This is a genomic window from Chryseobacterium sp. JJR-5R (assembly GCF_034047335.1).
Classification (GTDB): domain Bacteria; phylum Bacteroidota; class Bacteroidia; order Flavobacteriales; family Weeksellaceae; genus Chryseobacterium.
On record NZ_CP139137.1, the window covers coordinates 1,384,109 to 1,498,610 of the forward strand.

General features: G+C 40.9%; 116 protein-coding genes, 1 pseudogene and 1 riboswitch (2 of these 118 cut by a window edge). Of the genes and pseudogenes, 59 read left to right on the forward strand and 58 right to left on the reverse strand.

Translation table 11 applies throughout. The features are described 5' to 3' along the window. The 6 genes from SD427_RS06365 to SD427_RS06390 all read left to right on the forward strand — a co-directional run. A protein-coding gene (locus SD427_RS06365) for an iron ABC transporter permease (RefSeq protein WP_320560440.1) crosses the window boundary here: on the forward strand, nt 1-665 show its 3' portion. It extends 379 nt beyond the left edge of the window; the window shows 665 of its 1,044 coding nt (coding positions 380-1,044); its start codon lies beyond the left edge, outside the window; its stop codon occupies nt 663-665. Further along, nucleotides 662-1,432 carry a heme ABC transporter ATP-binding protein gene (locus SD427_RS06370; protein WP_320560441.1) on the forward strand — a complete coding sequence of 257 codons (771 nt, stop codon included), beginning with the start codon at nt 662-664 and terminating at the stop codon, nt 1,430-1,432. The genes SD427_RS06365 and SD427_RS06370 overlap by 4 nt, the downstream gene beginning before the upstream one ends. Nucleotide 1,433: 1 nt before the next feature. Then, complete coding sequence (locus tag SD427_RS06375; protein WP_320560442.1) at nt 1,434-2,084, forward strand: class I SAM-dependent methyltransferase; 651 nt, start codon at nt 1,434-1,436, stop codon at nt 2,082-2,084. A 4-nt stretch (nt 2,085-2,088) separates the two neighbouring features. After that, nucleotides 2,089-3,117, forward strand: a complete 1,029-nt coding sequence (locus SD427_RS06380; RefSeq protein ID WP_320560443.1) for a hemin-degrading factor — start codon at nt 2,089-2,091, stop codon at nt 3,115-3,117. Nucleotides 3,118-3,279: 162 nt separating this feature from the next. Beyond that, the gene (locus tag SD427_RS06385; RefSeq protein ID WP_320560444.1) at nt 3,280-4,152 is read left to right on the forward strand and encodes a ChaN family lipoprotein; all 873 of its coding nucleotides are present in this window, start codon (nt 3,280-3,282) and stop codon (nt 4,150-4,152) included. 78 nt (nt 4,153-4,230) lie between these two features. Next, nucleotides 4,231-4,860, forward strand: coding sequence for a peptide deformylase (locus SD427_RS06390; RefSeq protein WP_320560445.1), 630 nt, complete (start codon nt 4,231-4,233; stop codon nt 4,858-4,860). A 36-nt stretch (nt 4,861-4,896) separates the two neighbouring features. On the opposite strand, the gene SD427_RS06395 is transcribed toward SD427_RS06390, so the two are convergent. The 14 genes from SD427_RS06395 to SD427_RS06460 form a co-directional block, all read right to left on the reverse strand. Continuing rightward, nucleotides 4,897-6,300 carry a serine hydrolase gene (locus SD427_RS06395; RefSeq protein WP_320560446.1) on the reverse strand — a complete coding sequence of 468 codons (1,404 nt, stop codon included), beginning with the start codon at nt 6,298-6,300 and terminating at the stop codon, nt 4,897-4,899. Nucleotides 6,301-6,464: 164 nt separating this feature from the next. Further along, nucleotides 6,465-6,887: an organic hydroperoxide resistance protein gene (locus SD427_RS06400; RefSeq protein WP_320560447.1), complete on the reverse strand. Its 423-nt coding sequence runs from the start codon at nt 6,885-6,887 to the stop codon at nt 6,465-6,467. After that, nucleotides 6,884-7,321, reverse strand: coding sequence for a MarR family transcriptional regulator (locus SD427_RS06405; protein WP_320560448.1), 438 nt, complete (start codon nt 7,319-7,321; stop codon nt 6,884-6,886). The genes SD427_RS06400 and SD427_RS06405 overlap by 4 nt, the downstream gene beginning before the upstream one ends. 24 nt (nt 7,322-7,345) lie before the next feature. Further along, on the reverse strand, nt 7,346-7,978 hold the full coding sequence (locus SD427_RS06410) for an NAD(P)H-dependent oxidoreductase (protein WP_320560449.1): 633 nt from the start codon (nt 7,976-7,978) through the stop codon (nt 7,346-7,348). Between the two features lie 217 nt (nt 7,979-8,195). Continuing rightward, nucleotides 8,196-8,924: a lipoyl(octanoyl) transferase LipB gene (gene lipB / locus SD427_RS06415; RefSeq protein WP_320560450.1), complete on the reverse strand. Its 729-nt coding sequence runs from the start codon at nt 8,922-8,924 to the stop codon at nt 8,196-8,198. A 32-nt stretch (nt 8,925-8,956) separates the two neighbouring features. Further along, a complete protein-coding gene (trpA, locus tag SD427_RS06420; protein WP_320560451.1) occupies nt 8,957-9,691 on the reverse strand; it encodes a tryptophan synthase subunit alpha in 735 nt (244 codons plus the stop codon). Between the two features lie 66 nt (nt 9,692-9,757). Beyond that, nucleotides 9,758-10,945, reverse strand: a complete 1,188-nt coding sequence (trpB, locus tag SD427_RS06425) for a tryptophan synthase subunit beta (protein WP_320560452.1) — start codon at nt 10,943-10,945, stop codon at nt 9,758-9,760. Further along, nucleotides 10,926-11,411 carry an OsmC family protein gene (locus tag SD427_RS06430; protein WP_320560453.1) on the reverse strand — a complete coding sequence of 162 codons (486 nt, stop codon included), beginning with the start codon at nt 11,409-11,411 and terminating at the stop codon, nt 10,926-10,928. The genes trpB and SD427_RS06430 overlap by 20 nt, the downstream gene beginning before the upstream one ends. Beyond that, complete coding sequence (locus SD427_RS06435; protein WP_320560454.1) at nt 11,408-12,076, reverse strand: phosphoribosylanthranilate isomerase; 669 nt, start codon at nt 12,074-12,076, stop codon at nt 11,408-11,410. Before SD427_RS06435 ends, SD427_RS06430 begins: the two co-directional genes overlap by 4 nt. Before the next feature lie 17 nt (nt 12,077-12,093). Then, entirely contained in the window at nt 12,094-12,873 is a 780-nt protein-coding gene (trpC, locus tag SD427_RS06440; protein WP_320560455.1) for an indole-3-glycerol phosphate synthase TrpC, read from the reverse strand. 40 nt (nt 12,874-12,913) lie between these two features. Next, a complete protein-coding gene (trpD, locus tag SD427_RS06445) occupies nt 12,914-13,900 on the reverse strand; it encodes an anthranilate phosphoribosyltransferase (protein ID WP_320560456.1) in 987 nt (328 codons plus the stop codon). A 2-nt stretch (nt 13,901-13,902) separates the two neighbouring features. Beyond that, complete coding sequence (locus SD427_RS06450) at nt 13,903-14,580, reverse strand: endonuclease/exonuclease/phosphatase family protein (RefSeq protein WP_320560457.1); 678 nt, start codon at nt 14,578-14,580, stop codon at nt 13,903-13,905. 34 nt (nt 14,581-14,614) lie between these two features. Then, nucleotides 14,615-15,184: an aminodeoxychorismate/anthranilate synthase component II gene (locus tag SD427_RS06455; protein WP_320561023.1), complete on the reverse strand. Its 570-nt coding sequence runs from the start codon at nt 15,182-15,184 to the stop codon at nt 14,615-14,617. A gap of 34 nt (nt 15,185-15,218) precedes the next feature. Beyond that, complete coding sequence (locus tag SD427_RS06460; protein ID WP_320561024.1) at nt 15,219-16,646, reverse strand: anthranilate synthase component I family protein; 1,428 nt, start codon at nt 16,644-16,646, stop codon at nt 15,219-15,221. A gap of 361 nt (nt 16,647-17,007) precedes the next feature. Here SD427_RS06460 and SD427_RS06465 point away from each other — a divergent pair, with 361 nt between their 5' ends. The 4 genes from SD427_RS06465 to lysS all read left to right on the forward strand — a co-directional run bounded on the left by SD427_RS06465 (nt 17,008) and on the right by lysS (nt 20,357). Continuing rightward, nucleotides 17,008-17,232, forward strand: a complete 225-nt coding sequence (locus tag SD427_RS06465; protein ID WP_320560458.1) for a hypothetical protein — start codon at nt 17,008-17,010, stop codon at nt 17,230-17,232. Continuing rightward, a complete protein-coding gene (locus SD427_RS06470) occupies nt 17,232-17,609 on the forward strand; it encodes a c-type cytochrome (RefSeq protein ID WP_320560459.1) in 378 nt (125 codons plus the stop codon). Before SD427_RS06465 ends, SD427_RS06470 begins: the two co-directional genes overlap by 1 nt. A 2-nt stretch (nt 17,610-17,611) precedes the next feature. Then, on the forward strand, nt 17,612-18,538 hold the full coding sequence (rlmF, locus tag SD427_RS06475; protein ID WP_320560460.1) for a 23S rRNA (adenine(1618)-N(6))-methyltransferase RlmF: 927 nt from the start codon (nt 17,612-17,614) through the stop codon (nt 18,536-18,538). A gap of 118 nt (nt 18,539-18,656) precedes the next feature. Next, the gene (gene lysS, locus SD427_RS06480) at nt 18,657-20,357 is read left to right on the forward strand and encodes a lysine--tRNA ligase (protein ID WP_320560462.1); all 1,701 of its coding nucleotides are present in this window, start codon (nt 18,657-18,659) and stop codon (nt 20,355-20,357) included. A 79-nt stretch (nt 20,358-20,436) separates the two neighbouring features. Here the strand turns inward: lysS and SD427_RS06485 are convergent, their stop codons facing one another. Further along, nucleotides 20,437-21,480, reverse strand: a complete 1,044-nt coding sequence (locus tag SD427_RS06485) for a cytochrome d ubiquinol oxidase subunit II (protein ID WP_320560463.1) — start codon at nt 21,478-21,480, stop codon at nt 20,437-20,439. After that, complete coding sequence (locus tag SD427_RS06490; RefSeq protein ID WP_320560464.1) at nt 21,477-22,826, reverse strand: cytochrome ubiquinol oxidase subunit I; 1,350 nt, start codon at nt 22,824-22,826, stop codon at nt 21,477-21,479. The genes SD427_RS06485 and SD427_RS06490 overlap by 4 nt, the downstream gene beginning before the upstream one ends. A gap of 228 nt (nt 22,827-23,054) precedes the next feature. Here SD427_RS06490 and gyrB point away from each other — a divergent pair, with 228 nt between their 5' ends. From gyrB to SD427_RS06520, 6 genes are all read left to right on the forward strand, one after another. Then, on the forward strand, nt 23,055-24,989 hold the full coding sequence (gene gyrB / locus SD427_RS06495; RefSeq protein ID WP_320560465.1) for a DNA topoisomerase (ATP-hydrolyzing) subunit B: 1,935 nt from the start codon (nt 23,055-23,057) through the stop codon (nt 24,987-24,989). Between the two features lie 427 nt (nt 24,990-25,416). Then, on the forward strand, nt 25,417-27,312 hold the full coding sequence (locus tag SD427_RS06500) for a DUF3857 domain-containing protein (protein ID WP_320560466.1): 1,896 nt from the start codon (nt 25,417-25,419) through the stop codon (nt 27,310-27,312). Nucleotides 27,313-27,332: 20 nt separating this feature from the next. Then, nucleotides 27,333-29,249: a DUF3857 domain-containing protein gene (locus tag SD427_RS06505; protein ID WP_320560467.1), complete on the forward strand. Its 1,917-nt coding sequence runs from the start codon at nt 27,333-27,335 to the stop codon at nt 29,247-29,249. A 23-nt stretch (nt 29,250-29,272) separates the two neighbouring features. After that, nucleotides 29,273-31,204, forward strand: coding sequence for a transglutaminase-like domain-containing protein (locus tag SD427_RS06510; protein WP_320560468.1), 1,932 nt, complete (start codon nt 29,273-29,275; stop codon nt 31,202-31,204). A gap of 83 nt (nt 31,205-31,287) precedes the next feature. Then, a complete protein-coding gene (locus tag SD427_RS06515) occupies nt 31,288-32,115 on the forward strand; it encodes an RsiV family protein (protein ID WP_320560469.1) in 828 nt (275 codons plus the stop codon). A 5-nt stretch (nt 32,116-32,120) separates the two neighbouring features. Further along, the gene (locus tag SD427_RS06520; protein ID WP_414017711.1) at nt 32,121-33,011 is read left to right on the forward strand and encodes a diacylglycerol/lipid kinase family protein; all 891 of its coding nucleotides are present in this window, start codon (nt 32,121-32,123) and stop codon (nt 33,009-33,011) included. 151 nt (nt 33,012-33,162) lie between these two features. Here SD427_RS06520 and SD427_RS06525 read toward each other — a convergent pair whose 3' ends face one another. Together SD427_RS06525 and ggt are read right to left on the reverse strand one after the other, a co-directional pair. Continuing rightward, the gene (locus SD427_RS06525) at nt 33,163-34,443 is read right to left on the reverse strand and encodes a dicarboxylate/amino acid:cation symporter (RefSeq protein ID WP_320560470.1); all 1,281 of its coding nucleotides are present in this window, start codon (nt 34,441-34,443) and stop codon (nt 33,163-33,165) included. Between the two features lie 187 nt (nt 34,444-34,630). Next, complete coding sequence (gene ggt / locus SD427_RS06530; protein ID WP_320560471.1) at nt 34,631-36,316, reverse strand: gamma-glutamyltransferase; 1,686 nt, start codon at nt 36,314-36,316, stop codon at nt 34,631-34,633. A 91-nt stretch (nt 36,317-36,407) separates the two neighbouring features. Here ggt and SD427_RS06535 point away from each other — a divergent pair, with 91 nt between their 5' ends. Together SD427_RS06535 and SD427_RS06540 are read left to right on the forward strand one after the other, a co-directional pair. Then, nucleotides 36,408-37,376, forward strand: a complete 969-nt coding sequence (locus SD427_RS06535; protein ID WP_320560472.1) for an NAD-dependent epimerase/dehydratase family protein — start codon at nt 36,408-36,410, stop codon at nt 37,374-37,376. An 80-nt stretch (nt 37,377-37,456) separates the two neighbouring features. Continuing rightward, the gene (locus SD427_RS06540) at nt 37,457-38,209 is read left to right on the forward strand and encodes a polysaccharide deacetylase family protein (protein WP_320560473.1); all 753 of its coding nucleotides are present in this window, start codon (nt 37,457-37,459) and stop codon (nt 38,207-38,209) included. Between the two features lie 2 nt (nt 38,210-38,211). Here SD427_RS06540 and SD427_RS06545 read toward each other — a convergent pair whose 3' ends face one another. From SD427_RS06545 to SD427_RS06555, 3 genes are all read right to left on the reverse strand, one after another. After that, nucleotides 38,212-39,039 (reverse strand): class I SAM-dependent methyltransferase, encoded by an 828-nt coding sequence (locus SD427_RS06545; RefSeq protein WP_320560474.1) that lies wholly within the window; start codon nt 39,037-39,039, stop codon nt 38,212-38,214. A 29-nt stretch (nt 39,040-39,068) separates the two neighbouring features. Further along, a complete protein-coding gene (locus SD427_RS06550; RefSeq protein WP_320560475.1) occupies nt 39,069-40,274 on the reverse strand; it encodes a metallophosphoesterase in 1,206 nt (401 codons plus the stop codon). A 73-nt stretch (nt 40,275-40,347) separates the two neighbouring features. Beyond that, the gene (locus tag SD427_RS06555; protein ID WP_320560476.1) at nt 40,348-41,415 is read right to left on the reverse strand and encodes a ketoacyl-ACP synthase III; all 1,068 of its coding nucleotides are present in this window, start codon (nt 41,413-41,415) and stop codon (nt 40,348-40,350) included. A gap of 100 nt (nt 41,416-41,515) precedes the next feature. On the opposite strand from SD427_RS06555, the gene SD427_RS06560 reads away from it, so the two are divergent. The 7 genes from SD427_RS06560 to SD427_RS06590 all read left to right on the forward strand — a co-directional run bounded on the left by SD427_RS06560 (nt 41,516) and on the right by SD427_RS06590 (nt 46,502). After that, a complete protein-coding gene (locus tag SD427_RS06560; RefSeq protein ID WP_320560477.1) occupies nt 41,516-42,085 on the forward strand; it encodes a hypothetical protein in 570 nt (189 codons plus the stop codon). A gap of 72 nt (nt 42,086-42,157) precedes the next feature. Beyond that, nucleotides 42,158-42,820, forward strand: a complete 663-nt coding sequence (gene ubiE, locus SD427_RS06565) for a bifunctional demethylmenaquinone methyltransferase/2-methoxy-6-polyprenyl-1,4-benzoquinol methylase UbiE (RefSeq protein ID WP_320561026.1) — start codon at nt 42,158-42,160, stop codon at nt 42,818-42,820. A gap of 3 nt (nt 42,821-42,823) precedes the next feature. After that, on the forward strand, nt 42,824-43,606 hold the full coding sequence (locus SD427_RS06570; protein WP_320560478.1) for a porin family protein: 783 nt from the start codon (nt 42,824-42,826) through the stop codon (nt 43,604-43,606). A 137-nt stretch (nt 43,607-43,743) separates the two neighbouring features. Beyond that, a complete protein-coding gene (locus tag SD427_RS06575; protein WP_320560479.1) occupies nt 43,744-44,046 on the forward strand; it encodes a hypothetical protein in 303 nt (100 codons plus the stop codon). After that, the gene (locus SD427_RS06580; protein WP_320560480.1) at nt 44,046-44,339 is read left to right on the forward strand and encodes a cell division protein ZapA; all 294 of its coding nucleotides are present in this window, start codon (nt 44,046-44,048) and stop codon (nt 44,337-44,339) included. Before SD427_RS06575 ends, SD427_RS06580 begins: the two co-directional genes overlap by 1 nt. Nucleotides 44,340-44,588: 249 nt before the next feature. Then, nucleotides 44,589-46,154 (forward strand): ribonuclease Y, encoded by a 1,566-nt coding sequence (gene rny / locus SD427_RS06585; protein WP_320560481.1) that lies wholly within the window; start codon nt 44,589-44,591, stop codon nt 46,152-46,154. 132 nt (nt 46,155-46,286) lie between these two features. Next, a complete protein-coding gene (locus SD427_RS06590) occupies nt 46,287-46,502 on the forward strand; it encodes a hypothetical protein (RefSeq protein ID WP_320560482.1) in 216 nt (71 codons plus the stop codon). A gap of 152 nt (nt 46,503-46,654) precedes the next feature. Here the strand turns inward: SD427_RS06590 and SD427_RS06595 are convergent, their stop codons facing one another. The 5 genes from SD427_RS06595 to SD427_RS06615 all read right to left on the reverse strand — a co-directional run bounded on the left by SD427_RS06595 (nt 46,655) and on the right by SD427_RS06615 (nt 50,460). Next, nucleotides 46,655-47,479 (reverse strand): GLPGLI family protein, encoded by an 825-nt coding sequence (locus SD427_RS06595; protein ID WP_320560483.1) that lies wholly within the window; start codon nt 47,477-47,479, stop codon nt 46,655-46,657. Continuing rightward, nucleotides 47,457-48,551: a grasp-with-spasm system SPASM domain peptide maturase gene (gene gwsS / locus SD427_RS06600; protein ID WP_320560484.1), complete on the reverse strand. Its 1,095-nt coding sequence runs from the start codon at nt 48,549-48,551 to the stop codon at nt 47,457-47,459. Before gwsS ends, SD427_RS06595 begins: the two co-directional genes overlap by 23 nt. 190 nt (nt 48,552-48,741) lie before the next feature. Continuing rightward, on the reverse strand, nt 48,742-49,740 hold the full coding sequence (gene gwsG / locus SD427_RS06605; RefSeq protein ID WP_320560485.1) for a grasp-with-spasm system ATP-grasp peptide maturase: 999 nt from the start codon (nt 49,738-49,740) through the stop codon (nt 48,742-48,744). Next, nucleotides 49,737-50,276 (reverse strand): hypothetical protein, encoded by a 540-nt coding sequence (locus SD427_RS06610; protein WP_320560486.1) that lies wholly within the window; start codon nt 50,274-50,276, stop codon nt 49,737-49,739. Before SD427_RS06610 ends, gwsG begins: the two co-directional genes overlap by 4 nt. 1 nt (nt 50,277) lies before the next feature. Next, the gene (locus SD427_RS06615) at nt 50,278-50,460 is read right to left on the reverse strand and encodes a hypothetical protein (protein WP_320560487.1); all 183 of its coding nucleotides are present in this window, start codon (nt 50,458-50,460) and stop codon (nt 50,278-50,280) included. 813 nt (nt 50,461-51,273) lie between these two features. Between SD427_RS06615 and SD427_RS06620 the strand changes: the two genes are divergently transcribed. Next, nucleotides 51,274-51,468, forward strand: coding sequence for a hypothetical protein (locus tag SD427_RS06620; protein ID WP_320560488.1), 195 nt, complete (start codon nt 51,274-51,276; stop codon nt 51,466-51,468). Between the two features lie 275 nt (nt 51,469-51,743). Here the strand turns inward: SD427_RS06620 and SD427_RS06625 are convergent, their stop codons facing one another. The 3 genes from SD427_RS06625 to SD427_RS06635 all read right to left on the reverse strand — a co-directional run bounded on the left by SD427_RS06625 (nt 51,744) and on the right by SD427_RS06635 (nt 54,508). Further along, entirely contained in the window at nt 51,744-53,048 is a 1,305-nt protein-coding gene (locus tag SD427_RS06625) for a voltage-gated chloride channel family protein (RefSeq protein WP_320560489.1), read from the reverse strand. 30 nt (nt 53,049-53,078) lie between these two features. Further along, nucleotides 53,079-53,151: riboswitch (Fluoride riboswitch) on the reverse strand. An 11-nt stretch (nt 53,152-53,162) separates the two neighbouring features. Continuing rightward, nucleotides 53,163-54,035 carry a sugar phosphate isomerase/epimerase gene (locus tag SD427_RS06630; protein ID WP_320560490.1) on the reverse strand — a complete coding sequence of 291 codons (873 nt, stop codon included), beginning with the start codon at nt 54,033-54,035 and terminating at the stop codon, nt 53,163-53,165. A gap of 5 nt (nt 54,036-54,040) precedes the next feature. Beyond that, the gene (locus SD427_RS06635) at nt 54,041-54,508 is read right to left on the reverse strand and encodes an acyl-CoA thioesterase (RefSeq protein ID WP_320560491.1); all 468 of its coding nucleotides are present in this window, start codon (nt 54,506-54,508) and stop codon (nt 54,041-54,043) included. A gap of 79 nt (nt 54,509-54,587) precedes the next feature. On the opposite strand from SD427_RS06635, the gene SD427_RS06640 reads away from it, so the two are divergent. Further along, nucleotides 54,588-54,932 carry an arsenate reductase family protein gene (locus SD427_RS06640; RefSeq protein WP_320560492.1) on the forward strand — a complete coding sequence of 115 codons (345 nt, stop codon included), beginning with the start codon at nt 54,588-54,590 and terminating at the stop codon, nt 54,930-54,932. A gap of 240 nt (nt 54,933-55,172) precedes the next feature. Here the strand turns inward: SD427_RS06640 and SD427_RS06645 are convergent, their stop codons facing one another. The 4 genes from SD427_RS06645 to idi all read right to left on the reverse strand — a co-directional run bounded on the left by SD427_RS06645 (nt 55,173) and on the right by idi (nt 57,733). Further along, nucleotides 55,173-55,541, reverse strand: coding sequence for a DUF3060 domain-containing protein (locus SD427_RS06645; RefSeq protein WP_320560493.1), 369 nt, complete (start codon nt 55,539-55,541; stop codon nt 55,173-55,175). A gap of 112 nt (nt 55,542-55,653) precedes the next feature. Then, a complete protein-coding gene (gene gcvT, locus SD427_RS06650) occupies nt 55,654-56,730 on the reverse strand; it encodes a glycine cleavage system aminomethyltransferase GcvT (RefSeq protein ID WP_320560494.1) in 1,077 nt (358 codons plus the stop codon). A gap of 15 nt (nt 56,731-56,745) precedes the next feature. Continuing rightward, nucleotides 56,746-57,222 carry a hypothetical protein gene (locus SD427_RS06655; protein ID WP_320560495.1) on the reverse strand — a complete coding sequence of 159 codons (477 nt, stop codon included), beginning with the start codon at nt 57,220-57,222 and terminating at the stop codon, nt 56,746-56,748. Between the two features lie 4 nt (nt 57,223-57,226). Continuing rightward, nucleotides 57,227-57,733, reverse strand: coding sequence for an isopentenyl-diphosphate Delta-isomerase (gene idi, locus SD427_RS06660; RefSeq protein WP_320560496.1), 507 nt, complete (start codon nt 57,731-57,733; stop codon nt 57,227-57,229). A 356-nt stretch (nt 57,734-58,089) separates the two neighbouring features. Between idi and SD427_RS06665 the strand changes: the two genes are divergently transcribed. Continuing rightward, the gene (locus SD427_RS06665) at nt 58,090-58,497 is read left to right on the forward strand and encodes a phosphoheptose isomerase (protein ID WP_320561027.1); all 408 of its coding nucleotides are present in this window, start codon (nt 58,090-58,092) and stop codon (nt 58,495-58,497) included. A gap of 64 nt (nt 58,498-58,561) precedes the next feature. Next, nucleotides 58,562-59,521 (forward strand): D-2-hydroxyacid dehydrogenase, encoded by a 960-nt coding sequence (locus SD427_RS06670; protein WP_320560497.1) that lies wholly within the window; start codon nt 58,562-58,564, stop codon nt 59,519-59,521. Between the two features lie 69 nt (nt 59,522-59,590). On the opposite strand, the gene mscL is transcribed toward SD427_RS06670, so the two are convergent. Further along, nucleotides 59,591-59,980 (reverse strand): large conductance mechanosensitive channel protein MscL, encoded by a 390-nt coding sequence (gene mscL, locus SD427_RS06675; RefSeq protein ID WP_320560498.1) that lies wholly within the window; start codon nt 59,978-59,980, stop codon nt 59,591-59,593. Between the two features lie 187 nt (nt 59,981-60,167). On the opposite strand from mscL, the gene SD427_RS06680 reads away from it, so the two are divergent. Beyond that, the gene (locus SD427_RS06680) at nt 60,168-61,679 is read left to right on the forward strand and encodes an NAD(P)H-hydrate dehydratase (RefSeq protein ID WP_320560499.1); all 1,512 of its coding nucleotides are present in this window, start codon (nt 60,168-60,170) and stop codon (nt 61,677-61,679) included. A gap of 226 nt (nt 61,680-61,905) precedes the next feature. On the opposite strand, the gene SD427_RS06685 is transcribed toward SD427_RS06680, so the two are convergent. From SD427_RS06685 to yidD, 3 genes are all read right to left on the reverse strand, one after another. After that, complete coding sequence (locus SD427_RS06685; protein WP_320560500.1) at nt 61,906-63,342, reverse strand: serine hydrolase; 1,437 nt, start codon at nt 63,340-63,342, stop codon at nt 61,906-61,908. Between the two features lie 245 nt (nt 63,343-63,587). Next, nucleotides 63,588-64,436: a prolipoprotein diacylglyceryl transferase gene (gene lgt / locus SD427_RS06690; RefSeq protein ID WP_320561028.1), complete on the reverse strand. Its 849-nt coding sequence runs from the start codon at nt 64,434-64,436 to the stop codon at nt 63,588-63,590. 445 nt (nt 64,437-64,881) lie between these two features. Continuing rightward, a complete protein-coding gene (yidD, locus tag SD427_RS06695; RefSeq protein ID WP_320561029.1) occupies nt 64,882-65,121 on the reverse strand; it encodes a membrane protein insertion efficiency factor YidD in 240 nt (79 codons plus the stop codon). Nucleotides 65,122-65,314: 193 nt separating this feature from the next. On the opposite strand from yidD, the gene SD427_RS06700 reads away from it, so the two are divergent. After that, nucleotides 65,315-66,592, forward strand: coding sequence for a replication-associated recombination protein A (locus SD427_RS06700; RefSeq protein WP_320560501.1), 1,278 nt, complete (start codon nt 65,315-65,317; stop codon nt 66,590-66,592). A gap of 49 nt (nt 66,593-66,641) precedes the next feature. Here the strand turns inward: SD427_RS06700 and SD427_RS06705 are convergent, their stop codons facing one another. From SD427_RS06705 to SD427_RS06725, 5 genes are all read right to left on the reverse strand, one after another. Beyond that, entirely contained in the window at nt 66,642-67,082 is a 441-nt protein-coding gene (locus SD427_RS06705) for a hypothetical protein (protein WP_320560502.1), read from the reverse strand. A gap of 113 nt (nt 67,083-67,195) precedes the next feature. Beyond that, the gene (locus tag SD427_RS06710) at nt 67,196-69,418 is read right to left on the reverse strand and encodes a DUF2339 domain-containing protein (RefSeq protein ID WP_320560503.1); all 2,223 of its coding nucleotides are present in this window, start codon (nt 69,416-69,418) and stop codon (nt 67,196-67,198) included. Between the two features lie 125 nt (nt 69,419-69,543). Continuing rightward, nucleotides 69,544-70,293, reverse strand: a complete 750-nt coding sequence (locus SD427_RS06715) for a hypothetical protein (RefSeq protein ID WP_320560504.1) — start codon at nt 70,291-70,293, stop codon at nt 69,544-69,546. A 337-nt stretch (nt 70,294-70,630) separates the two neighbouring features. After that, complete coding sequence (gene pheA, locus SD427_RS06720) at nt 70,631-71,479, reverse strand: prephenate dehydratase (RefSeq protein WP_320560505.1); 849 nt, start codon at nt 71,477-71,479, stop codon at nt 70,631-70,633. Nucleotides 71,480-71,493: 14 nt separating this feature from the next. Next, on the reverse strand, nt 71,494-71,922 hold the full coding sequence (locus SD427_RS06725; protein ID WP_320560506.1) for a thioesterase family protein: 429 nt from the start codon (nt 71,920-71,922) through the stop codon (nt 71,494-71,496). A gap of 136 nt (nt 71,923-72,058) precedes the next feature. Between SD427_RS06725 and dnaA the strand changes: the two genes are divergently transcribed. The 3 genes from dnaA to SD427_RS06740 all read left to right on the forward strand — a co-directional run bounded on the left by dnaA (nt 72,059) and on the right by SD427_RS06740 (nt 74,837). Further along, nucleotides 72,059-73,513: a chromosomal replication initiator protein DnaA gene (dnaA, locus tag SD427_RS06730; RefSeq protein ID WP_056215185.1), complete on the forward strand. Its 1,455-nt coding sequence runs from the start codon at nt 72,059-72,061 to the stop codon at nt 73,511-73,513. Nucleotides 73,514-73,641: 128 nt separating this feature from the next. Continuing rightward, complete coding sequence (locus SD427_RS06735) at nt 73,642-74,100, forward strand: low molecular weight protein-tyrosine-phosphatase (protein ID WP_320560507.1); 459 nt, start codon at nt 73,642-73,644, stop codon at nt 74,098-74,100. A gap of 38 nt (nt 74,101-74,138) precedes the next feature. Next, the gene (locus tag SD427_RS06740; RefSeq protein WP_320560508.1) at nt 74,139-74,837 is read left to right on the forward strand and encodes an SAM-dependent methyltransferase; all 699 of its coding nucleotides are present in this window, start codon (nt 74,139-74,141) and stop codon (nt 74,835-74,837) included. 372 nt (nt 74,838-75,209) lie between these two features. On the opposite strand, the pseudogene SD427_RS06745 reads toward SD427_RS06740, so the two are convergent. Further along, nucleotides 75,210-75,587 (reverse strand): annotated as a pseudogene (locus tag SD427_RS06745) (GxxExxY protein). A gap of 102 nt (nt 75,588-75,689) precedes the next feature. On the opposite strand from SD427_RS06745, the gene SD427_RS06750 reads away from it, so the two are divergent. After that, nucleotides 75,690-76,067 carry a hypothetical protein gene (locus SD427_RS06750; RefSeq protein ID WP_320560509.1) on the forward strand — a complete coding sequence of 126 codons (378 nt, stop codon included), beginning with the start codon at nt 75,690-75,692 and terminating at the stop codon, nt 76,065-76,067. A 71-nt stretch (nt 76,068-76,138) separates the two neighbouring features. Here the strand turns inward: SD427_RS06750 and SD427_RS06755 are convergent, their stop codons facing one another. The 5 genes from SD427_RS06755 to SD427_RS06775 form a co-directional block, all read right to left on the reverse strand. After that, a complete protein-coding gene (locus tag SD427_RS06755) occupies nt 76,139-76,429 on the reverse strand; it encodes a hypothetical protein (protein ID WP_320560510.1) in 291 nt (96 codons plus the stop codon). Then, nucleotides 76,413-77,048, reverse strand: a complete 636-nt coding sequence (locus SD427_RS06760) for a nucleotidyltransferase domain-containing protein (protein WP_320560511.1) — start codon at nt 77,046-77,048, stop codon at nt 76,413-76,415. Before SD427_RS06760 ends, SD427_RS06755 begins: the two co-directional genes overlap by 17 nt. Then, complete coding sequence (locus SD427_RS06765; RefSeq protein ID WP_320560512.1) at nt 77,045-78,046, reverse strand: pentapeptide repeat-containing protein; 1,002 nt, start codon at nt 78,044-78,046, stop codon at nt 77,045-77,047. The genes SD427_RS06760 and SD427_RS06765 overlap by 4 nt, the downstream gene beginning before the upstream one ends. 16 nt (nt 78,047-78,062) lie before the next feature. Beyond that, nucleotides 78,063-78,452, reverse strand: coding sequence for a hypothetical protein (locus SD427_RS06770; protein WP_320560513.1), 390 nt, complete (start codon nt 78,450-78,452; stop codon nt 78,063-78,065). Nucleotides 78,453-78,525: 73 nt separating this feature from the next. Then, nucleotides 78,526-78,822, reverse strand: coding sequence for a hypothetical protein (locus tag SD427_RS06775; protein WP_320560514.1), 297 nt, complete (start codon nt 78,820-78,822; stop codon nt 78,526-78,528). Nucleotides 78,823-79,472: 650 nt separating this feature from the next. Here SD427_RS06775 and SD427_RS06780 point away from each other — a divergent pair. Then, the gene (locus SD427_RS06780) at nt 79,473-80,036 is read left to right on the forward strand and encodes a hypothetical protein (protein ID WP_320560515.1); all 564 of its coding nucleotides are present in this window, start codon (nt 79,473-79,475) and stop codon (nt 80,034-80,036) included. A 685-nt stretch (nt 80,037-80,721) separates the two neighbouring features. Here the strand turns inward: SD427_RS06780 and SD427_RS06785 are convergent. Then, the gene (locus SD427_RS06785; protein ID WP_320560516.1) at nt 80,722-81,042 is read right to left on the reverse strand and encodes a hypothetical protein; all 321 of its coding nucleotides are present in this window, start codon (nt 81,040-81,042) and stop codon (nt 80,722-80,724) included. Between the two features lie 272 nt (nt 81,043-81,314). Here SD427_RS06785 and SD427_RS06790 point away from each other — a divergent pair, with 272 nt between their 5' ends. Continuing rightward, complete coding sequence (locus SD427_RS06790) at nt 81,315-82,382, forward strand: DUF2891 domain-containing protein (protein ID WP_320560517.1); 1,068 nt, start codon at nt 81,315-81,317, stop codon at nt 82,380-82,382. On the opposite strand, the gene SD427_RS06795 is transcribed toward SD427_RS06790, so the two are convergent. After that, nucleotides 82,379-82,849, reverse strand: a complete 471-nt coding sequence (locus SD427_RS06795) for a DUF962 domain-containing protein (RefSeq protein ID WP_320560518.1) — start codon at nt 82,847-82,849, stop codon at nt 82,379-82,381. The two genes, SD427_RS06790 and SD427_RS06795, sit on opposite strands and share 4 nt — an antisense overlap. Nucleotides 82,850-82,919: 70 nt before the next feature. On the opposite strand from SD427_RS06795, the gene SD427_RS06800 reads away from it, so the two are divergent. From SD427_RS06800 to map, 6 genes are all read left to right on the forward strand, one after another. Continuing rightward, nucleotides 82,920-83,765, forward strand: coding sequence for a helix-turn-helix domain-containing protein (locus tag SD427_RS06800; protein ID WP_320560519.1), 846 nt, complete (start codon nt 82,920-82,922; stop codon nt 83,763-83,765). Nucleotides 83,766-83,853: 88 nt separating this feature from the next. After that, nucleotides 83,854-85,164, forward strand: a complete 1,311-nt coding sequence (locus tag SD427_RS06805; RefSeq protein WP_320560520.1) for a TolC family protein — start codon at nt 83,854-83,856, stop codon at nt 85,162-85,164. Nucleotides 85,165-85,185: 21 nt separating this feature from the next. Next, complete coding sequence (locus tag SD427_RS06810) at nt 85,186-86,322, forward strand: HlyD family secretion protein (protein WP_320560521.1); 1,137 nt, start codon at nt 85,186-85,188, stop codon at nt 86,320-86,322. A 258-nt stretch (nt 86,323-86,580) separates the two neighbouring features. Further along, nucleotides 86,581-88,173: an MFS transporter gene (locus SD427_RS06815; RefSeq protein ID WP_320560522.1), complete on the forward strand. Its 1,593-nt coding sequence runs from the start codon at nt 86,581-86,583 to the stop codon at nt 88,171-88,173. Further along, the gene (locus tag SD427_RS06820) at nt 88,151-88,531 is read left to right on the forward strand and encodes a hypothetical protein (RefSeq protein ID WP_320560523.1); all 381 of its coding nucleotides are present in this window, start codon (nt 88,151-88,153) and stop codon (nt 88,529-88,531) included. Before SD427_RS06815 ends, SD427_RS06820 begins: the two co-directional genes overlap by 23 nt. A gap of 22 nt (nt 88,532-88,553) precedes the next feature. Next, nucleotides 88,554-89,318 carry a type I methionyl aminopeptidase gene (gene map / locus SD427_RS06825; protein WP_320560524.1) on the forward strand — a complete coding sequence of 255 codons (765 nt, stop codon included), beginning with the start codon at nt 88,554-88,556 and terminating at the stop codon, nt 89,316-89,318. Between the two features lie 98 nt (nt 89,319-89,416). Here the strand turns inward: map and SD427_RS06830 are convergent, their stop codons facing one another. From SD427_RS06830 to SD427_RS06845, 4 genes are all read right to left on the reverse strand, one after another. Continuing rightward, nucleotides 89,417-89,797 (reverse strand): HNH endonuclease, encoded by a 381-nt coding sequence (locus SD427_RS06830; RefSeq protein ID WP_320560525.1) that lies wholly within the window; start codon nt 89,795-89,797, stop codon nt 89,417-89,419. Nucleotides 89,798-90,430: 633 nt separating this feature from the next. Then, complete coding sequence (locus SD427_RS06835; protein WP_320560526.1) at nt 90,431-91,885, reverse strand: sigma 54-interacting transcriptional regulator; 1,455 nt, start codon at nt 91,883-91,885, stop codon at nt 90,431-90,433. A gap of 133 nt (nt 91,886-92,018) precedes the next feature. Next, the gene (locus SD427_RS06840; RefSeq protein WP_320560527.1) at nt 92,019-93,161 is read right to left on the reverse strand and encodes a vWA domain-containing protein; all 1,143 of its coding nucleotides are present in this window, start codon (nt 93,159-93,161) and stop codon (nt 92,019-92,021) included. A 276-nt stretch (nt 93,162-93,437) separates the two neighbouring features. Next, nucleotides 93,438-94,130, reverse strand: coding sequence for an AIM24 family protein (locus SD427_RS06845; RefSeq protein ID WP_320560528.1), 693 nt, complete (start codon nt 94,128-94,130; stop codon nt 93,438-93,440). A 188-nt stretch (nt 94,131-94,318) separates the two neighbouring features. Here SD427_RS06845 and queA point away from each other — a divergent pair, with 188 nt between their 5' ends. From queA to SD427_RS06875, 6 genes are all read left to right on the forward strand, one after another. After that, on the forward strand, nt 94,319-95,368 hold the full coding sequence (gene queA, locus SD427_RS06850; protein WP_056218724.1) for a tRNA preQ1(34) S-adenosylmethionine ribosyltransferase-isomerase QueA: 1,050 nt from the start codon (nt 94,319-94,321) through the stop codon (nt 95,366-95,368). Nucleotides 95,369-95,423: 55 nt separating this feature from the next. Beyond that, nucleotides 95,424-95,771, forward strand: a complete 348-nt coding sequence (locus SD427_RS06855) for a four helix bundle protein (protein ID WP_320560529.1) — start codon at nt 95,424-95,426, stop codon at nt 95,769-95,771. A gap of 37 nt (nt 95,772-95,808) precedes the next feature. Further along, nucleotides 95,809-96,843, forward strand: a complete 1,035-nt coding sequence (gene rlmN, locus SD427_RS06860) for a 23S rRNA (adenine(2503)-C(2))-methyltransferase RlmN (protein ID WP_320560530.1) — start codon at nt 95,809-95,811, stop codon at nt 96,841-96,843. Nucleotides 96,844-96,918: 75 nt separating this feature from the next. Next, nucleotides 96,919-97,884, forward strand: coding sequence for a sterol desaturase family protein (locus SD427_RS06865; RefSeq protein WP_320560531.1), 966 nt, complete (start codon nt 96,919-96,921; stop codon nt 97,882-97,884). 74 nt (nt 97,885-97,958) lie between these two features. Further along, entirely contained in the window at nt 97,959-98,837 is an 879-nt protein-coding gene (locus SD427_RS06870) for a hypothetical protein (RefSeq protein WP_320560532.1), read from the forward strand. A 69-nt stretch (nt 98,838-98,906) separates the two neighbouring features. Next, nucleotides 98,907-99,884: a polyprenyl synthetase family protein gene (locus tag SD427_RS06875; RefSeq protein WP_320560533.1), complete on the forward strand. Its 978-nt coding sequence runs from the start codon at nt 98,907-98,909 to the stop codon at nt 99,882-99,884. A 1-nt stretch (nt 99,885) separates the two neighbouring features. Here SD427_RS06875 and SD427_RS06880 read toward each other — a convergent pair whose 3' ends face one another. Continuing rightward, entirely contained in the window at nt 99,886-100,179 is a 294-nt protein-coding gene (locus SD427_RS06880; protein ID WP_320560534.1) for a hypothetical protein, read from the reverse strand. Nucleotides 100,180-100,316: 137 nt separating this feature from the next. Between SD427_RS06880 and SD427_RS06885 the strand changes: the two genes are divergently transcribed. Both SD427_RS06885 and SD427_RS06890 read left to right on the forward strand, forming a co-directional pair. Continuing rightward, a complete protein-coding gene (locus tag SD427_RS06885; RefSeq protein ID WP_320560535.1) occupies nt 100,317-102,749 on the forward strand; it encodes a transketolase C-terminal domain-containing protein in 2,433 nt (810 codons plus the stop codon). Nucleotides 102,750-102,860: 111 nt separating this feature from the next. Next, nucleotides 102,861-103,595 carry a methyltransferase domain-containing protein gene (locus tag SD427_RS06890; protein ID WP_320560536.1) on the forward strand — a complete coding sequence of 245 codons (735 nt, stop codon included), beginning with the start codon at nt 102,861-102,863 and terminating at the stop codon, nt 103,593-103,595. Nucleotides 103,596-103,638: 43 nt separating this feature from the next. Here SD427_RS06890 and SD427_RS06895 read toward each other — a convergent pair whose 3' ends face one another. After that, complete coding sequence (locus tag SD427_RS06895; RefSeq protein ID WP_320560537.1) at nt 103,639-104,463, reverse strand: GLPGLI family protein; 825 nt, start codon at nt 104,461-104,463, stop codon at nt 103,639-103,641. Nucleotides 104,464-104,629: 166 nt separating this feature from the next. Then, the gene (locus SD427_RS06900) at nt 104,630-104,995 is read right to left on the reverse strand and encodes a helix-turn-helix domain-containing protein (RefSeq protein ID WP_320560538.1); all 366 of its coding nucleotides are present in this window, start codon (nt 104,993-104,995) and stop codon (nt 104,630-104,632) included. A gap of 140 nt (nt 104,996-105,135) precedes the next feature. Here SD427_RS06900 and SD427_RS06905 point away from each other — a divergent pair, with 140 nt between their 5' ends. Continuing rightward, a complete protein-coding gene (locus SD427_RS06905; RefSeq protein ID WP_320560539.1) occupies nt 105,136-106,197 on the forward strand; it encodes an NADH:flavin oxidoreductase in 1,062 nt (353 codons plus the stop codon). Between the two features lie 506 nt (nt 106,198-106,703). On the opposite strand, the gene SD427_RS06910 is transcribed toward SD427_RS06905, so the two are convergent. After that, nucleotides 106,704-107,906 carry an aminopeptidase C gene (locus tag SD427_RS06910; protein ID WP_320560540.1) on the reverse strand — a complete coding sequence of 401 codons (1,203 nt, stop codon included), beginning with the start codon at nt 107,904-107,906 and terminating at the stop codon, nt 106,704-106,706. Between the two features lie 364 nt (nt 107,907-108,270). On the opposite strand from SD427_RS06910, the gene SD427_RS06915 reads away from it, so the two are divergent. From SD427_RS06915 to SD427_RS06945, 7 genes are all read left to right on the forward strand, one after another. Continuing rightward, entirely contained in the window at nt 108,271-108,789 is a 519-nt protein-coding gene (locus tag SD427_RS06915) for a sigma-70 family RNA polymerase sigma factor (RefSeq protein WP_320560541.1), read from the forward strand. An 11-nt stretch (nt 108,790-108,800) separates the two neighbouring features. Then, a complete protein-coding gene (locus SD427_RS06920) occupies nt 108,801-109,919 on the forward strand; it encodes a TonB-dependent receptor plug domain-containing protein (RefSeq protein WP_320560542.1) in 1,119 nt (372 codons plus the stop codon). A 587-nt stretch (nt 109,920-110,506) separates the two neighbouring features. Then, nucleotides 110,507-112,561, forward strand: coding sequence for a VWA domain-containing protein (locus SD427_RS06925; RefSeq protein ID WP_320560543.1), 2,055 nt, complete (start codon nt 110,507-110,509; stop codon nt 112,559-112,561). Between the two features lie 137 nt (nt 112,562-112,698). Next, nucleotides 112,699-113,202, forward strand: coding sequence for a GbsR/MarR family transcriptional regulator (locus tag SD427_RS06930; protein WP_320560544.1), 504 nt, complete (start codon nt 112,699-112,701; stop codon nt 113,200-113,202). Between the two features lie 89 nt (nt 113,203-113,291). Continuing rightward, nucleotides 113,292-113,636 (forward strand): hypothetical protein, encoded by a 345-nt coding sequence (locus SD427_RS06935; protein ID WP_320560545.1) that lies wholly within the window; start codon nt 113,292-113,294, stop codon nt 113,634-113,636. Between the two features lie 10 nt (nt 113,637-113,646). Continuing rightward, nucleotides 113,647-114,051 carry a hypothetical protein gene (locus tag SD427_RS06940; protein WP_320560546.1) on the forward strand — a complete coding sequence of 135 codons (405 nt, stop codon included), beginning with the start codon at nt 113,647-113,649 and terminating at the stop codon, nt 114,049-114,051. Nucleotides 114,052-114,209: 158 nt separating this feature from the next. Continuing rightward, a protein-coding gene (locus SD427_RS06945; protein ID WP_320560547.1) for a hypothetical protein crosses the window boundary here: on the forward strand, nt 114,210-114,502 show its 5' portion. The gene runs 124 nt beyond the window's last position; 293 of the gene's 417 nt are visible here — the first part of the coding sequence; its start codon is at nt 114,210-114,212; its stop codon lies beyond the right edge, outside the window.

Sequence of the window (114,502 nt, forward strand, 5' to 3'; positions counted from 1 at the left end):
TACAGTTTTCACTGGTGGGGATCTCCGCGTTCATCGGGTCTTTTTTATCTATGCTTTTGGTGTACCGGATTTCCACAAGCAGTGGAAAAACCAATGTAGTCATGATGCTTCTGACGGGCGTGGCCATTACGGCCATCGGTTTTTCAGTGACGGGATTCCTGATCTATATTTCAAAAGATGAGCAGTTAAGAGATTTAACGTTCTGGAATTTAGGAAGCCTCGCAGCAGCAACCTGGACGAAAAATATCATCCTGGCCATTGTTCTGGTGATCTCGTACAGCATGCTGCTGCCAAAAGGAAAAGCACTGAATGCCATGATGCTGGGCGAAAAAGATGCACAGCATCTGGGAATCAATGTGGAAAAGTTAAAAAAGCAGATCATTATTATGACTGCCCTGATGATCGGAACCTGCGTTGCATTTTCAGGGACCATCGGTTTTGTAGGCCTCATCGTACCGTATATTTTAAGGCTTTTATTTAAATCAAACTACGCGTTTATCCTGCCTCTGTCAGCAGTTTGCGGAAGCATTTTGCTGTTGACGGCAGATACATTCAGCAGAAGCATTGTACAGCCTTCAGAACTGCCGATCGGGATCCTGACGGCATTAATGGGAGGGCCGATTTTTATCGCAATATTAGTTAAATCCAAAAAATCACTGGCATGATCAGGGCACATCAGATCAGTTACCGGCATAAGGAATTCCATATCCTGGACGGGATTGACGTTTCATTGGAATATGGTGAATTCTTAGCCATAGTGGGGCCGAACGGGGCCGGAAAATCAAGCCTGCTGAGTATTCTCGCCAATGAAGTGAAATCAGATCAGAAGATTCTGTTTAAAAATAAGAACATCAGCGAATGGGAAGTCAGGGAACTTTCCAAGCACAAGGCGAAATTTTCCCAGCACAACAGCAATGATATTCCGCTGGAAGTAAAAGATGTCGTAATGATGGGGCGTTATCCGTATTTTGAGGCCCAGCCGAGACAGGAAGACCACGAAGCCATGAACAACATGATGTACGAAACAGATGTTTTCCATTTGAAAGAAAGGGAATATAACACCCTGTCGGGCGGGGAAAAACAGCGGGTGCACCTATCCAGGGTTCTGGCCCAGCTGCAGAACGGGATTGACCATAAGCTGCTTTTTCTGGATGAACCCTTAAACAACCTGGATGTGAAACACCAGTACAAAGCATTGGAAATCATTAAAAAGTTCACCCAAAAAGCCAATTCTGCCGTTGTGGTGCTTCATGACCTGAATTTGGCCGCACAGTACGCAGATAAGATTTTATTGATGAAATCAGGAAAAGCTGCCGCATTCGGGACACCGGAAGAAGTATTCACCGCTGAAAACATCAGCGATGCCTATAATTTTCCGTGCACGATCTGCGCGCACCCGATTACCCATAACCCGATGATTATTTTTGGATAAAATGGATAAAGAAGATTTGAAAAAACTGGCACAGCATTTAGCGGATCCGCAGGGCGAAAAAGGAATTGAGGTCGCGGCAATGATGAATGAAACCAATATCGGGATGACCCTTGAAAGCATCCAGGCACTTCTGATAGAGGATAACGAAAACATCCTGGAAATAGGCCACGGCAATGCAGCGCATGTTAAACACATTATAAAAAAAGCCGGGAACTTAAGATATACAGGGATCGATATTTCCGAAACCATGCATAATGAAGCGGTAAGATTAAATAAAGAATATGAAGATCAGGTGGATTTTGTATGGTATGAAGGCAGGAAGCTGCCTTTTACAGATAAGGCTTTCGATAAAATATTTACGGTAAACACCGTGTATTTCTGGAGCGAACCCGTTCAGTATCTGAATGAAGTGTACCGGGTGCTGAAAGACAACGGAACTTTTGTCCTGACTTTCGGACAGAAAGAATTCATGGAGAAACTGCCTTTCACACAGTTTAATTTTACCCTTTATACCACTTCAGAAATGGAGGAAACAGTATCGCAGAGCCAGTTTAAAAGGATGAAAATCTCTGAGAAGGAAGAACAGGTGAAAAGCAAAACAGGAAATGAAACCATAACAAGAAATTATACAATTCTAACCATAAAAAAATAAAATAATGAGCACATTAGTAAATGAATTAAAAGAAAAATGGGAAGCTCTTAAAGTTGAAAACCCACATATGAGAATCAGGAATGCAGCGGCAGAACTTGGCGTAAGCGAGGCAGAATTGCTGGCCACAAGTATTGGCGAAGGTGTAACGGTACTCAGACCGGAATTTCAGGATATTTTAACGGAAGCAGAACAGTTGGGGAAAGTAATGGCCCTTACACGCAATGACGAGTGTGTTCATGAAAGAAAAGGAGTTTACCGGAACGGAGATTTCAGCAGCCCGCATGCACAGCTTTTCGTAGGAGAAGATATTGATCTTAGGATTTTCCTGAACCACTGGAAATTTGTTTTTGCTGTGGCAGAAGGTGACAAGAAAAGCCTTCAGTTCTTTGGGAAAGACGGACTGGCCCTGCACAAAATTTATTTAACAAAAGACAGCAACGAAGCGGCTTTTGATGTAGCTGTGGAGAAATTCAGGGCACAAGACCAGAACCAGGCTTTCGAATTTGAAACGGTAGCCCCTAAAGCACCTGAAAAAGCAGATTCTGAAATTGATGTTGAAGGGTTTCAGCAGGCATGGACTTCTTTAAAAGATACGCATGATTTCTTCATGATGACCAGAAAATTCGGGGTGAGCAGAACACAGGCTCTGAGACTTGCTCCCGAAGGTTTTGCTAAAAAAATTGACAATTCAAAAGTGGTGAACGTATTGGAAGATGCTTCCGAAAAAGAGCTTCCGATCATGATCTTTGTAGGAAACTGGGGAATTATCCAGATCCATACGGGAAATGTGAAGAAAACACTCTGGCATCAGCAGTGGTTCAATGTCATGGACCCAGATTTCAACCTGCACTTGGATGTAACCAAAATCGCTGAAGCATGGATCGTAAAAAAACCTACTGAAGACGGAGAAGTAACTGCCATCGAAGTATTTAATAACGAAGGCGATTTCATCGTTCAGTTCTTCGGAAAAAGAAAACCGGGAATCCCTGAGCTGCAGGAATGGAAAGACCTGGTAGCCGGATTGGAAAAATAATAATAAGAAGAATAATAGTTAGATCGTTTTTTTTATTAAGGCCGTTTTGTTTTTGCAGGGCGGCTTTTTTATTTAATTTTGAGGTCATGATGATTTTAATAAATGCCTGTAAAATCACTCCTGATCACAGAATAATGATTAGAACTAAAAAATAAAATAAAAATGAAACATATTTTCACAATATTAGTGCTTGTTGCTTTCTGTTCATTAAATGCGCAGGATTTCAAAGCCTACCGGTTTTATACGCAGAAAGGAAAAGAAATCAAAACGGATAAGCTGATCAGTGAACTGTCAGATTATGATGTGGTGTTCTTTGGTGAAAACCACAACAGCTCCATCAACCACTGGCTTCAGCTGAAGGTTACGGAAGCCCTGTATCAGAAGAAAAACGGACAGCTTATTCTGGGCGCCGAAATGTTTGAAAGGGACAACCAGCCTCAGCTGAATCAATACCTCAATGGGACTTTTGATGCGAAAAAACTGAAAGATTCAGCACGGCTGTGGACTAATTTCCCAACCGATTACAAGCCTTTGGTAGATTTTGCCAAAGCTAAAAAATTAGATTTTGTAGCCACGAATGTCCCGAGAAGATATGCTTCCCAGACCGCAAAAGAAGGATTGGAGTCCCTTAATAACCTTCCTGAAAAAGACAAGGCCTATATGGCGCAGCTTCCGGTAAAAGTAACACTGGAAACTCCCGGCTATCCTGAAATGAAAGCCATGATGGGCGATCATGCAGACGGAACTAAAACGATGAATTTTATTGCTGCCCAGGCCATTAAAGATGCTACCATGGCAGAATCCATCCTTAAGAATTTCAAGTCCGGCAAAACATTTATCCACTACAACGGAAACTACCACAGCAAAGAATTCGGAGGGATTTACTGGTACATCAGGCAGAAAAACCCCACCCTGAAGATGGCGGTAATCTCTGTGTTTGAATCGGAAGATCCTGAACTGAAAATACCTGAAAAAGACTATAAACCGACCGACTTTAATCTGGTGATCCCGGCTGATATGACGAAAACCTATTAGAATGTTCTTACCGATTTTATGGCTGTCTTTAGCCGAATCATGAAAACATCTTTTATCTTTGAATAAGATTCAACAAAAATGAAAAAACTTTCTTTGCTTTTTATATTGCTTGTCGGTTTTAGCCATGCCCAAGAACTCACTCCAGCGGAAATTGCCTTAATAAGTCAGGGTGATATAGCATCGGCACTTCCGATTTATCAGACCACTGAAGCACATCAGCATCAGACATTGTTAAGACTTTCACAGGATATTGATCCGCTTGATAAAAATACGGCAATACTGGTAAACAGAATGAAAGAATCCCTTCTTTTAACAGACGGCGGTGTGGGGATTGCTGCGCCACAGGTCGGAATCAACCGAAAAGTAATCTGGGTCCAGCGTTTTGATAAAGAAGGAGAGCCCTTGGAATATTTCATTAATCCGGTGATCATCTGGAAATCCGAACTGCAGAACCTCGGCCCGGAAGGGGACCTGTCAATCCCTGATTTCAGGGACCAGTTTTACCGCAGCCAGGTGATCCAGCTCGGATATACTGATCTGAAAGGGCAGAGGCATTCTGAGATCGTGGAAGGGTTTACCGCCGTTATTTTCCAGCATGAGATTGACCATCTGTACGGCATTCTGATTTCAAATAAAAAAGAAAAGGAAGGAAGCGGTGAGTATATAAAAGTGGATGCGTTTAAGAGAAGTGATGCGCTGACGAGGTAAAATACATTTATTCATCAAAATTTTGCATCAATTAAACTACTTATTCATTTCCCGCATCAATTCAAAACACAAGGCATCAATATTTTCCATTTTAGGATTGAAAGCCGAAACGTTTGATAATATGATTACTGCTGTTTGATTCCCGGTATTTACAGTCATTGAAGATGAATATCCGGCGGTTCCACCGTTGTGCCAAAATAAATTTTGCCCGTTTTCTGATTTTAAAATATGCCAGCCTAAACCGATTTTCATTTTTTCGCTGATGTCAAAAGTGGGTGTTCTTGTTAATGTAAGTTCTTTGTTTTCAGAATTAAACTGTGCGGCGGCAAATTTTGCTAAATCTTTCGTTGTTGATAAAATGCCACCCCCGCCAAACAGAGCGTCAAAATCCCAATTTGGAACTGTTTCTCCGTTTGCATTTAAACCCTTTACCAAATTTTCTCCCAGATTTTGAGAATTGGTAAAAGAATCTGTCATTTGATACTTGTCAAAAATTCTTTTCCTTAACAACTCCTGAAAACTTGTTTTTTGAGATAAACCCAAAGTATATCCTAATAAACCTGCGCCTAAATTTGAATAAGCGTATGATGCTGAGTTTTGATGCTCAAGCTTCAAAGTGTTTTTTAGGTAATCTTCAAGTTCTCTACTGCCATAGTTCTTATAGGGATTAGACTTATTGGATAAATCTAAATTACCGGGTAAACGGGGCAGCCCGGATGTATGGTTCGCCAGACTTCCAAAACTAATGTTGAGATTGTCTTTGAATGTAAAAGGGTAATAGCTATTGACAGGATCAGCTAGACCTATTTTTTTATCTTCTACCAGGGAAGCCAAAACAGTGGATGTAAATACTTTGGTAATGGATCCGATTTCAAATACTTTGCTTTGATTTTCAATTGGTTTTATAGAATCATTTTCTTTTATAATTCCGTAGTAATTTGTTTTTCCGTTTTTGATAACGGCAATAGATAGTTGGGTGTTATTTGGGAAGTCTTTCGATTTTAAATAAATGATTTGGGCAATTTCTTTCGGATATTTACTTAAAGCGTTTACAGTATTTGTTTCTGATGCAGCAGATTCTTTGTATGGCTTTACAAAAAGTCCGTTGATTTGATTATTCTCATTCAGTGAAATATTGACTGACAAAACTGCCTTTTCAAACCTGGTTTTATAAGTTGCATAAGTTTTCTGTTCGTATCCGGTGAATTCTTTATTCTCAATTTTGCCAGCCTCGGATTTTAAACCGGTTAAAAATTCCTTTGTACTTTCAAGAGGTAATGCCTGTTTCATTTCAATTGAGAAATTGCTGAAAATTTCATCATATTTTCCGGCATTATATTTTGTCTGAAACTGGTCAATGGCAGTTTTGTAATTTTCAGTTTGAGCAAAGATATGATTGGCCATGAGAATGGCGAAAAGTAACGCAAATATTTTTTTCATGAGGTTTCTGTTGTAAAGCCAATTTATTTTCAGGGCCAGCTATTTCTAACGCCTTATATTTCCACAAAAATAAATAATTTCCTCAAACAAAATCTAAATCCTGCTGATATGGAAAATCTGCCTCCGAAGGAAGCAGATTTATATAATTTTAAATAAAAAAAATCTTAGTTGTTCGTCACCGAAAGCTTTACTTCAATATTATTTCGTGTCGCATTGGAGTAAGGACAGATTTCATGGGCCTTTTCCGTCAAAGACTGAGCTTCCTCTACAGAAACTTCAGGAATGTTGACATTCAGTTCAACAGCTAAACCGAAACCGCCGTTTTCCAGCTGTCCGATACTGACCTGTGCGGTTACTGCTGTTTCTCCGGTTTCAATTTTAGATTTACTGATGACCAGGTTCAATGCGCTGTCAAAACACGCAGCATATCCTGCGGCGAAGAGCATTTCAGGATTGGTAAAATCATCATTGGCTCCGCCTAATCCTTTCGGCATTCTTACTTCAAGGTCTAAAACTCCGTTTTCGCTTTTTACATGGCCGTTTCTGCCGCCTGTCGCAGTTACCTGGGTTGTGTACAAGGTTTTCATTTATTTTCTATTTTATTTAATATTTTTTGAACGGTTTCTTTAAGTTCGGCCAGGTCTTCTTCCGTAAGGTTCAGTTTATCCTGGATTTTTCGGGGGATTTCACAGGCTTTCTGCTTCAGCAGGGCTCCGGCTTCGGCCAGAAATACTTCAACCACTCTTTCGTCCTGCTTTTTCCTCTGCCTTATGATAAAATGCTTGCTTTCCAGCCTTTTCAGAAGGGGAGTGAGCGTACCGCTGTCCAAGTACAGTTTTTCACCGATCTGGTTAACGGTCAGTCCGTCATTTTCCCATAGCACCATCATCACCAGATATTGTGGATAGGTAATGCCGAGCTCGTCAAGAAAAGGCCGGTAAAGCCCTGTAATTTCTTTTGAAATGACATACAGCGGGAAACAGATCTGGTTCCCTAACCTGGGTGGTTGGTGATGTTCCATAATTCAAAAATGGGCTGGGAAATATTATTTTCTGATGATAAATTCTTCCATTGGGATCCGTACTTTCTTCATGTGGGAAAGCCAGTCGTTTTCGGCATCTTTATACCCGATATACAGCAGTGACACACTTTTCAGCCCCAGTTCACCCAATCCTAAAATTTCATCCACCACTTCATTGCTGAAGCCTTCTGCAGGAGTCGTGTCTATTTTCAGTTCGGCTGCCTGCACCATGGCAAGGCCCAGGGCAATGTACGTCTGTCTTGCCGTATGGGCAAAATGCTCTTCGGGAGTCTGTGCGCCGTACAGTTCCTTGATTTTATCGGTGTAGCTTGAGAATCTTCCTCTCGGCAAATCTCTGATATCCGTATGAAGGTCATATACCTTATCGATCTTCTCATCAGAATAGCTGTCCCAGGCGGCAAAAACCAGGACATGCGAGCAGTCTCTCATCACTTCAGGATTAAGTGCCCCCCGAACCATTTGCTCCTTTAATTCCTGGTTTTCCACGACAATAACGCGGAACGGCTGGAGGCCGGATGATGTCGGGGCCAGTCTTGCCGATTCTAAAATTTTATTCAGATCTTCTTCAGATACTTTTTTCGTCGGGTCATATGCTTTTACGGCATGTCTCCAGTTCAGGTCTTCTATTAATGACATTTGATATACATTTTTAATTGAACTCTTGTATGCAAATATATTGCCAAATTAAATTGTGCACAATTCAATTGTGTTAAATTTATTTAAAGTGTTGTTAAGATCAATGTATTGCCATTATGAAAATTTTGAAACCCCGCCTGAAGCGGGGTTTCCATATAATTGAATAAAGATTAATCATTTTTAAAGTGATGATTAATAAAAATTGATTAAAGTATTTTTATTTGGATGTTAATTCCGCTTCAAAAACCTCTGCAAAATGTTTCCTGATCTTTGCTTTGATATCTACTATTTCTTCGGGAGTCAGTTCCCTTTCCAGCTCTCTTTTCAAAGAAGTTACCTGTTTGTCTTTGATTCCGCAGGGAATGATATATTCAAAATAACGCATGTCGGTATTCACATTCAGTGCAAGACCATGCAGGGTAACCCAGCGGGAAGCTTTTACGCCCATCGCGCAGATTTTTCTGGCATACGGTTTCCCAACATCCAGCCACACACCGGTTTCTCCCGGAGAGCGTTCTCCTTTTAAACCATAACCAGCGATGGTCCTGATGATGACTTCTTCCAGGTTCCTCATGTATTTATGTATGTCCGTGAAGAAATTTTCAAGGTCAAGGATAGGGTAGCCCACAATTTGTCCATACCCATGATAGGTAATATCGCCGCCGCGGTTGACTTTTACGAAAGTGGCATCGATTTCTTTAAGCTGTTCCATCCCGGCCAGCATGTTTTCTTCATGCCCGCTTTTCCCCAGTGTATACACGTGAGGGTGTTCCACCAAAAGGAAATGGTTGGGTGTAATGATATGCTCTTCTGCAGGCAGATCACGGTTTCTGATTTTGGTATCAATGATATTTTTCATCAGCTGTTCCTGGTAATCCCAGGCAGGCTGATATTCTTTTATACCCAGATCTTCAAATGCTACGGTCTTATTCTGATGTGTGTTCATTGAATTGTTTAATAATACAAATTTAATGATTTTTATGCTTTGATGGAATGGATGAAATCGATAGCCGTATTTCTCCAGTTTCTGTCCTGCAGCAAAATATCCACAAATGCAGTTCCGATGATGCCGCCATCTGCTTTTTCCGTGACATTTTCAAAATCTTCCCCGGATTTGATCCCGAAACCGATCATCAGGGGATTTTTTAAAGGTAATGATGAAAGCCTGTTTAAGTATCCGTCATTTTTCAATACGGCGTTTGCATTTCCGGTGGTGGATGAGGAACTTACCGCGTACAGGAATCCTGAACTTAAAGAGTCCAGGTACAGAATCCTTTCATCAGACGTTTCCGGGGTCACCAGGAAGGTAAAGTTCAGGTTGTACTGTTCCAGCACTGCCTGATAATTTTTTTCGAATTCCACGGGCGGTAAATCAGGGATAATCAGTCCCGAAACTCCGCTTTCGGAACACTCTCTGCAGAAATTCTCAAAACCGAAGCTTAAAACAGGATTGATGTATCCCATTAAGATAACCGGGACTTTGATTTGGTCTTTCACGGATTTTAACTGGGAAAACAGTTTTTCAATGGTCATTCCATTATTCAGGGCCTGTTCATGGGCTTTCTGAATGACCGGGCCGTCCGCCACAGGATCGGAATAAGGCATCCCGATTTCCATCATGTCCGCTCCTGTATCCTGGATGAGTTTTATAATATCTGCAGTATCATCCAATTCAGGAATCCCTGCGGTGAAATATATATTTAGTTTTTTCATATTTATTGTATTAACGGATGATGAAAAATGCCTTTAAAATCATGTGACATCAATGTTTTTCACCTTTTACAAATTGTTTAAATACGTTTCCATATCCTTATCGCCGCGGCCGCTCAGGCAGATGACCACAACATCATCCTCACTGAATTTTTTCTTGCTTAAAACCGCCAGTGCGTGGGCACTTTCCAGTGCAGGAATAATTCCTTCCAGCCGGGTCAGTTCAAAAGCAGATGCCAAGGCCTCCTCATCAGTAATACTGAAAAATTCAGCACGCTTTTCCTGAAACAAATGCGCATGGAAAGGCCCGATTCCCGGATAGTCCAGTCCGGCGGAAATGGAGTGGGGCTCAATCACCTGGCCGTCCCCGGTCTGCATCACCAAACTTTTGCTTCCGTGTAAAACCCCTAAAGTCCCCAGGAAGGTGGTTGCTGCCGACTTTCCTGAAGCCACGCCCAGGCCTCCTGCCTCCGCAGCAATAATTTTTACGTCTTCTTCCTCAACAAAATGATAAAAAGTTCCTGCGGCATTGCTTCCGCCGCCCACACAGGCCATTATATAATCCGGGTTTTCTCTTCCTGTCTGCTCATGCAGCTGTTCTTTGATCTCCTTTGAAATAACACTCTGAAACCTTGCGACCAGATCAGGGAAAGGATGCGGGCCAACCACACTTCCGATGACGTAATGCGTTGTGGTTGAGTTATTAATCCAGTCCCTCAATGCTTCGTTCACGGCATCTTTTAAAGTTTTTGAACCTGAAGTAGCAGGAATAACGGTAGCTCCCAGCATTTTCATTCTTCCAACATTCGGAGCCTGTCTTGCAATATCGACTTCACCCATGTAAACGATGCATTCGAGACCTAATAATGCACAGGCAGTTGCGGTGGCAACGCCATGCTGCCCGGCTCCGGTTTCGGCTATAATCCTGTGTTTTCCAAGACGTTTGGCCAGCAGAACCTGCCCTAATGCATTGTTGATTTTGTGCGCGCCTGTATGATTAAGGTCTTCGCGTTTCAAATACACTTTAGTCTTATATTTTTCGCTTATATTTTTCGCAAAATAGAGTGGTGTGGCACGGCCTACATAATTTTTCAGCAGATCCTGGTATTCAGCCTGAAAATCTTCGGATTCTATGATTTGTAAATACTTATTTTGAAGTTCTTCCACATTCGGATAGAGCATTTCAGGGACGAAGGCCCCTCCGAATTCTCCGTAATATCCGTTTTCGTCTGGGTTTTTATAATTTACTGTAGTCATTTTTATAGGTGATTTCGGGTTGATGTTTTACTTCAAAATTTAATGAGTTGGCAATGAAACAATATTCATTCGCTTTTTGATGCAGCTCGGTTGCTTTTTCAATCATATCTTTTTCAGCAACTAAGATTTTAGGTTTAAGTATAATTTCGGTGAATTTTCCGCTTCCGTTTTCATTTTCTATCATTGTTCCTTCTGCGAAATCCACATATTCCAAGACCAAAATCTTATTAACCGAACAAAAATGCAGATACCATAACAAATGACAGGATGAAACTGAAGCCAACAATAAATCTTCAGGATTGTGAAGCTCTGGATTTCCTAAAAATGCCGGATCTGAAGAACCGTAAATCTCTTTTTTTCCATCAACCGAAATAGTGTAACTTCTTTCATATGAGCGATAGTTTTTGGTTGATTCACCGTTATTTCCCGTCCATTCTATTTTTGATTTGTAGTTGTGGTTTTTCATTGATTAAGCATTAATTTTTTTATTTTTTCTACATCTTTAATTCCTGGTTCAATTTCAAATTTTGAATTGATGTCGAGAGCAAATGGTTTTTGATCTAAATTAGTAATATCATCGGCATTTTCCAAAGAAATTCCGCCGCTTAGAAAATAGGGAAAGGGGATTTCAATTTCATTAAGTATGTTCCAGTTAAAAGTTTTCCCGGTCCCTCCGAACGCTTTTGAATCCGTATCGAAAAGAAGGTAGCTCACGGTTAATGGCTGATCGTTAATTATTTTCTGTAATTCTTCTGAATCCTGGCCTCCAATTCTGATGACTTTGATAATCTCAATTCCAGCGTTCAGTTTGTGTTTTAACTCTAAGATAAAATCCGGGTTTTCATCGCCGTGAAGCTGGATGAAATTTAAATCTGCTTTTTCTGAAAGAGCAACAATTTGATCAATATTTTCATTCACAAAAACACCTGCTTTCCCCTGATGAGGTATTTTCGAAATATCTTCTGTATTTAAATGATTTAAAACATATCTTGGCGACTTTCCGTAAAAAATAAAGCCCAGAAAATCTACATTCATAGAAACCAGTTCCGGAATTTGGTTCATCTGGGTCAAACCGCAGACTTTGATTTTGAGTTGGTATTTTCCAGTTGATTGTTGATTGCTTTCAGTCATTGCTAAAGGGTGGTTTGTTACATTGATACTTGAGAAACAAATTCAGCGAATTTTTCTCCCGGGTTTTCGTTTTTCATAAAATATTCGCCCATCAGAAACCCGTTAAAACCCTTCTCCTTCAGAAATCTGAAATCTTCTATACTGTAAATCCCGCTTTCCGCAACCGACAAAACATTTTCCGGCAGCTGATTTTTGAGGTTGACAGAATGCTGCAAATCAACTTTAAAATCCTTTAAATTACGGTTGTTGATTCCTACTAAATCAATATCCGGATTAAGGTGTTCCAGTTCTTCTCCGGTATGGATTTCCAGTAAAACTTCCAGGCCTAGTTCATGTGCCAATGCTGAGAAATCCTTTACCTGAGCAGGCGAGAGGCAGGCGGCAATCAGTAAAATGACATCGGCCCCGATGCTTTTGGCTTCATACAGCTGGTATTCATCAATCATAAAATCCTTTCGCAGGATCGGGATTCCAATATGCTTCCTTACTTTAATGATGTCTTCAGCAGTTCCTCCGAAAAAATCCCGGTCCGTTAAAATAGAAATTCCGCTGGCCCCGGACTTTTCGTAGGCTGAAACAACTTCCAATGGAGAAATTATATCATTGATCATGCCTTTTGAAGGCGATTTTCTTTTGAATTCCGCAATGATTCCGCTTCCGGTGATGATATTTTCTTTCAGAGAAAAGCTTTTCCGTGCAAACATTGCAGAATCTTTTAGTTCCTGAACGGAAACCTCTGATTTTGAAGCTTTAACTTCTTCTTTTTTTCGCTGTATAATGGTGTCGAGTATATTCATTATGTATTTTTTTAATTAGACCCTGAATTTTAAAGGGTGCTCAATTCAGCAGCAGTTCCAGGCTTTTCAAAGCGTTTCCTCTATATAAACTTTCCTCTGCCATAGCCACGCAATGGCTGTAGCTCCCGAATTTCCCGGTATGAGACAGGGCTACTGCTGCGTTGGCCAGCACTACGGAATTCTGCTGTTCCGTACCTTTTCCGAGCAGGATATTTTTGAAAAAGGCTGCCGTTTCCTGGATTGTTTTACCGCCCTGTATGCTTTCCGGGGTAACAGAAACAAATCCCAGATCTTCAGCCGAATACATCTCTTCACCGTTTTTGGTAATGATCTTGCTGTCATGCGTAAGGCTGATCTCATCATAGCCATCCATCCCGTGAACCAAAGTGAAATCACGGTTTTCTTTCTGAAGCAGGTACTGGTACAGCCGGGCAATTTCAAGATTATACACCCCGATCACTGAAAACTGCGGCTTCGCAGGATTAACCAGAGGGCCGAGCAGGTTGAAAAACGTCCTCAGGCCTAAAGATTTCCTCAGGGCTCCCACGGATTGCAGCGCAGGATGAAAATAAGGCGCATGCAGAAAACAGATATTTGCTTTTTCCAGATCTTCCTGAAGCCGGTCTGAACTGTTTTTAAATTCATAACCCAGCTCTTCCAGGACGTTTGAGGATCCGGTAACCGTTGAAGCCCCGTAATTCCCGTGTTTGGTTACTTTCTGTCCGGTTCCTGCCACCACAAAGCTGGCTAGGGTAGAAATATTAATTGTATTTTTCCCGTCGCCACCCGTTCCTACGATATCAATGGCATCGGTGGCATCAATATGCACGGGAACGGCCATCTGCAGAAGGGCCTCGCGGAACCCTTCAAGCTCCTTCAGGGTGATATTCCGCATCAGGAAAATACTGATGAATGCGGTAACCTCTGTATCATTGAATTTATTTTGGGCAATTTCAATCATGATGGCCTTTGCCTCGGACTTGGACAGGGTATGGTGATTAAATAAATATTGCAGGATGTCTTTCATAACTAAGGGTTTATGGGTTCAATGGTACAGCTGACTAAATGATGATCAGAAACTTTCCGGTCTATGGAGACGATGTGCTGTATTACCATTTTGTCTTTTAAAAATTTTTTGTTCATAACAATATGAATGGCGCTGTTCTCATTTTTTTCTGTCAGGATCTCCAGATTATGCTGGCTGAAAAATGCTTTTGTTTCATCAATTACTTTTTCACTTGGATATTTCCATCCTGAAAATGAGATATTGAAGTCGCCGGAATAACAGATGTTTCCTTTCATGTTTTTTATTTCTTCTTTCTGACAGTGCAGATCATGGGTAAAATAGGAATTCCTGCCTCCGAAACTTCCTATAATACTCAGATACATGATGAGCGGGCCAAAATCTGTATTAATATTTCCGCAGATACTGGTATACGGATCATAAGTAGTGTACTGTGTTTCAATCGGATATTTGCTGAAAAGGCTTACCCGGTTTTCTTTTTCTTCATAAAGTTGGTTTTCATGAAGAGCGGGTAGCGTTTCTGAGTGCAGTTCATGATATGCTTTCCCGAATCCAATGCAGCGGCTGGTTTCAGTAAGAACGATAAGATCAGGTTCCTCAGATTCAATAATACTTTTAATAAAAAAAATTCTTGAATGCTGATTCACTTTCGGCCTTGCAATATTCCAGCTGATGATCTTCATGATAATAAGATGGGTTGATTGATTGACTAATTAATTAATTCAGCAGGAAATTTTCAATGATCACAGCACCCTGCGGGGTAAGAATACTTTCCGGATGAAACTGAACGCCGTGCACATCATAAGTTTTATGCTGCAGGGCCATGATCATGCCGTCTTTATCCACAGCTGTCACTTCCAGTTCTTCAGGAAAACCTTCTGGGTTGACCACCCAACTGTGATACCGTCCCACTTCCATTCCGCTTGGCAGGTTCCTGAAAATTTTAGTGTTTTCTTTTACAAGTTCCGCAGGCGTTGCTACGCCATGAAAAATCTCCGAAAGATTAATCAGACTTCCGCCAAAAGCTTCCGCGATGGCCTGTTGACCCAGGCAAACCCCCAGGATGCTTTTTTCAGGAGCATATCTTTTAATGACGTCCAGTAAAATTCCTGCCTCTTCAGGAATTCCGGGGCCCGGTGAAAGCACGATTTTATCATACCTTCCGATATCTTCAAGGCTGATTTCGTCATTTTTCACGACATCGACTTTGGTTTCCAGCACCCTTTCAATAATCTGGACGAGGTTATAGGTAAAACTGTCGTAATTATCAAAGACCAATACGTTCATCTGTTTTATATTGCGGTTCATTTTTTCCTGTTTTTTAATAGTTTTCAACCAGCTTTTCTGCTTTTTCCACGGCTCTTTTCAGGGCATTCAGTTTATTGTTGACTTCCTGTAGTTCGCTTTCAGGATCTGATTTTGCCACCAGGCCGGCGCCGGCCTGATAATACAAAGTATTGTTTTTACTCAGGAACGTCCGGATCATAATGGCCTGGTTGCAGCTGCCGTTCAGCCCGATCATTCCGATGCAGCCGCCGTAATACCCTCGGGAATCTTTTTCATATTGATTGATTAGCTGAAGTGCCCTGTGCTTAGGCGCTCCGCTCAGTGTACCCTGCGGAAAAGTAGCGGCCACCATTTCAAACGGTTTTGTGTTTTCCGGTAAATCGGCGGTAACTTCACTCACCATATGGATGACATGGGAAAAAAGCTGTATTTCCTTGAGTTTGGTAACGGTGACATTCCTGCCCATTTTCCCCAGGTCGTTTCTGGCCAGGTCCACCAGCATGGTATGTTCTGCGTTTTCTTTAGGATCATTTTTAAGGGATTCAATAGATTGCAGATCGGTATCAAAGTCTCCGGTTCTTTTGAAGGTTCCGGCAATAGGGTGGATGACGGCCTTGTTGTCCTTAATAATCAGCTGGCTTTCAGGGCTTGATCCGAATAATTTATAGTTGCCGTAATCAAAGAAGAACAGGTATGGCGAAGGGTTGATATTCCGTAAAGCACGGTATACATTAAACTCATCACCGGAAAATTTCTGCTGGAATCTTCTGCTTAGCACCAATTGGAAAACATCGCCTCTCATACAGTGTTTCTGTGCCGTCTGCACCAGTCCGATATATTCTTCATCCGTAAGGTTGGAAGTCTCAGTTCCGTCTTTTTCGAAAGGATAAATAACGGCATTCTGGTTTCTCATGAGGCTTTCCAGCAGATACCGTTCAGATTTAACACCTTCGATCTGGTTTTCAATAAGATACATCTCATCGTTATAGTGGTTGATGGCAATAACGTACTGATACAGCCTGTAGCGGAGGATAGGGATTTCAACTTCCCGGCTCTGGGGCTTAAAGGTTAGCTTCTCAAAAAACTGTACGGCTTCAAAGCTGGTATATCCGAAAAGGCTCTGCGCAGTTTCTTCGATGGAATCATGGGTCTTTTCACAGTCAAAACTGCTGGAAAACTCTTCAAAAACGTCTGCGATGGCCTGGCTGCCGATCAGTTGTTTTACGGGTTCTTCCTGGGGGAATTTTATTTCATATTCGGTCAGGTTTTTTATTTCAATCCCGGCAATTGCATTAATGGCAATAAATGAAAAATTATTATCCATATTTTTGGCATCCGAACTTTCCAGAAGTATGGTGTCCCTGAACCGATCCCTCATCTGCAGGTAAATGCTCATCGGAGTCTGCAGGTCACCGAGTGTTTTTTTTGAAACGGTTTTAATTTTAATTTTTTTACTGAACATCACAGGGTAAATTTTTTAATGGATATAAATAAAAAAGACTTCAACGGGATCCGTCAAAGTCTTTTATTATATTGCTTTATTATTTTTTGTGTAAAATGAATTATCAGCACGACAATAGCTCCAGACCCGACGAAGAGTTTGAAAGCCACCACCACATATTATTGCTGTTAATAAACATAAGACAAATGTAAATAAAATTTTAATACAAAAAACAAAAACGTGAAAATAAAAATTCAGCCTTTTATCCGTTGCTTTATTTGCTGATTGTTTTCAAAGGTAAATATCTTTTAAAATACAAGGCAATCATCATCTTTAACGTTTATTTTTTATATTTTTGCCTGATAATTTTATAGAGAAAAAAATGAAAAAAGTATTAGCTATCGCATTTATCGGAGGTTTACTGGCTGTGGGCTGTTCAAAAAAAACTGAAAATAATTTACAGGACAGCAACACGATGTTGCCTGAACCGGATGCCCCTACTGTAGTGGATTCCAGCGCAACGACCCGTGAAACTCCTGAGGCTGACGTAAATGCTGCCATGTCGGTTCCTGCTAACGAGGTTAAAGCAGATACCCTTACAAAATAATGAAAAAACTGCTTTTGGCAGGAAGCCTGGCACTGCTTGTTTTCTCCTGTTCTAAAAAAGGCCATAAGGCGGCTGAAGGTTCACCGTCTGAAACGGCAGGCATGACGGAATCCGGAAGTAAAAGCCTTTCAGGGGATCAGATCATTGAAACGCTGGACTGTTCCGGCTGCCATTCTGTTAATGAGAGAATGGTAGGGCCTTCTTACCAGGAAATCGCGGATAAGTATTCTGAACAGGATACCGAAATCCTGGCTTCCAAAATCATTGAGGGCGGAAGCGGGGTCTGGGGAAATGTCCCGATGGCTGCCCATCCGCAGGTGTCCAAAGAAGATGCTGAAAAAATGGTTGGCTATATTTTGTCTTTGAAGAAAAAATAAATATGCCTGCTGAAAAATCCAGTCTGCACACAAGAAACCTGCATCGTGATCCTTATGATTTCGATCGGCTTGTTTCTTGTGTGCCGGAACTGAAGCCCTATGTTTTCATTAATTCCTATCAGACAGCAACCATTAATTTCAGCCTTCCGAAAGCGGTTAAATTACTTAATAAAGCATTATTGCTGTCTTTTTATGGGGTCAGGGACTGGGATATCCCGGAGGCTAATCTTTGTCCGCCTATTCCCGGCCGGGCAGATTATGTACACTACATTGCAGATTTACTGGCTGGGCAGAAGGAAGTTCCTTTGGGAACGTCTGTGAAAGGCCTGGATATCGGGGTAGGCGCCAACCTGATCTATCCTTTGATTGCCTATAGGTCATACGGCTGGAACATGACCGGGGTGGACAGTAATAAAGATTCTTTGGAAAATGCTAAGAAAATCCTGGATCACAATCCTGATTTTATGCCTGCAGTGGGATTAAAATACCAGCCCGAACCCAAACATATCTTTACAAATATTGTTGATCCTGAAGACCGGTTTGCATTTTCCATGTGCAATCCTCCTTTTCATGATTCTGAAGAAGCCGCTGTAAAAGGAAACCTCAGAAAAACAAAGAACCTTAACAAAAAACACATCCGGAAACCTTTGCTTAATTTCGGAGGACAAGCTTCCGAACTGTGGTGTGAAGGCGGCGAACTGGCTTTTATCACCACCATGATCAATGAAAGTGCTTTATATTCCTCACAGGTTCTCTGGTTTACCTGTCTGGTCTCGAAAAAAGATAATTTATTCAAGCTGACATCACTTCTAAAAAAATATAAGGCTGCAGAATTCAGGATTATAGACATAGCCCAGGGCCAGAAAATAAGCAGGATATTAGCCTGGACTTTTATTTCCCCAAACCATCGTAAAGATTGGTTCCTTTAACTGCAGTTTAAATGTCATTCCGCTTTAATTTTATAGGAAATAAATTATATTTCTGGGAAAAGGCATTGACCATCAATTCAAAAATCGTTAATTTTGCACGTTATTTTAAATAAATACGATGCAATTATCAGAACAGGAAATAATCCGGAGAGAAAAGCTGAACAAGCTTGTTGAAATGGGAATCAATGCATTCCCGGCAGAGGAATACGTAATTACAGATACCACAGAATCTATAAAACAGGATTTCGCTGAAAGTAAACAGGTGAAGATTGCAGGGAGACTGATGTCAAGAAGGATTCAGGGCAAAGCTTCTTTTGCTGAGTTACAGGATTCTACCGGCAAAATTCAGGTCTATTTTAACAGAGACGAAATCTGCACGGGAGATGACAAAGCTTTATATAATGAAGTATACAAGCATCTTCTGGATATCGGTGATATTATTGGCGTGGAAGGAGAACTGTTCACCACGCAGGTAGGCGAAAAAACGGTCCTGGTAAAAAACTTTACCCTTCTAACGAAATCCTTACGCCCGCTTCCGCAGGCAAAAACAGATGATAACGGCGTAGTGCATGATGCATTCAATGATCCGGAATTAAGATACAGGCAGCGTTATGTGGATTTAACGGTGAACCCCCATGTGAAAGAAGTTTTCGTAAAAAGGACAAAGCTGTTCAATGCCATGAGGACTTTCTTCAATGATGCAGGATACTTTGAAGTGGAAACTCCGATCTTACAGTCGATTCCCGGCGGTGCGGCGGCAAGACCGTTCATTACGCACCATAATGCTCTCGACATTCCATTGTATCTGAGGATTGCCAATGAATTATACTTAAAGAGACTGATCGTCGGAGGTTTTGACGGAGTGTATGAATTCTCGAAAAACTTCAGGAATGAAGGGATGGACAGAACGCATAACCCTGAATTTACCGCTATGGAAATCTATGTAGCCTACAAAGATTACAACTGGATGATGGATTTCACGGAGAAGCTGCTGGAGTTCTGTGCCGTTCAGGTCAACGGAACCACAAAAGCTGTTTTTGGCGAATATGAGGTTGATTTCAAAGCCCCGTACGAAAGAATCTCCATGACGGATGCGATCCTGAAATTCACAGGTTTCGATATTACAGGAAAAACGGAACAGGAATTATTCGATTTTGCAAAATCCATCGGGATTGATGTGAACGGAACGATGGGCAAAGGAAAACTGATTGATGAAATCTTCGGTGAAAAATGTGAAGGCAACTTTATCCAGCCGACTTTCATTACGGATTACCCTATTGAGATGTCGCCTTTAACCAAAAAACACAGAACCAAAGAAGGGCTTACGGAGCGTTTTGAGCTGATGGTCTGCGGGAAAGAAATTGCCAACGCCTATTCTGAGCTTAATGACCCGATCGATCAGAGAGAACGTTTTGAGGAGCAGCTGAAACTGGCTGAAAAAGGCGATGATGAAGCGGGACAGTTTATTGATGAGGATTTTCTCAGGGCTTTGGAATACGGAATGCCGCCAACTTCAGGATTGGGAATCGGGATGGACCGGCTGATTATGTTCCTGACGAATAATGCATCCATTCAGGGAGTATTGTTCTTCCCTCAGATGAAACCTGAAAAAGCAGTCCCTCAGATCGAGCTGGGCGAGGACGAAAAAGTAATCCTCGAAATTTTAAATTCCCGGGAAGAGGCATTTTCATTGGCTGAGGTTAAAGAAAGAAGCCAGTTATCCGGTAAAAAATGGGATAAAGCTTCTAAGACTTTAACGAAGAATAATCTGGTAAAAGTGGAAAAGATTGATGAAAATGTATTGATGAAACTAGTATAATACATATCACATATAATAAGAAATCCTCTGCAGAATTTAACTGCAGAGGTTTTTTTGTTCTATATAACGGTTTTTTGGATTACTTAATCGGTGTTTCAGGTTTTGCCGTTTCCTTTAGCTGTCTCCGCTGTTTGCTGAAAGAAAACATCAGATAAAACAAGAACGGCAGGATAAAGACAGAACCCAATATCAAAGCCCATCCCAGTGCCGAAATTGTTTTCGGAGCGGCAACATGTTCCAGCAAGGAGAGGTACTGACCGTTGGAAAACAGGATGATGTTGGGATTATGCTGATAGGTAGCCGCAACCAGGATCATAATTATTTGGAAGCCGGCCAAAGCCCGTACGGGAAGCAGCTTTCGGATATGCATGGCTCTGAGAATCAAACCTAAAGAAACGGTGGCAAAAAGCGTAGCCATAATTCCCAAAGGTTTGGAGAAAACCCACATAACCAAAGGAATGTCGGAAATGTAAGCCGTGAAAAATACCAGAATCCCGGTAATGACTACAAAAACCATGGTTTGTTTTGATTTTTTAATCATCAGGCTCAATTCCATGCGGTCTATGGTTTCCCTTAATGCAAATATTGAGGCAAGATAAGCGCAGATGGAGGTAGTAAATAATCCTACGGCAACGCCAAACCAGTTCAGCCAGCTGAAAATATACAGGTCTGGGAAACTGTCAGCATCCGGATTGATTGATCTTGAAATGGTTGCTGCTGCAATCAGTCCTAAGAAGAAAGGAGTAAACAGGCTTGAAAAATAGAAAATCTGGGTATAAACAGCCTGCCATTCGTCCTTTACCGCATCATAATGCCTGAATGTGAATGCCGTCCCCCGGGCAATAATCCCGATGAGCATCAGAACGAGGGGAATATGGAGATAGGTGGAAAGGGTAGTATACACTTCCGGAAAACCCACAAAAAGAATAACAATCGCAATAATCAGCCACATATGGTTGGCTTCCCAGACCGGAGCGATAGATTCATACATGATGGTCTGTGTTTTGGGGCGGTTCTTACCTTTGGTAAAAAGTTCCACAATTCCGGCCCCGAAATCTGCCCCGCCTAAAATAACATACAAACAGATAGACATCCACAGGAAGCCGATAACAACGTAAATCATGATTTTTTTTGTTTAGCATTAGGATTAAACTGAGGATCGTTAGGGTCGTACAGTCTCGGAACCATCTTGATCTGCCTTGTTAAAAGGAAAATAATTACCGAAGACAATGAGAAGAAAACGGCTGTGAAGAAATAGAAAGAATAATGTATGCCGGGCATTGGGGTTACCGCATCAACGGTTCTCATGATTCCGTAGATGATCCAGGGCTGCCTGCCGACTTCCGTTACGGTCCAGCCCGCTTCCAATGCAATGTACCCGAAGGGCATGGCGATTAAAAAGGTTCTCAGCAGCCATCTTTTGTCCAGCCATTCTTTTTTGAAAAATAAAGAATACAGATAAATCATTCCGATGACAATCATCACCACACCGAAGAAAATCATGGTCTGAAAGGCATAATGCACCACGGCAACGGGAGGCCATTCGTCCCGGGGGAAATCATTCAGGCCCTTTACCTCATGGTTGAAATCATTGGAAACCAGAAAGCTCAGTACCTTCGGGATCTTGATGGCGTATTTTACTTCGCCTTTTTCCTCATCAGGAATTCCGCCGATAATAAAAGCGGCACCTTTTTCTGTTTTAAAATGCGCTTCCATGGCAGCCAGTTTAATAGGCTGCCTTTCCGCCACTGATTTTGCTGCGGTATCTCCGGTTAAAGGGGCTCCGAAGGCACCGATCATGGCAAACCCTGCTGCAATCCTGAATGCTTTGGTATGGAATTCAACATTTTTCTTTTTCAGGATTAAAAAGGCATGGACGCCTGCAACGGCAAATCCGGTAGCACAGAAAGCAGCAACGGTCATGTGGAGCGCCTGCGAAAACCAGGCATCATTGAACATGGCTTTTATCGGGTCTATGTTCAAATATTGTCCGTTAACATAATCAAATCCTGCAGGTGAGTTCATCCATGCATTGGCGGCAACCACCAGGATCCCGGAGGCCAGTCCACTTACGCCCACCAGGAATCCGCAGAACCAGTGGAACCATTTATTGAAGCGGTCCCAGCCGTACAGGAAAAACCCGATGGCAATGGCTTCAATAAAGAAGGCGGTTCCTTCCAGAGAAAAAGGCATCCCGAAAATCGGGCCTGCATGTTTCATAAAGCTTGGCCAGAGTAGCCCCAGTTCAAAGGAAAGCATGGTTCCGGATACGGCGCCTGTGGCAAAAAGGATGGCTACCCCTTTGCTCCAGGCTTTGGTAAGCCCTTTATACACCTCATTTTTTGTTTTTAAATATTTCCAGTGTGCAAAAGCCATCAGGAAAGGCATTACCATACCGACACACGAGAAAATGATATGGAATCCGAGCGACATGGCCATCTGCGCGCGGGCAGCAAGAAAATCATCCATACTATCAACTTTTAAGCAAATAAATGTAAGCATAAATTAAAGATATCCGATATGATTTACAACAGCATCCGTTTAAAGAATAGGTTTTAACTTTGTTTTCTTTCCCAATAAATCACTTCTGATTCCTATGGAAAAGCTGTGTTTTTTTGACACTTTTTAACTTTCATATCCCGAAAAAAATCACGATATTTGTGGGTCTTTGCATTAAGCAGAAACATTATTTTTTATATGAGTCAAAAACAATATACAGCTAGCAGTATCCAGGCCTTGGAAGGTATGGAGCACGTTCGATTAAGACCATCTATGTACATTGGTGATGTAGGCGTAAGAGGTCTTCATCATTTGGTTTATGAGGTAGTAGATAACTCTATTGATGAAGCTTTAGCAGGATACTGTGATACTATTTTAGTGACCATTCATAAAGGGGAAAGTATCTCTGTAAAAGATAACGGAAGAGGGATCCCGGTTGACCTTCACGAGAAGGAACAGAAATCTGCCCTTGAAGTGGTAATGACCAAAATCGGGGCCGGAGGAAAATTTGATAAAGATTCTTACAAAGTTTCCGGAGGTCTTCACGGAGTAGGGGTTTCGTGTGTAAACGCACTTTCAACTTTACTGGTCGCTACGGTAAGCCGTGAAGGTAAAAAGTACCAGCAGAAATATTCAGAAGGAAAAGCGCTTACGCAGGTTGATGAGATAGGGACTACGGATGAAAGGGGAACAGAGGTTTTCTTTCAGCCGGACAATACCATTTTTCAGGAAACGGTGTATAATTATGATACGCTTGCGACCAGGTTACGTGAGCTGGCTTTCCTGAACAGAGGAATTACCATTACCCTTGTTGACGAAAGAGAACCTAATGAAGACGGATCGTTTGCTTTTGAAGTTTTCCATTCGGAAGGAGGTTTAAAGGAATTCGTTGAATATATCGACGGAAACCGCGAATCCATTATGGAGAATGTGATCTTCATGGAAGGGGAAAGGGACGATATCCCGGTAGAAGTGGCTATGCGATATAATACGTCATTTAATGAGAACCTTCACTCCTATGTCAACAACATCAATACCCACGAAGGAGGTACCCACCTGGCAGGTTTCAGACGGGCACTGACGAGAACGTTAAAGAAATACGCGGATGACCTGGGTATCCCTCAGAAGGAAAAAGTAGAAATTACAGGAGATGATTTCCGTGAAGGGCTGACTGCCGTGATTTCTGTAAAAGTAATGGAGCCTCAGTTTGAAGGACAGACTAAAACGAAATTAGGAAATTCCGAAGTTTCCGGGGCTGTAGACAAAATCGTAGGGGAAATGCTGACTAATTTCCTGGAAGAAAACCCTACCGAAGCAAAAATTATCGTTCAGAAAGTGGTTTTGGCGGCAAAAGCCAGGCAGGCTGCCAAAAAAGCCCGTGAAATGGTTCAGAGAAAATCACCAATGGGCGGTTCCGGGCTTCCTGGTAAGCTGTCTGACTGTTCATCCAAAGATCCGGCTGAATCCGAACTGTTCCTGGTAGAGGGAGATTCCGCAGGCGGAACGGCAAAACAGGGCCGTGACCGTTTTTTTCAGGCAATTCTTCCTTTGAGAGGTAAAATTCTTAACGTTGAGAAATCAATGCTTCACAAAGTATATGATAACGAAGAGATCAAGAATATTTATACCGCTCTTGGGGTTTCTGTAGGAACCGAAGAAGACAGCAAAGCCTTGAATATGGTTAAGTTGAGATATCATAAAGTGGTGATTATGACCGATGCTGATATTGACGGATCCCACATTTCAACATTAATCCTGACATTCTTCTTCAGGTATATGAAAGAACTGATTGAGAACGGATATATTTATATCGCCCAGCCGCCTCTGTATCTTTTAAAAAGAGGGAACAAGAAAATTTACGCCTATAACGAAAAAGAGCGTGAAGAATTCACTTTGCAATTGTCTCCGGACGGAAAAGGCGTTGAAGTTCAGCGTTATAAGGGTCTTGGGGAGATGAACCCGGAACAGCTTTGGGAAACCACGCTTAACCCTGAAAACAGAATCCTGAAACAGGTTACCATTGATAACGCAGTAGAAGCAGACAGTGTCTTCTCTATGCTGATGGGAGATGAGGTTCCGCCGAGAAGGGAGTTCATTGAGAAAAATGCCAAATATGCGAAAATTGACGCGTAGGTAAATTTTCATACATAATATTTATAAAGACTTCAGAAATGGAGTCTTTTTTATTTAGTAATCTTACCGTAAACGCTTAAAATCTGAATTCAACACCAACGTGATAAAAATAAAAACTCCTAAGAGCCTGTTTAAGAATTATAGCCTTACATTTTTATAGCAGATTTAAATTTTATTCAGGAATATACGTTCGCAGATTTAGCAAATTCAGCAGATTTTTATTGGTATCCAGATCTGCGCAATCATTTTAACTCGCGAAAAATTATACTTGTAACTAAATTTAAATAGGCTCTGAATCAATTTTTATATGTTGTTTTTTAAATTAAAAGTTTAATTATCAGTTTATTTCGGATTTTATACTTTGTTTGATTAAAATTAATTTTAACAGTCTTTAAGATTTCGTTATTTTTGCTAAATTTTAATAACTATGATGAAAATACTTTTTATTGGAGCGCTTTCCGTGACTTCATTTTATTATGCCCAAAACTATCCGGTCGCTGCCATTCCTGAAAATCTCAAAAAGAATGCAGGTGCAGTAGTGAGAAATGAGAACACTACAGTTGAAATCAATAAAATTGATGATATTGTTTATAAAAAATCATCTGTAATAACAGTTCTCAGTAAGGATGCCATCAATTATTCACTCCCCAGGATTTCTTATGAAAAAGGGGATAATGTCTCTAATGTAAAGGTGGTGATTTACGATGAAAAAGGGGCTAAAGTAAAAAGCTATTCGAAAAGTGATTTTACGGATATTGCGGCAAACCCACAGGGCACTTTTTACTCGAACAGCAGAATGCTTGTTCTTCCTTTTACTTCTTCCAGCTTTCCCTATACCGTAGAATTCAGCTATGAACTGGGCAATGAAAATACAGTTTTTATTCCTGATTTTATCCCTTTTTATGATTATAATATTTCATTGGAAGAAAGTAATTTCAGGATTATCAATAAATCCGGAATCAATCTCCGTTCAAAAATATATGAGTCTCCATTCAATTATACTTCTGTGAATGTAAAATCAGACGGGGAAAATAAATCATACAGCTACAAGAATATTCCGGCAATTGACAATGGCAATGCTGTACCCTCTCCTCAGCGGATTATGCCCAAGGTAAGTTTTTCTTTAGATAAATTCAATCTGGAAGGCAGGCAGGGAACTATTGCTTCCTGGAAAGATTTCGGGATGTGGTATTACCAGAATCTACTGACGCCTGTTTCCATTTCTACCCCTCAGATAAAAGCAGAAGTTGCTTCCTTACATTTATCAGGAACTACAGAAGAGAAAGTGAAGAAAATATACCAGTATATGCAGAATAAGACCCGGTATATTTTTGTGGCCTTGGGAATCGGCGGTTGGCAGCCTATGATGCCGGATGAGGTTCAGAAAAAAGGCTATGGCGATTGTAAAGGTCTTACCAATTACATGAGGACACTTCTGGATGAAGCCGGAATACCGTCATATTATGCTATTATCAATTCAACCCCTTCGCCCGTGGACTTTGATAAAGATTTTCCTAAGATGGCAGGGAATCATGTTATTCTGATGGTTCCTACCGAAAAAGGAAACATCTGGCTGGAAAATACATCACAGCAAATCGCCTTCAACCATCTGGGATACAGCACCACAGACAGAAATGTTCTTATGGTAAAACCGGACGGTATTGATATTATGCAGACACCCATCTCCTCTGCCGAAGAAAATAAAGAAAAACAGACTCTCTATATTAAATTAAATCCCGATAAGACCATTACAGGAAAGGGCAATTTTTCTTATAAAGGAATGCAGTATGATGTCAATATGATGTATCTTATGCTTCAGGAGAAGGAAAAAATTGATGTGATGAAAAAAGTATTTTCAACATTAAATTTTGAAAATCTTGAAATGAAAGATTTTAATAATGATAAAAATCTGGCAGCAATAGATTTTAATCTGGATTTCAAAGCTTCCAATTATTCAAAACCGGTTGGCAACAGTTTTATTTTCAGGGCTGTGCCTTTATATAAAGACGGTATTTATTATGAAGACTCTGCCAGAGATCTTCCTTTCGAAAATAGATTTTCTTATCAGGACGAGTATGAAATTACCTATGAGTTACCACAAAATTATTATATTGAAGAAATGCCTCAGAATGGCAATGTTACTTCAGAATTCGGCTCATATAAGGTTTCTTTTGAAAAGCAGGAAAATAAATTAGTGGTAAAAAGATCAATACAGATTAATAAAGGCATTTATCCCAAAGAAAAATACAACGATTATGTAAGCTTCAGAAGAAAAATTCTAAATGCTGATAATTCAAAAATTTTAATGTCTTTAAAATCCTAAAAACTAAAACTATTTTAAAAATGATGAAAACATTACATAGATTAAGCCTGATATCAGTATTGATTGTCAACGTATGTCTTTCTCAGGAACATAAATTTCTTGTTTATCCAAAATTCGATGAAGCAGACCTTAAAAAAACACATTCCCTGATTGAAAAAGATGCTCCTGCCGAGATACTTTATAATAGTGTAAGATATAATATTAAGGATATTTCTTGCGAAAAAACCGTTTATTCTAAAATTAAAATATATGATAAAAAGAGATGTGATGAGTGGTTAAATATCGAAATTCCGGTTATGAGTGGCGAAATGATGTCAGATTTTGAAGTCAATGTGTATAATTATCCAGATAATAAAATAGACAAAGTAACCATTAATAAAAAGGATCAACTTAAAGAAAATGTTGTAAAAGGATTAAAATTTTACAAATTGGCTATTCCAAATGTTAAAGATGGATCTGTAATAGAATATTCATATAAAGTGACCACAGGTATATTTAACGTCACTCATTATCTTCAACAGAATATTCCTGTGGTTTATCAGGAATATAATTTGGAATATCCTGATTCAATTACTTATATATTTAATACTACAGGTAATAATTTTAAACCGAGATATCATGTTTCCACTTTAGAAGACAGATTAGGAATGGGATACAATATTTTCAGATTCGGATATGAAAATATGAAATCCAGCGGAAAAGAATTATTTGTAAAAAATTCAGATCGTTACAGAGCGCGTATAAAACCGGAAGTAAAAAGATATGCTACAAAATATTTTACTTACGATACTGCTGAAAATTGGAATAAAGTGTCAGAAAGACTTTATGATAATGAAAATTTTGGAGGATTTCTAAAAAGTAATGTTAAAGATGTAATTCCTGAAAATATCAAAAATTTCTATGATCCGCTTGAAAGAGCCAATAAGATTTTTGATTTTGTAAAAGCTAATTATAAATGGAACAGACAATATGGTGTAATCACCAGTCAAAATTCAAGACAATTGATAAAGTTAAAATCAGGTAATTCAGCAGATGTCAATTTATTTTTGGCAGCACTTTTGAGAAATGCCGGACTTAAGGCGGATCCCCTTCTGATTTCAACAGTTGATAACGGAATTTTAAATATCACTACTCCGAATATCAATAATCTCAACCATGTTATCGTTTCCGTTAATATCAATAACCAAATCTATTTTTATGATGCTACGTCGTTTAATTCCAAAGTCAACATGCTTCCTGAAAGGGATTGGAATGACTTCGGAATCTTAACAGAAAAAGGAAAAGGTACAGATTTATCATTTTCCAATACAAATACCAGCAAAAAGGATTTATTTATTAAAGCAAATCTTGATGTTGAAAATACAGAAATTAAAGGAAATTTTACACAAATAACAAACGGATTATATGCTATTGAATCCTATGATGAATATGACCTAAACAAGGACAAATACAACCAAGCCTTTAAAACGGATTTTGGGACGGATGTTAAAGAGGTAAATTCAAGACTGCTTGATAATGGAGACTTTGAATCCCAGATGAAATTCTCAAGCAATACTTTAATAGATGTTATAGGCAGTAAAATCATTCTTAATCCTCTTCTGTTCCTTACGGTTGGAAATGAACAATTTGATCAAACCGAAGAAAGAAAAAATCAGATAGACTTTATCTCAGCATTTACAAGGGAAAAAAGAGTGGAAATTACAATTCCAGACGGATATAAAGTTTCAGACCTTCCGAAGCCAAAAAAGATTGTAACTGATGATAAAGAAATATCTTATACATACAAAGTACACTTTGCAGATAATAAAATTACTGTACTTTCGAAAGTAGACGTTCTTAGTCAAAATTATCCCAAAGAGTATTATCCTTTTTTCAAGCAAATCTGGAAAATCATTTCAGACAGTGAAAACCAGGTCATCAGTTTGATTAAAAATTAAGATCAATAACATTTAAATTACCCATGAAAAAAATCCTCCTTCTGGCATTCTGTTCAGTGAATTTTATATTTGTTGAAGCGCAGAAACACCGGTTCCTTGAACCCCCTGAATTCAGTGACGCCGATTTATCAAAACAGAAATCGGCACTGGATGAAAATGCTCCGGCAGAAATTCTATACAAATCCCTGCACTTCAGTATCGACAACAACACGGGCAACCTTGTAAAAAAAGCATTTTACAGGGTAAAGATCTATGATAAGGATAAAGCGGAAGACTGGCTGAATCTTGAGGTGCCCCTTTATCAGAACGGAAGCAGCCAGGAAACACTTTCCAAAATGAAAGCCTTTACTTATAACCTTGAAAACGGGGTTTCGGTGACCACAAAAGTTGATAAGAGCTCAAAATACAAAAGTAAAGAAAGCAAGTACGTATCAATCAGTAAATTTGCTTTTCCGAATGTGAAAAACGGATCGGTAATCGAATACCAGTATGAAGTGAATTCTCCGTTCCGGTTTATTGTGCCGGAAATCTTAATTGAAACCGATACGCCTTCCCTGTATACCGAATATGTTCTGGACAGCCCTTCCAATATTGCCTATAATGTGAACTATACCGGCTTTCTGAACCCTAAGCACCGGGAAGTGGAGGAGAAGACAATGTATGGCGTGAACTACAGGACATACCGGTTCGGCTATGAAAATGTAAAAGGCTTTAAAAGTGAGAAGTTCGTCAATAATGACATGAATTACCGGACAAAAATAAGTGCAGAGCTGCATTCCACCAATTTCCGGGAACTGAAACTGTATTCTTCATCCTGGGAGCAGATCAAAGAAAGGCTGTATGAAAATGAGGACTTCGGAGGAGAATTGAAGAAGACGAAACTGGCCAAGGAACATATGCCGTCCGGGATTTCAGGAATAACGGATGAAATGGCAAAAGCCAATGCCGTTTTTAACTATGTGAAAAACACGTTCACATGGAATAAAGACCGCGGGATTTATACGGAAGACGGTATTAAAAAAATGCTGGAAACCAAAACAGGGAATGCTGCCGAAATTAATCTTTTTCTGGTAATGCTGCTGCGTGAATCAGGAATCAAAGCAGATCCGCTTACCATTTCCACAGTAAGCAACGGCCTGATTAACGTTGCCTCGCCCAATGTCTCCAACATGAACTTTGTGATTGCGGCAATCAAGACAAAAGACGGCTTCCATTTATTTGATGCTACGGCAAAACAGTCTTCAATAGACCAGCTGCCTCCGAGGGACTGGAACCAGTTCGGGGTTTTAATGGCCAAGGACAAAGTACAGCAGCTGTCCATGGTGAATGCCAAAACAAGCTTTACCTATCTTACGGCGCAGGCAAAAATCAACGATGACGGAAGCATTTCAGGAACCTATTCGGACCGCGATACAGGAACATACGCTATGTTTGCCAAAGAAAATTATGATGATAATGCCGACAAGTACAGGAAACAGTACAAAGATAACTTTGCCATAGATTTCAATGATATAGATTCTAAAGTCCTGGAAAACGGGGACTTTGAAAGTACCATGAAGTTCTCTTCAGAAAACCTGATTGATAAAATAGGAAAGAAAATGATCATCAACCCGATGCTGTTCCTGAGCAAAAATTCCAATGAATTTGACCAGACAGACGCGCGGAAATACCTGATTGATTTCACGTCGCCCTTTACCCGCGTAAAAAAGATTGTCCTGGAAATCCCGGACGGCTATACCATTGAGGAAATGCCTAAAAACAAGAAAATCATTACCGATGACAAGGAGATTGAGTACAGCTACATTGCAGAACAGAAGGGCAGGACCCTGGAAGTGATTTCTACCACAAAAGTCCTAAGCCCGAATTATCCCAAAGAATATTACCCCGCATTCAGGCAGATCTGGGGCGTTGCCTCCAAACAGGAAAACCAGGTAATAAGCCTGGTGAAAAAATAGAAAACCGATAAATTTAAGGATCACTATAAAACCATTCATTTTTTGAATGGTTTTTGCATGTAAGTAAGAAAGAAATTGCACTTATGAAAAATACGTTTGCCGCTCTCGCACTATCTTCTTTCTTTATTTTTTCTGCCTGTAAGAAATCTGAAAGCTATACGGACCATACCGGTAAAACTGAAGTCAGCCGGCCGCAGGTATTTACAGTGGATTCCGTACAGGTAAAAGATTCCATACAGGTAAAAGATTCCCTTAAATTAAGGTATTATTCCAGGATGCTGGTTTTCCCGTCCATTAAGAATAAAAACCTGTTGGACAGTATTTATTTTGGGGATAAAAATATCCGGGATTTTTCTAAAAACGGACTTCACGCACTGCTTGAAAAAAACAAAAACGAATATTTTGCTAAGGTCAAAAAAGATTCAAAAGACTTCCTTTCAGACTTTACATTCTCTGAGGAATGGTATTCCGATACGGGCATGAACATGAAATCCAACAAAAACGGTTATCTTCACATCGAATATGTCTGGGGTTCATACGAAGGCGGTGCTCATGATAATTACGGGTTTTCAGAAAGGGTATTCGACCTGAAGAACAATAAAAAAGTTGAGCTGAAAGACCTTACCTCCATGCCTGAAAGCAGACTGGAGGCACTTCTGATGAAAAACATCAACAAAATGAACAGCGGGACTACCGACAGCAGCGGGAAAGTCAATAATTCAGAAATGCTTCTGGTGGACGTAATCCCGGCTACGGAAAATTTTTATTTTGATGAAAAAAACCTGTATTTCCATTACAGCCCTTATGAAATTGCAGCTTTTGCTGCAGGGGATATCACCATCCCGGTTTCATGGCAGGAACTTGGGGATACGGTAAATCCGGCATTCAAAGAAAGAATGAAAATTAACTGATATTAATGCTTTCCCATCCGGAAGCATTTTCTAATTTTGCATCCATGGAAAAAGTTGCCTTCATCATCAATCCTTTTTCGGCAAAGAAAAATTATCAGCCGTTTCTCAATGAATTGAAAGCGAAGGTACAGAACCCTTTGTATTATATTTCAGAATCCATTCCCGGAACAGATGAATTTATCCGGACGCATTTCAACGATGTAGACATTTTCGTGGCTATCGGAGGGGACGGCACCATTTCAACTGTGGCAAGGAACATCATTCATACCGACAAGGTTCTGGCTATTTTTCCGGCCGGCTCCGGCAACGGTTTCTCCCACGAAACCCGGTTCAGCAAAAACCTGGACGAACTGCTGGAAAAGCTCAAAGTAAGAAACTCCAGGAAAATTGATACGTTTACTGTGAACGGACTGCTTTCCATCAACGTATCAGGAACCGGGTTCGACGGGAAAGTAGTAAAGGAGTTTGAAAAAACAACCCGCGGGTTCAAAAATTACATCAAAGTCTCCCTGAAAACATTTTTCAGGTATAAACCGATTAAGCTTAAATTTCTAAATGAGGAATATAAGCAGTATAACGGGAAATATCTGATGGTAAACATTGCCAATACCCGGCAGTTTGGCAACCACGCCTATATCGCGCCGCAGGCAAGCAAAAGCGATGGCCTGGTGGACATGGTGCTGGTGAAAAAATTCCCTTTGACCTACTCTGCACTTTTTGCCTTCAGGATGTTTACCAAAAAATTGAGAGAAGATAATTACATCACCTACCTGCCTGTTTCGGAAGCGGAATTTAAGGTAAATACCAAAAACTGGCACCTGGACGGGGAATTCAATAAAATAAAATCACCCGTTCATATCAAAGTCCAGCCTTCAAGCCTGAGTATTTTAGTGTAGGCGGTAATAACAATACATGTGAATCCCATTACTTATCGCTTATTTTCAGGAGCTTTTTCCTGCTTTCCGCTGCAATCTTTTTCTTCAAAAAAGGATTTCCGCTGCAATCAGGGCTAGGGATTTTGTCTGTAAAAACCCATTTGTTTTCATATTACACTTCCAGTTTTTTCTCCACTTCATTCGGATGGTCCAGGCAATACTGCAACTGGTTTTTATCCAGCTGTTTTTCCCAGTTGGCAACCACCACGGTAGCTACGGAATTCCCGATGACATTCGTTAAGGCACGGCACTCGCTCATGAATTTATCAATTCCTAAAATAAGGGTCATTCCCGCAATAGGAATTTCCGGCACTACGGCTAAGGTAGCTGCCAATGTGACAAATCCGGCACCTGTAACTCCCGCGGCACCTTTTGAGCTCAGCATGGCAACCAGCAGCAGGATAATCTGTTTCTCAATCGGAAGGTGGATATCCAGCGCCTGGGCAATAAACAGGGAAGCCAGCGTCATATAAATATTGGTTCCGTCCAGGTTGAAAGAATACCCGGTTGGCACCACCAGCCCGACAATGGCTCTGGAACAGCCCGCTTTTTCCAGCTTCTCCATAATTCCCGGAAGGGCAGATTCGGAAGAGCTTGTTCCCAAAACCAGTAAAAGTTCTTCCTTCAGGTAATACATTAATTTAAAGATGTTAAAGCCGTTATACCAGGCAACTGCGCCAAGCACCAACACCACAAACAGCGCAGAAGTAATGTAAAAAGTGCCCACCAGAAAAATAAGGTTTACTACGGAATGCAAGCCGTATTTCCCGATCGTAAAGGCCATGGCTCCGAAAGCTCCGATGGGCGCTGCCTTCATCAGCATATGCACAATTTTAAAAACCGGGGCCGAAAGCTCCTGTAAAAATTCGGTTACTTTATGGCTCTTTTCTTTTGTCAGGACCAGGGCAACGCCCATTAGAACGGACACAAGCAGTACCTGCAGGATGTTTTCCCCAACTAAAGGACTGAATAAGGTTTCAGGAATAATATTCATAATGAAGCCGGTGAGGGTAGATTCATGGGCTTTTTGCTGATACTGTGAAACGTCGCCTGAAAGACTTGCCGGGTCAATGTGCAGGCCATGGCCGGGCTGAAGGATATTCCCTACAATCAAACCGATAACCAGTGCCAGTGTGGAGAATGTGAAAAAGTAGACCATGGCTTTAACCGCAATTCTTCCTACTTTTTTAAGGTCGGTCATATGCGCGATCCCTAACGTAAGGGTGATGAAAATCACAGGTGCGATGATCATCTTTACCAGTCTGATAAATCCATCACCCAAAGGTTTCATCTTTTCACCGAGTTCGGGATAAAACCTTCCCAAAAGGATGCCTGCAGCAATAGCAATGATGACCTGGAAATAAAGCTGCTGGTAAATTTTTTTCTTTTTCAATGCGTTTTTTTTAATGCGGAAAAATAAGAAAATTACCTGAGACTGTAATAGAAAGTTTCGGCGGGGCTGGAAGCCCCGCCGAAACTTTCTATTGTAGGAATCGAACAGCCCTGAAATTTCTAAGATTTATTGTGCTGAAAGATTAAACCAGACTTTTAATTAACGGCATAAAGGACCGGAATCCTGCTCATTCCACTGCTGCGGAATCGTCGCCGCGGCCATCAGCCACTGCATGAATAATCCCGTTGTCATCAGCCAGAATCATTTCTGTCCTTCCGATCTGGTTCCAGTTTTCAGCTTTGTAGCCAAGTTTTTCCAAATCTTTAACAGTGGCCTCAGGAAAGTTGCTTTCAAAAGCCACCGTATCAGGGAGCCACTGGTGGTGGAACTTTGGTGCATTTACAGAAGTATTGGCGTTTAATTTAAAATCAATCACATTGACAATGGATTGGTAAACAGATGTCGGGATCGTGGTGCCGCCCGGTGTTCCCACCACCATGTACGGCTTTCCGTTTTTCAGGACAATCGTAGGGGTCATGGACGAAAGCATCCTTTTATTCGGACGGATAGCATTGGCCTCACCGCCAACGGCCCCGAACATATTCGGAACACCCGGTTTTACAGAGAAATCATCCATTTCATTGTTTAAGAAGAATCCTGCCCCCGAAACTACGACTTTACTTCCGTATAAGCCGTTCAGCGTTGTGGTAACCGCTGCCGCGTTTCCTTCCTTGTCAAGCACAGAGATATGGGTGGTTTCCGTTGATTCGTTGGGCTGTTTTATAATTTTCCCGACTTCAGAGCTTGGAGTAGCTTTGCTGAAACTGAAGCTTTTCCACCTGCTTTTAAGATAAGGGTCAGAAATTAAATAAGCCGTACGGTCTTCAATAAAATCCGGGTCGCCCATGTATTCGGCTCTGTCGGCGTATGCGCGTCGTTCCGCTTCTACCATAATCTGGACTGCTTTCGTAGAATTCTGCTGGTATTTTTCCAGATTTTCATAACCTGCCATGGTAAGCATCTGCGCCAGTAAAATTCCGCCGCTTGAAGGCAGTGGCATTGAAACCACGGTATGCCCTTTGTAATTAAATTCCAGTGCTTTCCTTTCCAATGCTTTGTAGTTTTTAAGATCTTCCGGTGAGATAATCCCATTGCCTTTTTTCATCTCAGCAACCAGAAGCGCGGCAGTTCTCCCTTCATAAAAACCCTTCATACCTTGTTTACTGATTAATTTCAGGGTTTCCGCCAGTTCTTTCTGGATCAGAATATCACCTGTTTTCCATGGGGTATTTTTTACAAAAGCTGTAGTAGAGGTATTATGTTTTTGAAAATAGGCCTTCCCCGAATTTAATAAACCGGCTTCCTGCCCGGTAATGGCAAACCCTTTTTCTGCCAGGTTGATAGCAGGCTGGATAAGCCGGTCCATCGGAAGCCTGCAGTATTTTAAAGTGGCAAAAAAACCGGCTACGCTTCCCGGGACTCCCACGGCCAGTCTGCCGTTTTGTGACAGGTCTGTATCGGCTTTGCCATTCTTATCAACATACATATCATGAAAAGCTTTCTGAGGTGCTGTTTCACGGTAATCAATAGTGAATTTCTCACCGTTGTTTTTTACGCCGACCAGAAATCCGCCGCCGCCGATGTTTCCTGCCTGCGGATAAACCACTGCCAGGGCATATTGTGTCGCGACAACGGCATCGTAGGCATTTCCGCCCATTCTAAGGATTTGGGCGCCGGCTTCACTGGCCAGGGGATGCGCCGAAACCACGACCCCTTTGTCTTTTACCTTTACTTCCTTTACAATGCTGATGTCAGTGTATTGTGCTGAAAATGTGCAGGAAAACAGAATGAATAAAATAAATGCTTTTCTCATGGACAGATTTTGTAACCGAATTTACAATTTTGTTTTTAAGATAGGCTTTAAAATATTTACTTTTGCTCAAGATCAATAATAATATAGAAAAATGGAATCCCACACGGAAAGAATCTTGATTACCGGAGCACTAGGGCAGATAGGTACTGAACTTACAAACAGGCTGGTTGAAATTCACGGAGCTGAAAATGTTGTTGCTTCAGGATTGGACAGATGGCAGAAAGGCATTACTTCTGCAGGCTATTATGAAAGAATGGATGTTACCAATACACAGTTGGTAAAACAGGTAATTAAGGACTATGATATCACTACCGTATATCATCTGGCTTCATTGCTGTCCGGAACTTCAGAAAAGCAGCCGCTTTTTGCATGGAAGCTTAACCTTGAACCGCTCATCCACTTTTGTGAGCTGGCAAAAGAAGGTCTTATTCAGAAGATTTTCTGGCCGAGTTCAATTGCCGTTTTCGGGAAAGGGATTCCAAAGGAAAATGTAGGCCAGGATGTTGTTTTGAATCCTACTACCGTGTACGGGATTTCAAAGATGGCCGGTGAAAAATGGTGTGAGTATTATTTTGACAAACATGGGGTAGATGTAAGAAGCATACGCTACCCGGGACTGATTTCATGGAAAACACCTGCGGGAGGGGGAACTACCGATTATGCAGTTGAAATTTTTTACGAAGCCATCGAAGAAGGAAAATACACCAGTTTTATTTCTGAAAATACAGGTATGCCAATGCTGTACATGGATGATGCCATCAATGCTACACTGAAATTAATGGATACCCCGAAAGAAAGCCTTACCGTCCGTTCCTCTTACAATCTTGGCGGCATGTCATTCACGCCGAAAGAGCTCGCTGAAGAAATCAAAAAAGAAATCCCGGAATTTGAAATTGATTATAAACCGGATTTCAGGCAGCAGATCGCAGACTCATGGCCGGCTTCCATAGATGATTCCGTAGCGAAAAATGACTGGGGATTATCCTATGATTTCGGGATTTCTGAAATGACGCAGGATATGATTAAAAACCTTAAGGTAAAACTGAACAAAAATTCATAAGATGACTTTTAGCTTTAATACAAAGCGTGTTGATGTCTGATAATATAGAGATTATATGATTCATCTAAAATTTAATTTAAATGGTATTATTAACTTTTAACGTCGTAAATATTGAAGCTGAAACGAAAACCGGTCTCCATATTTCAAATGAAGAGCGATTACAGATCACCGTTGATAATACAAAAGCCATCCTGAGGATTTTAGATATCCATGATGTTAAAGCCACTTTTTTTATAGAAGTTTCATTAACTGACAGACTTCAGAATTTAATAAAAGCAATTTCATCCCAAGGGCATGAAATTGCTTTTTACCATAAAAATTCCACACTTCAGGAAATTGAAGAAGCGAAAAAATCAATACAGGAATCCTTAGGGAAACAGATCAGGGGCATTCGCCGTAAAGATCATGAGCTCTCTTTGGAAAGCCTGAAAATGATGGAATTTAATTATATTTCAGATATTGATCATGCCAATATTCTTTTTCCTTTCAAACGCCTGAAAAGAGATACAGAAATTCATGAAGAAAACGGGTTGAGTATGGTGCCGGAAAGTATTTCCCCATACAGCCAGCTGCCGTATAATGATTTTGTATTTCAGATGTTTCCGATGAAATATTACCGGAATATGGTTTTCGAAACATTAAAAAATGATGAATTTGTACTGATCTATCTTGGTACATGGCAGTTTACCGACTTTAACAAACACCGGTTTAAAATCCCGTTTTACAGGAAACTGAATTCAGGAAAGAAAATAGAAGACAAGCTGGGTGACCTTCTCAGCTGGATCAACGAAAAAGAAATGGCTACCTCCCGGATGAAAGATTATATTTTCTAATTTTATAAATCATTTTTGGTAATTACTAATAAGTCTGTTGAATATTTTAATTCTTTTTCAAACAAGATATCTTCATAAGTATAATCAGAAATAAAAGTATTATTGGATAAATCGATACTCTCAGATTTCATTGAACCTGACTTTATACTTTTTAACGATTCAAATAAAAATCTCTGCATTTTTAACAGAGTGATTCGAACAAAATCAGGATAAAAAAATAAAGTGGCTGGCAGGGTAATGTTTCTTTGTCTTTTTGTTCTTGCAATTTCCTCAAAGACCAGGTCACAGTCAGAACCTATTTTTAGGATCTCTACCGTGCTGAAATGATTTTCAAGAAGTTGTTTTAGGCTTTTATAAGAATATTCTTTTAGATGAAATATGTTCCACGGTTTCTGGATATAATTGAAAAGACGGTTTTTTCTGTCAGGTGTGGAAATAAGTAAAATTCCCTTTGGAGCTAACAATTTTTTTAACTGGGTAATATATTCAGAATCATTTTTAACATGCTCTATGACCTGAAAAGAAGTAATTACATCGAATTTTTCATTTCCCAATCCAGAATATGTAATAAAATCTAGATTAGGCGATATATATTCCTTCTTGGCAAAATCTACAGCTTCCTGACTTATATCGACACCAAATACATATTCTGCAGTTTCAGATAACATTTTAGCACCATAACCCGAGCCGCAACCAAAATCTAATACTTTTTTACCTGCTGTAAACTGTTTAGCATATTCATATGTTGCAACATGCACAAGGTGAAGGTACAATTCTGGTTTATTTTTAAAATCTTTATTTAAAATATGCCTTTCGCCCGTATCTTTCATAATACCGTTTTTAAAACAAAATTAATAATTTAAGCCAGTTCAAAAAGCGTAATTTCCGGCAAAACGCCAACCCTTCCCGGATAGCCCAGTACCCCAAAGCCACGGTTCACATACAGCATTTTCCCTTCGCTTTCGTATAAATCCGCCCATTTGGAATATTTATACTGAACCGGGGACCATCTTACATTTTTAAGGTCCAGGCCAAACTGCATGCCGTGTGTATGGCCCGAAAGCGTAAGGTGTACATTTCCGGGATGCATTTTTACGACATAATCGAAATGGGTAGGGTCGTGGCTCATCAATATCTTGGCTGCAGATTCCGGTACACTTTTTAAGGCATCATCCAGTCTCCCGAATTGAGGGAAAGGTTTTAAACCCCAGTTTTCAACGCCCAGGATATATAATTTTTCACCGTTCTTTTCGATAATCCTGTGTTCATTACGGAGCATATCGAAGCCGGCCTGTTTTTCATATTCAATCAGGGTATCAAGATTCTTTTTTTTGTCACCCGGGGAAGCCCAGTTTACATAATCGCCGTAATCATGGTTGCCAAGCACCGCAAGCTTGCCGTCTTTCGCTGTAATCTGTGAAAACAGGGGAATAAACGGCTTGAATTCATCAGCCACATTATTCACCATATCTCCGGTAAACAGCACCAGGTCAGCTTTCTGTTCATTGATCAGGTCAATGGCATGCTGCAGTTTGGACGGGTCTGAAAAGCTGCCGCTGTGGACATCTGAAATCTGGATGATTTTATAGCCTTTAAAGCTTTCCGGAAGATTGGCCAGCTTTACTTTTACTTTTCTCACTTTATGGCGGTACCGCCCAAAGGTAATCCCGTCAATGAACAGCGCAGAAAGCACGCCTCCCAGTCCCAGTCCGACCAGGCTTAAAAACTTCCTCCTTTCCGGGAAAAAATGTTCCGTCGGCCTTGAAAGCCCGATCAGGTAGCTGCCGGTTCTGAAAATATCATCAATCAGTAGGAACAAAACCACGAAAATTTTAGGCAGGATAAAAACCAGGAAAAACGAGATCATAATCTGGGCTCTTACCATGCTTCTGTCTGCTCTGCTGAAATGGGTTACTTCGTAAGCGAAAAATCCGTAGACAGCCAGTGAGAAAACCCAGTAGCCGGTCCTCAGCCAGAAATTGTCTGTAAGCGTCCTGATGGCCTGATAGATATAGACTTCCAGAAAGAGGAAGATCACCGCAATGATAAAAAAGTTTCTTTGCATAACTTAACTGGTTGTAAAAAAGCACAAAGAATGATTCCCTGTGCTTTTATTTATTTTGTTGGTTTAAAACAGATTAAGGAAATTTGTATACAATAGCATTGATGTTCATTCCGGCACCTACCGAAGTCATCACAATGTTACCTTTTTCTTTAAACGTATGACCTTCCATTTTTCCTTTAATAATTAAATCATACATCGTAGGAATGGTAGCAACAGAAGAGTTCCCGAATTCCTGGATTGTCATTGGGGAAACCGAATGGTCGTATTCTTTGATGCCGTAAAGCTTGTGAAGCCTTTCGATCATTGCATAATCCATCTTGGCATTGGCCTGGTGGATCAGGATCTTGCTGATGTCTTCAATGGAAAGGCCAGCATCATCAATGGTTTCCTTGATGGCGGCAGGAACATTCTTAAGGGCATACTCGTAAATTTTTCTTCCCTGCATTCTTACGTACAGGCGGCTCTGGTCAGATTCTTTGTTGATGGAAGGCCCGTTGGCCAGGTAATCCAGCTCCAGACCGTTGTCACATATCGTGTTGCGGGCAATAATCCCTACATTTTCTTCGTCAGTGGCCTTTACCACCACTGCTCCGGCTCCGTCTGCAAAAATCATCCTGTTTCTGTCATGCGGGTCTGTTACCCGGCTCAGTGTTTCTGAACCGATGATCAGAATGGTCCTGGCAACTTTGGCTTTAATCAGGTTATCAGCGAGGATCATGCCTTCCACCCATCCCGGGCATCCGAAAAGCATGTCATAGGTAATGCATTTCCTGTTTTTAATCCCTAATTTATTTTTTACCCTAGCAGCCATAGTCGGCATGAAATCAGCGTATCCGTGCACGGAAACTTCCCCGAAATTACTGGCATAGATAATGTAATCCAGCTCTTCCTGGTCTATTTTGGCATCTGCAATGGCTATTTTCGCAGCCTCATACCCGATTTGTGAATTGGAAAGATCTTCATCAATGAATCTTCTGTTTTCTATTTCTGTAATTTCAACAAATTTAGCAATCGTTTCTTCTGCTGGTTTATCAATCTTTATTCCGTCATCTGAATAAAACTCTGAATCTAAGAAATAGTCTCTCCCGATAATTTTGCCGGGAAGATAAGATCCGGAACCAATAATGATCGTATTCGGCATTCGTTTATATGATTTTTAAAGAGGCAAAGTTAATAATTAATATTAACAACAAAGAATTAAAAATATTATTAAATTTGCAAAAATTGTACTTTACAGTCTTATGAAAAACAATGCGTCTTTAAAAGGCTTAGTTATTGCAGTTGTGGCATTTATCGTTGCATTCGGAGTTTACTTCCTGTTTTTAGCCAAGAAGAATTATTATGTAGTGGATAACCCTACGCCGGATACCTATTATTATACCATCAACAACGGTTCGGAAGGTACTATTGCAGGAGGTCAGACTGTTCCCGTTGACCTTAAGAAGGGAAAAAATTCGATTAAAGTTTTCGACCGTAACAAAAAAATGCTCTTTGATTCTGCTTTTGAAGTAAATAAAATCCGCGGGCTGATTAATATTGCCCATCAGGATTATTACATCAATGATCAGTATTACGGATACAATCTTAAAAAAGATTCATTACTTTTGGCACTGGATAAGACCGTGATTGACGGAAAGCCGTATTTTGGGGGAGCCAGGCGCTTCAGTAAATTATTTACTGATGATTTTTATTACAATGTGGACGAAGATTACGATAAAGTGATCAAAAACATCCAGCAGGTGGAATCCAGATCAAAGATCTTCAGGAAACAGGATTACCTTAATTATTATAAAGAATATTACAAGTTTTAAGTTTTGACAAAAGATATTACTAAAATTACGCCCTACAACTCTGAAGCTACGAAGAAGAGCCAGGTAGAAGATATGTTTGATAACATAGCACCGAAATATGATCTTCTGAATCATGTGCTGTCCATGAAAATTGACGTTTTATGGAGGAATACACTGGTAAAGTGGATGAAAAATGATAACCCGCAGGAAGTGCTGGATGTAGCTACAGGAACGGGAGATCTTGCCATCACCATTGAAAAGGGGACAGGCTCCAAAGTGATCGGTTTGGATTTATCGCAACAAATGTTAAATGTTGGCGTTATTAAAATAAAAAAACTTAAATTAGACGGCAAAATTTCCATGCAAAAAGGGGATGCGGAGAACCTGCCTTATGAGGACAACAGGTTCGATGCGGTATCCGTTGCATTCGGAGTGAGGAATTTTGAAAACCTTACCAAAGGTTTGGCAGAATTAAGAAGAGTGGTTAAAGATAACAAGAGTGTTTATATACTGGAGTTTTCAAAGGTTGAGGGTTTCTTAGCACCATTTTATATGTTTTACTTTAAAAATGTATTGCCTGCCATCGGCAGACTGGTCTCTAAGGATAACAGGGCATACACATACCTTCCGGATTCTGTAAATGCTTTTCCTTTCGGGGAAAAAATGAGACAAATTCTTTTAGATACAGGATTTAAAAAAGTTGAATATAAAAAACTAAGTTTAGGTATAGCCACAATTTATAAAGCAACAAAGTAACCTATGAGTAAATTTTTATTAAAAGCACTGGTTTTAGCCTCAGTAAATGTTGCCGTGTTATCAAACGCGCAATTCAGAACCCGGAACAGAATGGATAAGCTGGAAGACTTTGACGAGCAGAAATTCAGCTGGGGGTTCTATCTGAACGGAAACAGGCTGGACTACCGTATCGTTCTTAATCCAAGATACGGTATGAATAATAACCAGAACCTGGTTACATCCAAAGAGAGCTACAGTTTCGGTGCCGGATTAATTGCAAAATGGAGGCTGAACGACTATCTGGATGTAAGACTGGAACCGGGGTTACAATTCGGGCAGAGACAGCTGACATTCAATACCCAGTCAAATGACCAGTATGCTGCGGGGACTTTGACGAACGATCCGTTTATTCCTATCCCTTTAACGGAGAGAGACCGTGTAAGGGAGATCAAGACTACTTTGGTAGATGTTCCCGTGCTGTTGGAATTCCACGGCTTGAGGTGGTACAACTCCAGGCCCTATGTAGCCGCAGGGGTAAACTATATTGTCAACCTTCAGTCCAACTCAGATTCTACGGATGATAACTTTCAGCAGGTATTCAGGTCTACCACGCACAATTTTGCCTGGTCTGCGGAAATGGGGATCCAGTTCTACTTTAGTAAATTTAAGCTGACACCGGCCATCAGGGGTACCTTTATCATGAATAATGAAATTGTTGCAGATAATGCCGCCACGCCTCCGTACTGGACATCAGCCATGTCGACATTACAGACAAGAGCAGTATTTTTTGTGCTGAAATTTGAATAAAAATTATTTTTAAGATAGAAAAGGGAGATGCATTTTGTGTCTCCTTTTTGCTTTGAATCAAAATATAGCGCGTTTTATTTTTGTTAGTATTAATATTTTGTTATTTTTGCTAACAGTTAGAATATACAAAACCTGGAATGCTTCAAGATTTAGAAAACCATTTTTCAGAATTAGAGAAAAAGATTTTGCTATTACAAAAAAATTACAAAAATCTTGCTGAAAAATTTTCGGAACTGAACAAAGAGCATGGAGAACTGAAGAAAAAATATGATGAGGAGAGAAAAAAAAGCCAGGTATTAGCAGAAGAACAAAAAAATATAAAGCTTTATTCAGCAATATCAGGAAACCCTGAACATAACCGGTTGATGAAAAACCATATCAACAGGCTGGTGAAAGAAGTGGATTTCTGTATTGCACAGCTTCAAAACAGCGGATTATAATGGAGGTAAGAAGAATAACCATCAATATTGCAGGAAGGGTATATCCGCTAAACGTACCGGCAGCAGAAGAAGAAACACTGCGTAAGGTAGGGAAGCAGATTGAAAATATGATTAAAGATTTTGAACAGAATTTCGATGTAAGAGACAAACAGGATGCTTTGGCCATGTGTGCCCTTAAACTGGGAACCAATGCCGAAGTGGTGTCTGCCAACTACGAAAAGACAATACATTCTGCCGGAGACAGGCTGGTGCAGATCAGCAATTCCCTGGGTGAAGTAAGTGAAGTGAAATAAAATAAAATAAACAGGGAATAGATTTTTTTCCCGAAAAAACTGCCTACAATAATTCTAACACATTAAAGGTAAACTCAACGCTAAACAATTACCGAACAAATGTCCATCGAATGGCGTGCCGGTCCGTCCGGATTACAGACAGTGGAAATCAGTTCAAATCGTGTTGATTAGGAGTTTACTCTATATCACTGAATTGTTGTAGGCTTTTTTTTATCTGATACAGAAGACAATTAAAACTTAAAATAAATTATGATAGAAATTATAATTGGCATTATTTGCCTGGTAATCGGTGCAGCAGCAGGGATGTTTTTCTCAAGAAGCTCACTCAATACCAAAGCAAAATTTATTATAGACGATGCAAAGAAAAATGCTGAAAATTTTGTAGAAAAAGCCAACGTACAGGCCGAATCCATAAAAAAAGAAAAAAACCTTCAGGCGAAGGAAAAGTTTCTGGAACTGAAATCCCAGCATGATGCCGATATCCAGGCACGCGAGAAAAAAATGCAGGAGATTGAAAAAAGAACCAAAGACAAAGAACATAAGCTGAATGACGAACTCAGCAAAGTAGGAAAACTTGAAAAAGACCTGGACAGGCAGATTGCAGATTATGCCAAGAAGGCAGAGGCACTGGAAAGAAAACAGCATGAGCTGGATTCTGCAACCGCTAAAAAAGTGGAGATCCTTGAAAAAATAGCTAACTATACCGCAGAAGAAGCCAAAGCAGAATTGGTGGAAACGATGAAGGCAGAAGCAAAAACAAGGGCTCAGGCACATGTACAGAGCATTATGGAAGAAGCTCAGCTTAATGCGAAAAGCGAAGCAAGAAAAATTATTATCCAGACCATCCAGAGAATCGGGACGGAACAGGCCATTGAGAATTCCGTATCGGTCTTCAACATTGAATCTGATGAGGTAAAAGGAAGGATTATCGGTAGGGAAGGGCGTAATATCCGTGCTTTGGAATCTATTACGGGCGTGGAGATTATTGTTGACGATACCCCTGAAGCCATCCTTCTTTCATGTTTTGATCCCGTAAGAAGAGAAATCGCAAGACTTTCCCTTCACAGGCTGGTAACGGACGGAAGGATCCACCCGGCAAGGATTGAAGAAGTGGTGGAGAAAACAAGAAAACAGATCGAAGAAGAAATTATTGAAGTAGGTAAGAGAACAATCATTGATTTGGGCATCCACGGATTGCATCCTGAACTGATCAAGATCGTGGGAAGAATGAAATACCGTTCTTCATACGGACAGAACCTGCTGCAGCACTCCAGAGAAGTAGCGAACATTGCTGCAACCATGGCTGCTGAACTGGGATTGAATGTAAAACTGGCGAAGAGGGCAGGATTACTGCATGACATCGGTAAGGTTCCGGAGCAGGAATCAGAACTTCCTCACGCTTTATTAGGAATGCAGTGGGCAGAGAAATACGGTGAAAATGCAGAAGTGATCAATGCCATCGGAGCTCACCATGACGAAGTGGAAATGACTTCTCTGCTGTCACCGATCATTCAGGTAGCCGATGCCATTTCAGGAGCAAGGCCGGGAGCGAGAAGACAGGTGCTGGAATCTTACATCCAGAGGCTGAAAGACCTCGAAGCAGCGGCATTAAGCTTTGACGGCGTTTCATCAGCTTACGCCATCCAGGCAGGTAGAGAACTGAGGGTAATGGTAGAAAGCGGAAAAGTAAATGACGAAGTGGCTTCCCAGCTGTCTTATGACATTTCAGAAAAAATCCAGAACGAACTGACCTATCCGGGACAGGTAAGAGTAACGGTAATCAGGGAAACCAGAGCCGTGAATATAGCAAGATAATCACTGAAAAACATATTCAATCTATAAACCTTTCAAGAAATTGGAAGGTTTTTTATTTGATCCTAGTCAACAGGACAGAAATTCCCCTGACACTCTACGAACATTCATTCTGTACCATCAGCCTCCGGTAAAATGAAAGCAGGAGCATATAACGGAATGAGGGATTATCCGGAAAGAATAATGTCAAATGGAAATGGGCAGGCCGGCTTTCGGCAAAATAAAAAATTTTTACTTCTTGAAAACAGCAGTGCCTTCAAAGAGATTGATAAATGCATCAGTACTGTTATACGCATATCTGGAAAATGGTATCTCAGGATGAACAAAATAATCTGGCAGGCAGGGAGATAGCTTTAAAATAAGCCTGTGTAAAAAATCCATCAATGCAATGAAACCGTTAAAGCTTCAAACCTTCAGTAAACTAAAATAAGCACCGGGTCAGGATGCTTATTTTAGGTATAGAAGAAACCAGCTGACAGCGGTTAATTTGCTGCAGGTGTTAGTTAAGGATACCGGACAGCACCGTCCAATTCTATCGGGTTGTTATGCTTTTTTATATACTGTTGTTCGTTTTTTGTAAGTTCTTTATAATCCGGTACAAATGCCTTTCCGTCTTTATCCTGCCAGCGTACTTTTACATTTCCTGTCTTCATTTCCCTGTACGGGTCATTATAGTGGTCTTTCTGTAATTTAATCCATTGTTTTCCCGTAATATCCAGAGGCCGTGCAGACAGATACTGTATATTGGTGGTCTCATCTTTTTTTATTCCGGTAAATGAAAATTCATAGTTGTTTCCGGTATCTTTCATATACACGATCAGTCCGGGCAGCCCGTCAAAAACATAGGGTCCGTTCTGTAAAGCGATATCGGTGGTGAACCATGCTTCCCAAGTACGGCCGGAATAGGCAAGCATTGCTTTCTGGCAGTTGTAATCCCCTATCTTTTTGGTGACTTTACTGATTTCCCATTTAAAAACGGGGCTTTTGCCTGAAATTCTGTAAAGATCCCTGAGTATAACGGTAAATCTGTTAGTTTTTTTCTCTTTGGTATCTTTGATCACCATAAAATGGTAATCGTATTTTTTATGAACGTTCTCACCGGCTTTTTCCTTTTCAATCACTACAGAATCGTTCATGGACTGATCTTTAGAATAAAACTTAGATTTATTATCTTTGATCAGCAGAATCATATCATTAGTCTGAATTTCTTTGGATAATGAGTCCGGTTTATAATTCATCCGGTAATAAATCTTATAACTCTGTGCATAGGATACATTAGAAAATATGCTTACGAAGGTGAGTATTTTAAATACATTTTTCCATTCCATAATATTGAATTGCTTTTTGTTTTAAAGGATTTGTGCTCCATTCTTCCCATTCGCCTGTATAGGGATTATAGCCGCATTTTAAAGGTTTTGAGACATCAAGTCCGGCTTCATTCGTATGTAAGCGTTCGGTATACGCTCTGCAATCAGTGCATACATATCTGAATTCGCAGTCCTTACAGCCTTCTATGTCATCTTTGGTCAGGTTCCAGTACCGTTTGAAGTCTTTATGGTGAATGCTTTCTTCTAAAGTCGTATCTTTAATATTTCCAAAGCTTTCCGTCATAGAAGGACAGTTTTTTATATTCCCGGCGCTGTCAATTGATAGTTTACAGTTTAAGCAGGAATTATGATGGATTGATTCTGAAATAATTTCAAGGTTGATCGAATCAATATTCCCCTGTATGGTTCCGCAGTTTTCAGGACCCCCGACTGATTTTTGTACATACTGAATTTTATGATCTTCTGCCGGTCCGGTTAATAGTTGTTCATTTAAAGTATAAACTGTAACCGTACTGACCATCGGAAGCTTGGCAATTTCTCTTAAATCAGCGATTGTTCTCTTTGAATTTGAGTATTCCGGGATGCTGATTTCAAGCTGGATATCACGTAATCTGTTGTACGGGTCATTATTCAGGTAAACAATATATTTTTTCAGCTCCTGCAGTCTTTTTTCGCTGAAACAGCGGAACAGTATAGCCTCCACGCCTAATGTTCCTGCTTCACGGCTTATTTTTGTTATCGAAGTGAGGGCCGTTTCCGCATCAACATCAATAATCATGTTGGTAATCCTGCTCGGGCTGTGCCATTTCATATCTATGGACGGGAAAGCATCTGTTTCATCATGGGATACCTGAAAAATGAGATCATTTTTCTGTAGAAATTTTTTATAGGATTTCAACAGGTCACCATTACCAGGGTATAATTCCTGCAAGTTTTCAAAATCAATTTCTTTGGTAAGCATTTCATACAGTTCATTGGAGATATACCAGTAATTATTTTTTGTCAGATCAAACAACAGGGAGCGCGTATATCCCTTTACAGGAATAATATCAGCATACAGCTTATAAACCATTTTTAAATTTCAGAATTTGGATATTTTTTTATAGAATTTTTTGCTTATGTATATTCCTGATCCGTTTAGTAAAGAAGATTTTATATTTAAATCCCGGTAATCAGGAAGTTTTTCATTCGGGCTGAACAGTTGGTCCAGGTCTCTTAAAATGTAAGACCCCTTGTTTCTTTTAATTGTATTTTTTAAATGATCAGGCATACGCTTTTTTCTGTATTAAAAATTCCGCGACCTTTTTCTCCAGGTGGTAGTTGCACGGCAGGGAAACCATCCCGAATTGCCCTACGGTGTTTATTTCTAAAAAAACATATCTTCCGTTTGTATCTTTGATCATATCTATCGAGCCGGAAGAAAGGTTTAGATCGCTCATCAGGTTAATTAAATTTTCTTTTATCATCTGCGGCAGATGATAGGGTACACATCTGTTAGGATTAAAAATATCGTAGTTCCTGAAATCTGTTTTCGTTTTATTGTTTTTAGAAGAAAAGATGGCCATAGAATAGAATTCCCTATCCAGATAAAATATTCGCAATTCATACTTCTTCTCAATGTTTTTCTGAAATAAAGAAGGAGTGAATTCTTTGATCTTACAGCTTTTAACCATCTGTGTATGCGTGCCGTACATGCCTTTAAGATCAGAGAAAGTAACACCTTCGAAAATCGGTTTGGTAATCAGGCATTTATTCAGATCCGTTATCCTTGATAAAGATGCCTTGCTGTTGGCAATATAGGTTTCAGGGATATGCAGGTTGTGTTTTTTTGCCAGTCTCAGGACTTCAGCTTTATCAATTTTCAGAGAATCCTTATAGTAGTCAAACCATTTCCATCCCGGATAAAAATCATACAGTATTCTTAAAAACCTGTTTCTTTCAGCGGCATGAAACTTGGCGAATTTTATTAAATTCTGGTCAATTTCATTTTCCTGTTTAATGATATCATCGTATACCATATCTATAAATCTCCTGCACCATACGACCTTTATATTTTTCAGGTCGATTTTTTTGTTATTGACTTTATCAAAAATCTCCAATTCGTGGTCATTCAGATTGACAAACAGGTCATAATATTCAGGATCGGTTATCTGGTCAACGTTCATTCTTATAAAAGGGACGCGGTAATAATTCAGCCAGTCGCAGACACTGTTGGTCGTCAGTTCCAGATCTGCTTTCGATATAATTAAAATTTCTGTCATAATTCCAATCCTTTCATTTCCTGGGACATATGATTCAAGTAGATGTCATGCCGGTCTTTATAAAACCTTTTATACTCCCCGATAAACAGGTAGTTTTTATTACCGGAAGTAAAATATCTTTTATAAATTTTTTTCCTGCCTTTTCGGTAATTTTCACCAAAGCAGGTGACTTCCTTGTTATAGAGCTTAACCGTTACCGTATCATCATTCCGAAGCACTTTTTCCGGAATATCTTTTACGATAAATAAGCTGTAATACACGTCATTGCCTTTTTCTTTTTTAATTTGTCTCAGCCGGTCATAGTAGGTGAAAACCAGTTTTCCGTACTTCCGGTAAAAAATCCGTCTGCCTAGATGCCGTCCGCCATAGCTGTGAAATTTAATGTCATAATCATTGCTCGTAAATAAGTAGCGGTACCTTTCATCCTCTTTATGCCAATCAGAAACGGTTACATGGTAACCTGAGCATGAGAACAACAGAACTAAAGAAACGAAAGCCAATAAGAATTGGCTTTCTGGTATTTTAATTTTAAACATATTACAAATCTGAACCTGTTGCCCAGTCTGAATCATCAGTGTTTCCGTCATCTGTAGTATGTCCTCCGCTGTTGGTCATGACCATTGTATTTACCGGGTCCTGACGCTTTTTGCCTCCTTTCAGGGAAATCATATCATTGGAGTTTAACTTTTTGTCCTGTAAAGACTTTAACTGCTTTTTCATTTTGTTACTATTTTATAATTGCTATTCAGATCGGAGTTTAAACACATCAGATCTCTACCGGTGCTGCTTGCAAGCTTATTTATTCATTTTTCACCTGTATTACGTACTACAGAATACTCAATGCTTAAATTTTCGATCCCTTGCTAATCAATATTTCGGAATAAAACAAGATATTTTTTATCCCTTAAAACGATAAGCTTACATGGAAATAAAAATCTATCATAAAAACAATGATTTATTGTTTTTACAATTTTAGATATATTTTTTGATTTGAGAAAGGGGATTTTAAATATTTTTGAAAATATTTCGGCAGCATTAACTTTATCGAAGAAAAGGCGATAAAAAAAATCTTAAAACAGTGATATATAAATTAAAATATCAAATAGAATATTGTTTTTAGGTTAAATTAATTTGAATCAAATGAAATTCTGCAGGATTGGGATTGATTTTATTTTCAGCCAAACTTAAAACGTTCCACTTTAGCGTATTCTTTAACCAGTTTGCCTGCGGCTGCCTTGCTGTATTCTAAGGAGGAGCAGAGTATCTGGTGTATCAGTATGCAGGATTAAGGTTCATTGAAAAGATTGGTCTTCATAGGAAATTCGGGCCGGAATTATGCCTGGTTCCAGAAGCTGGATTTACAGAATAATTTAAGGTGTTTAAAAAATAAATTTGCCGAAACTGCGTTTAGTAAACGAATAAGTTCAACAGAATAAATAAATTATAAAAATTACATTAAATTATGCTTTGAATAATGAATATTTGTTTAACTTTGAAATAACCAAACCAAAGTATTAATTAAAAATAATTACAATGCAGAACAACATTTTAAAGAACGGAAAAAAACTTAGAAAAGAAGATCTGAAAAATATTGTAGGAGGTGCAGGAAAAGGAGGTTCATTAGGGACACCGGATCTTTCACTTTGCGGGTGCAGCTGTACAGGAGCCGTTACCGGTCCCAAGTACTGCTCAACGTACATCGCCTGTCCACAGGTTATTACCTGCTAACAGAATATTTAGAATTATTTCACCAAGAAATAAACATTTCCACATTTAATACGCAAAAGCCTTCAGGATATTCCGGGAGGTTTTTGTAATTTTTACCAGGGCATTCAGGTGCTGGCAGATTCATCTTTTCCTGCGTATTTTCAGGAGCTTTTTCCCGCTTTCCATTGCAATCTTTTTTTTCAAAAAAGGATTTTCACTGCAATCGGGGCTAGGTGCAGGGTAGAGCAGGACTGTCTTCAGTCGTACTTCTTTCGGGAAAGCAGGATCATCAGTCATCAGACATCCGAAAAGTTCCGGTCGCGGTCAGAGCCATACCGGCTGTTTTTTTCTTCCCCTGTTTTCTGCCCGGAATAAATACTGTTCCGGCCGGAAAAAAGGTAAGAAACCACACAGGCAACCGCCACGTATACTCCGCATTCGGCCCCGAATAACTCAATGCCCATCAGCATGCAGGCGAGCGGCGTATTGGCAGCCCCTGCAAAAACGGCAACAAATCCCATTCCGGCCAGTAAACCGAACGGCAGCGGAATGAACGATGAAAGCGCACTGCCTAAAGTAGCCCCGATAAAGAACAGAGGGGTCACTTCTCCGCCCTTAAAACCTGCAGAAAGGGTAATGACGGTAAAAATGATTTTTAACGCAAAATCACAGAACGGAAGCTGTTTTTCAAAAGATTCTGATATTACCGGGATGCCCAGGCCTGCATACCGGGTTGTTCCCATGGCCAATACCAGCACTGCTATAATAATTCCGCCTGCAACAGGCCGGAACGGCGGATAGCTGATTTTCGACCTGAAAACAGCACCCATTCTTTGCAGGGACTTGCTGAAAGCTGCAGCACAGATCCCGAAAATAATCCCTGCCAGGACACTGTATAGAACAGGAAAGAACCCAAGGTCAGGGATCCGGTCAATGTGATAATGCGTATGCTGCGCACCCCAGAAATCAGTTGTGATGTCGGCAAGCACTGCTGATACAAATGCCGGGAAAATAGCCCGGTACCGGATCTTTCCTGCAAGAAATACTTCAAGCCCGAAAACAGCGCCGGCCAGCGGAGTCCCGAACACTGAACCGAAACCGGCAGCAATGGCAGCAGTAATGAGGGTTCTCCTTTCGCTGTCCGTAAGCTTAAATGGTTTGCTGAACTGATCGGCAATGGCCCCGGCCATCTGGAGCGCCGTACCTTCACGGCCGGCAGAGCCTCCGAAAAAATGGGTAGCCATCGTTCCCAGATACACAAAGGGTACCATTTTAAAAGGAATTCTTTTTTCCGGATGGTGGATGGTCTCCAGCAACAGGTTATTTCCTGCCTCGACATCTTTTCCGAAATAATGGTACATAAGCCCGGTCAGAAAACCTGCAGCCGGCAGTAAGGCAACCATCCGGATATGATGTTCCCTGAAATCAGTTGCCCATTGCAGTGATATCAGGAAACCTGCAGAAGCTGATCCTATGGACAGCCCGATCACAAGGCTGATGCAGAGCCATTTAATAACATAAGGCAGTGCCGGGTATTTCCTGAAGAAAAACCGGATATGGAATTTTGCTTTACGGCTTGTTGTTTTATGTTGTTTAGGCATGGTTTCCTGATTCAATTACTGTCCATAATCTCTTAATCAGGCGTCATCAGCACCGGTGAAACGGGGCGGTTGGGTAAGGAAGAACACCATTTCCCTGTGTTGCAAAGATAAATATTATTTCAGAAAAAAACCGTTTTCCGAGATGTACTTTCTGCTGATGGCTATACTCTCAAAAATATCCCTGTCACTCGAATCCTGTTCCAGGAACCAATGTTCGAGACCGGCTTTTTCTTTGGCTTCAAAAATTCTTTCAAAGTCAATCGTTCCGTTTCCGATTTCTGAAAAGTCTTTTGTTCCTGCTTTCATGTCTTTGACATGCCATAATGGAAATCTTTTCGGATATTTTTCAAAATAAATTAATGGATCTAAGCCTGCTTTTGAAATCCAATATAAATCCAATTCCATTTTTACTAAATCTGATGAAGAATTTTCTAAAATAAAGTCATAAATATTTTTTGTTTCATCGAATTTTTCAAACTCAAAATCGTGGTTGTGGTAAGCCATCCGGATTCCTGCCTGTTCGGTGATTTCTCCGGACCGGTTGAGCAGTTCAGGGAGTTTCCGGTAGTTATCATCTGTGCGCTCTTCAGGAAAAAGATAGGAGCAGACCATATATTTCGCTCCGATTGCATGCAGATCATCCACCGACTGTTCCCATCTGTTCAACAGCGTTCCCTTTTCGGCATGGAGAATCCCGGTGGTATGATGTGAACTGATTACTTTCAGCCCTGTATTCTTTAAGATGGCCTGAAATTCATTTTTGGTTTTCCTGAAAAAACTTCCGTTGTATCCGTAAATTTCAAGCTCTGTAAAACCGGAACCTGCCAGCCTTTCCAGGGTCTTTTCCGGGTTTTCTGAAATCGCGTCACGGACAGTGTATAACTGTATTCCCAATGTGTTTTTTCTGTTTTTAAAATTTATGCTCCCGCAGGAATAAAGGCCTAAAAACCCCAGTGAGGAAAGCTGTAAAAAATCTCTTCTGTGCATTTCATTTATAAGAAGGGTTTCATCTCATCTTCAATCTGCGTTCTGAGCTCCATCAGGCGTATGGCATAATGCTCGTTCTGCCGGTCCTGTTCAGTTTCAGGGATCCATTTCGGTACCGGAAGCTTTTTGCCGTTTTCATCCACCGCTACAAAGACGATGATGCAGTGTGTTTTTTTGTCAAAGGTCGGCTGTTTCAGGTTCCGGGAAAAAACATTGATCGAAATATGCATGCTGGAAGAACCGGTATAAATAACCTGGGCTTCCACTTTTACAATTTCCCCGATTTTGATAGGCTCGTAAAAACGGATCCCGCCCACATACACCGTAACCGAATAATTGCCGCTCCAGGTGGTTGCACAGGCATATCCGGCCTGGTCAATCCATTTCATCACGCTGCCGCCGTGGACGTTTCCTCCGTAGTTCACATCAGAAGGTTCGGAAATAAACTGGAAAGTAATCGGCTTGTTGTCCATTTTTTAAATTTCAATAAAGATATTAATAATTTTCAAAATCCTATATTTAAGCTTATTTTTGAAAATTAAATCATTATCAATGAAAAAAGTATTTTATCTCAATACATGCGATACCTGCAGAAAGATTCTGGGGCAGTTCAATTTAACGGGCTGGGAACTTCGCGAAATTAAAAAAGAACCCATTACAAAAGAGGAACTAGAGGCCATGCACAGCATCACGCAGTCTTATGAAGCGCTGATCAATAAGAAATCAACACAGATCAAATTAAGAGAGCTTGATCTGAAGACTTTGGATGAAAATGATTTTAAAGAAATGCTTCTGGACCACTACACATTTCTAAAACGCCCTGTATTCCTTACGGATGACCATATTTTTATCGGAAACGACAAAAAAAACCTGGAAGCCCTGAAAGCTTTTTTCTAAAGTGACTAACAGAAAAGGATTAGGAAACAATAAGTCGGTTATTTACTTTATGGAGGCGAATTTAGTTAAGATTAAGATCACAATTTAGCTGATACCACCATGAAGCCTGACTACAGATGAAAATGGTTTTCCTGATCGGTTTCTTCCTGGCACAGATAAATTTCTTCCTGCAAGTTAACAGGTAAACGGTACTTATATGATTAAGTAACGGCATCAATAAAGTGGACTGTAAAAGGTCCACTATCTTTTTTGAACACTGTTGGCCACTCCTGTAACGGAAACTGCAGGCTTTCCTGTTTTTGTAGGTGCCGTATTATAGAATACTTTATTATCTGTTCCTTCGATTATGATACGGGATACTTTATCGGCATACACCTTATTGCCGGAACCGGATACTGTAAGCCTGGTTATGTAGCCGTTGATGGTAATTACATTTTCAACACCTGCAATTACAGCATTTCCGCCATCTGAAGAATAGGTCTTTGTGTTTCCTACACCATTGACTTCAATATTTTTCCCGTTCTGACTGCTTGTTCCGGTTTGGGCACTTGCAACTTGGAAACCGATGAAGAAAACCGAAACTGCCAATGCTTTTTTTATCGTGATCATAAATATTGTATTTAAAATGTGGTACTACAATTAGAATGCCGTCGCATCAGGAATTATAAAAACAAAAGCCGTTTCATAGATGATGAAACGGCTTTTTTCCGGATATTTTCAATTATACAAAAGGAGCTTTCACCACTTTTGCAGAAATATTCTTGTTTCTTACCTGAATAAAGATTTCAGATCCCAATTTAAAATGAGGCTTATCCACATAGGCTAATCCTAACCCGATCTTTTTCATCGGGGACTGTGTTCCTGAAGTTACTTTTCCGATGACGTTGCCTTCAACATCCACAACAGGGTAGTCATGTCTCGGAACCCCTTTGTCGGTAAGCTCGAAGCCTACCAGTTTCCGGGTAATCCCTTCTTCTTTTTGTTTTGCGAAAGTATCCTTGGAAACAAAATCCTTATCGAATTTCGTGATCCATCCCAATCCTGCTTCAATTGGTGAAGTGGTATCATCAATATCGTTTCCGTACAGGCAGAACCCTTTTTCAAGTCTCAAGGTATCTCTTGATGCCAGTCCGCAAGGTACAATTCCTTCCGTTTCACCGGCTTCGATGATGGCATCCCAAAGTTTTTCTGCAGATTCGTTTTTGAAATAAATCTCAAAGCCTCCGCTTCCGGTATAACCTGTGTTTGAAATGATAACATCATTCACTCCGGCAACAGAACCTACGGTAAAGTTATAATAAGGAATTTCAGAAAGGTTGGTTTCCGTCAGTTTCTGAAGGATTTCCGTTGCTTTCGGGCCCTGAACTGCCAGTAATGACATGTCGTCTGAAGCATTCGTCATTTTTGCCCCGAACGTGTTGTATTTTAAAATATGATTCCAGTCTTTGTCGATATTCGAAGCATTTACCACTACAAAATATTTCTCATCTTCCATTTTGTATACGATAAGGTCATCCACAATCCCTCCGTCTTCATTCGGAAGGCATGAATACTGGGCTTTCCCGTTCTCAAGAGCATCCACGTTGTTGGTGGTAACAAACTGTAAAAGTTCTTTGGAACCCGGGCCTTCAATAAAAAACTGCCCCATGTGGGAAACATCAAAAAGACCTGCCTTTTCCCTTACGGCAAAGTGTTCTTCAGTAACTCCGGAATATTGCACAGGCATTTCAAAACCTGCGAAAGGTACGATTTTAGCTCCCAAAGAAACATGTTTGTCGTACAGTGCTGTTTTCTTCATATTTAATTTTTATTTCTATTGTTTAATTTTAAAACTTTCAAAAGCCTCGTTGAAGAGCTTCATATAATTTCCGTTCCAGTATTTCTGTTTACAGTTTACCGAAACCAGGAAAAGGTCCTTGTCCTTCTGGAAAACCCGGGTAAGCCAGACCAGCTTTTCTTTTTCATCCGCATATTCATAAAAATATTCCGTGTATCCTTTTTTACCGTTCCTGCTGGTTACCTTTTTCTCATCATCCGTAGACCGGTACAGTGCTAGAATAAATTTTTTGGTTTCTGTTTTCGGCAGATTCAGGTCGTGGTATTCTGAGATGGTGATGGCACCGATATGGCTGTCCGGAAAAATATTGACGATGCCATTATCGTCGGTCACTTTCCATGCGTCCGGAAAGGCAACCGAGTAATTCGGACTTTCATATACTTTTGTAGGCACAGACTGCGCAAAAAGGAAAAATCCTATACAGAACAACAGTGCGGACAGTATTTTTTTCATCGTATTAAAGTTGGTGCTTATATTCTTCCAGAATGATTTTAAACCACTCGGTGAAGTTATCAGGATGTTCAGCCATTTCTTTATCAAGATCTTCCATGGTGATAAATCTCACTTCATGCACTTCGTCTTCGTTCAGCATAAATCCATCCTCAAAAGTCCCGGTGAAAACATGGTCAAGCTCATGTTCCCATAACCCGTTTCCCACATCCGCTTTGTAGATAAAGCTGAATTTTTCTGAAAGCTCTACTTCGATTCCCAGTTCTTCCTTCAGCCGGCGCCGGGCACCCTCAAAGTAGGTTTCTTCAATTCTTGGATGCGAACAGACTGCATTGGTCCATTTTAAAGGGGAATGGTATTTTCCGGAAGCTCTTTTCTGCAGAAGCATTTCGCCCTTGCCGTTAAATAAAAATACGGAAAAAGCACGGTGTAACAGGCCGTTGACGTGGGCCTGCTGCTTTTCCATAGAGCCGAGAACTTTATCTTCAGGGGTTACTAAAACTACAAATTCCATTTCTACAAATGTAAGTGTAATAAATGTATTCTGGAAATTTTTGGTTAAACATCATTGTTTTTGAATTTCCGGCAGCTAGGGACTGTTAATGCATGGATTATTTTGATAATGATGACCCAGGTATTAATAATATTTAAATAGACAGATGATTTTGAAAATAAAGGATTCCGGTTATCGATGATAAGATTATACGATAATTGCGAAAAGAAAATTTTTAATCATATCAGTATAACAGCGTCCAAATTATTGAAATGATCCCCTTAATAATAGATTTTAATTAAGAAAACCAATATAAATTAAGTTTAACAAGCCTTTTTAGTGTAAAAAACATAACTTTGTTATTCAATTTTTTTATGATGGAATTAGAGTATAAAGAGCACATCAGTCCGATTCTTAAGGATGGTGTAAAAAATTATTTAATAGATATCGACGGAACCATTACAGAAGATGTTCCCAACGAAGAACCCGGAAGAATGGTAACCTGCGAACCTTTTCCCGACGCATTGGAAACCATCAACAAATGGTATGATGAAGGGCATCAGATCTGTTTTTTTACCTCCAGAACGGAAGACCTGAAGCAGATTACCACAGAATGGCTGGACAAACACGGGTTCCGTTACCACAGTGTTTTATGCGGAAAGCCGAGGGGCGGGAATTACCATTGGATAGACAACCACCTGGTAAGGGCCACACGGTACAAAGGAAAATTCACGGATCTTGTTGAAAAACAGGTAACGATTGAGGTATTCAGAGAAGAAGATTAAAAAATTAATATACAGATTAAACGATTAATTAATCATTTAACAATTTCTAAATCAATAAAAGTTTATGAAAGTTTTAGCAAACGACGGCCTGGATCAGTCCGGTATCGATGCCCTTACTGAAAAAGGCTTCGAGGTAATTACCGCAAAAGTTCCGCAGGAGCTTCTCGTAGAATATATCAATGAACATAAGATCCGTACCGTTCTGGTGCGCAGTGCAACACAGGTAAGAAAGGACATCATTGACAGTTGCCCTTCACTGGATATCATCGGGAGAGGCGGTGTAGGCATGGATAATATAGACGTGGAGTATGCCCGTGAAAAAGGGATCCATGTGATCAATACGCCCTCGGCTTCTTCAGAATCGGTGGCAGAACTGGTTTTTGCCCACCTGTTCTCAGGGGCACGGTTTTTACAGGATTCCAACAGGAAAATGCCTGTAGTGGGAGATACGGAGTTTGCTGCTTTAAAAAAATCATATGCTGCCGGTATTGAGCTGAAAGGAAAGACAATCGGGATCGTAGGGATGGGAAGAATCGGTCAGGAAGTGGCGAAAATTGCCCTCGGACTGGGAATGAGAGTGGTAGCGGCAGACAGCAATGTGGGAAAAGCAACCATCAAAGTTACTTTTTACAATAAGCAGTTCATCAATGTGGATATTGAGACAGAACCGCTTCAGGATGTTCTGCAGCACTCGGATTTTATCACGCTTCATGTTCCTGCCCAGAAAGACGGATATATGATCGGTAAAAAAGAATTTGAAATGATGAAAGACGGTGTGGCGATCGTTAACTGCTCAAGAGGCGGTGTTATTGATGAGACTGCTTTAATCGAAGCCCTGGATTCAGGAAAGGTAAAATTTGCAGGACTGGACGTGTTCATCAATGAACCTACGCCTTCAAAAGCTATTCTGAGCCATTCAAACATATCATTAACCCCGCACACAGGGGCATCAACACTGGAAGCCCAGGACAGGATCGGGCTTTCACTGGCTGAACAGATCTCAAGCATTCTGCAGATTCACTGATCATCAGCTATATTCAAATAAAAAACAAAGCACTTCATTTCATATTATATGATCCGAAGTGCTTTGTTTTTATATATTGTTTTTACTTTTCAGTAAATCCCGGATTTCCATCAGTAACTTCTGGTCTTCCGTAGGACCTGCCGGTGCTGCCGGTGCTGCCTGCGGTTTCCTGTTCAGGCTGTTCACGCCTTTGATAAGAAGGAATAAAACAAGGGCTACGATGATGAAACTGATGACGGATGACAGGAAATTTCCGTATTTAACACCTTCCCATGAAAGTTCTGCAATATTTTTTACATTGGCTCTCTCCAGTGCAGGATTCAGCAGGAGCGGAGTGATAATGTCATCCACAAATGATTTTACAATAGCACTGAATGCGGCACCTATAATGACACCTACTGCCAGATCCAGGACATTGCCTTTAAATGCAAATTCCTTAAATTCTTTTACAAATCCCATAATTAATTTTTAATGTGTTACCTTACAAAAATAGTATTTTAAAATAAAGGAAAATATAATTTCTGCCATTTTATATTAAAACAGGAATAAATAACTGTGAAATAAGAATACCACATTATCTGCTGTTCCGTTTCTGTTTTATGGCAGGTTAAAATTTCTTTTGTAAATTGCCTGTAAAATCAGTTGAATGAAGATTTTCACAGCAGAGCAGATCCGTAATTGTGACCTGTATACCATAAAAAATGAACCTGTTGCCTCCATTCAGTTAATGGAAAGGGCAGCCCAGTCCTGTGTAGACTGGATCTCCGAAAACTGTAACAACCACAGGAACTTTGCCGTTTTCTGCGGGAACGGCAATAACGGAGGTGATGGTTTTGCTATTGCTAAAATGCTGTATCTTAAAGGTTTTGATGTAGACGTATTTACCAACCCGAGAACCGGTTTTTCTGTTGATGCACAGAGCAGTTTTAAAAGTTTAAAAGAAATTTCAGGGATCTCGATCCGGGATCTTAAAGAAGCTGAAAACTACCGTTTTGATGGCAGGACGGTAATTATCGATGCGCTTTTAGGGACCGGGCTGTCCAGGGATCTGCAGGGTGAACTGAAAGAATTGGTTGAGCTTCTGAACCTGCAGAACAATATCAAGATTTCCGTAGACATGCCTTCCGGGCTTTTTGCGGATAAAATTTCTCCTCATCATCCTACGATTTTCAGGGCAGACCATACGCTGAGTTTCCAGTTCTGGAAAAGGACATTTCTCCACCCTGAAACCGGAAAATATGCAGGCAAGGTCCATATTCTGGATATCCGCCTGAGTGAAGATTACATTTCGGAAACCCCAACCGATGAATTTGTTATTCATAACATGGTTAAAGATATTTTTAGGCCCCGGAATGAATTTTCCCACAAAGGGACATACGGGAAAGTTACTATAATAGGGGGAAGTTACGGAAAGATGGGCGCAGCGGTTCTGGCAACAAGGGCCGCATTGAAAACAGGAGCGGGCCTTACGTTTACGCTGGCACCAAAATGCGGGTATGAAATCCTTCAGACGGTGAATCCTGAAGCTATGTTTATAGAAGGCGGAACTGATTTTATCGAAACTTTTGAAGCCGGTGAAAATTCTGCCCTGGGAATCGGGCCCGGCCTGGGAACCCACGAAAAAACAGCAGAAAAGTTTCTGGAATTTTTAAAGGAATATGCAAAGCCGCTGATCCTGGATGCCGATGCCCTGAATATTATCTCACAAGATCCTAAGAATATAGCGCTGATTCCTGAAAAATCTGTTATTACACCGCATCCCAAAGAATTTGAAAGGCTGTTCGGGGAAACCGAAAATTCTTTTGTAAGACTGGACCTGGCAAAGCAGAAAGCAAAGGAACTGGATATTTATATTGTCCTGAAAGACCACCACACGCAGGTTATTACCCCGCAGGGACAGGTTTTTTACAATATCACCGGGAATTCCGGATTGGCGAAAGGCGGAAGCGGGGATATCCTTACCGGTATTTTAACCTCTTTCCTTGCACAGAATTATCCTGAAAAAGAAGCCGCCATTTTAGGGGTCTGGTTTCATGGGAAAGCAGCGCAATATGCTTGTGAAAAGTATTCCAAGGAAGCAATGCTTCCCACAGATGTTATTCAGTCATTCGGAAATGTTTTCGAAGAACTGGAAAGAAAAGTGGCACGGATGCTTTAATAAATCGGGGATAAAAGAAAATAGGAATCGTACAACAGGGTTCAGCCGGTGTTAAGGTTGCCGGCAGTGAGAATTAGTGTAAAAGGATTTTATTAAAAGAAATAATATGCCGGCAGCTTCACCTGAAGTCCGGTGAAAATAATGTTCTTTATTGGTTGCTGTACAGCTTTTCAAAAATCAGAACAAAGAATGACAGCAACCGGTAAAAAATGTTCTTTATGACGTTTTATTTCGAAATGATCTGACTCAGGACTTTTTTCCCGTTTTCATTGTCGGGATTTAATGCAATCGACCTTTTATACATCTCAACGGCTTTAATTTTGTTTCCCATTTTCAGCAATATCTCTCCATAGCTGTCATAGGCGTTCCAGCTTTCCGGGAACAGATGAATATTGAGCTTGAAAATCTCCAAAGCTTCTTTCTGCTGACCGTTTGCCATCATCCGGTATGCCCAGTTATTGAGTTCGTCTTCTTTGGGATCAAATTCAGGATTTGCCTTTTGTTCATTTTTCACAAATTCAACAGCCTTGTCAAACCCTGTTTCCCGCAGGCTTTTTCTTAAATAGGTGAGTGGATCTGCTTTCGTTATATCCGGATTGTAGCATCCGGCAATTTCCTCAATAAAATCTTCGGGAGCGCTTCCTGCCAGGTTGGTTAATACAATAATCGCCAGGTGGTCGTCCAGATAGACCAGCATGGCTGATCGGTTTCCGCCGGACATTCCGATCGCTTTATGGTTTTTCCGGAATTTAGTGATTCCCCAGCCGCGTGCCCAGCCGGTAGGCGTTCCGTTATTGAATTTACCTGGTGACCACATCCTATCCAGAGTTGATGCCTTTTGAAATAACCTGCCGTTTTGCAGGGCCATGATCCAGTTTGCCATATCTTCTGCCGTACTGTTAAGGCCGGCTCCGGTGCGGGTAAAATCCGGAAATTCGGTGTAGGTATTGGTGAGTAGGGTTTCACCTTTCTTTCCGTCAGAGAAGCTGTTGTAGCGGTAGGAAGGTGCATAACCTGGAATAAGATCTCTCGAATCTCCGAATACCGTATTTTTAAGATGTGCAATTCTGAACTGTTTATTTTCGAAGAAATCGGCAAAGGGCATATGGGTAAGTTTCTCAATAATTTTGCCTAACAAATAGTAATTCGTCTGGTTATAGCTGAATTGTTCCCCTGTTTTAAATTCCAGGGGAAGTGTTTTGAGCTTTTCCCAGATGGCGGCCTCGGTCTTTAACGGGCCGATATTCCCCGTCATCGGATCAAGGAGTTTCAGGATCTCGGGCAATCCCGAAATATGGGTTAGCAACTGGTCAACAGTGATCTTTTGCCATTCAGTAGGGAGGTCATCCAGATAGGTGCTTATAGGATCTTCAAGCTTGATTTTATCCTGTTCTACCAGCTGCATCACGGCAACACCGGTGAAAACTTTTGTATTGGAGTTGATCGGGAAAACAGAGGTATTGCTTACCGGGATATGATACTGTAAATTTGCAGTTCCATAGGATCTGCTGAGAACGATCCTGCCATTTTGAATAACTGCCAGCTCTACTCCGGGGATTTTCCTTTCTTTCATTTCTCTATGAATGATCTCATCAACAAAGGCTTTAGCTGGCTGAGCGGAAAGTTGTAACGAAATGAACAGCAGCAATAAGTAGGTTCTCATCTTATTAAAACAATCCTGCAATACTTTTCATTACACCGGAAAATATAAAAACAAATTTTTATATTTCATCGGCGAATATCTTTCTTAAACGGATCAGCTTTCCCGCCGTTCCTGTCAGATACTTGAAATTGTAGTACGGGTAGAGTAATATAACCATACAAAAAAGCAGGTCTGTAATGATACAACCTGCTTTTTATGAAAACCCGCCGGATAATTGACGGCTTCAGAACTTTATAAATATATACCTAATCCGGTTTTTCGTTTTCTTCTTTCGTGATGGTGAACTTTTTGGAAATGACCATAATCACCACGCCTGCAATCATAAAAGGAATAGAAAGGACCTGACCCGTATTCAATCCTCCGATCCGGATAAACTCATCACCCTGAGGCTCTTTCAGGAATTCTACAAAAAACCTGATGGCCCACAGGATAATAAAGAAGAGGCCGAAAAGCCATCCCTGCTGGTATTTCTTATTGGTTTTCCTGTATAGAATCCATAATAAAACAAACAGGCAGACATATCCGAAAGCTTCGAATAACTGGGCCGGATACCTTGGTACGGTAAGCCCGTATTCGCTGCTCTGCTGCGGGAACAAAATCGCAAAAGGAGAGTTGGGGTCTACTGGCTTGCCAATAATTTCAGAGTTGAAAAAGTTACCCAGCCTCACAAATGCGCCTCCCAGAGAGACAACAATTCCCAGGCGGTCATATACCCAGAAAGGGTTTTTCCTGATGATTTTAAATGAATAATACAGGGTCGTAAAAATCAGGGCAATCGTAGCGCCATGGCTTGCCAGTCCGGAAAATCCGGTGAATTTAAAGCCGTTTTTGGTGCTTATCGGTAGAAATACACTCCAGAAATCTTCTTTGAAAAGCTCCGGCTGATAAAAGATCACGTGCCCCATCCTGGCGCCCAGGATGGTTCCGATCAGGGTCCAGGTAAAAAGCGGTTCCAGGTATTTCTGGTTAATATTGTCAATTTTGAAAATCCTGTTCATCAAAACATAGCCGAAACCAAACGCGAAAATGAACATTAAGCTGTAAAAGTGGAGCGTAACAGGCCCCAGCTCGATTCCTTTGGAAGGGTTCCAGATTTTATAGGTAGTTTCAAGGCTAACGGAATCGCCGGAAGTAAGCAGCTTGTCTGTTTTTACCGCATACCTGAAGCTTTTGATGTTTTCTTTGGTCGGTGCAGCTTCCACAGGCTTGAAATTCTTATCCAGAAACTGGTATTTCGCCTCTTTGAACTTAGCCAGCGTCAAGGCACTGAAATTAAAATAAGCAGGCTCGAAATTAGATTCGTTCAGGATGACCAGGAAGTTTCCGCTGACTTTCCTGTCCGGGAACACATTGAGGTCTCCCAGTTCCGTAGTGGAATAAACCTTAACGGGAATATCGGCGGCGTTCACCTTTAAAGTAGCATCAGACATTCCGTCCGGGTAATTTTGCGCAAAGAAAGACTGGGTAACCAGCGCAAAGAATACGAGATAAAATCTGAAAAAAATATTACTCATTTCTATTTTTTTAATAGTTTGTTTTTTAATGATCATGTTTCGGCGGAACGGGGTCATAGCCGCTTCCTCCCCACGGGTGGCATCTTGAAATCCTTTTCAATCCCATCCAGAACCCTTTGAAAATACCGTGAACCTGCAGTGCCTTTACCATATAATGCGAACAGGTAGGCTCATACCGGCAGTTTTTAGGCAATAAGGGCGAGATAAACCACTGGTAAAATCTGATCAGTATTACCAGGGGGAAAGTGATTATTTTATTGGGTATAAGTTTCAAAACAATGCAAAAATAGGCTAAAAAATTGAAAATTAGTTTAAATTTGTTAGAAGTTTGGGGATTTCAGTGGCCTGTTTGCCGGATAAATTCCGGTGTCTGCCGAATGGTAAAACCGAAAAGCCGGCGGCCGTAAATCTACGGTTGTTCCCAAGCTAAAAAATATGTCAATTAAATCTGAACAACCTTGGATCAAAATATTCCTTTAGCTGAAAAATTAAGGCCCAAAACACTGAGTGATGTTTTGGGACAGGAGCACCTTACGGGTGAAAAAGGCACCATCCGGAAGATGCTCGAAAACAATTCCCTGAATTCACTTATTTTCTGGGGCCCTCCGGGAACAGGGAAAACTACGCTGGCTGAAATTGTTTCAGAACAGTCAGGAAGGAAGTTTTACAAGCTTTCTGCCGTTTCTTCCGGGGTGAAAGATGTGCGGGATGTGATAGAAGATGCCAAAAAGCAGAACCTTTTCTCCGGAAAATCCCCGATTCTTTTTATTGATGAAATCCACCGGTTCAACAAATCCCAGCAGGACTCCCTGCTACATGCGGTTGAAAAGGGGTGGATTGTCTTAATTGGTGCTACTACTGAAAACCCAAGCTTTGAAGTGGTTTCGGCACTGCTTTCCAGGAGCCAGGTGTATATCCTGAAATCTCTTACCTATGAGAAGCTTGAAGAGCTCATCGATATTGCGCTGGAAAGATTTAATAAAGATGAAAAAACGGATTTCAGGATTGCTGAAAAAGAGGCATTCATCCAGTATTCCGGCGGCGATGCGAGAAAGCTGATCAATTCTGTGGAGCTGGTCCTGAACCAGTATAAAAACTCCTCAGTAACTGAAATCAGAAATGAGACGGTGCTGGAAGTCCTGCAGGAAGCCATGGCACTGTATGATAAGAACGGCGAACAGCATTATGATATCATTTCGGCATTCATCAAATCCATGCGCGGAGGCGATCCCAACGGTGCCGTGTACTGGCTTGCCAGAATGATTGCCGGAGGCGAGGATATCAAATTCATTGCCAGGAGGATGCTGATCCTTGCTGCGGAAGACGTGGGGCTGGCTAATCCCAATGCACTGGTAATTGCCAATAACTGTTTCCAGGCTGTGAATGTCATCGGGAATCCCGAGGCAAGGATTATTTTAAGCGAGACAGCGGTATACCTGGCGGTTTCCCCGAAAAGCAATTCTGCCTATATGGCCATCAATGAAGCGCTGGCGCTGGTGAAAAAAACCGGCAACCTGCCTGTGCCCCTGCATCTGAGAAATGCACCGACCAAGCTGATGAAAGACCTGGATTACGGCAAAGAGTATAAATATGCCCATTCCTATGAAGGGAATTTTGTAGATCAGGATTTCCTTCCGGAAGAGATCAGGGAAACCAGGCTCTATCAGCCGGGGAACAATGCCACGGAGAAAAAGATCTATGAGGAACTTAAGAAAAAATGGACCGGTAAATACTGAAAAAGGATGCTCAGCTGAGCATCCTTTCATTTAAATATGATCTGAGAAATTATTTCTTTGTTGTGGTAATCGATACGGCTTTTTTACCGTTATGGTCCACAGCTTCCATATTGTACAGGATATCACCGTATACTAGCGTGTCCGTATTGGTAAATTCATATCCGTCAATCAGAACCGGGGTTTCTTTCGGCAGCCCGAACTGGATGTTGACATCAGAAAGCGTAAGCCTGTCAAGTGCACTCATGCCGTTCTTAAGTTTATATTCTACCAGCCCGTTGTCTGCAATGTAACTGAACTTTTTAAGATTCTGCGGAAGTTCCGCTGCCGTTTTATAGGTACGCGTACTCTGGATGGCATTTTTATGATTGGCAGTGAACATATCTGCCGTTCCTACAATATCATTGGCAACTGCAAATTTTGCCTGAGGACTTTTCTGTGCAAAAAGAGTGGCAGAAGACAGCAGTAAAAATGAGTAAAGTAATTTTTTCATAATATTGGAATGAATAACGATTAAAAACGTGATAAATATAGTATTTTTTTATAAAATATGAATAAAATTTTGCGATAATTTAACCGATGGTGGTAAATAATATAATTTTGTTATTATTCGCCTGGTTTTTCATGCGAATGTTCATTTTTATTATCCACGATATTGCTGATGATCTTTTTTAGTCTCTGAAAGATCAGCGAACTGAACAGTAAGATGATTCCCAGTATAATAAAAGCGATGATCCTGGAAACATTGTCCATTTCCCAGACATCATAAGCATATAATTTTAGGATCATCAATGCCAGGAGTGAAAATCCGGCCCTGCTGTATTCCTTTTTATGAGTCCTGAGTCCTTTGTAAATAAAGATGCTGGCGGCAATGGCCCAGATGACAGGCAGGTACAGCATGCTGAAATGCCTGCCGGTTTTTATAAGGTCCGAATCAGGGGCATTAAAAATTGCATACAGATGATAAGTTTCAAAACTTACTGCGGTTACGGCAGCAGTGGCAACAAGCCAGTAGGAAACCCGGGTGCTGAAAAAATCTAAAGCCGGCAGGATTTTTACCAGTGTATATACAAAAGGAATACTGTAAAACAGGTATGCCATATAATAAGCTGAAGGAATTTTTTCTATGAAATAATCAGAAACCAGCCCCGTACCTGCTGTTGAGGTATTGATAATGATCAGGATTAAAAACAGGTAAAGGAGCGGTTTTTCCGGAAGGGTGTCCAATTTCAGTTTCTTCCGCAATATCAGCAGCAGGAAAACATAGCAGATGCTGAAAAGCATGGCCATGCTGAAAATCACCGTCTGAGGTTTTGATGCAATATGATATACCATTTCAAAAAGGAAAGCAAGATAAATGATCAGGCCGCTTATGACGGTAAATATTTTTTCAAACAGATAAGCACCTTTGTCATTCCCGGTATGTTTTCTCAGTAAAATCAGGTTGACAAAAGTGGTCACCATTGTGATAAAACTTGTAAGGAATACCGGGTTGAAGAGTATAGCCAGGTGTCCGGCATTAGTATAGGCAGCCCAGCTGATGATCTGTGCGATGATAACCAATGGAAACAGGGCATAGAAACATGATCTGAAAATAGCATGGCCCGTTTTCTTCCAGATAAAAAGAAGTAATGTCGCCTCAATAGCCCATATGCTCGTAATTAAATGCGCCTGAAACTGCAAGGCAAATGCAACCGTCATAAGCCCTGCAGCAATTCCTGTAAAAACGGAGTAGGGTACGCCGAAGTTCTTCCGGGAATATTCCCGGAAAAGCAGCCCCAGGTTAACCAGTGCAAAACCGGCCGGGAAAATGATAACAGGCCCGTACTGCAAAGTATTAAAAATATATACCAGGCCGGTGATGCTTGTAAAATTGACCAGTACAAGCATTAAAATATCAGAAGACGTCAGAATTTCCTTTTTAAAGTAATGCTGTAAAGCAAATAAGTAGAAAATAAGGTAACCGGCCAGGTAAAAATAGACACCGGAAATTTCGGTTTTTTCAACGGTCCAGAACAGCAGGTAGATGCTGGTAAAAAAAAACGCGATCCAGCCGACGCTCTTCCAGCTTTTTAAGAAAGCGATGGCCAGCATCCCGATATTCAGGACGGTGATATAAGTGAATAAAAAAAGATAGTTGCTTTCTCCGGTACTGATCATCAGCGGAGCCAGAAAACCGCCGGATAAAGAGAAAATAATCAAGGTCTCGCTTTTATAGTAGTAGGAGAGGGATAGGGAAACCAGTGTGATCAGGCAAATAACGGAAAAAGCCGTGTTCTGTGAGAACAAATGGTACTCCCTGAACCCGATGGTTGCGGTAAAGTAAAAGACCGCAACCCCTCCGCCTGTAACAATAGATGAAAAAACAGAGTAATTCTTCCTCAGGAAATGGCTGACGGTAATAAGGGCAGCTCCGGCCACAAAACCGATGGCCGCTCTTGCCGTCTCTCCTAGCCAGTTCCTGTCAATGGCATATTTCACAAAATACCCGATTCCGAGAACAAGTGTAAAAATCCCGGTTATGGTTAATGCGTTCTGCTTCAGGAATTCAGCAATAATACGGAGGCGGTCATTTTGAGGCGGATGAGGCAGGTCTTGCGGCAGCAGGACACCGGATGGTGCAGCGGACAGCTCCTGATCCTGTCCCTGATGCTGTACGGCTTCTGCCGTTTCATTTTCATTGATCCCTTTGATCTTACGGGCCGTACTGCCGTTAAATTCTTTCCTGAGCTCAGAAATCTCCTTTTCCAGTCGCCGTACCCTGTGGTTCAGATGGTTGAAAATAACGAAAATGACAAAGATTAATATAATGATCAGGAAATACATCATTTTTCGTTTTTTTAGAATACCAAATATAATGAAATGTTTGCTAAGGCCTTAAAATAATCCACCATACAGGAATGTACGGTGGATTATGATAACGGGTATGATGTAAAATTAAGTTACATATGTTTTTAGTTTGATACTTTATAAATGTAGAAAGAGGTGGTACTGGTTCCCAGCAATCCTGCATCAAGTACTGAAGCACTGGTAAGCCCGAAAGAAATCCGGTCCCCGGCCTGGAAGGTAAAAAGGTTGTTGACACTGGATTCTGAAATGGTAAGGCTTAATATGCCCAGGTTGGCGCCGCTGAAAGATCGGGCGTCAATCAAAGTATATGTCCCTGCCCTGTTTCTCAGGACGGCAACGCCCGGAGCATTGGTCAGCAAGGCTCCCTGAAGGCCGGTTCCGTAGCGGAATGAAAAGCCGACAGCATATACCCCGTTTGTAGGAACTACATAAGTATTGTCCGTATCAGAAAATACGGCAGTGGTACCCATTATCCTCTCCGAGGTCAGGAAGTTAACCGGCCTGAATCCATTGGGCAGCACGCCCAGGTTGATAAGATTGATGCCGCTTGATTTCCGTGCCGAATACACAGAGGTGCTTACACCGGTAGTCGTGCTCATCTGGCTGATTACCGCATTGGCAATGAGCTGGGGGTCTACCTGAGATACCTGGAAATCACCGCCCGTGTTTTGGTTCACTGCTAAAATCTGATATCCCGGCAGCGAAGGAGCAGAAGGGGTATCCCTGATTTTTAAAGTTCCGTTAACATCTAGAGTGGCCTGCGGGTTAGTAGTATTAATCCCAACTCCAGCATTCTGCGCGAAAAAGGGAGCTGACATTACAGCCAGTAATGCACTACAAATTTTGGTCTTCATGTTTTAAAAATTTAGTTAATAAATCAGTAATGTTATCTCAGTAGTTTTCAGCTGAAAGATAACAAATATTATGCAAACTGCAGTTCTGTTATTAAATATTTTTAATCATTTATCCTTTTATTTCTCTGTATTATGCAATATTAAAGGGTTTGTGTTGAATATAATAAACTAAAAATGGAATTATGGTTAATTTTAAACAAAATGACGTGGTATTCCGGTTTTGTAATTATAATTTATTGTAAATCAGTAATTTATTAAAAAATTACTCCACTTTTTGCATTCAGATTAAACGGGTGTGGTATGCCATACTTTTTTTACCGTTAAATAGGCTGAACGTTCAATTTTCCAGGATAAACGCTTTATAATTTCCCAAAAACGTGACTTTCGCATCCAGGGCTTTCAGTTCTTCCAGCGCATGGTTGTGCAGTGCAGATTCCCACTTTCCCGTAACGGTAATAAAGAAAAAATAATTGCCCAGGCCGGTTTTCAGTGTCCGGGATTCTATTTTGCTGAGGTTCATCCTGCGCCATGCAAAAACTGAGAGTACCTGATGAAGGCCGCCTGCATGGTCTTCCGGCAGGGTGATCAGTAGCCCGGATTTTTCACCCATCGCCTTAAGACGGCTGTTGTCATATGTTTTCAACCCTTTGGAAATAATGATAAAACGGGTATGGTTCTGGTCAGAATCCTGGATATTCCGGTGTATGATCTTCAATCCGTACAGGTCAGCCGCAAAAGGGTTGGCTACTGCGGCCAGGTTCCTTTCAGGATGGTCCGCAACATGTTTAGCCGCTGCTGCCGTTGAAGAATATTCCTGCTTCTCGGCATGGCTGAATTTTTCATCCAGAAAGTGGAAGCACTGGGCCAGGGCCTGCGGATGGGAATAGATCTTTGTAATATGGTCAACATCACAATCGGGGTGAACCATCAGCTGGTGGGCAATCGGCATAACGGCTTCCGCTTCAATGCCTATGCCGGGCGTATGATACAGGTAATCCAGCGTCATGGAAACCGTCCCTTCAATGGAATTCTCCAGCGGGACTACGGCTTTTTCCGCTGTTCCGTTTTCTACGGCGAGGAAACAGTCTAAAATATGGGCCTGCGGCAGAAGCGCTGCGTCCGGGAAAAGCCGGCTGGCGGCAAGCTGCGTAAAACTGGCCTGCGGGCCCAAGAATGCAATTTTCATAATTGGGATTTATTTTACGGTGTTATTCCCGTTGAGGGGTTCCAGTTTTCTTCAATCAGCTTCATCAGATAGTCCGGGCACTTTATCACTTTATTGGTTTTGGCATCCAGGAAGAAGAGGGTGGTGGAGGCTTCGGTAATTTTAATCTGCGCTTCATTGAAAATTTCATATTCAAATTCAATTTTTACCCCGGGGATTTTTTTTACATACGTATGGATTTCCAGATTCTCATCATAAAAAGCAGGGCGCAGGTACTTAATTTTATACTCCGAGACAGGGAGCCAAATTCCTTGATTCTCAATCTCATTATAGGACATTCCGATGCTTCTGAAAAGTTCTACGCGGCCAATTTCGAGGTACTCTGCATAATTGCCGTAGTAGACGTATTTCATGGGGTCTGTCTCTCCGTAACGTACTCGTAATGAGTGTTTTGTATATATCATTTTTAATGCATAATTATGCATACAAATATATTTTTAAATAATCAATAAGCGCAATATTTTTTTTTAAAATAAAAAAATGAGACCTTTGTCATCCTTCTAAAATGAGTACTAACAAAGAATCAATCGGGGCATAATTATGGGTGAAAATTTAATGATGATATGGCAGAAGTGCCTTCAGTTTATGCGCGATAACCTGAACGCAGCTGAAGACAATTCTGATCTGAAAAAACTTGAAAAATCTTTCGATTTACTGTTCGATAAGGTTCAGCCGGTTTCACTGGTTGACAATAACCTTACGCTGATGGTGCCGAGTGATTTTTACAAAGAATATATTGAGGACAACTACCTCTCCCTTCTTTCCGCTGCCCTGAAAAAAAACATCGGAAAAGGCGTAAAGCTGTGGTATTCGGTAATGGAAAACAAGCCTTCCGGGCTGGAGAAACCCGTTACCATGAACATGAAAGGGAAGACGGTTCCTACCCCGAAAATGCAGGAAACCATGCCGCAGGGCTTCTCTTCCAATATTGTAAATCCTTTCGTAGTCCCTGGGATTAAAAAGGTGAATATTGATTCCAACCTAAAATCAGATTTCTCTTTCGAAAATTATGTAGAAGGGGAAAGCAATAAGTTTGCCGCTACCGTGGCGAGGTCAATTGCCAAAAGACCGGGTGCCACTGCCTTCAACCCGCTGTTTTTATACGGAGGGTACGGCGTAGGGAAAACCCACCTGGGCCAGGCGGTAGGCCTTGAAGTAAAGAGCCAGTTCCCGGATAAAGTGGTGCTGTACCTTTCTTCAGAAAAATTCATCCAACAGTTTATCTCATCCGCAAAAGCGCATAAGCAGACAGAGTTTGCCAATTTCTACCAGATGGTGGATGTACTGATTATTGATGATATCCAGTTCCTTTCCGGGAAGTCTGCTACGCAGGACAGTTTCTTCCATATTTTCGATTACCTGCACCAGAACGGAAAACAGATCATCCTGACTTCCGATAAGGCGCCGGCAGATATCATGGATATCCAGGACCGGATTGTTTCCCGTTTCAAATGGGGGCTTTCTGCGGAAATCAAATCCCCGGATTATTCTACCAGGAGGCAGATCATCGTGGATAAGCTGAGCAGGGACGGGATTGTATTAACAGACGATATGCTGGACTTCCTGGCTTCCGAAGCAAAAACAAACGTACGTGAGCTGATCGGGGTCATCAATTCGGTAATCGCTTATTCAACCATCTATAAGTCAGACTTAAGCCTGGAGCTGTTAAAGGATACCATCAGCAAAATCGCGGCCAACCAGAAAAAAATCATCAACATTCCGTATATCCAGGAAGTGGTGTGCGATTATTTCGGGATCAAGAGAGAGCAGCTTTTATCCAAGACCAGAAAAAGGGAAATCGCGCTTCCGAGGCAGCTGGCCATGTATTTTGCCAAAGAGCTTACCAATGCCACGTTCACCAAAATCGGTGAGGAAATGGGCGGGAAAGACCACTCCACGGTAATGTATGCCTGTGATACGATCAAGGATGTTTCCAAAATCGATAAAGAGGTGAAGAAATACGTTAAGGAATTATCCGAAAGGATCAAGCAGTAAACAGTAAACAACAAGAAGTAGTTCAATTTAAATAATGAAAAATGGAGAATAGAGATATTCTTCATTTTTTGTTTAGTTTTGTAAGAGAAAATAAAATAACGGGTATTCCCCGCTTAAACCGCTGAACAATGAAGATATTAATGGTCTGCCTCGGAAATATATGCAGGAGCCCTCTGGCAGAAGGGATCATGAAGACGAAAGTTCCTGAAAGCATCCATGTGGATTCCGCCGGGACCATTTCCCAGCATGAAGGAAAGCATCCGGACCCGAGGGCCCTGAAAACCGCCGAAGCCCATCAGATTGACATTTCAAAACAGCGGTCAAGGCCCATTACATCAGAAGACCTTGAAAATTTCGATCAGATCTACTGCATGGATCTTGATGTGATGGAAGACGTGATTTCAAAAGCCCGGAATGAAGAACAGCGGCAGAAAATTTCCCTGTTTATGGAGGTGCTCGGCGATCACGGCAATGCCGAAGTCCCTGACCCGTACTGGGGCGACAGGGAAGAATTTGAAAACGTATATCGCATCCTGGACCGCGGCTGCGAAGCAATTGCCCGCCGGTTAAACGCACAGGCCAAATAACTTATAATTCACAACTCACCACTCATAACTCAGAAAAAATGCTTTTTTTACTCCCCGCCTATCTTTCGGAAAATACATCCGTTACGCACTTCGCTCCCGTTATCACGGAGTACATCATGCAGACCGATTATTTCTTCGTGGAAAATGAAAAAACCGCCCGGAAAGTCGTGAAGTTCTTTGCGCCGGAGAAAAAACAGTCGGATTTGAAATTATTCCTTCTGGACAAATACACGGAAAGCAAAGACATTAAAGATGCACAGGAGCTCATGCTGAAAGGGCAGGATTTCGGGCTGCTTTCAGAAGCCGGGCTTCCGTGCATTGCCGATCCGGGCAACCTGATCGTAAAATGGTGCCATGAAAAAAATATCCGGGTGGTTCCGGTCTCCGGGCCTTCCTCCATTATCCTCGCGCTGATCTCAAGCGGGTTCAACGGGCAGGAATTTACCTTTAACGGCTATCTCCCGATAGACCGAAGCGAGAAGAAAAAGCAGATGCAGCACCTGGAAGGCCTGGTGCAGAAAACAGGCTATTCCCAGATCTTTATGGAAACCCCGTACCGCAATAACCCGCTGCTGGAAGACCTGTTCAAATTTCTGTCCCCAAACACCAAACTCTGTATCGCCGCCAATATCAATGACCCCGATCAGGAATTCATCAAAACCAAAACCATCAAAGACTGGCAGAAGCAGAAACCGGAACTCCATAAAATCCCCGCGGTGTTTGTATTGGGGAAATAGATTGAAGACTTAAAAATCTATTCAATCTGCCAATCTGCGAGCGTATATTTTTAGCGGGATTAATTTTTATCTCCCGCTGATTAAGCGGATTACGCAGATCTTTTTTTTTGTTTGAAATTAAGAAATCTGCTCAATCTGCCAATCTGCGAGCGTATATATCCAGCAGGCTTATTTTTATCTCTCACTGCTTAAGCGGATTACGCAAATCTTTTTTTACTGTTTGAAATTAAGAAATCTGCCAATCTGCGAGTGTATATATCCAGCAGGTTTATTTTTGTCTCCCGCTGATTAAGCAGATTACACAGATTCTGATATATATTGTATATAAGCATCTGTGAGCATATATAAATATAATAATATGAGCCCGGAAAATTACAGATTATTAACCACCCGTTTAATTCCATCCATAATATTATGAGTTTTGAAGTTGACTAAAATGCCCGGTTTTTTATCAGCCAGCTTGAGATAAGCATGCAACTGTTTATAATGAATATCTTCTAAATTTCTGACCGATTTAAGTTCGATAATCACTTTATCCTCTATCAGAATATCAATTCTGAAATTCAGGTCGAATTTTTTCCCGTCATACCATACGGGAAGTATCAGTTCAGATTATACAGAAAGTCCGTTGTTTTGTAATTCTTAGATCAGTATTTTATGATATGCCAATTCAAGGAGTCCCGGCCCCAGTGTATTGTATACGGTGAAGATACATTTCCGGATCAGGTAAGAAATATCATTTTCATTCATAGCAGGTATGTTTTTTCGAATATAAATATATTTAACATGCCCTTAACATATGCTTAGCATTATTCTTGTCAGTACATGGATACAACTTAAAAAAAAACAATTATGTCAGACAAAAAATTAGCAGGACTGTGGATGGATACGGAAAAAGCCATCGTCGTAAAAAACCATGATGCCCAGAATGCCTTTAAATTTTTCTTATGCAGCCCTGTAAAAGCGGAAGTACAGCACGGTAACTCCAGCGAAAACGCCGGAAACAATGCAGAAAGAACCAACCGAGCAAAGTTTTTTAAAGAAATAGAACACCTGTTAATCAATTCCCAGGAAGTATATGTAACGGGCCCCGGAACCGTTCAGGAAGAATTTAAGAAACACCTTCACGAAACGGCCCAGTTCAAAGACCTAAAGGTAACTTTGGATACCGCGCAGCAGATGTCTGAAGAGCAGGTGCTGGAAAAAGTAAAGGAACATTTCAATGCTTAAATAATATCATATTAAGATAAGCGCAAAATAAAAACTCCGGATGTCAGTGGCATCCGGAGTTTTTTATTATTTTAAGATTGCATAATTTTCTTGAGTTCAAGAATGTTTTCTCTTACACTTAATTGCAAATTTTTATACTCTTCAGTTATATGATCCTGACTTTTATTCGCTATAAAAAAAAGCTTCTCTGAAATATTTACCAAGATTTTTTGCAATAATTCATTTGAAATATTATTAATAGATAGCCATTTGTCAATAGCAGGTTTTGATAGACCTGTTAATTGACTTTTCAAAGGCTTTTTATTAATAATCTTAATAACTTCTCTTTGTAGATCAACTCTGCTATTAAATTCCGCTTTCATATTTTCTCATAATTTTGTTAAACCATTCATTAATCCTTTCTATATCTAATTTGAACAAAGATAGGTATTCTTCCTTAATAATATAATCTATTCCCCTTGTTGAACTTATTCTGGACATCATTAATAATTCTTTAATTCTATCATCCAATATGAGATAATTATCATCTAATTTTTCAAAAGCTAATCTGCTAAAAATAGGTCTTTGATAACAACCCAATGTATAACAGGTAGCGAAGTTTCTAATTGCTAAAAAAATCATTGCTAAGTCAAAAACTAATGAATAATTATTTTCTTTTATGGAAATGATACTTTCATCAAATAAATTTTTAAATTTTAACAAATCATTTTTACAATTTTTATATTCAGAAGGTTTTCCAATTTGACTTAAAAAATCATATTCAGAAGAGGAATAAACTAGTTTAGATTCAAAGTACAAATGCCATGCAAATGGATTCCCTTCATTATATAATTCTTTTATTCTATCTGGTGTGTATAATGAAAACTTATCAGAATCAACGTCTTTAAACAATTTATTATCACTAATTAGTAATAAGTCAGTGTCCGAATATTGATCAACCTCACCTCTTACTAATGAACCAAAAATATAAATACATGTCATCGTCTATTGTATCTTTTAGTTATAATTGACATTAATAAAGCAAAACTGCCTAATCTTAATATTGTCAATGGTAATAAGATATAATTCGAGTAAGTCATATCATTTACTTCCAATCCAAAGTAAATAGATGGTATATTTACAAAAAGCGTTTTTAAAAAATCAAAGATACCATATTTACTTTCACTAGTAAAAATATCAATAATTGTTAATAATAAAAAAATATAAAAATTAAATGCAATCAGTTTTTTTAGACTTTCACCATTGCCCCATATAAAATCAAGAGAAATAACTTTTAGCCATTTAAACAATTGATCAAGCTTTTTTTTGGGTCCGGCATATTTTGGTCCGTAAAACGAATCCCCTGATAACCAGCTATCTTTTAAATGACTTTTTGTCGCATCTAACTCTAAACTGACAGCTTTAGATGAATTTATAAAATCTCCTATAGAAGTATAGTTTAATTTTAATGCTCTTGCAAATTTATATTTTAAATTCATTCTCTTTGGCGAGCATTCGAATATTTCATCGTCTACAAAAGTTTTTTCAAATATTGCATAATCGAAATTGCATAATTCAAAATATGAACCTTGCAAATTACTATTTGTAAACTTCGCCCCTTCAAATTTACAATTAATAAATCGACAATCTTTCAAATAGCAATTATCAAACATTGTTTTTGAGAAATCTACATTTTTAAAAATAAAATCTGTTGCTACTGCACGAGTAAATAGATAATTGATATATTTTATATCTTCAATATAAAAGAATCTTTTCTTTTCAATAATTTCAAAAGTATTACTAAAAAATTTGACATCTTTTTTTTCAATTCTTCCTGATGGTACTAATTTACTTTCAGCTGAAAGATATTGACATTTTAAAATTTTTATTTTTTCATCATCTTTTTGTTTATCTAAATTTAAAGATGTGATTCTATTTTCAAACTCATTATTTTCATTTTCATTTTCATTTTCAATTTCAGGTGTATTATTTTTTTTCATAAAGTCCAAGTAGCATTTATTTAACAATATTCGATAATTTACGTACGACCCAAATTTCCTTTTCGTAAAAGCAATGAATTTGAGCAATATATTGGTTATCTTCATTATTAATATATAAATTTCTAAATGTGCCTAAATTGATTCTTATATCTTCATCTTCAATATTTAACAACTTTTTAATTGCAACTTTAATCTCTATTTGATTATTTAGATAGATTTTATTCCAATTTAAGTTATTTCTCATAATTTCACTTTTATCGTATAGCCTTTTATTTTTTGAATCAATTACATATGGAATTGATCCTATAGATTGATTTTGCGAATAGATTTCCACATGATTACTAAAATCTATAATTTTCGATATTGGAATTTTGAATAATAATTCTACTCTCTCAATTTCTTCCATATTATTAGTTTTTGCTCGCTTTAATGTTTATTAGTAGCTAATTGTATTAAACGAAATGTGAATATAAGAAAATTCAATCAGGTATATTAATACCTTTTACACTTTCAAATTCTCTGAAGAATTTTTCTAGTGAATATCCTTCATGTCTAAGAATATTATATATTGTTGACATCGGAATATCGTATCCTTGAGATAATTTTAACTTTGAAATTGTGGAAGATGTAACTCCACAGAGTTTAGCATACTTATTTTGTGAAATAATTTTACCTTCGTGATCGTGGTATTCGCGAAGAAATTTACTTTCAATAAAATTGCACAGATGTTTATTGACAAGTGCATTCTTATTATTCAAGTCTTCTTTGCTTTTCATTGAGTTAAAAATTTAATCCAAATGAAAAGATTATTAATAAAATTACTGTTCGTTATAGCGAATGATTGTTTTTTTTATTATATTTGCATCATAAGTTACAGCAATGTAACTTTGCGATACTTCAAAAAACAATAGAAGCTATTGCTTAGAATCTCGAACAGAAAACTGGTAATTTTTAGACAACGAGAGGATAAGTAAGATGCTCACGACCTAGGCGTGGGCTCTCTTATCGTTGTCAGGTATACCAGTGCCTCTGTTCGATAAGTAGAGTTCCATGCCGTTTTATTTTCATGCCGTCCGGTATTCTGCAATTATTCTAAGCCTGCTTTTTAAAATATAGATGCGGTAATGTATTTCGCTGCGTTGCATTCAGAATGACACGGAACGATAGGGTGTACAACCTATTGCGGGGCTTCCACAGGCTCAATGACCAAAAACTGACAGGGCTTCTAAGCTATTCACTGATCCAACCAAAACCTCTTTCTGCAAAAGCACATGAAGAAAGGGCAGGGGAGGAGATATGCCATACAAAACACAAATGATGAAAAACCACTGCAGGCGCAGCCGTTCCGGGACGGCCGCCCGCTTGCAACCTGCCCAAACCGTAACCGCAAAACCGGCAGGCTCTCAACACAAAAAAACATCTTGCCATGAAAAAGAAAAACATAGATTTTGAATCCGGAGGCTGGACGGAACACAGGAAACATTCCGCCCTCAGCCTGATGGACACCTTTTTCCAGTTCCATGATCCGGCAGCCGCCAAAAACAGGCTGTATGAAATAATGGAGTACGCCCAGAACCGGAAAGTCCTGATGAAAGACAACCCGTCCGTGGTCTTCCATTTCTACCTGTCGCTCCGTTCGTTTGTCCGGGCCGGCTATGGTCTGCAGTTCAAATCAAAAAAATGGGCAATCCATGCTCCGGCAGAACCGGTATTGCATCTGATGCTGGGTTCCCTTTCGGAGGACGAATTCAGAAATCCGTTCCTGGCATTTCAAAAAGCGTTCAGCGAATTCACCATCAGGGATTTTGATCATTTCCTGGCAGATATAGTATATTTCTCCCTCGGCACTTTCAACAATGTCCCGGAAGGCAATATCATTACGCCGTTCATCCACCTGAATAAAATGCTGGATGCCGCACAGCTGATCCTGGAAAGGAGAGACCATAAGAACAACGTCCCGGCCATCATAAATCCACCTGTCGTGTCTTAAAGAACTGTTTTACAGTAATAAACATAAAAATAAACACAAAAAATAAGTTAATAAAACCTAAAACCACATCACCAACTGCCGGTAAAAACGACATAGGAGTCTGAAGCGTTAAAAAAATGAATTCTGTGAACGTTAATAAAATTCTAGTGTTTGAAGCGTGAGGCCAATTTTGAACCGAAGAAAAAGCAGGGTTATCACGCAAGTTTAGAATTTTTAGTGAACAGGATTTATTTTTAGCGGAAGAATCCAGGTCTTGATTTTTTGGTTCGTTTTGCATCAAGGCAAAATGAACAGATAGAAGAACACTTAAGCTCTTAAAAATATTTAATTTTTATTGTTCATATTAAAATAAACTTTAAATAATGCGCAAAAAGTTACACCATCGACTGCCGGTAAAAATGACATAGGAGTCTGAAGCGTTAAAAAAACCTCAGAGAGGTTCGCCGATTCATTAATTGTATAAACAATCAGAGGCAAATAAAGCCTGTGAACGTTAATAAAATTCTAGTGTTTGAAGCGTGAGGCCAATTTTGAACCGAAGAAAAAACAGGGTTATCACGCAAGTTTAGAATTTTCAGAGAACAGGATTTATTTTTAGCGGAAGAATCCAGGTCTTGATCTTTTGGTTCGTTTTGCATCAAGGCAAAATGAACAGATAGAAGAACACTTAAGCTCTTAAAAATCTTTAATTTTTATTGTTCATATTAAAATAAACTTTAAATAATGAGCAAAAAGTTATCCCACCGACTGCCGGTAAAAACGACATAGGAGTCTGAAGCGTAAAAAAAATAAAGCCTGTGAACGTTAAGAAAATTCTAGTGTTTGAAGCGTGAGGCCAATTTTGAACCGAAGAAAAAACACGATTATCACGCAAGTTTAGAATTTTTAGTGAACAGGCTTTATTTTTAGCGGAAGAATCCAAGTCTTGATCTTTTGGTTCGTTTTGCATCAAGGCAAAATGAACAGATAAAATAGACAAAAAGATAACATTTGCGTTAAAAAACAAACAAACGCAAATTTATGTTTGAAGCGCGGCTATGATATTGAACTGAAAACAAATACCAGTGTGTATAAGTTTTAGAATTTTCAGTGAACAGGATTTATTTTTAGCGGAAGAATCCGGGTCTTGATCTTTTGGTTCGTTTTGCATCAAGGCAAAATGAACAGAACAAACATGCAGAAAGATAATTTTAACTTAAAAAAGCATCCTCTTCAATACCATTTCAAATCATTACCCTTACCACTCCAACCAACCAGATATTTTTCTATTTTTATCAGATGAAAAACAGCCTTTTAGCCGCGTTAATATTTCCGTTTTCGCTATATGCACAGGAAGTCCCGGAACTGACCGATGCCATGGCCATGAAACTGGCGGAAAAACCGCTGCACTGCATCAGCCAGGAATACCCGAACAAAACCGCACACATCATCAATAACGCAGGAGAGGCTTCCTTAAGCCCGAAGCAGCTGCATCCCAGTTTTTACGGCTGTTTCGACTGGCACAGCTCCGTACACGGGCACTGGATGCTGCTACGGCTGTTGAAAACCAAACCGGGTTTGGCGATATCAAAAGACATTGAAAAGATACTGGACGAGTCCTTCCGGAAAGAAAACCTGGAGGCGGAAGCGAATTATTTCACCCAATACCAGCTGGCTACCACCTTTGAAAGAACCTACGGCTGGGCGTGGCTCCTGAAACTGGATGAAGAACTGACCACCTGGAACCACCTGAAAGCAAAAACCTGGCATCAGAACTTAAAGCCGTTAACGGATAAAATCCTGAGTTCATGGAAAGCCTACCTGCCCAAGCAGACCTACCCGAACCGGACGGGCGTTCATCCCAATACCGCTTTCGCCATGGCCTTTGCAATCGACTGGGCGAGAGCGAATAAAGACAAAGATTTTGAAAACCAGCTGCTGGAAAAAGCAAAGTATTTCTATCTGAAAGACGAAAAGACACCGGCCTACCTTGAACCTGACGGCTCCGATTTCTTTTCGCCCAGCCTGGAAATTGCCGACCTGATGCGGAGGGTGCTGCCGCAGAAAGAATTTGTCCGGTGGCTGGATGCATTCTACAATAAGCGCAGCCTGGAAAATATTGAGAAAATTCCTGTGGTAAGCGACCTGTCGGACTACCAGACCGTTCATCTTGTAGGGCTGTCTTTCTCTAAAGCGTGGTGCATGAAAGGGATTGCAGATGCACTGCCGGACGGCCATCCTTTGAAAAAGGAGTTCCGGAAAACCGCGCAGGTGTTTTTATCCAACGGGCTTCCCCTGCTGTTTCAGGGCAATTACGGCGGAGACCACTGGCTGGCCAGTTTTGCCGTCTATGCACTGGAAGATTAATACCGAATGCCTGCCTTTTTCAGGATAAAGCTCAGCAGCCAGATGGGCCCGACCAGCAGGAACTGAAGGTCTTTCAGGAAGGAAGGTTTTTTCCCTTCGATCTTATGCCCTGCAAACTGCAGAACCCAGGTAACCACGAAAACCGAAAGGTAAACGAGCCAGGGTTTTTCGGTACGGGTATTTACGCCGAAGGCAAAACTTTCCATGATGACCATCAGGACCAGCATGATGCAGCCGATTAAAAAAGAAAGCCTCATGTAAAATACGGTCACCAGGGCCATGGCAGCAAGGCTTACGTAGCTGATGCAACCGATGTAGATGAAGCAGACAGATTTAGAAGGGATCAGCGAGATAAATCCCAGGATCGTCCAGAAGATCAGCGGGACACAGACCCAGTGGATCAGTTTATTGGTGGCGTTTCTGTGGCTTTCTGCGTATTCTGCAAACAGCAAATCAATTTTTCTCATACCGGTCATTTGGAAAACACTAAAATAATAAATTTTTGCAATCACTCCGCAGATTGCTTACATTTGTGTTATGTCTGTCCTGGAAAAATTCGGAGTCGAGATCTTTACGCAACACAATATTTTCGAGCGGATTGCTACCGATAAGCCTTTCCGGCCCGATAATCCTGCCTTTATCTTTATCAAGACCGGAAGCATCAGGCTCAGGCAGCATTTCCGGGACCTGGAGCTTTCTGCCAATATGTTTATGGTGACCGACCCGCAGACGGTGTATGAAATGATCTCCGTAAGCGAGGACTTCCAGTCCAGGATGGTGTCCTACAAAAGGGACTTTATTTCAACCCTTTCCCTTAAATTCAACAGGCTCATTACATACCGGTATTTCAGGCAGCAGATGAACATCGGGGTCCCTTTTCAGGCAGACGAAATGGAGGTGGTCTGGAAAAGCGTCAATTTCCTAAAATATATCCTGGATTCTGAAACGGAGATGACTTATAAAAAAGAGATCGTAGAACATCTTTTCTCGGTGTTCTGTTACCAGATGGCCGGGATTATCTCCAAGGAAGACAGCAGTGCGATGAACCAGATGTCCAGGCAGGAGGAAATCGTTTTTATCTTCTTAAATGACCTTGCCCTGCACCACCAGAAAGAGCGCAGCGTGGAGTTTTATGCAGAGCGGCAGTTTGTTACAACCAGACATCTTTCTGCGGTGGTAAAGGAAGTGACCGGGAAATCTGCCGGCCAGGTAATTGCCCTGATCGTGATGAATGAGGCGAAGGTACTTCTAAACTCCTCCAGCAAGCCTGTTTCTGAAATTTCTTCTATGCTCGGATTTAGTGACCTGTATTCATTTTCCCACTTTTTTAAAAAACATTCCGGCGAAAGTCCGTCCCAGTACCGCAACCAGTTCGAAAGCTGAAATCCTACATTTGAACATCTTTTTCCAAAATTCAAACATTTGTTTGAGTTTATGCGTACCCTAACTTTGCACCGTAAAACAAGGTACAATGGTAAAGAATATAAAAACAGCACTGTCTCTGATGGCAGCGGTTCTCCCTGCGCTGTTTTTTTCCCAGGACAGAATGCAGATGACCGCCGGTGAAGTGGCCGCGCTCGCCGTGGAGAACCATCAGCAGTTAAAAGTTTCGGCACGGAACATCGATATTGCAAAACAGAATACAGATATCGTCAGGCTCCAGAAGCTGCCGAACATCACGGCTTCCACGAGCCAGTTTTATTTGGGCAATGCCATAGCGCTTGACAAAGACTTCTCATCTTCTGTAAATGTCCCGATGCCCCATTACGGAAGTTCCTATGCCGTGCAGGCCAACCAGCTGATCTTTAAAGGAGGGCTGGTGAATAAATCCATCGAAATGGCGGGGCTCCGTGAACAGCTGTCTGAACTGGACCTGGAAAAAAACACACAGGATGTAAAATTCCTGGTGATTTCCAATTACCTCGATATGTATAAAACAGTCAACCAGCAGGAAGTTTTTCAGAACAACAAAAAGCTGGCGCAGGAAAGGCTGAAGAATGTACAGAAATTCTATCAGCAGGGGATGGTGACCCGGAATGAAGTCATCCGTGGCGAACTGGCCATCAAAAACCTGGACCAAGGTATTTTAACTTTATTCAACAACAGGAAAATCCTCAACTATAATCTGAATACGGCTTTGGGGCTGCCTGCTGATACGGAGATTGTGCCGGTGGAAAAACTGGAGAACAAAGAGGCCGGAATCGGGATGGATTATTACATCAGCCTTGCGCATGAAAGCAACCCGTTAATGAAATCTGCCCGGACCAATATTGAGGTAGCCGATAAAAACATTGAGATCATCAAAACAGATAAGATGCCTACAGTAGCAGGATTTGGCGGGTATACCCTGCAAAAGCCTATCACTACAAGAAATCCTGTGCTGGATATGTATTCCGGAGGCTGGCAGACCGGGGTTTCCCTAAGCTATAATATTGACAACCTGTATAAAACAAAGGAACGGGTGAAACTGGGCGAGATCCAGAAAGACCAGGCCGGCGAGGTCCTGACGCTTACGGCACAGAACATTGATATGGCCGTGAATGCAGCTTATGTAAAGTATCAGGAATCCATACAACAGGCCGATATCCTGGATGATGCCAGAAAACTGGCGGAAGAAAATTACAGGATTACGGAAGCCAAATACCTGAACCAGCTGGCCGTGCAGGCAGAAATGATTGATGCGCAGAACCAGAAGCTCCAGTCTGAACTGGATTACAGCAATGCGGAAATCAATATGCTGTATCAATATTACAATCTTTTAAAATCTACGGGAACCCTATAATATTACGTGAAAAACAAAACAATGGAAAACAAGGAACAAAATACTCAGAATACACAACCACAGCCACAGCCACAGCCGGCTCCTTCATCCGGCGCTGCTGCCAAAAAGAAAGAAACGAAAAAAAATAAAACAAGGGCCGTTATTTCCAACATCATCGTATTCCTGGTGATCGGCTTCGGCCTGTTCTGGCTCGTACGGGAATATTTCCATATCGGGGATAAAACCTATACCGAGGCTGCCCAGGTGGAAGAATTCATCAATCCCATCAATACGAGGGTTTCGGCTTATATTAAAGAAATTAAATTCATCGAGCACCAGAAAGTGAAAAAAGGGGACACCCTGGCAATCCTGGACGACCGCGAAATCCAGACCCAGCTCGGGCAGGCGGAAGCTGCTTACCAGAATGCACTGGCCCAGCGTGTGGCTACAGGTTCATCCGTGAATACCGTATCCAATAACGTAAACGTGATGGCTTCCAATATCGCAGGCGCAAAAGCAAGGTTGTGGAATGCGGAACAGAACTTAAGCCGGTATAAAAACCTTTTGGCATCCGAAGCGGTCACGAGACAGCAGTATGACCAGGCGAAAACCGAATACGATGCACAGAAAGCAGCATATGAAACGCTGGTGAACCAGAAACAGTCGGCCAGCCTTTCCACTACCGAAGTGAAAAGCAAATTCGGGATTATTGATGCTGAAATCAAAAGGGCCAAATCTGCCCTGGACATGGCGAAAATCAATCTTTCCTACACGGTAATCACGGCTCCGTATGATGGCGTGATGGGAAGAAGGACGGTTTCCGAAGGACAGCTGATCCAGCCGGGGCAGCAGGTTGCCACCATTGTCTTAAACGGGCAGAAGTGGGTAACCGCCAATTTCCTGGAAAGCCAGATGCCAAATGTCAGGATCGGGGAAAAAATGACCATGACGGCCGATGCCCTGGGCGGGCAGAAATTTGAAGGCGTGGTAACGGCCGTTTCAGCAGCAACCGGTTCAAGGTACTCAAGTGTCCCGACCGATAACTCTACCGGGAATTTTATAAAAGTCCAGCAGAGGATCCCGGTACGGATTGAGTTTACCGCATCCAACAAAAAGGAAGACATCGCAAAACTGAGCGCGGGAATGAATATGAATGTGGTGATTGATGCGGATCAATAGACGGAAGATAGCAGACATTAGATATCAGACTTTGCAGCGGGAAAAATATTGATATAAAGATATGAATACATCAGCCTTTAATGTAATGAATATAAGAGATAAGATGAGATCTGATAATTAAATAAGAACAATTTTTTTTAATTGATAATAAATACAAAAAGTATTCTAATACACGCCATTATCTGAAATCTGAAATCTGAAGTCTGAAATCTAATATTTAACATCTAACCTCTGCAACCTAACCCTAACTCCTAAACTATGTACAACAAAGGACTTTACAACAACTGGGTGCCCAAACCCGTACAGATGCTGCTGATGCTGATGCTGCTGGCTGTCGTAATGCCGCTTGGCGGGGTGTATACAGGGAATATCAGCTATGTGGTAAGCGGCACCGGTGCCATGACGGAATATTTCATGTGGGCGAATTATGCCACGACCATCGGGATGGGTGCCTGTATGCCCATTGTGCTCAGGATGAAAATGAGATTCAAGGTACGGGATAAAATGACGGTGCTGCTGGTGCTTTTAGGTATATTGAGCTACATCAATTCCTCCACTGCCGAGCCGATGATCTTTGTATTTACTTCGCTGGTCATCGGGTTCCTGAAAATGATGGTGACCATCGAGCTGTTCCTGCCTTTAATGGCCATGATCGGCAACCGGGGGATGTTTTACGGAGCATTTTATACTTTTGTATTGGTGCTGAACCAGGTTTCGGCGTATTATGCCGCAGAAGTTTCCATCATCTACAACTGGCAGCATTTTTACATCATTGCAGCGGTAGGGTGTTTTGTGCTGGCACTTCTGCATTGGGTGTTTATGCACAATCAGTATTTTGCCCTCAAGGTTCCGCTACATTATATCGACTGGCTGAGCGTCCTGCTTTTTATTGCCGCCTTCATGTTCTCCGCATATGTATTTTCATTCGGAAAACAGCAGGACTGGCTCAATTCAAAACACATCATCAATGCCGGTATGGCTGCTTTTGTAAGTTTTGCTCTGCTGGTAATCCGTCAGGCAACCTTGAAAAGGCCGTATCTGTCCTTCAGCATATTCTCAAAAAACAATGTTCAGCACGGGCTGTTCATGCTACTGTGCCTCGGTATGTTCTTAGGAACCACGTCCATTCAGAATACTTTTGCCGTTGGGGTGCTGGGATACGACCAGTTGACCAATGCAAGGCTGAACTTACTCATGATTCCCGGGCTTGTACTGGCAGGAGTCATCGCCATATTCTGGTTCAAAAAGGAAATCCCGCTGAAGATGTATATTTTTTCAGGCTTCTCTGCCATGATGGGCTATGCCCTGATCATGTATTTCTCCATGGTCCTGGAATTCAGTTATGACAACTGGTACCTGCCGATGTTCCTGAAAGGGTACGGGACGTGTTCCCTGTTTATTTCCGTATGGTTTTATACCCTGGACAAGCTGGAAATGGATGAAATGCTTGCAGCCATCGGGCTGGTGCTGGTCTGGCGTACCTTTCTGGCGGTCGGTATATTTTCCGCACTGTATTCCTGGTTCCAGTACCGTTTCCAAGTGGTAGCCGTCGGTGATCTGGCGGTGTATATGGACGGGATGAATTTCCCTCCGCAGAATGCAGCGTCCGGCATGAAGCTTATCCAGCTGAATGCCATCCTTATTGCCTGTAAAAAGATTTTCGGGTACATTGCCATCGCCGGGACCGGCGTACTGCTGTATGTGGTCACCCATCATTTTGGCAGGGAACGTTTTGAATATCTGCGGTTCATCAGGCTCCTCAGCGGGAAATCCGTTATTGCCCGGAGAAGGCTCAGGGAACGGAAAAAATTACTGGAAGAAATTAAAGATGCCGCAGGCCCTGCGGTATAGCGATAAAGATACCTTGTTTTCACCAGCAAAGCCTCATTTTTTAAGTAAAGTGGGGCTTTGCGCTGTCTGGCAGGGTAGGCAGTACGGAATAATGGGAGCTGTTTCCTGCTTTCGCTACTCGCTTTTTCTTTTCTTCTGTGGCGGCGGCTTTGCCGCCGCCACAGAAGAAAAGAAAAGAGCTCAGACATGCCGCTCAATCAGGGCTAGGGAAGAGGTCTGGGTTACATTTTCTGCACAAATATTCAGAATTTCCAGTTCTCCAGATGGAAGGAATCGGGATAGATTTCTCCTGTTTCAATCAGAAATGGTACCTTTATGCCGTCCAGATATTTGTCTGGATCTGAAAACAATCGTTTAAACCATAATCAAAAAATAAAAGGATGTCCATAACCAACGAACATGAATTAGTGGGAATGCAGAAGGCCGGTGAAGCCGTCGCGTTTACCCTGAAGGAGATGATTAAGTATGCACAGCCGGGCATGACGACCAGGGAAATTGATGAATTCGGAGGCAAGATCCTTGCTGATTTCGGTGCGCGGTCTGCTCCGTATCTTACGTACGGGTTTCCGGGATGGACGTGCATCAGCGTCAACAATGAATTCTGCCACGGCATTCCTAACGACCAACGGGTCCTGCAGGAAGGCGACCTCATCAATATCGATGTTTCCGCAGAGCTTAACGGGTTCTGGGCGGATAACGGCGGCTCTTTTATCATCGGAAAAGATATCCACCAGCACCAGAAACTGGTAGATGCTTCAAAGGAAATTTTACAGAAGACCATCAATACCATCAGAGGCGGCGTAAAAATAGCCGATATCGGAATGCTGATGGAAACCGAAGCCAGGAAAAGAGGATTTAAAGTCATCCGGAACCTGGGCGGCCACGGTATCGGGAGAAGCCTGCACGAGCAGCCGGATGAACTGCTGAACTATAAAAACCGTTTCGATACCAGAAGATTTAAGAAAAATTCCGTGGTGGCCATTGAAACATTTATTGCTACCGATTCCAGTATGGCGGTAGAACAGAATGACGGCTGGACGATGGTAGGGAATAAAGACGGATTCATGGCCCAGCATGAACATACCCTTATGATAACCGATGGAAAACCGTTAATCCTGACTGCTATGAATGAGATTTTGAATTAGCGAGAAAGGAATTTTAATCATTTCTAATGTAAAAGAAATCATCATTTGATCATTAAAAATAAATCCCCTGAATAAATTTTCAGGGGATTTGCATTTTTTTAATTTATCAATTTAATAGTAAAATTTTTACCATTCAGGTTGCCGGAAAGCATTTCTATACGCTGTACTGAAATATTTAATTTTCCCAAATCAAATTCTTTATGGTGGTTCGGGCATAATACAATTAAGTTTCCTATTATACTTTGCCCGCCTTTGAACACAGGTTTTATATGGGCTACTTCAACATAATTTGTTCCTGCCTCAGTTAGAATAATTGAACTGCAATCCGGAAACTGACATTTATATTGAGCAATCTCTTTTAACAGATTAATGATTGAAGTGTCTTTTCTTAATATTGCATTCAGCTTAATTAATCTCCTTTCCGGCCTGCTTAATTTCATTTTACTATTTAATTGTTGCAGACGGGAAATAATTTCCATTTCCTGATTGGTTTTAATATCAAAACAATTTTCTGAAATATACGGTATAAGTGTTTCAGAAAATAGATGGTTGTCAATTTTCTGAAAACCTATTCCGAAATTACCGCAGAACTTTTTAAAACTTTCAAAACCCGGTAAGTTATTAAGCAATACAGGCTTTTTCAGATCTTGTCCTGTTCCGTATACTGTTGTAAATCCATTTTTTTCTTTGCAGTTTTCTATTCTAAAATAACTCCACAGATAATAATTTTTAATTCTTAATTCTGTTTTCCCGACAATCAGAAAACAGAAGCTTCCAATGGCTTTTGATGAAGTTCTTTTGCTTGTGTATATCCAATCGGTATGCTGTATTTTATCGTCAAGCGTAATTTCTGATACCGGCAAATGCAAGTCAATACCTGAAGTTGGAAAATTTTCAAGTTTGTCTGTATTATGATACTGAATAAAATAATTGTGAGCGGCCATAGTTATGTAGTTTGTTGTAAGTCAAAGATAAACAATCATCATTATAAAAATGATTTTAAAATAACTTTAAATCTCTGTTTACAGATAATCAGCATCATTTACTTAATCAAAAAATATCCCCTGAAAATTCATTCAGGGGATATTTTATTATATTATCAAAGTTCAGATTTAATTCCGGAAATAGGAGTTCATATCTGCAGAATCAAATGTGAAAGAAGCCTGGGTTTCGGATTTGTCCAGCTTTTTACTGATGGTCAGTGCCCATAATACCAGTTCTTTGCAGAAATTCTGGTCCTCCGTGCTCAGTTCCAGCGTATTTTCTTCAATAACGGCAGTCAGCGGAGTGATGCTGTTCAGTTTCTCATAAAATTCTTCGTCCGTATCATGGTAATTGAGTTCAAGATGGTTTTTATTGAACCATTTGATCAGGTCGGTATAAGGTGTTTTGATGCTTTCCTTTTCCAGCTTTGAAATGCGCGGGAACAGGCTTTCAAACTGGATCATAACCGCCTGGTCGATCAGTATTTTTGCTACGAAATCGGCACCTTCCTGCTCACCTTCGTATACCAGCTCAATTTTTCCGGTGATGGACGGGATGATGGACATAAAATCAAGCAGCCTTACCGTTGTTTTTTCGGCACCGGATTCAATCAGCCTTAATTTGGCCGCAGCCACTAAATTTTCCATCGCACTGATGGTGAGACGGGCACTTACCCCGCTTTTCGCATCTACGTATTCACTGTCGCGGGCCGCAAAAGCCACTTCCTCCAGAAGATTTTTGGCAAGGCCCGGAATGCGGATCCTGTCTTTATCTTCCGCTGAAACCAGTGCTTCCTGTTCCGTAATCTGGCGGGCCAGTGCAACGGTCTGCGGGTAATGGGTAAAGATCTGGGAACCGATCCTGTCTTTTAAAGGGGTAACAATGCTTCCCCTGTTGGTATAGTCTTCAGGGTTTGCGGTGAACACAAACTGGATATCCAGCGGCATTCTCAGCTGGAACCCGCGGATCTGGATATCGCCTTCCTGTAAAATATTAAACAGGGAGACCTGGATCCTGGCCTGTAAATCCGGCAGTTCGTTCAGCACAAAGATGCAGCGGTTGGCACGCGGGATCATCCCGTAATGCAGCACGCGCTCATCAGAATACGGCAGTTTTAACGTAGCTGCCTTAATCGGGTCGATATCACCGATCAGGTCGGCGACATTTACATCCGGTGTGGCCAGTTTTTCAAAGAAGCGGTCGGAGCGGTGTACCCACGCAATCGGGGTTTCATCCCCATGCTCGGCGATGAGGTCCCTGGCATATTTTGAAATCGGCTGAAACGGGCTGTCATTGATTTCAGAGCCTTTTACAACAGGCATGTATTCATCCAGAAGGCTGATCATGCTTCTTGCTATCCTTGTCTTGGCCTGCCCGCGAAGCCCTAATAGGTTAATGTGATGACCAGCCAGGATGGCTTTTTTCAGTTGCGGGATCACGGTGTCTTCATAGCCCCACAATCCTTCAAATACCGGTTCTTTGGCTTTGATCTTTGCAATCAGGTTCGCCTGGATTTCCTGGCTGATGGTTTTATCGGTGTATCCGGAATTTTTTAATTCTTTAAATGTTGTATCGTTTTTCATTGTATGTTGAGCAGTAATCATTTATACTATTAATATTCTGTAAAATTAAATTCTCAGGGAACGGTAGGGAGTCTGAAGTTTAATATCTGAAGTCTGAAACCTTGCCTCTGATATCTCACATCTAATCTCTGAATTATATCCTCTTCTTCCTGTTTCTCTCGTAATCTTCAAAAATCATCTGTCCGAGCCCTGAAAGCCCTGTCAGAAATGCTTTTCCCTGGTTCTGTGCGGTAAAGGCTTCCACAAACTTACGCAGGTAAGGATCCTGGGCGATCATGAACGTAGTGATGGGGATTTTAAGCTTCCTGGCCTGTGCCGCCCTGTTGAGGCACTGGGAAACGATCATTTCATCCAGTCCGTTGCTGTTCATATAAAATTCTCCTGTAGGTAACTGGATGCAGCTCGGTTTTCCGTCAGTGATCATGAAAATCTGCTTGTTGGTATTCCTTTTCCTGCGGAGGATATCCATCGCAAGTTCCAGGCCGGCCACGGTATTGGTATGGTAAGGCCCCACCTGCAGATAGGGAAGGTCTTTCACTTTGATCGGCCAGGCTTCGTTCCCGAAGACGATAATATCTATGGAATCTTTGGGGTATTTCCGGTTGATGAGTTCCACCAGTGCCATTGCCACTTTTTTAGCGGGTGTGATCCGGTCTTCGCCATAGAGGATCATGGAGTGGCTGATATCGATCATCAGCACCGTGCTCATCTGTGCCTTATGCCGGGTTTCTTCTACGATGAGGTCGTCTTCTGTAAGCCGCAGGTCTGAAATCCCGTTGTTGATCTGGGCATTTTTCAGGCTTTCGGTCGTATTCACGGTAGAGAGGTCGTCACCATACTGAAAATTACGGTGTTCGCCATCCTTTTCATCCCCGATTCCTGTTTTGGAGGTACGGTGGTTCCCGATGCCGCTTTTTTTAAGCTTCCCGAAAATCTGGTCGAGGGCAAACTCTCGCAGGGCCGCTTCAAGTTTGGCCGTCAGTACATTTTTGCCTTTTCCGGTTCCGGTATTTCCTTTCTCCGGATCAATTTCTTCCTTGATGTAACCGCGCTTTTTCAGGTCTTCTTCAAAATCCTGCAGGGTATATTCATCGGTAAAGATATCATATTCCTTATCCAGCATATCGAGCCACTCGAAGGCTTCTTCAATATCGCCGGACGTATGGGTCAGCAGATCCTTGAACACATCAAAGACCCGGTCGAAATGCGAGATTTCTTCCGGAACATGTTTGCTGAACGTGAATCCTTTATGAAAATTAAAATTTTTGTTTGTCATTCAATCCATCTTCTTTTGGTAGATACAAGTTAGGGAAATATTATGACAGGAGAGAATGGTTGCAAATAGAATTTTGTTATGATGGTGATATTAATTTATTTTTAAGATTAATTATAATTAATCATTTTCAGGATATTCTCTTGGATTTAAAATCAACTCTATTCTATATTTAATCAGCTGAGATCAATTGAATTTTAAAAATAAATAAAATAAAAAAGCAAGGAAATCCCTTGCTTTTAAGTATTGAAATGCATGATTATATGAAAAACCTGCAGATTACTTTTCAATCCTGTATACTTCCTCATACGGCTGGATGAGCACCCAGCCGCTCCCGGAAAACTTCATCTGGAATTCTTCCCCGCTGCCTCTGCCGATCAGGCTTTTTAAAGAAACATTGGTTTTCAGTTCGGGGCTCAGGTTTCCGGACCAGGCTACCGTGGCGTTCGGGTCTGTAAAAACCGGACTGTCCGGCGTAACCATCAGGGTCAGGGGATCGCCGTGTGTGGTGATGGCAATATGGCCGGTTCCCGATAACCGTACCTGGAAAAGTCCGCCCGACATGACCCCTGCAATGCTTTTCAGCATGGTGATGTCGCTCTTAATGCTCTGCTCATGGGCCAGGACATCATTTCCGTTCACGCAGACCGCTTCATTGTTCAGATACAGGATCCGTACTTTTTTACCTTCATCCGCCACATACAGCTTTCCGGTTCCTTCGGCTTTCATCAGCCGCGCTCCCTCGCCGCTGATGGCTTTTTTTAACAGGTTGCCCAACCCGCCGGAAAGCATGCCCTGCCTTTCAAAATTTACGTTCCCCACATAGCCGACCATGCTTCCTGTCTTGGTCCAGACTGATTGGTTATTAAGGTTGATTTCTAAAAGCTGGGGTTTTTCCAGTTCAAAGTAATCCCTTTCCTGCGGGTTTTCTTTTGTTTCATTCACAAAAGCTTCAATTGAATATTTGCTCATAGTTTAAAATTTTAATGTATTCAAAAATAACTTTTTTAAGTATTAAAAAGCAGGTAAAAACCATGGTTTTCAGGTATGACCAAAATTAAATGGAGATATACTTGACAAAGGGGTGCCTGATGTCGTATATTTGCAGTCCGAAAATTACATCCCGTAATTTAATAAATTTTTAAACCGTAATTTAAAAAATGAAAACATCAGATTTTAATTTTGATCTTCCTGCGGAATTATTGGCAGAGCACCCGTCAGAACACAGAGACGAAGCCAGGTTAATGGTTTTGGACAGAAAAACCCAGACTATTGAGCATAAGCTGTTCAAGGATGTAGTGGATTATTTCAGTGAGGAAGATTTATTTATCTTTAACAATACCAAGGTGTTCCCTGCCCGTCTGTACGGAAACAAAGAAAAAACAGGAGCCAAAATTGAGGTTTTCCTTTTAAGGGAGCTTGACAAGGAAACCCGTGTATGGGATGTACTGGTAGATCCTGCAAGAAAAATCAGGATCGGAAACAAGTTATTCTTTACCGAAGATGAATCCCTGGTAGCGGAAGTTATTGATAACACCACATCAAGAGGAAGAACACTGAGGTTTTTATTTGACGGTTCTTACGAAGAGTTCAGGACTAAATTAAAAGAATTGGGAGAGACCCCGCTTCCGAAATACATCAAAAGAGCGGTAGAGCCTGAAGATGCGGAAAGATACCAGACCATTTATGCAAAAGTGGAAGGTGCCGTTGCGGCCCCTACTGCCGGACTTCACTTCTCCAAGCACCTGATGAAGAAACTGGAAATCAAAGGAATCAACTTCGCGGAAATTACCCTTCACGTCGGTTTGGGGACGTTCAACCCGATTGAAGTAGAAGATCTTTCCAAACATAAAATGGAGTCCGAAGAAGTATTCATTGATGAGAAAAATGCCGATGTCATCAACAAAGCGGTTGACAACCACAGAAGAGTGTGCGCCGTAGGTACAACCACCATGCGAGCTTTGGAAACTTCGGTATCATCCAACAAGAAGATCTCATCTTTCCATGGCTGGACCAATAAATTCATCTATCCGCCTCATGATTTCGGAGTGGCCAATGCCATGATTACCAACTTCCACACGCCGAAATCTACATTGATCATGATGATTGCCGCGTTTGCCGGAAAAGAATTTATCATGCAGGCCTATGAAGAAGCCGTAAAAGAAAAGTATAAATTCTACTCTTACGGAGATGCAATGCTGATTTTATAAATAAATAAGTAAAAAGAGCCAAGTTAAAAGTGTAAAGTTCAGTCATCGAGCCGGGATGAAAGGAAATGATTTACTTACAAGAACTTTTACATTTGGAGTTAATTGTCTTATCTTTTTAAGAACACTTCCAAATGATCCTGAAAGCAAATTAATAAGATTTCAGCTTGGGAAATCAGCGACTTCAATAGGTGCTAATTATGAGGAATCGCAGGCTGGTTCTTCTAAAGCAGATTTCAGAAATAAAGTAAAGATTGCTTTAAGAGAAGCCAGGGAAAGCAATTTCCGGCTGGGGATTCTGGAGAAGCTGGACCATTATGATTCTGAAGAATTTAAAATCTTATTGAAAGAAAGTGCCGAATTGAAGTATATTCTCGGTGCAATAGTTAATAATACCAGGCCTTAACTTTTTACTTTTTACTTTTAACTTGGCTCTTACTATTATGAAAGACATCCGTACTTTATCACTTGACCAGCTTAAAGACTACTTTGCCACGCTAGGCGAAAAGCCGTTCCGTGCGAAGCAGGTATATGACTGGCTGTGGAGCAAGAACCTCCATTCGATTGAAGAGATGACGAATCTTTCAAAATCCCTCCGTGAAAGAATTGCCGAGGAATATACCATTAATCCCGTTTCCGTTGACCAGCTTCAGAAAAGCACGGACGGAACCATTAAAAACGGGGTGAAACTCCATGACGGTTTATTGGTAGAATCCGTTCTGATTCCTACCGAAACCCGGACAACAGCCTGTGTGTCTTCCCAGGTGGGATGCTCGCTGAACTGTGAATTCTGTGCCACCGCAAGGCTCAAAAGGATGAGGAACCTTGAAGTAGCCGAAATTGTGGACCAGGTAGCGCTTATCGACAGCCAGAGCAAAATGTATTTTAACAGGCCCCTTTCCAATATTGTTTTCATGGGAATGGGAGAGCCGATGATGAACTACAAAAACGTAGTGGAAGCCATCCGCAAGATTACACAGCCGGAAGGCCTGGGCATGTCGCCCAGAAGGATTACCGTATCCACTTCCGGGATTCCTAAGATGATTAAAATGCTGGCCGATGATGACCTCAGGGTGAAACTTGCCCTTTCCCTGCACTCCGCTATTGAAGCGAAACGGAATGAAATCATGCCGTTTTCCGATAAATTTCCGTTGACGGAAATCATGGAAGCCCTTCAGTACTGGTACCAGAAGACCGGTTCCGTTGTTACTTTTGAATATTGTGTCTGGAAAGACATCAACGATAAGGATGAAGACATTAAAGCCCTGATCAGGTACTGCAAGCAGATCCCTTCCAAGGTGAACCTGATCCAGTATAACCCGATCGGCGACGGAAAGTACGACCAGTGCAACAAACAGGCGGAAGAAAATTACATCCGTCAGCTTGAAAATGCCGGCGTGACCGTAATGGTGAGGAGAAGCCGCGGAGGTGATATTGATGCCGCTTGCGGACAGCTGGCCAATAAAAATACCGATTAAATTTTCATTAAAAAACTTCAAAAACTGCCTGTCGTTTTCTTAAAACCCTAACTTTGCATCAAAACTGATATAAAGATGACGGATTATTTCTGGGGTGAAAACGGGCTTGAGTACATCTATTCATGGTCTGTTCCGGTACTTGTCGTAATTATCATTGCCGAAATGGCCTACAGCCATATTTCGGAAACCAGACTGTACAGCGGGAAAGATGTGGCCACCAATATTTATCTCGCCCTGCTGAATTTCGGTCTGGACTTTATCATGAAGGCATTTGCAATGGGCGTAATGTTTTTCTTTTACAATCACAGGTTCTTTTCATGGGATTTTACAGCAGGATACCTGCTGGCCTGCTTTGTGGTTACGGATTTTGCCTATTATGTCCTGCATTATATCGATCACCATTCCAGGGCATTCTGGGCCGTGCACATTACACATCACAGCTCTGAATATTTTAACCTTACCACAGGCTTCCGGAGCCCGGTTTTTCAGCCGCTGTACCGGTACCTCTATTTTTCCCCACTGGCTTTCCTGGGTTTTAATCCATGGCATATTATGGTGGTATACGCCATAGGCCAGGTATACGGCACCTGGGTGCATACCCAAACGGTAAAAAACATGGGAATCCTGGAATATATTCTGGTAACGCCTTCCCATCACCGGGTGCACCATGCCTGCAATATCAGATACCTTGACCGGAATATGGGCATGTGCCTGATCATCTGGGATAAGATATTCGGAACTTTTGAAAAAGAAGATCCTGCCATTCCCATCAAATACGGGATTTACCCTAAAATGCCGGACAATAAACCGGATACCGTCCTTTTATACGAATGGCGTAAAATCTGGCGGGACATCAGGCAGCCGGGACTGCATTTTTCGGACAGGATCAATTATATCTTCAATTCCCCGGGATGGCGTCATGACGGGACGGGGAAAACGGTACGGCAGTACCAGAAAGAACATAAGGAAAAGAAGGATTTAAAAAATCAGGAGAATCAGAAAAAATTAGCAGAGCTCCATGCAGCGGAATCGAAGATTTAAATCTGATAATAAAGAATCCGCAACATTCACAAAAACAGGCCTGAACAGGTTTGCAAAAAAAATAATTTTATTCAATGAAAAAGTTGTTCCTGCTTTCCGCCCTTATTATTTCCGTATCTGCATTTTCCCAACAGGCAGATCTTCTGAAAATCAGACAGTACAGAACCGGTTATCTGGATGAAAAAATCCAGGAAACATCAGGGCTGAATCTTTTCAACGGGAAGCTCTATACGTTCAATGACAGCGGAAATGCACCGGAACTTTTTGAGCTCGACAAAACATCAGGTGAAATTATAAAAGCATTGGTAGTCAATGCCAAAAACAAAGATTGGGAAGCCCTGGCGAATGACGGAAAGAATTTCTACATCGGCGACTTCGGCAATAACGGCGGAACAAGAAAAGACCTGGAAATCTATAAAATACCTTTTGAAAATAACGTGTTGAAGAATGACTCCGCTGCACTTATCCGTTTTGAATATCCCGAACAGACGGAATTTGTCCCCGGTTATCTGAAAACCGATTTCGATGCGGAAGCAATGGTCTGGCTGAACGGGAAACTCCATCTCTTTACGAAAGAATGGGGCAGTAAATCAACCACCCATTATACAGTAGACCCTGAAATACAGGAAAAGCAGAAAGCCGAGAAAACGGAATCTTTTAAAACAGGTTTCGTGGTTACGGACGCTGCTTATTTCAGCAGAAAGCTCTATCTGGTGGGCTATACCAAAAAGACAGAAGTATTTTTGACTGTTTATCATGAAACGGAACCGGGGATATTCTTTAAGGAGAGCCCTAAAAGATATTACCTGGGCAGTACACTGTCTATCGGGCAGATTGAAGGCATTGCAGTGGATGAATCCGGACTTTATATTTCTGGGGAAAAGTTCCGTTCTCCTTTGGGAAATACCGTGCCGGCCCTGTATTTTGTTCCGGCAGAAAAACTCAAAGACTAATTTCTGTTACAATTAAATGAAAAAAATTATCTTTGTGGTAATTAATAATTTATCCATCATTCGAAGATTGTGGCCAACACCGTAGAAGAAATCAAACGACCGATTAATGAGGAAATGAAGCTTTTCGAGCAGAAGTTTTATGAATCCATGCAGAGCAAAGTACCTTTATTAGATAAAGTCACCCGTTTTATCGTGACCACCAAAGGAAAGCAGATGCGCCCGATGTTTGTGTTTCTCTGTGCCAGGCTGGTAGGGGAAGTCAATGAAAAAACCTACCGCGGAGCGTCCATGATCGAACTGATCCATACGGCTACGCTGGTTCATGATGATGTGGTGGATGAAAGCTTCAAACGGCGTAATTTCTTTTCCATCAATGCGCTGTGGAAGAATAAAATTGCAGTTCTGGTAGGGGATTTCCTTCTGTCTAAAGCCGTACTGCTTTCAACGGACCATAAAGATTATGACCTGCTTGCCGTGATTTCAAGAACGATCCGTGAAATGTCCGAAGGTGAACTGTTGCAGCTGGAAAAGGCGAGAAAGCTTGATATTACCGAAGATGTTTATTACGAGATCATTCGTCAAAAGACCGCGACATTAATTGCAGCCTGCTGTGAAATCGGGGTCTTATCCAATAATGCAGATGAAAAGCTGGCGAAAAAGATGATGGATTTCGGGACGTATACCGGAATGGCTTTCCAGATCAAGGATGACCTTTTCGATTACCTTACTTCCAACGTCATCGGTAAACCGGTAGGCATCGATATCAAGGAACAGAAAATGACGCTGCCTTTGATCCATACTTTAAAAACAGCCGGCGAGAAAGACCGGAAATATTATTTCAACACCATCAAACGGTATAACAATGACCAGAAAAGGGTAAAGGAACTGATCAGTTTCGTGAAAACTTCAGGCGGACTGGATTATGCGGTTGCTGTCATGAAAAACTTTCAGCAGAAAGCAAAAGACATCCTGGATGAATTCCCGGATTCCGAGCCCAAAAAATCTTTGCAGGTCATGCTGGACTATGTAATTGAAAGGAAGTTTTAAATTAAATAATTTTTACCGTTACAATAATAACGGCGGCTACAATACAAAATAAAGCCGTTAAAAATAAATAATCCGCAATAGTTTCAAATCTGTTTCCGCGCTTTTCATGCTCTGTCCTGATCGCCAGGAATGAAAAAAAGCAGCTGAATGCAAAAAAAAGGCATGCCACGCCTGCAAATTCGTCCAAGTGCGTGCTGGGGCTCATCTTAGAGATCTTTAACGAGGTAATGATAACCAATGAAAATCCCAGAAGATTGCTTGATGCATTAAGAATATGGGAGGATTTTTTTTCCATTATCTACAAATTTAATCCAAGATAAATACAATTTTTTTATTATCAAATTTTTAAAAAATATTATTGAAAATTAAAATTAATTTAAAAAGTGTATATTAGCAAAATACTTCAGGAACAAAAAACTTTTTTATTGGTTTATGCAGACAACTTATATTGAAACACAACAGATTTCTTTTCAAGATTTTAAAAATCAGATACTTGAAGATTATAAGCTTGGGAGGATTTCCCGCGAAATGTCTTATCTGGGAAGGAGGGAAGTGTTAACGGGAAAAGCTAAATTCGGGATTTTCGGAGATGGTAAGGAGCTTCCCCAACTGGCAATGGCGAAGGTTTTCAGAGATGGGGATTTCCGTTCGGGATATTACAGAGACCAGACTTTTTCATTGGCGGTAGATGCACTAACGGTTGAAAGTTTCTTTGCCCAGTTGTATGCCGATACCAGTGTGGAAAGGGAGCCTGCTTCTGCAGGAAGACAAATGAACGGGCATTTTGCCACCAGAAGTTTACATGAAGACGGAAGCTGGAAAGACCTGACAGCCCAGAAGAATATTTCTTCAGACATTTCCCCTACCGCAGGGCAGATGCCAAGGTTGCTGGGACTGGCACAGGCCTCAAAAATATATAAAACCGTACAGTTTGAAGGCTCTGAAAAGTTTTCAAAAGGCGGAAATGAGATTGCTTTCGGGACTATCGGGGATGCTTCTACCGCAGAAGGCCATTTCTGGGAAACGCTGAATGCCGCATGTGCGCTTCAGGTTCCTATGGTGGTTTCCATCTGGGATGACGGTTACGGAATTTCGGTTCCTACCATGAAGCAGAGGGCGAAAGCGGATATTTCTGAAATGCTGAGCGGTTTCCAGAGAAAGGAAGGTGAATTCCAGGGTTGTGAAATTATCCAGGTAAAAGCGTGGGATTATCCGGCTTTGCTGGATGCCTATGCAAGAGCCGAGCAGTTTGCAAGGGTGGAAAGTGTTCCTGTAGTTGTCCATGTGATTGAGGTAACACAGCCTCAGGGCCACTCAACTTCAGGGTCGCATGAACGATATAAAAACGAAGAGCGCCTGGCATGGGAATCCCGGTTTGACGGCCTGGTGAAATTCAGGGAATGGATTCTGAACTATTCCATTGAAATTGACGGAAAAGAACAGATCATTGCCAGCCCGGAAGAACTGGAAGCCATTGACGAGGAAGCTAAGAAGAAAGTAAAGACCGGGCAGAAAAATGCATGGGAAAATTATCAGAAAACCATAACGGAACTGGCTTTTTCGGTTCTGCCTTTGGTGGAGAATCTAAAAGGTCAGCATGCTGACATTGAAACCCATGTTAACCAGTATAATAAGTTGGTTTCCAAAGCTAAGAAAGACGTTTTCCATCTGGTAAGAAAATCTTTGCTGGCGACAAGGGGAACAGATTCTGCTGAGAGAAATCAGTTGATGCAGAAATACAACGAGATTTTCGAAGTGGAGAAGGACAACTATTCTTCCCATTTATATTCCCAGTCTCAGTGGAAAGCTGAAAACGTAAAAGAAATCAAACCGGTTTATTCCGACAGCTCAGAAGATGTTGACGGAAGGGTAGTGGTAAGAAATAATTTCGATAAAATATTCGAGAAATATCCCGAAACTTTGGTATTTGGTGAAGATGCCGGAAATATCGGTGACGTAAACCAGGGCCTTGAGGGCATGCAGGAAAAATATGGTGAACTCCGTGTAGCAGATACGGGAATCCGTGAAGCTACCATTTTAGGCCAGGGGATCGGTATGGCCATGAGAGGCCTGAGACCTATTGCTGAAATCCAGTATCTGGACTATATCCTTTACTGTTTGCAGGGAATGAGCGATGACCTGGCAACGGTTCAGTACAGGACTAAAGGCGGCCAGAAAGCGCCGGTAATCATCAGGACAAGAGGCCACAGGCTGGAAGGCGTATGGCATTCCGGTTCTCCGATGGCAGGCATTTTAAACCTTTCCAAAGGAATTCTGGTTTTGGTGCCGAGAAACCTGACGAAAGCCGCCGGATTCTACAATACGATGCTTCAGAGCGATGATCCTGCGGTCATTGTTGAGTGCTTAAACGGTTACCGCTTAAAGGAAAAGCAGCCTGATAACTTAGGTGAATTTACGGTGCCTGTCGGGAAGATTGAGGTAACCAGAGAAGGAAAAGATGTGACGCTGGTAACCTACGGTTCCACCTGGAGGATTGTAACGGAAGCAGCAGAAGAGCTTGAAAAATTGGGGATTTCTGCAGAAGTTATTGATGTCCAGTCTTTAATTCCGTTCGATTTATCCCATGAAATAGCTGAAAGCGTGAAGAGAACGAATCGTCTGGTAGTAATTGACGAAGATGTGCAGGGCGGAACTTCAGCGTTTATCCTTCAGCAGATCTTAGAAAAGCAGAAAGCATTCAGGTACCTGGATTCTGATCCGCTGACGATTGCAGCAAATGACCACAGGCCGGCGTATGCAAGCGACGGCGATTATTTCAGCAAGCCTTCTGCAGATGATATGGTAGAAAGAATTTATGCCTTATTTAATGAAACCAATCCTCAGAAATATCCGGCGATATTTTAATATGGGATTTTGAATAAAATTTGAACCGCTTTCTTTGGGAAGTGGTTTTTTTATGGCAGAATCGTTAAATTTGGACTCAGGAACTTTACAACAAAACGCGCAGCTATAGCTATGAAAATCACAAAACTCGTCATCCTCTTCAACAAACAGAAAATACTTCTGGGAGTTATAGTTTCAATCCTTTTGTTAGGGCTGTCATTCCTGATAGCATCACCACCTTTGATTTTAGTCTTAAGGATCCTGAGCGGCCTTATTGTGTTAAACATCATGGCTTCACTCGTTGCTGCTTATATTTTATACGACCGCTCTGACCTGTATGAATTAAAAAGTTTGGAAGGAATTATAGATTTGGAGAAAACCGAAAATGCCGTTCTCGTCCATGCAAGCTTTGACCCTTTGTCGGAAACCCTGGAACAGGAATATCCCGGTGTGCATTTAACCGTTTGTGATATTTTTGAAAACAGGCACGAAAAAGATAAAGGAATAGAAACGTCCAAAAAGGTTTTTCCGCCTAATCCTAAGGAAATTAAGATTTCACCGGACAGGCTGCCTTTTGAAAACCGGTCTCAGGATATTATTCTCGCGGTAACGGCCCTCCACGAAATTCTGGATCATGAACAGAGGGTTTTATTTTTCAGGGAAGCGAAACGGATTTTGAAAGACGGAGGCGTAATTATTGTCTCCGAACAGTTCCGGGATCTTACCAACTTTATTTTCTTTAACATCGGGGCATTCCATTTTTTAAGCGAAAAGCAATGGAAGAAAGCCGTTGCTGAAGCTGGCCTGAAGATTGCGGAGAATAAAAAAATTACACCTTTTGCGAATATGCTGGTAATTAAAAAATAAATAATCTGATAGTTTTATTGAAAGAGGGCTTTTTTATAAAATATTAATCTTTTTCAATCGGATTACTGGTTCTTTTAAGCCGTTTGGTAAGTTCTTCGTTTATATTTCTGTTCTTATTCAATTCATTATAATCAAAATGGCCTACATAACCGTCTTTTAACTGAACGCCTAATGTTCCCGCTTTTGGATTGGCATGAATGCTTTCCACATCTTCTCCTGAACTAAAAACAGAATTTTTTAATAGTTTTCTATATTGGCTCTCCGTAATTTTTTTGGTTGTTTTCGTTGGAAACTGATCGATTGATTGTATTTTTTTTATTTGAATCAGATCAAACATATGATTATTCTCTGTATCTCTTAATTTAACTATTATTCCCGGGAGGCCTGTGAATTTGTACGGGCCGTCACTAATAAGATAATCTTTTGTAAACCAGGCTTCCCAGGATCTTCCTTTATAGTTTGTGGTTGCTTTTTGACAATGTATATGATCAATATTCACAAATTCATTTTCAATGTTCCATTTTGGGATTTCATTTTCTGAAATGGCCAGATTGATACTTTTAAACTTATCATAAAAATCGATGGTTCTTTTTTCATAATCTTTCTCAATGATATAGTTTAAATTTCTGTCGTATTTTTTGAATCTGATAAACGCATTGAAGTTTTGATCAGCACGATAGGCCGAGTCTCTTTCAAATTTGGTTGAATTATAAAAATATGATTTTTTACCGTCTGTGTCAAGATTCATATAATCTGTAATTAGCGAATCTTTCATATTGAGATCAGGTTTCATCTTATATTCATACACAAAGCGGTATTTTTGTGCAGAAAGACAATTGATGATTAATAGAAAAAAAATTCTGTACATATGAAAGATTTGATCCTTCCTGCCAAACAAAGATAAGAGTGAGCTGATTCTTACTAATATTTATTGATTTCCTGAACATATTGAACAACTGTTAGAAACTCAAAGAAAGTACATTGAAAATTGGAAAGGAATTGAAGACTTAGCATCTCAACAATAGAAAAAACCGTCAAATAACAGCTTTTTTTATTTTGTTATCAATCATTTTGCAATCCTTACCTTTCTCCGGATCATAAACATGGTATTTCGTTTCCCATTCCTCCAGCAAATATAGAATCGGCAGCAGTGCCAGTCCTTTTTCCGTCAGCGAATATTCCACTCTCGGAGGGAGTTCCTTAAATTCTTCGCGGATTACCAATCCGTCAGACTGCATTTCCCGCAGCTGGTCTGTCAGTACCTTCCTTGAAATTACATTGATGCGCACGGCAAGTTCCCCGAAACGCAGCTTCCGGTCTTTGATCACCAGCACAATGATCGGTTTCCACTTGCTTCCCAGCGCAGACATTGCTTTTCCCAACGGACAGCTGTATTTCATCAGTTCATTTTTTACCATGTGTTACTTGTATGTTACTAATGTAAGTTACTGCGAAGTTACCACTTTTTTTCAATCGTAAGAAACAAAAGTGAACTATTATTAGTTACTTTGTGTAACAATTATAAACAGTTATTACAAAGATGAGCACAGAATCATTATTTAAACCTTTTCAATACAAAAATTTACAGCTTAACAATAGAATCGTAATGGCTCCGATGACCCGCGCACAGTCTGACAATGGTGTTCCAACGCAGCAGATTGCAGATTATTATGCACGGAGGGCAGCGGCAGAAGTGGGACTGATTATTTCCGAAGGAACGGTAATCAACAGGCCGGCTTCAAAAAACATGCAGGATATTCCGGATTTTTACGGTACAGAAGCTTTGGACGGCTGGAAAAACGTAATCGATGCCGTACATGAAAAAGGCGGTAAGATGGGGCCTCAGATCTGGCATGTGGGAGATACGAGAAGTTCTGCCGATTATCCTTTGGTGAATATGGAAAAAGCTTCTACCATGACACGGGAAGATATTCAGGATACCATTGCGCAGTTTGCCGCTTCCGCAAAATCTGCCAGGGATTTGGGGTTTGATGTTCTGGAAATCCACGGTGCCCACGGTTATCTGATTGACCAGTTTTTCTGGGAAGTAACCAATACAAGAACCGATGAATACGGAGGAAAAACGTTAAAGGAACGCAGCCGTTTTGCGGTAGATGTTGTAAAGGCCATGAGAGCGGCGGTAGGACCGGACTTCACCATCATCATCCGTCTTTCCCAATGGAAGCAGCAGGAATATTCCGCTAAACTGGCCCATACGCCTGAGGAAATGGAAGAATGGCTGCTGCCGCTGAAAGAAGCAGGGGTAGATATTTTCCACTGCTCGCAGAGGCGGTTCTGGGAACCGGAATTTGAAGGTTCCGACCTTAATTTTGCAGGCTGGGCGAAAAAAATTACCGGTCAGCCGACCATTACGGTAGGATCGGTAGGGCTTGAAGGGGATTTTATGTCGGCATTTGCAGGGCAGGGAACGGAGAAAACCGACTTGTCAGAGTTGACACGCAGGCTGGAAAGAGGCGACTTTGATCTGGTAGCGGTAGGAAGAGCATTATTACAGGACCCGGAATGGGTGAAAAAAATAAAAGAAGGGAAAACAGAAGAGCTTCTTGATTTCTCTGCAGAAAGCATGGGCGTACTCTATTAATGTGAATCGTCAATCGTGAGTGTGCCCATAACCATAACCGTTACCGATATGGTTTTACAATTTTCTGTACCGGGATCTGTTGTTCACTATTCTATTCACTTTGCAGGCACTTTTCACTTTTGATGGTTGACAGCTTAAATATATCTTGATTTACCTATTTAAATTTTTAAACGAAGCCGCTTCAGGAATAATCCTGAAGCGGCTTTTTGTTTTTAATTCGGACATCCGGAAATTACTGAGGCACATTTCCAATATCCGGCATTCCCATTTTTAGGCGGATAATAGCATTCCACAGTACTGAGCGGACAGTCGGGTGGATTCCCTCCGTTAATTCTTTTTAACTCTGATTTTGTTAATTTTTGCAGTTTTTTCATAGTGAATAAAATAATCTGATGATTTTCAAATATAAATAAAAAAACAAAACCGCTTCCAAACACGGAAACGGTTTCTGAAAAATTGAAATATTTAAGTTCTCCTAATTGTATTGAAGACCGTTATGATGAAGTTTACAGGCCTATATTTTTTGTTGGCTTCAATTGCTTTTTAATGCTTTTAGGCAATGCATCCTTATGAACCAGAATTGCTGTCGATTTGTATTCAACATAAGGTTTTGTAATGTAGATGTACCCTTCAAAATCGTTGGTTACGCCCCATGAATTTTTCACCATATAATATTCCTTTCCAGACTGGTCTTTGGCAAGGCCTACGATATGCATACCGTGGTCATCAGTAGTGGAAAGGTTGTTCAGTGCTTTCTGTCGCATGTCTTCAGTAATGGTTTTATCCTTTTTCGGTTCTGTGAACAGTGTTGCTTTATTTTCTGCATTAATCTGGTCCGGATCCATATCCGGTACATAGGCAACCCCGTTTTTATAAGAAAAATAAGGCTCCGAAACATCGGTTGCCCATCCTATGGAATATCCTTTGCCGACTGCGTTATCAATAATGGCCGTTAAATCCTTCATCGGAACGTTCCAGTCCGAATCATGGCTCCAGTTATCAGGAATCGGGACTACAAATTTCTGATAGTACGGATAATCTTTGTAAGAAGACAGTTCAACATAATCTTCAGGATTGATCCCCACCACCTGCTGCGCAAAAGTCTGTGGTGTATAAGATTTTCCTTCATAGGTAAAGCTGGCAGGAACTTTTCCTAAATACTGATCAAGAATAGCATCCACGGAAGACATCCAGTTGTCAGAAAGCTTCCCTTTGGATGCGGCCTGCACCAGACTGTCTAAAATAGGTTTCAATTTCCCCTGCATTTCAGAGAAATTATTCATTTTCTGCCCCTGTTGTAAACCGGTATACACATCCTGAGGAACCGCTCCGTATTTTTTGTACATATTGATTACATCATGCAGCTCGCCACCGTCGCCCCAGCTGATGGCACCATTGTTCAGGACATATAATTTGGCTTTATCGTGATAAGAATTTCTTGCCGTAAAGATTTCAGCCAGATCAACCGGCTTTTTACCCATTCTCTGCATCTCAGACTCAAGGAAAGAATTCCCCGAGTAGCTCCAGCATGTTCCCGAAGAACCCTGGTTCTTTACCGGAGTAGCCCCTACATCTTTCAGTGTGGTGAACTTGAAATTGGCATGTTGGGACTGGTTGTTTTTTAGTTTGTTGATGAGGTCATCCTGGGCAAACATCATACTTCCTGCAGACAAGACAAAAAGTAATGATACAAATTTAGTATTCTTCATTACTGTAAAAGATTATTTATACCAATAGTCGGTCGCTGTAAAAATTTGTTACGGAGAGGAACGTTAAATCCGTGTTAAAACTTTTAATGGAAGCGGTTAAAATGAAGTATTGGAATACCAGTACGGTTTGCTTTGGTCTCGTTAAAGATTTGTTTCTTTGCTGCATCTTAATATTCAGGTAAATAAATAAGAGTCTGAATATATTTGATTTCCTACCGAAGCAGATTTTAAAATGATACAGGTTAATGTATCTTAACTGACTCAAGCGTTTTAAATAGCTTCAGGCAGGTTCATTTAAAAAAAATTAAAAAGATTTCCAACCTATTTGAAATGTTATGCATCTATACAAGTATAAAGCCTGATTATGGAACGAGAGCTCTTATTGGAATGCCAGCGGAACAACCGCAACGCACAGCGGAAAGTCTACGAAAAGATGGCGGGAAAGCTGTATGCAGTCTGTAAAAGGTACCTGAAAAATGATGAAGATGTCCAGGAGGCCCTGGCGGATACTTTTTATAAAATCTTTACGAAAATCAGTCAGCTGCAGGACCCCGATATTTTTGAAGCATGGGCCAGGAAAATTGCGGTCAATGAATGCTTGCAGAAATTAAGGGCCGCAAAACAGCTGCACATTTCCTTGGAAGAAGATCATGTTATTACTTCTGATTCAGCGGCCGATAACGTTTCCTTTGAAAAAGATATTTTAAGCCTGCTCAGGTTTCTGCCGGAAGGCTGCCGGGCCATCTTCAATCTTTTTGCCATCGAAGGTTATCCGCACAAGGAAATTGCCGCCATGTTGTCCATCAGTGAAGGAACCTCAAAATCCCAGCTGAATGTGGCAAGAAAAAAACTTCAGGAACTTCTGGTTCACCATAACATCTAACTTTCAAAACAATGGAAAATAATCACGATATCGATAAAACGTTCAACGAAGCTTCTAAAAATTCAGAAGAGCCGGCGACTTTTCCCGGGTTTGAGAAAGTCTGGAATGCGGTGGAAGAAAAATTAGATAAAAAACAGGATAAGAAAAAATCAATCCCGACGTGGGTTCCCTATGGTATTGCAGCCTCTTTACTTATAGGATCAGGCATTTTCTACTTCAATGATAAAAAGGAAAACAGAAAAGCTGCACAGCCGGTGATCGTCACGAATACCGCAGATTCCCAGAAAAACACAGACGCCGTTGTGCCTGAACATATCCGGAAACTGGACAGTATGGTAAAAAACAACATGCAGCATGAAGCCTTGTCGGCACCTGCACAGAAGATCGCTTATGAAAATGTACCGAAAAGCTATAAGCCTGCTTTATCCTCTCCCGTATATGAAATGGCGGTTCCGGCTCTTCAGGCAGATGCTGTTCCTGCTTCCGGAAAAAAACCGATGGATACTGCAGCAAGGCAGAACCTGGAAGAAGTAATTGCCATGGGGATTAAAAAAGAAAAAGCTTCTATGGTTAATACCTTGGCTTCATCCGTTAAAAAGAAGGCGTCTGACCTTAATGCCGTGGCAGATACGGCAGAAGCAATATACCCGAATTCTACATTTAATCTGAACGAAAAAGACAATGAGCCGGAAATCCTGGCATATAATAAAGGATATGTAAACCGGAATAAAGCTGTTGCCCCAGGTTCCGGTTTTGGAAATAAAGTAGGAAGTAAAATGGATCTGAGCACCATTGCAAATGCTGCTCCGGGACTCAGTATCAATTCGGTTTCCGGGGCGCAGGGTTCAGGAAATGTGAATATTTCCATACGGGGAAATGCGGTTTCCGGGGCCTATCCTCTGGTTATCATTAATGGCGTACCCACTGATATCGAAGTATTTAAAAAGCTGAATCCTGAAAAAATTCAGTCGGTACAGATTTTTAAAGGTGAAAAGGCCGTCCCGATTTTCGGGGCCCGCGCCTCCAACGGAATTATCGTTGTGGAAACCAAAGATATTTCAAAGAAGGAGAAAAAGAAACTGAAAAAGCTTCTTGACGACCATCTGCTTAAAAATAACCGTTGCTTATAGACTAATACCCATTCACCATACCTTCCCGGAAAAGCAGTCTCCTGAAGAACTGCTTTTCCATTTAATCACAGTAAAAATGAAGAAAATTCATATCGTGTTTCCTTTATTTACAGTTACCTCTTTTTTTGCACAGAACTCCCAGCTGTATTATGCCGGACAGTTTTTAAGGAAAAAATAAACCTCAGAATTTGTAGTCAAAGCAAAAATAGAGATTCCTGCTATGCTTACGCTGCAAAACGCGCTTTTAAAAAATTTGCTGGATAAAAAGCGGAGTCTTATCATAGAATTTTCGACACTTATCTCGTACTGTACTGGGAACACTTTGATTCCGGGGAAACGAAAATAATCAATCTTCACGTGAAAGCAGAATTCGCAGAAACATATTCCGGAAAAAGCAGCAAGGTCTATTTCTACTATACTGCCCGAAACAAAATACCGGAACGAAGGAATCAGGGCTGAAATTAACCCTGAAATGTAAATGTTCATGAAAAATCAGAAATTACTGAAACCTTTTTTAATTTCTGCATCCTTAAATAAACAGGCGCAACTGCAGCAACTGGTTTTATAAGATCATTAAAATAATATATATGAAAAAAATAGGGACAACACTGCTGGCTTTGGCTTTACTGGGAGGCTGTAAAACCAGCACGGCTTCAGATTCATCCAAAGAATCAAAAACATTCAGTATCGAGAAAGACCGGGACCGGGACGGGGTAAAGAATACCCGCGATAAATGCCCTGATGCTGCCGGCCCTGCCGAAAACAAGGGCTGTCCGTGGCCGGATATGGACAGCGACGGAATTCCTGACAAGGACGATCTCTGCAAAGAAGCGGCCGGTCCCATTGAAAACGGCGGATGCCCGTGGCCGGATACGGATGGCGACGGAACCATTGATAAAGACGACGCATGCCCGACAGTCGCCGGTCCTGCTGAAAACAACGGCTGCCCGTGGCCCGATACGGATGGCGACGGTATCCTGGATAAGGATGATGCATGCCCTACCGTTCCCGGACTGCCTGAATACAACGGCTGCCCGAAACCTAAAAAGTATACAGCCTTGGAAGTGGAATCTTCATTTGAAAGTGTAATGGTAACCGGGTCGCAAAGAAAGCAGCAGCGCCTTTCATCAAAACCGGTAAAGCAGGCTAAAGCGGCCACCGATAACAAAGTTTACAGTAAAAAAATAACAACGGTAAAAGGGAAAAAAGGACTCAGGCAGCTCAGCAACACCGACGAAGAATATAACGCGCTGGTAGAAAATCCTTTTGAATCGGCAAAGAATCAGCCGCTGTCTACCTTTTCCATTGATGTAGACAATGCTTCCTACTCCAATATCAGAAGGATGATCAGCTACGGAAATGTTGTGGATAAAGATGCCGTGAGGGTCGAAGAAATGATGAATTATTTTACGTACGATTACCCTCAGCCGGAAAAAAGGCAGCCTTTTTCCATCAATACAGAATACAGCGATGCACCCTGGAATCCCGGGCACCGGCTTCTGAAAATCGGGCTTCAGGGGAAAAATATCGCAATGGATGACCTGCCGCAGTCCAATATTATTTTCCTGATTGATGTTTCGGGTTCTATGGATGAAAGCAATAAACTTCCGCTGCTGAAATCTTCCCTGAAGGTGCTGCTGAACCGGCTGAGGCCGCAGGATAAAGTGGGGATTGTGGTGTATGCCGGAAATGCCGGGATGGTGCTGGCCCCGACCTCCGCGGCAGAAAAAGAGACCATTACCAATGCTTTGGATCATCTGCAGGCAGGCGGAAGTACGGCAGGCGGAGCCGGAATTGAACTGGCTTATAACCTGGCAAAGGAGAATTTCATCGAAGGTGGCAATAACCGTGTGGTCCTGGCAACAGACGGGGATTTCAATGTTGGGGTTTCGTCTGAAAAAGACCTGGAAACGTTAATCGAGGAAAAAAGAAAGACCGGGATTTTCCTTACCTGCCTCGGTTACGGAATAGGCAATTACAAAGACAACCGCCTGGAAACCCTTGCCGATAAAGGGAACGGCAATTATGCGTATATCGATAACCTGCAGGAAGCCAACAAATTTCTGGGAAGGGAGTTTGCGGGAAGCATGTACGCGATTGCAAAAGACGTAAAAATCCAGATTGAATTTAACCCGAAATGGGTGAAGTCTTACCGGTTAATCGGTTATGAAAACAGGAAACTGAGAAATGAAGATTTTACGGATGATAAGATTGACGCCGGGGAGCTGGGAAGCGGGCATACCGTAACGGCTTTGTATGAGGTGGTTCCTTCAGGTGTAAATTCAGGGTTTGCTCCGAAAGAAACCCGATTAAAATATACTCAGGCATCAGGTATCCAAAATTTCGGAGACGAGCTGGCCACCATAAAGTTCCGGTATAAAAAGCCGGATGGTGATACCAGTGCAGAAATGGTAAAAGTAGTAAAAAACACTGCAGAACAGTTGGATCAGGCAAGTCCGGATTACAAATTTGCCGCTTCGGTGGCATGGTTCGGGCTGGTGCTGAGACAGTCTAAATTAATTAAAGAAAAAGATCTCCAGAAAATAGAAGGTCTCGCAAAAGAGGGTAAACACACAGATGAAGAAGGCTATCGTTCTGAATTTATAAGGTTAGTTCAAAGTTATCAGTCAGTTCAGAAGTAGTTTTTAACAGGCATTGGAAACGGTGCCTGTTTTATTTTTAAACAGGGAAAGAATAAAAATCAAAATTAACTTTCAAATATTATTGAAAGTTCAAAAAATATAATTATATTTGTATAAGAAATCAAAAGTTAAATACGATGACACTTTCAGAAGCCAAAGAAAAATACATTCAGACGTGGGGTACATTTGCTACCAATTGGGGCATCAACCGTACGATGGCACAGGTGCATGCCTTGCTTCTGTCCAGTGAAAAGCCGCTTTCCACAGATGAGGTAATGGAGCAGCTGGAAGTTTCCAGAGGGAATGCCAACATGAACCTGAGGGCCCTGATGGATTGGGGAATTGTAAAGAAAGAATTCGTAAAAGGTGACCGGAAAGAATATTTCACGGCTGAGAAGGATGTCTGGTTTCTCTTCAAGCAGATTACCAAAGAACGCAGGAAAAGAGAGATTGAACCTGTCATTTCCTTTCTGGAAGAACTGAAGAACATTGAAGACAGGGATTCTGAAGAAGCAAAGGAATTTATTAAATTGATGGATGAGTTCAGTTCCGTGACCGGGAAAATCAATAACATCATGGATCTGGCCATTAAAAGCGACGATCACTGGCTGGTTGGCAAGATTACCAATTTATTAAAATAAATAAATAGATAATTAAGATAAAAAAGGACTAAGCCCTTTTTTATTTCAGGTAAACTTTCAATAATTACTGAAAATATAATAATTATAAGATGTTTAATATTCTTTCATACCTGCTTTTTCTTTCGGTGAGTTCGTATATCACGGTGGACGTGGGCAGGAGATGCTATCTTGCAGGAAAGTATTATCTGGAATACCTGATTCATGATTCACAGCTCTGCCAGACGATCAACAGAATCCTTTTGGGTTGTTATTACCTGCTCAACCTCGGATATATTGCAGTCAGCCTGACCCGCTGGGAACAGGTAAATTCTATGAGCCAGCTGCTGGCCGTAACGGCCGTACGCATCGGGAATATTGTTCTTATCCTTTGTGTCCTGCATTACATCAATATTTTTACCCTGTATTTTTTAAGAAAAAATTTAACCATAAAATAAAAAAACGATTATGACAGCAGTTATCCTAACCACAGCAACGTACAATTTTTCAGCGTACATGATTTATTTACCGGTAGTTATCATACTTACCGTATTGGTCTGCCAGTTCCTGTTCAGAAATTCCAAAACCTTCATGATGGACATTTTTCACCAGAAAGAAGATATTGCCATGGCCACAAATTCACTGTTTAAGATTGGTTTTTACCTTCTGAACATCGGTTTTGCCCTCTGTATTATTGAACTCTACAGCATTACGACCATGGAAAACCTGGTGGTGAGCCTGAGTGAAAAAATCGGGAAATTTTCAATTTATCTCGGTGTAATGATGCTCCTCAACCTGTTGCTTTTCTTAAAAGGACGCAAACACGCTGTAAACAAAGACAAACAAATCGGAAATGAAAACACTGCTCTTTAAAATCTGGATGTATTTTACTTTTAAAATGCAGAACAAAAGAACCCGCGGGGATTTTTTAAACCTTTAAACTGACAGCCATGAAAAATATCATCATTCACCTGTTTCTGATTTTATATTTCAGAAGTAAAAACCGGAAAGTAACCTTTTAAATTACAGCCATGAAAACATTTGTTAAATATGAATCCAATATTCAGCTGATATTGATTTTATTATTGATCTCAACAATTATTGTAGCTGTAATTTCACGAACAGATTTCTTTGGTGTTGTATGTATTGCTGGATTTTTTCTCATTGCTTTGGTGCAATATACATTCAATATTACTAAATATGTAAGTCCGGAATATGTAAATACAGATGCACGGAAAGTTTATATGTTCCTTTCGACCTATGTTGTTTCGGGCTGCTTAATCTGTATTATATTTATTTTTTTTCCAGACATAGGTCTTAAGCT

What these genes read in the sequence shown, in the direction of transcription:
- SD427_RS06370 (WP_320560441.1), top strand. Translation starts at nt 662, where the DNA reads ATGATCAGGGCACATCAGATCAGTTACCGGCATAAGGAATTCCATATC.
- SD427_RS06375 (WP_320560442.1), top strand. Translation starts at nt 1,434, where the DNA reads ATGGATAAAGAAGATTTGAAAAAACTGGCACAGCATTTAGCGGATCCG.
- SD427_RS06380 (WP_320560443.1), top strand. Translation starts at nt 2,089, where the DNA reads ATGAGCACATTAGTAAATGAATTAAAAGAAAAATGGGAAGCTCTTAAA.
- SD427_RS06385 (WP_320560444.1), top strand. Translation starts at nt 3,280, where the DNA reads ATGAAACATATTTTCACAATATTAGTGCTTGTTGCTTTCTGTTCATTA.
- SD427_RS06390 (WP_320560445.1), top strand. Translation starts at nt 4,231, where the DNA reads ATGAAAAAACTTTCTTTGCTTTTTATATTGCTTGTCGGTTTTAGCCAT.
- SD427_RS06395 (WP_320560446.1), bottom strand. Translation starts at nt 6,300, where the DNA reads ATGAAAAAAATATTTGCGTTACTTTTCGCCATTCTCATGGCCAATCAT.
- SD427_RS06400 (WP_320560447.1), bottom strand. Translation starts at nt 6,887, where the DNA reads ATGAAAACCTTGTACACAACCCAGGTAACTGCGACAGGCGGCAGAAAC.
- SD427_RS06405 (WP_320560448.1), bottom strand. Translation starts at nt 7,321, where the DNA reads ATGGAACATCACCAACCACCCAGGTTAGGGAACCAGATCTGTTTCCCG.
- SD427_RS06410 (WP_320560449.1), bottom strand. Translation starts at nt 7,978, where the DNA reads ATGTCATTAATAGAAGACCTGAACTGGAGACATGCCGTAAAAGCATAT.
- lipB (WP_320560450.1), bottom strand. Translation starts at nt 8,924, where the DNA reads ATGAACACACATCAGAATAAGACCGTAGCATTTGAAGATCTGGGTATA.
- trpA (WP_320560451.1), bottom strand. Translation starts at nt 9,691, where the DNA reads ATGAAAAAACTAAATATATATTTCACCGCAGGGATTCCTGAATTGGAT.
- trpB (WP_320560452.1), bottom strand. Translation starts at nt 10,945, where the DNA reads ATGACTACAGTAAATTATAAAAACCCAGACGAAAACGGATATTACGGA.
- SD427_RS06430 (WP_320560453.1), bottom strand. Translation starts at nt 11,411, where the DNA reads ATGAAAAACCACAACTACAAATCAAAAATAGAATGGACGGGAAATAAC.
- SD427_RS06435 (WP_320560454.1), bottom strand. Translation starts at nt 12,076, where the DNA reads ATGACTGAAAGCAATCAACAATCAACTGGAAAATACCAACTCAAAATC.
- trpC (WP_320560455.1), bottom strand. Translation starts at nt 12,873, where the DNA reads ATGAATATACTCGACACCATTATACAGCGAAAAAAAGAAGAAGTTAAA.
- trpD (WP_320560456.1), bottom strand. Translation starts at nt 13,900, where the DNA reads ATGAAAGACATCCTGCAATATTTATTTAATCACCATACCCTGTCCAAG.
- SD427_RS06450 (WP_320560457.1), bottom strand. Translation starts at nt 14,580, where the DNA reads ATGAAGATCATCAGCTGGAATATTGCAAGGCCGAAAGTGAATCAGCAT.
- SD427_RS06455 (WP_320561023.1), bottom strand. Translation starts at nt 15,184, where the DNA reads ATGAACGTATTGGTCTTTGATAATTACGACAGTTTTACCTATAACCTC.
- SD427_RS06460 (WP_320561024.1), bottom strand. Translation starts at nt 16,646, where the DNA reads ATGTTCAGTAAAAAAATTAAAATTAAAACCGTTTCAAAAAAAACACTC.
- SD427_RS06465 (WP_320560458.1), top strand. Translation starts at nt 17,008, where the DNA reads ATGAAAAAAGTATTAGCTATCGCATTTATCGGAGGTTTACTGGCTGTG.
- SD427_RS06470 (WP_320560459.1), top strand. Translation starts at nt 17,232, where the DNA reads ATGAAAAAACTGCTTTTGGCAGGAAGCCTGGCACTGCTTGTTTTCTCC.
- rlmF (WP_320560460.1), top strand. Translation starts at nt 17,612, where the DNA reads ATGCCTGCTGAAAAATCCAGTCTGCACACAAGAAACCTGCATCGTGAT.
- lysS (WP_320560462.1), top strand. Translation starts at nt 18,657, where the DNA reads ATGCAATTATCAGAACAGGAAATAATCCGGAGAGAAAAGCTGAACAAG.
- SD427_RS06485 (WP_320560463.1), bottom strand. Translation starts at nt 21,480, where the DNA reads ATGATTTACGTTGTTATCGGCTTCCTGTGGATGTCTATCTGTTTGTAT.
- SD427_RS06490 (WP_320560464.1), bottom strand. Translation starts at nt 22,826, where the DNA reads ATGGATGATTTTCTTGCTGCCCGCGCGCAGATGGCCATGTCGCTCGGA.
- gyrB (WP_320560465.1), top strand. Translation starts at nt 23,055, where the DNA reads ATGAGTCAAAAACAATATACAGCTAGCAGTATCCAGGCCTTGGAAGGT.
- SD427_RS06500 (WP_320560466.1), top strand. Translation starts at nt 25,417, where the DNA reads ATGATGAAAATACTTTTTATTGGAGCGCTTTCCGTGACTTCATTTTAT.
- SD427_RS06505 (WP_320560467.1), top strand. Translation starts at nt 27,333, where the DNA reads ATGATGAAAACATTACATAGATTAAGCCTGATATCAGTATTGATTGTC.
- SD427_RS06510 (WP_320560468.1), top strand. Translation starts at nt 29,273, where the DNA reads ATGAAAAAAATCCTCCTTCTGGCATTCTGTTCAGTGAATTTTATATTT.
- SD427_RS06515 (WP_320560469.1), top strand. Translation starts at nt 31,288, where the DNA reads ATGAAAAATACGTTTGCCGCTCTCGCACTATCTTCTTTCTTTATTTTT.
- SD427_RS06520 (WP_414017711.1), top strand. Translation starts at nt 32,121, where the DNA reads ATGCTTTCCCATCCGGAAGCATTTTCTAATTTTGCATCCATGGAAAAA.
- ggt (WP_320560471.1), bottom strand. Translation starts at nt 36,316, where the DNA reads ATGAGAAAAGCATTTATTTTATTCATTCTGTTTTCCTGCACATTTTCA.
- SD427_RS06535 (WP_320560472.1), top strand. Translation starts at nt 36,408, where the DNA reads ATGGAATCCCACACGGAAAGAATCTTGATTACCGGAGCACTAGGGCAG.
- SD427_RS06540 (WP_320560473.1), top strand. Translation starts at nt 37,457, where the DNA reads ATGGTATTATTAACTTTTAACGTCGTAAATATTGAAGCTGAAACGAAA.
- SD427_RS06545 (WP_320560474.1), bottom strand. Translation starts at nt 39,039, where the DNA reads ATGAAAGATACGGGCGAAAGGCATATTTTAAATAAAGATTTTAAAAAT.
- SD427_RS06550 (WP_320560475.1), bottom strand. Translation starts at nt 40,274, where the DNA reads ATGCAAAGAAACTTTTTTATCATTGCGGTGATCTTCCTCTTTCTGGAA.
- SD427_RS06555 (WP_320560476.1), bottom strand. Translation starts at nt 41,415, where the DNA reads ATGCCGAATACGATCATTATTGGTTCCGGATCTTATCTTCCCGGCAAA.
- SD427_RS06560 (WP_320560477.1), top strand. Translation starts at nt 41,516, where the DNA reads ATGAAAAACAATGCGTCTTTAAAAGGCTTAGTTATTGCAGTTGTGGCA.
- ubiE (WP_320561026.1), top strand. Translation starts at nt 42,158, where the DNA reads ATGTTTGATAACATAGCACCGAAATATGATCTTCTGAATCATGTGCTG.
- SD427_RS06570 (WP_320560478.1), top strand. Translation starts at nt 42,824, where the DNA reads ATGAGTAAATTTTTATTAAAAGCACTGGTTTTAGCCTCAGTAAATGTT.
- SD427_RS06575 (WP_320560479.1), top strand. Translation starts at nt 43,744, where the DNA reads ATGCTTCAAGATTTAGAAAACCATTTTTCAGAATTAGAGAAAAAGATT.
- SD427_RS06580 (WP_320560480.1), top strand. Translation starts at nt 44,046, where the DNA reads ATGGAGGTAAGAAGAATAACCATCAATATTGCAGGAAGGGTATATCCG.
- rny (WP_320560481.1), top strand. Translation starts at nt 44,589, where the DNA reads ATGATAGAAATTATAATTGGCATTATTTGCCTGGTAATCGGTGCAGCA.
- SD427_RS06590 (WP_320560482.1), top strand. Translation starts at nt 46,287, where the DNA reads ATGAAAGCAGGAGCATATAACGGAATGAGGGATTATCCGGAAAGAATA.
- SD427_RS06595 (WP_320560483.1), bottom strand. Translation starts at nt 47,479, where the DNA reads ATGGAATGGAAAAATGTATTTAAAATACTCACCTTCGTAAGCATATTT.
- gwsS (WP_320560484.1), bottom strand. Translation starts at nt 48,551, where the DNA reads ATGGTTTATAAGCTGTATGCTGATATTATTCCTGTAAAGGGATATACG.
- gwsG (WP_320560485.1), bottom strand. Translation starts at nt 49,740, where the DNA reads ATGACAGAAATTTTAATTATATCGAAAGCAGATCTGGAACTGACGACC.
- SD427_RS06610 (WP_320560486.1), bottom strand. Translation starts at nt 50,276, where the DNA reads ATGTTTAAAATTAAAATACCAGAAAGCCAATTCTTATTGGCTTTCGTT.
- SD427_RS06615 (WP_320560487.1), bottom strand. Translation starts at nt 50,460, where the DNA reads ATGAAAAAGCAGTTAAAGTCTTTACAGGACAAAAAGTTAAACTCCAAT.
- SD427_RS06620 (WP_320560488.1), top strand. Translation starts at nt 51,274, where the DNA reads ATGCAGAACAACATTTTAAAGAACGGAAAAAAACTTAGAAAAGAAGAT.
- SD427_RS06625 (WP_320560489.1), bottom strand. Translation starts at nt 53,048, where the DNA reads ATGCCTAAACAACATAAAACAACAAGCCGTAAAGCAAAATTCCATATC.
- SD427_RS06630 (WP_320560490.1), bottom strand. Translation starts at nt 54,035, where the DNA reads ATGCACAGAAGAGATTTTTTACAGCTTTCCTCACTGGGGTTTTTAGGC.
- SD427_RS06635 (WP_320560491.1), bottom strand. Translation starts at nt 54,508, where the DNA reads ATGGACAACAAGCCGATTACTTTCCAGTTTATTTCCGAACCTTCTGAT.
- SD427_RS06640 (WP_320560492.1), top strand. Translation starts at nt 54,588, where the DNA reads ATGAAAAAAGTATTTTATCTCAATACATGCGATACCTGCAGAAAGATT.
- SD427_RS06645 (WP_320560493.1), bottom strand. Translation starts at nt 55,541, where the DNA reads ATGATCACGATAAAAAAAGCATTGGCAGTTTCGGTTTTCTTCATCGGT.
- gcvT (WP_320560494.1), bottom strand. Translation starts at nt 56,730, where the DNA reads ATGAAGAAAACAGCACTGTACGACAAACATGTTTCTTTGGGAGCTAAA.
- SD427_RS06655 (WP_320560495.1), bottom strand. Translation starts at nt 57,222, where the DNA reads ATGAAAAAAATACTGTCCGCACTGTTGTTCTGTATAGGATTTTTCCTT.
- idi (WP_320560496.1), bottom strand. Translation starts at nt 57,733, where the DNA reads ATGGAATTTGTAGTTTTAGTAACCCCTGAAGATAAAGTTCTCGGCTCT.
- SD427_RS06665 (WP_320561027.1), top strand. Translation starts at nt 58,090, where the DNA reads ATGGAATTAGAGTATAAAGAGCACATCAGTCCGATTCTTAAGGATGGT.
- SD427_RS06670 (WP_320560497.1), top strand. Translation starts at nt 58,562, where the DNA reads ATGAAAGTTTTAGCAAACGACGGCCTGGATCAGTCCGGTATCGATGCC.
- mscL (WP_320560498.1), bottom strand. Translation starts at nt 59,980, where the DNA reads ATGGGATTTGTAAAAGAATTTAAGGAATTTGCATTTAAAGGCAATGTC.
- SD427_RS06680 (WP_320560499.1), top strand. Translation starts at nt 60,168, where the DNA reads ATGAAGATTTTCACAGCAGAGCAGATCCGTAATTGTGACCTGTATACC.
- SD427_RS06685 (WP_320560500.1), bottom strand. Translation starts at nt 63,342, where the DNA reads ATGAGAACCTACTTATTGCTGCTGTTCATTTCGTTACAACTTTCCGCT.
- SD427_RS06705 (WP_320560502.1), bottom strand. Translation starts at nt 67,082, where the DNA reads ATGAAAAAATTACTTTACTCATTTTTACTGCTGTCTTCTGCCACTCTT.
- SD427_RS06710 (WP_320560503.1), bottom strand. Translation starts at nt 69,418, where the DNA reads ATGATGTATTTCCTGATCATTATATTAATCTTTGTCATTTTCGTTATT.
- SD427_RS06715 (WP_320560504.1), bottom strand. Translation starts at nt 70,293, where the DNA reads ATGAAGACCAAAATTTGTAGTGCATTACTGGCTGTAATGTCAGCTCCC.
- pheA (WP_320560505.1), bottom strand. Translation starts at nt 71,479, where the DNA reads ATGAAAATTGCATTCTTGGGCCCGCAGGCCAGTTTTACGCAGCTTGCC.
- SD427_RS06725 (WP_320560506.1), bottom strand. Translation starts at nt 71,922, where the DNA reads ATGATATATACAAAACACTCATTACGAGTACGTTACGGAGAGACAGAC.
- dnaA (WP_056215185.1), top strand. Translation starts at nt 72,059, where the DNA reads ATGGGTGAAAATTTAATGATGATATGGCAGAAGTGCCTTCAGTTTATG.
- SD427_RS06735 (WP_320560507.1), top strand. Translation starts at nt 73,642, where the DNA reads ATGAAGATATTAATGGTCTGCCTCGGAAATATATGCAGGAGCCCTCTG.
- SD427_RS06740 (WP_320560508.1), top strand. Translation starts at nt 74,139, where the DNA reads ATGCTTTTTTTACTCCCCGCCTATCTTTCGGAAAATACATCCGTTACG.
- SD427_RS06750 (WP_320560509.1), top strand. Translation starts at nt 75,690, where the DNA reads ATGTCAGACAAAAAATTAGCAGGACTGTGGATGGATACGGAAAAAGCC.
- SD427_RS06755 (WP_320560510.1), bottom strand. Translation starts at nt 76,429, where the DNA reads ATGAAAGCGGAATTTAATAGCAGAGTTGATCTACAAAGAGAAGTTATT.
- SD427_RS06760 (WP_320560511.1), bottom strand. Translation starts at nt 77,048, where the DNA reads ATGACATGTATTTATATTTTTGGTTCATTAGTAAGAGGTGAGGTTGAT.
- SD427_RS06765 (WP_320560512.1), bottom strand. Translation starts at nt 78,046, where the DNA reads ATGAAAAAAAATAATACACCTGAAATTGAAAATGAAAATGAAAATGAA.
- SD427_RS06770 (WP_320560513.1), bottom strand. Translation starts at nt 78,452, where the DNA reads ATGGAAGAAATTGAGAGAGTAGAATTATTATTCAAAATTCCAATATCG.
- SD427_RS06775 (WP_320560514.1), bottom strand. Translation starts at nt 78,822, where the DNA reads ATGAAAAGCAAAGAAGACTTGAATAATAAGAATGCACTTGTCAATAAA.
- SD427_RS06780 (WP_320560515.1), top strand. Translation starts at nt 79,473, where the DNA reads ATGAAAAAGAAAAACATAGATTTTGAATCCGGAGGCTGGACGGAACAC.
- SD427_RS06790 (WP_320560517.1), top strand. Translation starts at nt 81,315, where the DNA reads ATGAAAAACAGCCTTTTAGCCGCGTTAATATTTCCGTTTTCGCTATAT.
- SD427_RS06795 (WP_320560518.1), bottom strand. Translation starts at nt 82,849, where the DNA reads ATGAGAAAAATTGATTTGCTGTTTGCAGAATACGCAGAAAGCCACAGA.
- SD427_RS06800 (WP_320560519.1), top strand. Translation starts at nt 82,920, where the DNA reads ATGTCTGTCCTGGAAAAATTCGGAGTCGAGATCTTTACGCAACACAAT.
- SD427_RS06805 (WP_320560520.1), top strand. Translation starts at nt 83,854, where the DNA reads ATGGTAAAGAATATAAAAACAGCACTGTCTCTGATGGCAGCGGTTCTC.
- SD427_RS06810 (WP_320560521.1), top strand. Translation starts at nt 85,186, where the DNA reads ATGGAAAACAAGGAACAAAATACTCAGAATACACAACCACAGCCACAG.
- SD427_RS06815 (WP_320560522.1), top strand. Translation starts at nt 86,581, where the DNA reads ATGTACAACAAAGGACTTTACAACAACTGGGTGCCCAAACCCGTACAG.
- SD427_RS06820 (WP_320560523.1), top strand. Translation starts at nt 88,151, where the DNA reads ATGCCGCAGGCCCTGCGGTATAGCGATAAAGATACCTTGTTTTCACCA.
- map (WP_320560524.1), top strand. Translation starts at nt 88,554, where the DNA reads ATGTCCATAACCAACGAACATGAATTAGTGGGAATGCAGAAGGCCGGT.
- SD427_RS06830 (WP_320560525.1), bottom strand. Translation starts at nt 89,797, where the DNA reads ATGGAAATTATTTCCCGTCTGCAACAATTAAATAGTAAAATGAAATTA.
- SD427_RS06835 (WP_320560526.1), bottom strand. Translation starts at nt 91,885, where the DNA reads ATGAAAAACGATACAACATTTAAAGAATTAAAAAATTCCGGATACACC.
- SD427_RS06840 (WP_320560527.1), bottom strand. Translation starts at nt 93,161, where the DNA reads ATGACAAACAAAAATTTTAATTTTCATAAAGGATTCACGTTCAGCAAA.
- SD427_RS06845 (WP_320560528.1), bottom strand. Translation starts at nt 94,130, where the DNA reads ATGAGCAAATATTCAATTGAAGCTTTTGTGAATGAAACAAAAGAAAAC.
- queA (WP_056218724.1), top strand. Translation starts at nt 94,319, where the DNA reads ATGAAAACATCAGATTTTAATTTTGATCTTCCTGCGGAATTATTGGCA.
- SD427_RS06855 (WP_320560529.1), top strand. Translation starts at nt 95,424, where the DNA reads ATGAAAGGAAATGATTTACTTACAAGAACTTTTACATTTGGAGTTAAT.
- rlmN (WP_320560530.1), top strand. Translation starts at nt 95,809, where the DNA reads ATGAAAGACATCCGTACTTTATCACTTGACCAGCTTAAAGACTACTTT.
- SD427_RS06865 (WP_320560531.1), top strand. Translation starts at nt 96,919, where the DNA reads ATGACGGATTATTTCTGGGGTGAAAACGGGCTTGAGTACATCTATTCA.
- SD427_RS06870 (WP_320560532.1), top strand. Translation starts at nt 97,959, where the DNA reads ATGAAAAAGTTGTTCCTGCTTTCCGCCCTTATTATTTCCGTATCTGCA.
- SD427_RS06880 (WP_320560534.1), bottom strand. Translation starts at nt 100,179, where the DNA reads ATGGAAAAAAAATCCTCCCATATTCTTAATGCATCAAGCAATCTTCTG.
- SD427_RS06885 (WP_320560535.1), top strand. Translation starts at nt 100,317, where the DNA reads ATGCAGACAACTTATATTGAAACACAACAGATTTCTTTTCAAGATTTT.
- SD427_RS06890 (WP_320560536.1), top strand. Translation starts at nt 102,861, where the DNA reads ATGAAAATCACAAAACTCGTCATCCTCTTCAACAAACAGAAAATACTT.
- SD427_RS06895 (WP_320560537.1), bottom strand. Translation starts at nt 104,463, where the DNA reads ATGTACAGAATTTTTTTTCTATTAATCATCAATTGTCTTTCTGCACAA.
- SD427_RS06900 (WP_320560538.1), bottom strand. Translation starts at nt 104,995, where the DNA reads ATGAAATACAGCTGTCCGTTGGGAAAAGCAATGTCTGCGCTGGGAAGC.
- SD427_RS06905 (WP_320560539.1), top strand. Translation starts at nt 105,136, where the DNA reads ATGAGCACAGAATCATTATTTAAACCTTTTCAATACAAAAATTTACAG.
- SD427_RS06910 (WP_320560540.1), bottom strand. Translation starts at nt 107,906, where the DNA reads ATGAAGAATACTAAATTTGTATCATTACTTTTTGTCTTGTCTGCAGGA.
- SD427_RS06915 (WP_320560541.1), top strand. Translation starts at nt 108,271, where the DNA reads ATGGAACGAGAGCTCTTATTGGAATGCCAGCGGAACAACCGCAACGCA.
- SD427_RS06920 (WP_320560542.1), top strand. Translation starts at nt 108,801, where the DNA reads ATGGAAAATAATCACGATATCGATAAAACGTTCAACGAAGCTTCTAAA.
- SD427_RS06925 (WP_320560543.1), top strand. Translation starts at nt 110,507, where the DNA reads ATGAAAAAAATAGGGACAACACTGCTGGCTTTGGCTTTACTGGGAGGC.
- SD427_RS06930 (WP_320560544.1), top strand. Translation starts at nt 112,699, where the DNA reads ATGACACTTTCAGAAGCCAAAGAAAAATACATTCAGACGTGGGGTACA.
- SD427_RS06935 (WP_320560545.1), top strand. Translation starts at nt 113,292, where the DNA reads ATGTTTAATATTCTTTCATACCTGCTTTTTCTTTCGGTGAGTTCGTAT.
- SD427_RS06940 (WP_320560546.1), top strand. Translation starts at nt 113,647, where the DNA reads ATGACAGCAGTTATCCTAACCACAGCAACGTACAATTTTTCAGCGTAC.